This is a genomic window from Enterobacter sp. GD03975 (genome assembly GCF_029838645.1).
GTDB lineage: Bacteria > Pseudomonadota > Gammaproteobacteria > Enterobacterales > Enterobacteriaceae > Enterobacter > Enterobacter quasihormaechei.
The window spans coordinates 1-113,309 of sequence record NZ_JAOBZC010000005.1 but is presented as its reverse complement, the minus strand read 5'-3'; the positions used below and the strand labels follow the sequence as shown (position 1 = coordinate 113,309).

Annotated in this window: 111 protein-coding genes, 1 tRNA gene, 1 pseudogene and 1 other annotated feature (1 of these 114 running past the window's edge); of the genes and pseudogenes, 48 read left to right on the top strand and 65 right to left on the bottom strand. The window is 55.9% G+C overall.

The genetic code is table 11. From position 1 onward, the window contains the following. Nucleotides 1-1,824: the 3' portion of an ATP-dependent DNA helicase RecG gene (gene recG / locus N5C09_RS11430; RefSeq protein ID WP_279749072.1), read on the top strand. It extends 258 nt beyond the left edge of the window; the window shows 1,824 of its 2,082 coding nt (coding positions 259-2,082); its start codon lies beyond the left edge, outside the window; the stop codon is at nt 1,822-1,824. Nucleotides 1,825-1,827: 3 nt separating this feature from the next. On the opposite strand, the gene gltS is transcribed toward recG, so the two are convergent. Beyond that, nucleotides 1,828-3,030: a sodium/glutamate symporter gene (gene gltS / locus N5C09_RS11425; protein WP_006812438.1), complete on the bottom strand. Its 1,203-nt coding sequence runs from the start codon at nt 3,028-3,030 to the stop codon at nt 1,828-1,830. A 225-nt stretch (nt 3,031-3,255) separates the two neighbouring features. Between gltS and N5C09_RS11420 the strand changes: the two genes are divergently transcribed. Next, nucleotides 3,256-4,647, top strand: coding sequence for a uracil-xanthine permease family protein (locus N5C09_RS11420; RefSeq protein ID WP_279749071.1), 1,392 nt, complete (start codon nt 3,256-3,258; stop codon nt 4,645-4,647). Between the two features lie 119 nt (nt 4,648-4,766). Continuing rightward, a complete protein-coding gene (locus N5C09_RS11415) occupies nt 4,767-6,455 on the top strand; it encodes an AsmA family protein (RefSeq protein WP_279749070.1) in 1,689 nt (562 codons plus the stop codon). Nucleotides 6,456-6,597: 142 nt separating this feature from the next. On the opposite strand, the gene yicI is transcribed toward N5C09_RS11415, so the two are convergent. Then, nucleotides 6,598-8,916, bottom strand: a complete 2,319-nt coding sequence (gene yicI, locus N5C09_RS11410) for an alpha-xylosidase (protein WP_279749069.1) — start codon at nt 8,914-8,916, stop codon at nt 6,598-6,600. 12 nt (nt 8,917-8,928) lie between these two features. Next, a complete protein-coding gene (locus N5C09_RS11405; protein ID WP_279749068.1) occupies nt 8,929-10,320 on the bottom strand; it encodes a glycoside-pentoside-hexuronide family transporter in 1,392 nt (463 codons plus the stop codon). Nucleotides 10,321-10,606: 286 nt separating this feature from the next. On the opposite strand from N5C09_RS11405, the gene N5C09_RS11400 reads away from it, so the two are divergent. Next, a tRNA-Sec gene (locus tag N5C09_RS11400) sits at nt 10,607-10,701 on the top strand. A gap of 25 nt (nt 10,702-10,726) precedes the next feature. Here the strand turns inward: N5C09_RS11400 and N5C09_RS11395 are convergent. From N5C09_RS11395 to N5C09_RS11385, 3 genes are read right to left on the bottom strand one after another with little or no spacing between them, the layout of a single operon-like run. Beyond that, complete coding sequence (locus tag N5C09_RS11395; protein WP_193032424.1) at nt 10,727-11,392, bottom strand: hypothetical protein; 666 nt, start codon at nt 11,390-11,392, stop codon at nt 10,727-10,729. After that, the gene (gene dgt / locus N5C09_RS11390) at nt 11,389-12,921 is read right to left on the bottom strand and encodes a dGTPase (RefSeq protein ID WP_279749067.1); all 1,533 of its coding nucleotides are present in this window, start codon (nt 12,919-12,921) and stop codon (nt 11,389-11,391) included. Before dgt ends, N5C09_RS11395 begins: the two co-directional genes overlap by 4 nt. A gap of 15 nt (nt 12,922-12,936) precedes the next feature. Beyond that, on the bottom strand, nt 12,937-13,116 hold the full coding sequence (locus N5C09_RS11385) for a YlcI/YnfO family protein (protein WP_193033089.1): 180 nt from the start codon (nt 13,114-13,116) through the stop codon (nt 12,937-12,939). Between the two features lie 128 nt (nt 13,117-13,244). On the opposite strand from N5C09_RS11385, the gene N5C09_RS11380 reads away from it, so the two are divergent. Together N5C09_RS11380 and rhuM are read left to right on the top strand one after the other, a co-directional pair. After that, nucleotides 13,245-13,586 (top strand): SymE family type I addiction module toxin, encoded by a 342-nt coding sequence (locus N5C09_RS11380; RefSeq protein WP_193033088.1) that lies wholly within the window; start codon nt 13,245-13,247, stop codon nt 13,584-13,586. 50 nt (nt 13,587-13,636) lie between these two features. Then, nucleotides 13,637-14,674, top strand: a complete 1,038-nt coding sequence (rhuM, locus tag N5C09_RS11375) for a RhuM family protein (RefSeq protein WP_193033087.1) — start codon at nt 13,637-13,639, stop codon at nt 14,672-14,674. On the opposite strand, the gene N5C09_RS11370 is transcribed toward rhuM, so the two are convergent. The 4 genes from N5C09_RS11370 to N5C09_RS11355 all read right to left on the bottom strand — a co-directional run bounded on the left by N5C09_RS11370 (nt 14,664) and on the right by N5C09_RS11355 (nt 17,561). Beyond that, entirely contained in the window at nt 14,664-15,119 is a 456-nt protein-coding gene (locus N5C09_RS11370; RefSeq protein WP_279749066.1) for a GNAT family N-acetyltransferase, read from the bottom strand. The two genes, rhuM and N5C09_RS11370, sit on opposite strands and share 11 nt — an antisense overlap. Nucleotides 15,120-15,167: 48 nt before the next feature. Next, the gene (locus N5C09_RS11365) at nt 15,168-15,938 is read right to left on the bottom strand and encodes a helix-turn-helix domain-containing protein (protein ID WP_226842352.1); all 771 of its coding nucleotides are present in this window, start codon (nt 15,936-15,938) and stop codon (nt 15,168-15,170) included. Nucleotides 15,939-16,291: 353 nt separating this feature from the next. After that, nucleotides 16,292-16,771 carry a hypothetical protein gene (locus N5C09_RS11360; RefSeq protein ID WP_347881071.1) on the bottom strand — a complete coding sequence of 160 codons (480 nt, stop codon included), beginning with the start codon at nt 16,769-16,771 and terminating at the stop codon, nt 16,292-16,294. A 1-nt stretch (nt 16,772) separates the two neighbouring features. Beyond that, complete coding sequence (locus N5C09_RS11355; RefSeq protein ID WP_279749064.1) at nt 16,773-17,561, bottom strand: winged helix-turn-helix domain-containing protein; 789 nt, start codon at nt 17,559-17,561, stop codon at nt 16,773-16,775. Between the two features lie 835 nt (nt 17,562-18,396). Between N5C09_RS11355 and N5C09_RS11350 the strand changes: the two genes are divergently transcribed. From N5C09_RS11350 to N5C09_RS11325, 6 genes are read left to right on the top strand one after another with little or no spacing between them, the layout of a single operon-like run. After that, complete coding sequence (locus N5C09_RS11350) at nt 18,397-18,999, top strand: LuxR C-terminal-related transcriptional regulator (RefSeq protein WP_063868730.1); 603 nt, start codon at nt 18,397-18,399, stop codon at nt 18,997-18,999. Between the two features lie 53 nt (nt 19,000-19,052). Next, nucleotides 19,053-19,637, top strand: a complete 585-nt coding sequence (locus N5C09_RS11345; protein WP_112792086.1) for a fimbrial protein — start codon at nt 19,053-19,055, stop codon at nt 19,635-19,637. Nucleotides 19,638-19,689: 52 nt separating this feature from the next. Beyond that, on the top strand, nt 19,690-20,367 hold the full coding sequence (locus N5C09_RS11340) for a fimbria/pilus periplasmic chaperone (RefSeq protein WP_064910046.1): 678 nt from the start codon (nt 19,690-19,692) through the stop codon (nt 20,365-20,367). 23 nt (nt 20,368-20,390) lie between these two features. Continuing rightward, nucleotides 20,391-22,916: a fimbrial biogenesis outer membrane usher protein gene (locus N5C09_RS11335; protein ID WP_279749062.1), complete on the top strand. Its 2,526-nt coding sequence runs from the start codon at nt 20,391-20,393 to the stop codon at nt 22,914-22,916. Further along, on the top strand, nt 22,907-23,425 hold the full coding sequence (locus N5C09_RS11330) for a fimbrial protein (protein WP_107534382.1): 519 nt from the start codon (nt 22,907-22,909) through the stop codon (nt 23,423-23,425). The genes N5C09_RS11335 and N5C09_RS11330 overlap by 10 nt, the downstream gene beginning before the upstream one ends. After that, nucleotides 23,425-24,432, top strand: a complete 1,008-nt coding sequence (locus tag N5C09_RS11325) for a fimbrial protein (protein WP_279749061.1) — start codon at nt 23,425-23,427, stop codon at nt 24,430-24,432. Before N5C09_RS11330 ends, N5C09_RS11325 begins: the two co-directional genes overlap by 1 nt. Before the next feature lies 1 nt (nt 24,433). On the opposite strand, the gene N5C09_RS11320 is transcribed toward N5C09_RS11325, so the two are convergent. Further along, on the bottom strand, nt 24,434-24,958 hold the full coding sequence (locus tag N5C09_RS11320; RefSeq protein WP_063452111.1) for a lipocalin family protein: 525 nt from the start codon (nt 24,956-24,958) through the stop codon (nt 24,434-24,436). Nucleotides 24,959-25,075: 117 nt separating this feature from the next. Here N5C09_RS11320 and N5C09_RS11315 point away from each other — a divergent pair, with 117 nt between their 5' ends. From N5C09_RS11315 to N5C09_RS11295, 5 genes are all read left to right on the top strand, one after another. Beyond that, nucleotides 25,076-25,801, top strand: a complete 726-nt coding sequence (locus N5C09_RS11315) for a MerR family transcriptional regulator (protein WP_063868720.1) — start codon at nt 25,076-25,078, stop codon at nt 25,799-25,801. A gap of 99 nt (nt 25,802-25,900) precedes the next feature. Continuing rightward, nucleotides 25,901-26,311, top strand: a complete 411-nt coding sequence (uraH, locus tag N5C09_RS11310; RefSeq protein ID WP_063868718.1) for a hydroxyisourate hydrolase — start codon at nt 25,901-25,903, stop codon at nt 26,309-26,311. A 102-nt stretch (nt 26,312-26,413) separates the two neighbouring features. Continuing rightward, nucleotides 26,414-27,373 carry a DUF523 and DUF1722 domain-containing protein gene (locus N5C09_RS11305; RefSeq protein ID WP_279749060.1) on the top strand — a complete coding sequence of 320 codons (960 nt, stop codon included), beginning with the start codon at nt 26,414-26,416 and terminating at the stop codon, nt 27,371-27,373. 147 nt (nt 27,374-27,520) lie between these two features. Then, nucleotides 27,521-28,609: an AAA family ATPase gene (locus N5C09_RS11300; RefSeq protein WP_046621824.1), complete on the top strand. Its 1,089-nt coding sequence runs from the start codon at nt 27,521-27,523 to the stop codon at nt 28,607-28,609. Nucleotides 28,610-28,793: 184 nt separating this feature from the next. Then, nucleotides 28,794-29,597, top strand: coding sequence for a DUF4225 domain-containing protein (locus tag N5C09_RS11295; RefSeq protein WP_193033082.1), 804 nt, complete (start codon nt 28,794-28,796; stop codon nt 29,595-29,597). Here N5C09_RS11295 and N5C09_RS11290 read toward each other — a convergent pair. The 13 genes from N5C09_RS11290 to N5C09_RS11230 all read right to left on the bottom strand — a co-directional run bounded on the left by N5C09_RS11290 (nt 29,575) and on the right by N5C09_RS11230 (nt 42,495). Beyond that, complete coding sequence (locus N5C09_RS11290) at nt 29,575-29,904, bottom strand: hypothetical protein (RefSeq protein WP_063452107.1); 330 nt, start codon at nt 29,902-29,904, stop codon at nt 29,575-29,577. The two genes, N5C09_RS11295 and N5C09_RS11290, sit on opposite strands and share 23 nt — an antisense overlap. A 239-nt stretch (nt 29,905-30,143) precedes the next feature. Beyond that, nucleotides 30,144-31,394: an HlyD family efflux transporter periplasmic adaptor subunit gene (locus N5C09_RS11285; protein WP_023298992.1), complete on the bottom strand. Its 1,251-nt coding sequence runs from the start codon at nt 31,392-31,394 to the stop codon at nt 30,144-30,146. A 6-nt stretch (nt 31,395-31,400) separates the two neighbouring features. Further along, nucleotides 31,401-32,150, bottom strand: coding sequence for a hypothetical protein (locus tag N5C09_RS11280; RefSeq protein WP_064910058.1), 750 nt, complete (start codon nt 32,148-32,150; stop codon nt 31,401-31,403). Further along, entirely contained in the window at nt 32,147-34,243 is a 2,097-nt protein-coding gene (locus tag N5C09_RS11275) for a peptidase domain-containing ABC transporter (RefSeq protein WP_063868708.1), read from the bottom strand. The genes N5C09_RS11280 and N5C09_RS11275 overlap by 4 nt, the downstream gene beginning before the upstream one ends. 66 nt (nt 34,244-34,309) lie before the next feature. Next, complete coding sequence (locus tag N5C09_RS11270; protein ID WP_063452104.1) at nt 34,310-34,495, bottom strand: hypothetical protein; 186 nt, start codon at nt 34,493-34,495, stop codon at nt 34,310-34,312. 24 nt (nt 34,496-34,519) lie between these two features. Next, nucleotides 34,520-34,717, bottom strand: a complete 198-nt coding sequence (locus N5C09_RS11265; RefSeq protein WP_063452103.1) for a hypothetical protein — start codon at nt 34,715-34,717, stop codon at nt 34,520-34,522. Between the two features lie 73 nt (nt 34,718-34,790). Further along, entirely contained in the window at nt 34,791-35,474 is a 684-nt protein-coding gene (locus N5C09_RS11260; RefSeq protein WP_279749059.1) for a hypothetical protein, read from the bottom strand. Next, a complete protein-coding gene (locus tag N5C09_RS11255; RefSeq protein ID WP_279749058.1) occupies nt 35,452-37,041 on the bottom strand; it encodes a receptor in 1,590 nt (529 codons plus the stop codon). Before N5C09_RS11255 ends, N5C09_RS11260 begins: the two co-directional genes overlap by 23 nt. Beyond that, nucleotides 37,019-39,613, bottom strand: a complete 2,595-nt coding sequence (locus N5C09_RS11250) for a CS1-pili formation C-terminal domain-containing protein (RefSeq protein ID WP_279749057.1) — start codon at nt 39,611-39,613, stop codon at nt 37,019-37,021. The genes N5C09_RS11255 and N5C09_RS11250 overlap by 23 nt, the downstream gene beginning before the upstream one ends. Before the next feature lie 6 nt (nt 39,614-39,619). Continuing rightward, nucleotides 39,620-40,297 (bottom strand): fimbria/pilus periplasmic chaperone, encoded by a 678-nt coding sequence (locus N5C09_RS11245; RefSeq protein ID WP_063452099.1) that lies wholly within the window; start codon nt 40,295-40,297, stop codon nt 39,620-39,622. A 45-nt stretch (nt 40,298-40,342) separates the two neighbouring features. After that, nucleotides 40,343-40,966, bottom strand: coding sequence for a common pilus major fimbrillin subunit EcpA (locus tag N5C09_RS11240; RefSeq protein WP_063452098.1), 624 nt, complete (start codon nt 40,964-40,966; stop codon nt 40,343-40,345). A 227-nt stretch (nt 40,967-41,193) separates the two neighbouring features. Further along, nucleotides 41,194-41,664, bottom strand: a complete 471-nt coding sequence (locus N5C09_RS11235) for a hypothetical protein (protein ID WP_063868698.1) — start codon at nt 41,662-41,664, stop codon at nt 41,194-41,196. Between the two features lie 18 nt (nt 41,665-41,682). Further along, nucleotides 41,683-42,495, bottom strand: coding sequence for a winged helix-turn-helix domain-containing protein (locus N5C09_RS11230; protein WP_063868696.1), 813 nt, complete (start codon nt 42,493-42,495; stop codon nt 41,683-41,685). Between the two features lie 374 nt (nt 42,496-42,869). Between N5C09_RS11230 and N5C09_RS11225 the strand changes: the two genes are divergently transcribed. Genes N5C09_RS11225 through N5C09_RS11210 form a run of 4 tightly spaced genes read left to right on the top strand, consistent with a single transcriptional unit; the run spans nt 42,870 to nt 47,787 of the window. Further along, complete coding sequence (locus tag N5C09_RS11225) at nt 42,870-43,454, top strand: fimbrial protein (RefSeq protein ID WP_107534369.1); 585 nt, start codon at nt 42,870-42,872, stop codon at nt 43,452-43,454. Nucleotides 43,455-43,506: 52 nt separating this feature from the next. Next, a complete protein-coding gene (locus N5C09_RS11220) occupies nt 43,507-44,199 on the top strand; it encodes a molecular chaperone (protein WP_279749056.1) in 693 nt (230 codons plus the stop codon). Between the two features lie 15 nt (nt 44,200-44,214). Next, nucleotides 44,215-46,707 carry a fimbrial biogenesis outer membrane usher protein gene (locus N5C09_RS11215; RefSeq protein ID WP_279749055.1) on the top strand — a complete coding sequence of 831 codons (2,493 nt, stop codon included), beginning with the start codon at nt 44,215-44,217 and terminating at the stop codon, nt 46,705-46,707. A gap of 15 nt (nt 46,708-46,722) precedes the next feature. After that, a complete protein-coding gene (locus N5C09_RS11210; RefSeq protein ID WP_279749054.1) occupies nt 46,723-47,787 on the top strand; it encodes a fimbrial protein in 1,065 nt (354 codons plus the stop codon). Nucleotides 47,788-47,793: 6 nt separating this feature from the next. Here the strand turns inward: N5C09_RS11210 and N5C09_RS11205 are convergent, their stop codons facing one another. Then, nucleotides 47,794-48,429, bottom strand: a complete 636-nt coding sequence (locus N5C09_RS11205) for a LuxR C-terminal-related transcriptional regulator (RefSeq protein WP_193037689.1) — start codon at nt 48,427-48,429, stop codon at nt 47,794-47,796. Nucleotides 48,430-49,004: 575 nt separating this feature from the next. Here N5C09_RS11205 and N5C09_RS11200 point away from each other — a divergent pair. After that, complete coding sequence (locus N5C09_RS11200; protein ID WP_063868682.1) at nt 49,005-49,625, top strand: LuxR C-terminal-related transcriptional regulator; 621 nt, start codon at nt 49,005-49,007, stop codon at nt 49,623-49,625. Nucleotides 49,626-49,700: 75 nt separating this feature from the next. Beyond that, entirely contained in the window at nt 49,701-50,381 is a 681-nt protein-coding gene (locus N5C09_RS11195; RefSeq protein ID WP_279749053.1) for an EAL domain-containing protein, read from the top strand. An 18-nt stretch (nt 50,382-50,399) separates the two neighbouring features. Here N5C09_RS11195 and nlpA read toward each other — a convergent pair whose 3' ends face one another. The 4 genes from nlpA to N5C09_RS11175 form a co-directional block, all read right to left on the bottom strand. Continuing rightward, a complete protein-coding gene (gene nlpA, locus N5C09_RS11190; RefSeq protein WP_279749052.1) occupies nt 50,400-51,200 on the bottom strand; it encodes a lipoprotein NlpA in 801 nt (266 codons plus the stop codon). A 189-nt stretch (nt 51,201-51,389) separates the two neighbouring features. Beyond that, nucleotides 51,390-51,788 carry a type II toxin-antitoxin system VapC family toxin gene (locus N5C09_RS11185; RefSeq protein WP_107534356.1) on the bottom strand — a complete coding sequence of 133 codons (399 nt, stop codon included), beginning with the start codon at nt 51,786-51,788 and terminating at the stop codon, nt 51,390-51,392. Between the two features lie 3 nt (nt 51,789-51,791). Then, the gene (locus tag N5C09_RS11180; RefSeq protein ID WP_193033077.1) at nt 51,792-52,052 is read right to left on the bottom strand and encodes an AbrB/MazE/SpoVT family DNA-binding domain-containing protein; all 261 of its coding nucleotides are present in this window, start codon (nt 52,050-52,052) and stop codon (nt 51,792-51,794) included. Nucleotides 52,053-52,169: 117 nt separating this feature from the next. Next, nucleotides 52,170-53,669 (bottom strand): MDR family MFS transporter, encoded by a 1,500-nt coding sequence (locus N5C09_RS11175; protein WP_063868676.1) that lies wholly within the window; start codon nt 53,667-53,669, stop codon nt 52,170-52,172. A 79-nt stretch (nt 53,670-53,748) separates the two neighbouring features. On the opposite strand from N5C09_RS11175, the gene N5C09_RS11170 reads away from it, so the two are divergent. Further along, nucleotides 53,749-54,396: a TetR/AcrR family transcriptional regulator gene (locus N5C09_RS11170; RefSeq protein WP_112792475.1), complete on the top strand. Its 648-nt coding sequence runs from the start codon at nt 53,749-53,751 to the stop codon at nt 54,394-54,396. On the opposite strand, the gene N5C09_RS11165 is transcribed toward N5C09_RS11170, so the two are convergent. Further along, a complete protein-coding gene (locus N5C09_RS11165) occupies nt 54,393-54,812 on the bottom strand; it encodes a GNAT family N-acetyltransferase (protein ID WP_063868674.1) in 420 nt (139 codons plus the stop codon). The two genes, N5C09_RS11170 and N5C09_RS11165, sit on opposite strands and share 4 nt — an antisense overlap. Before the next feature lie 186 nt (nt 54,813-54,998). On the opposite strand from N5C09_RS11165, the gene N5C09_RS11160 reads away from it, so the two are divergent. The 4 genes from N5C09_RS11160 to N5C09_RS11145 all read left to right on the top strand — a co-directional run bounded on the left by N5C09_RS11160 (nt 54,999) and on the right by N5C09_RS11145 (nt 61,311). Next, the gene (locus tag N5C09_RS11160) at nt 54,999-55,568 is read left to right on the top strand and encodes a TetR/AcrR family transcriptional regulator (RefSeq protein ID WP_022646570.1); all 570 of its coding nucleotides are present in this window, start codon (nt 54,999-55,001) and stop codon (nt 55,566-55,568) included. A 147-nt stretch (nt 55,569-55,715) separates the two neighbouring features. Then, on the top strand, nt 55,716-56,837 hold the full coding sequence (locus tag N5C09_RS11155) for an efflux RND transporter periplasmic adaptor subunit (protein WP_279749051.1): 1,122 nt from the start codon (nt 55,716-55,718) through the stop codon (nt 56,835-56,837). Beyond that, nucleotides 56,837-59,947 (top strand): efflux RND transporter permease subunit, encoded by a 3,111-nt coding sequence (locus tag N5C09_RS11150; RefSeq protein ID WP_279749050.1) that lies wholly within the window; start codon nt 56,837-56,839, stop codon nt 59,945-59,947. Before N5C09_RS11155 ends, N5C09_RS11150 begins: the two co-directional genes overlap by 1 nt. Next, nucleotides 59,947-61,311: a TolC family protein gene (locus N5C09_RS11145; RefSeq protein ID WP_107534346.1), complete on the top strand. Its 1,365-nt coding sequence runs from the start codon at nt 59,947-59,949 to the stop codon at nt 61,309-61,311. The genes N5C09_RS11150 and N5C09_RS11145 overlap by 1 nt, the downstream gene beginning before the upstream one ends. A gap of 99 nt (nt 61,312-61,410) precedes the next feature. Here the strand turns inward: N5C09_RS11145 and N5C09_RS11140 are convergent, their stop codons facing one another. After that, nucleotides 61,411-62,361 carry a LacI family DNA-binding transcriptional regulator gene (locus N5C09_RS11140; RefSeq protein ID WP_063452081.1) on the bottom strand — a complete coding sequence of 317 codons (951 nt, stop codon included), beginning with the start codon at nt 62,359-62,361 and terminating at the stop codon, nt 61,411-61,413. A gap of 293 nt (nt 62,362-62,654) precedes the next feature. Here N5C09_RS11140 and N5C09_RS11135 point away from each other — a divergent pair, with 293 nt between their 5' ends. The 6 genes from N5C09_RS11135 (at nt 62,655) to N5C09_RS11110 (ending at nt 68,567) form a co-directional block, all read left to right on the top strand. Continuing rightward, complete coding sequence (locus N5C09_RS11135) at nt 62,655-62,969, top strand: PTS sugar transporter subunit IIB (protein ID WP_045336018.1); 315 nt, start codon at nt 62,655-62,657, stop codon at nt 62,967-62,969. An 11-nt stretch (nt 62,970-62,980) separates the two neighbouring features. Continuing rightward, nucleotides 62,981-64,309 (top strand): PTS cellobiose transporter subunit IIC, encoded by a 1,329-nt coding sequence (locus N5C09_RS11130; RefSeq protein WP_003861036.1) that lies wholly within the window; start codon nt 62,981-62,983, stop codon nt 64,307-64,309. A gap of 17 nt (nt 64,310-64,326) precedes the next feature. Further along, nucleotides 64,327-65,703, top strand: a complete 1,377-nt coding sequence (locus N5C09_RS11125; protein WP_279749049.1) for a glycoside hydrolase family 1 protein — start codon at nt 64,327-64,329, stop codon at nt 65,701-65,703. Nucleotides 65,704-65,708: 5 nt separating this feature from the next. After that, nucleotides 65,709-66,011 (top strand): PTS lactose/cellobiose transporter subunit IIA, encoded by a 303-nt coding sequence (locus N5C09_RS11120; protein ID WP_014168006.1) that lies wholly within the window; start codon nt 65,709-65,711, stop codon nt 66,009-66,011. Nucleotides 66,012-66,147: 136 nt separating this feature from the next. Further along, complete coding sequence (locus tag N5C09_RS11115; RefSeq protein ID WP_279749048.1) at nt 66,148-67,527, top strand: carbohydrate porin; 1,380 nt, start codon at nt 66,148-66,150, stop codon at nt 67,525-67,527. A 134-nt stretch (nt 67,528-67,661) separates the two neighbouring features. Next, nucleotides 67,662-68,567: an EamA family transporter gene (locus tag N5C09_RS11110; protein ID WP_063452078.1), complete on the top strand. Its 906-nt coding sequence runs from the start codon at nt 67,662-67,664 to the stop codon at nt 68,565-68,567. Between the two features lies 1 nt (nt 68,568). Here the strand turns inward: N5C09_RS11110 and N5C09_RS11105 are convergent, their stop codons facing one another. The 5 genes from N5C09_RS11105 to N5C09_RS11085 form a co-directional block, all read right to left on the bottom strand. Further along, nucleotides 68,569-68,835 carry a Txe/YoeB family addiction module toxin gene (locus tag N5C09_RS11105; protein WP_112792470.1) on the bottom strand — a complete coding sequence of 89 codons (267 nt, stop codon included), beginning with the start codon at nt 68,833-68,835 and terminating at the stop codon, nt 68,569-68,571. Continuing rightward, on the bottom strand, nt 68,810-69,082 hold the full coding sequence (locus tag N5C09_RS11100; protein ID WP_080329782.1) for a type II toxin-antitoxin system prevent-host-death family antitoxin: 273 nt from the start codon (nt 69,080-69,082) through the stop codon (nt 68,810-68,812). The genes N5C09_RS11105 and N5C09_RS11100 overlap by 26 nt, the downstream gene beginning before the upstream one ends. A 56-nt stretch (nt 69,083-69,138) precedes the next feature. Next, a complete protein-coding gene (nepI, locus tag N5C09_RS11095; protein ID WP_279749047.1) occupies nt 69,139-70,329 on the bottom strand; it encodes a purine ribonucleoside efflux pump NepI in 1,191 nt (396 codons plus the stop codon). A 65-nt stretch (nt 70,330-70,394) separates the two neighbouring features. After that, nucleotides 70,395-70,922, bottom strand: coding sequence for an SRPBCC domain-containing protein (locus tag N5C09_RS11090; RefSeq protein WP_279749046.1), 528 nt, complete (start codon nt 70,920-70,922; stop codon nt 70,395-70,397). Between the two features lie 97 nt (nt 70,923-71,019). Further along, on the bottom strand, nt 71,020-71,472 hold the full coding sequence (locus tag N5C09_RS11085; protein WP_063452074.1) for a DUF1198 domain-containing protein: 453 nt from the start codon (nt 71,470-71,472) through the stop codon (nt 71,020-71,022). A 99-nt stretch (nt 71,473-71,571) separates the two neighbouring features. Between N5C09_RS11085 and N5C09_RS11080 the strand changes: the two genes are divergently transcribed. Next, complete coding sequence (locus tag N5C09_RS11080) at nt 71,572-72,474, top strand: LysR family transcriptional regulator (RefSeq protein ID WP_279749045.1); 903 nt, start codon at nt 71,572-71,574, stop codon at nt 72,472-72,474. Here N5C09_RS11080 and N5C09_RS11075 read toward each other — a convergent pair. From N5C09_RS11075 to N5C09_RS11030, 10 genes are all read right to left on the bottom strand, one after another. Continuing rightward, a complete protein-coding gene (locus N5C09_RS11075) occupies nt 72,462-73,466 on the bottom strand; it encodes an alpha/beta hydrolase (protein WP_279749044.1) in 1,005 nt (334 codons plus the stop codon). The genes N5C09_RS11080 and N5C09_RS11075 overlap by 13 nt on opposite strands. 163 nt (nt 73,467-73,629) lie before the next feature. After that, a complete protein-coding gene (uhpT, locus tag N5C09_RS11070; RefSeq protein WP_107534337.1) occupies nt 73,630-75,021 on the bottom strand; it encodes a hexose-6-phosphate:phosphate antiporter in 1,392 nt (463 codons plus the stop codon). Nucleotides 75,022-75,153: 132 nt separating this feature from the next. Continuing rightward, the gene (locus N5C09_RS11065) at nt 75,154-76,464 is read right to left on the bottom strand and encodes an MFS transporter (protein WP_107534335.1); all 1,311 of its coding nucleotides are present in this window, start codon (nt 76,462-76,464) and stop codon (nt 75,154-75,156) included. Beyond that, nucleotides 76,457-77,962: a signal transduction histidine-protein kinase/phosphatase UhpB gene (gene uhpB / locus N5C09_RS11060; protein WP_279749043.1), complete on the bottom strand. Its 1,506-nt coding sequence runs from the start codon at nt 77,960-77,962 to the stop codon at nt 76,457-76,459. Before uhpB ends, N5C09_RS11065 begins: the two co-directional genes overlap by 8 nt. Continuing rightward, the gene (gene uhpA, locus N5C09_RS11055) at nt 77,959-78,552 is read right to left on the bottom strand and encodes a transcriptional regulator UhpA (RefSeq protein WP_003861054.1); all 594 of its coding nucleotides are present in this window, start codon (nt 78,550-78,552) and stop codon (nt 77,959-77,961) included. The genes uhpB and uhpA overlap by 4 nt, the downstream gene beginning before the upstream one ends. Before the next feature lie 123 nt (nt 78,553-78,675). Further along, complete coding sequence (gene ilvN / locus N5C09_RS11050; RefSeq protein WP_010426528.1) at nt 78,676-78,963, bottom strand: acetolactate synthase small subunit; 288 nt, start codon at nt 78,961-78,963, stop codon at nt 78,676-78,678. Between the two features lie 3 nt (nt 78,964-78,966). Beyond that, complete coding sequence (ilvB, locus tag N5C09_RS11045; protein ID WP_279749042.1) at nt 78,967-80,655, bottom strand: acetolactate synthase large subunit; 1,689 nt, start codon at nt 80,653-80,655, stop codon at nt 78,967-78,969. Between the two features lie 106 nt (nt 80,656-80,761). After that, nucleotides 80,762-80,860, bottom strand: a complete 99-nt coding sequence (gene ivbL / locus N5C09_RS11040; protein ID WP_057979964.1) for an ilvB operon leader peptide IvbL — start codon at nt 80,858-80,860, stop codon at nt 80,762-80,764. A gap of 146 nt (nt 80,861-81,006) precedes the next feature. Further along, the gene (locus N5C09_RS11035) at nt 81,007-81,423 is read right to left on the bottom strand and encodes a helix-turn-helix domain-containing protein (protein WP_063452214.1); all 417 of its coding nucleotides are present in this window, start codon (nt 81,421-81,423) and stop codon (nt 81,007-81,009) included. Further along, the gene (locus N5C09_RS11030) at nt 81,423-81,737 is read right to left on the bottom strand and encodes a type II toxin-antitoxin system HigB family toxin (RefSeq protein WP_279749041.1); all 315 of its coding nucleotides are present in this window, start codon (nt 81,735-81,737) and stop codon (nt 81,423-81,425) included. The genes N5C09_RS11035 and N5C09_RS11030 overlap by 1 nt, the downstream gene beginning before the upstream one ends. A 485-nt stretch (nt 81,738-82,222) precedes the next feature. On the opposite strand from N5C09_RS11030, the gene tisB reads away from it, so the two are divergent. From tisB to emrD, 4 genes are all read left to right on the top strand, one after another. Then, on the top strand, nt 82,223-82,312 hold the full coding sequence (tisB, locus tag N5C09_RS21345; RefSeq protein WP_017383683.1) for a type I toxin-antitoxin system toxin TisB: 90 nt from the start codon (nt 82,223-82,225) through the stop codon (nt 82,310-82,312). 64 nt (nt 82,313-82,376) lie between these two features. Beyond that, the gene (locus N5C09_RS11025) at nt 82,377-82,823 is read left to right on the top strand and encodes a GNAT family N-acetyltransferase (protein ID WP_063868644.1); all 447 of its coding nucleotides are present in this window, start codon (nt 82,377-82,379) and stop codon (nt 82,821-82,823) included. Between the two features lie 62 nt (nt 82,824-82,885). After that, nucleotides 82,886-83,719, top strand: coding sequence for a DMT family transporter (locus tag N5C09_RS11020; protein ID WP_279749040.1), 834 nt, complete (start codon nt 82,886-82,888; stop codon nt 83,717-83,719). Nucleotides 83,720-83,894: 175 nt separating this feature from the next. After that, a complete protein-coding gene (gene emrD / locus N5C09_RS11015) occupies nt 83,895-85,079 on the top strand; it encodes a multidrug efflux MFS transporter EmrD (protein ID WP_279749039.1) in 1,185 nt (394 codons plus the stop codon). Here emrD and N5C09_RS11010 read toward each other — a convergent pair. Together N5C09_RS11010 and dsdC are read right to left on the bottom strand one after the other, a co-directional pair. Continuing rightward, nucleotides 84,982-86,070: a cellulase family glycosylhydrolase gene (locus N5C09_RS11010; RefSeq protein WP_279749038.1), complete on the bottom strand. Its 1,089-nt coding sequence runs from the start codon at nt 86,068-86,070 to the stop codon at nt 84,982-84,984. The two genes, emrD and N5C09_RS11010, sit on opposite strands and share 98 nt — an antisense overlap. Before the next feature lie 84 nt (nt 86,071-86,154). After that, entirely contained in the window at nt 86,155-87,069 is a 915-nt protein-coding gene (gene dsdC / locus N5C09_RS11005) for a DNA-binding transcriptional regulator DsdC (protein ID WP_279749037.1), read from the bottom strand. 121 nt (nt 87,070-87,190) lie between these two features. Here dsdC and dsdA point away from each other — a divergent pair, with 121 nt between their 5' ends. Then, the gene (gene dsdA / locus N5C09_RS11000) at nt 87,191-88,477 is read left to right on the top strand and encodes a D-serine ammonia-lyase (protein WP_279749036.1); all 1,287 of its coding nucleotides are present in this window, start codon (nt 87,191-87,193) and stop codon (nt 88,475-88,477) included. A 32-nt stretch (nt 88,478-88,509) separates the two neighbouring features. Here the strand turns inward: dsdA and N5C09_RS10995 are convergent, their stop codons facing one another. The 5 genes from N5C09_RS10995 to ibpA all read right to left on the bottom strand — a co-directional run bounded on the left by N5C09_RS10995 (nt 88,510) and on the right by ibpA (nt 92,124). Continuing rightward, nucleotides 88,510-88,857: a DUF202 domain-containing protein gene (locus tag N5C09_RS10995; RefSeq protein ID WP_112792460.1), complete on the bottom strand. Its 348-nt coding sequence runs from the start codon at nt 88,855-88,857 to the stop codon at nt 88,510-88,512. Then, nucleotides 88,847-89,194: a DUF202 domain-containing protein gene (locus N5C09_RS10990; protein WP_063452060.1), complete on the bottom strand. Its 348-nt coding sequence runs from the start codon at nt 89,192-89,194 to the stop codon at nt 88,847-88,849. The genes N5C09_RS10995 and N5C09_RS10990 overlap by 11 nt, the downstream gene beginning before the upstream one ends. Nucleotides 89,195-89,286: 92 nt before the next feature. Then, nucleotides 89,287-90,948 carry a putative transporter gene (locus tag N5C09_RS10985; protein ID WP_279749035.1) on the bottom strand — a complete coding sequence of 554 codons (1,662 nt, stop codon included), beginning with the start codon at nt 90,946-90,948 and terminating at the stop codon, nt 89,287-89,289. 200 nt (nt 90,949-91,148) lie between these two features. Then, nucleotides 91,149-91,577 (bottom strand): small heat shock chaperone IbpB, encoded by a 429-nt coding sequence (ibpB, locus tag N5C09_RS10980; protein WP_006808781.1) that lies wholly within the window; start codon nt 91,575-91,577, stop codon nt 91,149-91,151. A gap of 136 nt (nt 91,578-91,713) precedes the next feature. Further along, nucleotides 91,714-92,124 carry a small heat shock chaperone IbpA gene (ibpA, locus tag N5C09_RS10975; RefSeq protein WP_003861094.1) on the bottom strand — a complete coding sequence of 137 codons (411 nt, stop codon included), beginning with the start codon at nt 92,122-92,124 and terminating at the stop codon, nt 91,714-91,716. Then, nucleotides 92,118-92,191: a sequence feature (ROSE (Repression Of Heat Shock gene Expression) occurs in the 5'-region of heat shock genes and acts as an RNA thermometer to modulate expression.), on the bottom strand. (Overlaps the previous gene by 7 nt.) Before the next feature lie 248 nt (nt 92,192-92,439). On the opposite strand from ibpA, the gene N5C09_RS10970 reads away from it, so the two are divergent. Further along, on the top strand, nt 92,440-92,772 hold the full coding sequence (locus tag N5C09_RS10970; protein WP_063868628.1) for a YceK/YidQ family lipoprotein: 333 nt from the start codon (nt 92,440-92,442) through the stop codon (nt 92,770-92,772). Here the strand turns inward: N5C09_RS10970 and N5C09_RS10965 are convergent. The 8 genes from N5C09_RS10965 to N5C09_RS10930 all read right to left on the bottom strand — a co-directional run bounded on the left by N5C09_RS10965 (nt 92,769) and on the right by N5C09_RS10930 (nt 100,987). Next, nucleotides 92,769-93,998 (bottom strand): DUF3748 domain-containing protein, encoded by a 1,230-nt coding sequence (locus N5C09_RS10965; RefSeq protein WP_279749034.1) that lies wholly within the window; start codon nt 93,996-93,998, stop codon nt 92,769-92,771. The two genes, N5C09_RS10970 and N5C09_RS10965, sit on opposite strands and share 4 nt — an antisense overlap. 51 nt (nt 93,999-94,049) lie before the next feature. Continuing rightward, entirely contained in the window at nt 94,050-95,387 is a 1,338-nt protein-coding gene (locus tag N5C09_RS10960) for an MFS transporter (protein WP_279749033.1), read from the bottom strand. A 112-nt stretch (nt 95,388-95,499) separates the two neighbouring features. Beyond that, a complete protein-coding gene (gene dgoD, locus N5C09_RS10955) occupies nt 95,500-96,648 on the bottom strand; it encodes a galactonate dehydratase (RefSeq protein ID WP_063868621.1) in 1,149 nt (382 codons plus the stop codon). Beyond that, a complete protein-coding gene (locus tag N5C09_RS10950) occupies nt 96,645-97,262 on the bottom strand; it encodes a 2-dehydro-3-deoxy-6-phosphogalactonate aldolase (RefSeq protein WP_279749032.1) in 618 nt (205 codons plus the stop codon). Before N5C09_RS10950 ends, dgoD begins: the two co-directional genes overlap by 4 nt. Further along, nucleotides 97,246-98,124: a 2-dehydro-3-deoxygalactonokinase gene (locus tag N5C09_RS10945; RefSeq protein WP_279749031.1), complete on the bottom strand. Its 879-nt coding sequence runs from the start codon at nt 98,122-98,124 to the stop codon at nt 97,246-97,248. Before N5C09_RS10945 ends, N5C09_RS10950 begins: the two co-directional genes overlap by 17 nt. Next, complete coding sequence (gene dgoR, locus N5C09_RS10940; protein ID WP_003861109.1) at nt 98,121-98,810, bottom strand: D-galactonate utilization transcriptional regulator DgoR; 690 nt, start codon at nt 98,808-98,810, stop codon at nt 98,121-98,123. The genes N5C09_RS10945 and dgoR overlap by 4 nt, the downstream gene beginning before the upstream one ends. Before the next feature lie 225 nt (nt 98,811-99,035). Then, nucleotides 99,036-99,848, bottom strand: coding sequence for a sugar-phosphatase (gene yidA, locus N5C09_RS10935; protein WP_045308263.1), 813 nt, complete (start codon nt 99,846-99,848; stop codon nt 99,036-99,038). Nucleotides 99,849-99,961: 113 nt separating this feature from the next. Then, a complete protein-coding gene (locus tag N5C09_RS10930; RefSeq protein WP_279749030.1) occupies nt 99,962-100,987 on the bottom strand; it encodes an NAD(P)-dependent alcohol dehydrogenase in 1,026 nt (341 codons plus the stop codon). 113 nt (nt 100,988-101,100) lie between these two features. Here N5C09_RS10930 and N5C09_RS10925 point away from each other — a divergent pair, with 113 nt between their 5' ends. Beyond that, the gene (locus N5C09_RS10925; RefSeq protein ID WP_279749029.1) at nt 101,101-102,036 is read left to right on the top strand and encodes a LysR family transcriptional regulator; all 936 of its coding nucleotides are present in this window, start codon (nt 101,101-101,103) and stop codon (nt 102,034-102,036) included. Nucleotides 102,037-102,069: 33 nt separating this feature from the next. On the opposite strand, the gene gyrB is transcribed toward N5C09_RS10925, so the two are convergent. From gyrB to dnaA, 4 genes are read right to left on the bottom strand one after another with little or no spacing between them, the layout of a single operon-like run. Beyond that, nucleotides 102,070-104,481: a DNA topoisomerase (ATP-hydrolyzing) subunit B gene (gyrB, locus tag N5C09_RS10920; protein WP_063452049.1), complete on the bottom strand. Its 2,412-nt coding sequence runs from the start codon at nt 104,479-104,481 to the stop codon at nt 102,070-102,072. Nucleotides 104,482-104,509: 28 nt separating this feature from the next. Beyond that, nucleotides 104,510-105,583, bottom strand: coding sequence for a DNA replication/repair protein RecF (gene recF, locus N5C09_RS10915; RefSeq protein WP_059294145.1), 1,074 nt, complete (start codon nt 105,581-105,583; stop codon nt 104,510-104,512). After that, nucleotides 105,583-106,683 (bottom strand): DNA polymerase III subunit beta, encoded by a 1,101-nt coding sequence (gene dnaN / locus N5C09_RS10910; RefSeq protein ID WP_003861122.1) that lies wholly within the window; start codon nt 106,681-106,683, stop codon nt 105,583-105,585. The genes recF and dnaN overlap by 1 nt, the downstream gene beginning before the upstream one ends. Nucleotides 106,684-106,687: 4 nt before the next feature. Beyond that, nucleotides 106,688-108,082, bottom strand: coding sequence for a chromosomal replication initiator protein DnaA (gene dnaA / locus N5C09_RS10905; RefSeq protein WP_003861124.1), 1,395 nt, complete (start codon nt 108,080-108,082; stop codon nt 106,688-106,690). A 637-nt stretch (nt 108,083-108,719) separates the two neighbouring features. Here dnaA and rpmH point away from each other — a divergent pair. From rpmH to N5C09_RS21340, 6 genes and pseudogenes are all read left to right on the top strand, one after another. Further along, nucleotides 108,720-108,860: a 50S ribosomal protein L34 gene (rpmH, locus tag N5C09_RS10900; RefSeq protein WP_000831330.1), complete on the top strand. Its 141-nt coding sequence runs from the start codon at nt 108,720-108,722 to the stop codon at nt 108,858-108,860. A gap of 16 nt (nt 108,861-108,876) precedes the next feature. Continuing rightward, entirely contained in the window at nt 108,877-109,236 is a 360-nt protein-coding gene (gene rnpA / locus N5C09_RS10895) for a ribonuclease P protein component (RefSeq protein ID WP_006808764.1), read from the top strand. Beyond that, nucleotides 109,200-109,457: a membrane protein insertion efficiency factor YidD gene (gene yidD, locus N5C09_RS10890; RefSeq protein ID WP_001307474.1), complete on the top strand. Its 258-nt coding sequence runs from the start codon at nt 109,200-109,202 to the stop codon at nt 109,455-109,457. The genes rnpA and yidD overlap by 37 nt, the downstream gene beginning before the upstream one ends. 2 nt (nt 109,458-109,459) lie before the next feature. Then, nucleotides 109,460-111,103, top strand: a complete 1,644-nt coding sequence (yidC, locus tag N5C09_RS10885) for a membrane protein insertase YidC (RefSeq protein WP_003861138.1) — start codon at nt 109,460-109,462, stop codon at nt 111,101-111,103. A 72-nt stretch (nt 111,104-111,175) separates the two neighbouring features. Beyond that, a complete protein-coding gene (gene mnmE, locus N5C09_RS10880; RefSeq protein WP_063868610.1) occupies nt 111,176-112,540 on the top strand; it encodes a tRNA uridine-5-carboxymethylaminomethyl(34) synthesis GTPase MnmE in 1,365 nt (454 codons plus the stop codon). A gap of 497 nt (nt 112,541-113,037) precedes the next feature. After that, a pseudogene (locus N5C09_RS21340) lies at nt 113,038-113,122 on the top strand (contractile injection system protein, VgrG/Pvc8 family); the annotation flags it as partial. Nucleotides 113,123-113,309: the final 187 nt, after the last annotated feature.

Here is a 113,309-nt window from a genome sequence, read left to right as displayed (position 1 = left end):
GACGGGACCGGCATTCTTACCCTGCGCTTTTTCAACTTCAGCGCGGCGATGAAAAACAGCCTTGCCACGGGACGACGCGTGCTTGCGTACGGCGAAGCGAAACGTGGCAAATACGGCGCGGAGATGATCCACCCGGAATACCGCGTGCAGGGCGATCTTAGCTCACCTGAGCTACAGGAGACGCTCACGCCGGTCTATCCGACTACCGAGGGCATTAAGCAGGCAACGCTGCGCAAGCTCACCGACCAGGCGCTGGAGCTGCTCGATACCTGCGCCATTAACGAGCTGCTGCCACCGGAGCTGGCGCAGGGCATGATGAGCCTGCCGGAGGCGTTACGCACCCTGCACCGTCCACCGCCAACGCTTCAGCTTATTGATTTAGAAAGCGGTAAACACCCCGCTCAACGGCGTCTTATCCTTGAGGAATTACTGGCTCATAACCTGAGCATGCTGGCACTGCGCGCAGGTGCGCAGCGCTTCCACGCGCAGCCATTAAGCCAGCGCGATGAACTCAAGGATAAGCTGCTGGCCTCACTCCCGTTTAAACCCACCGGCGCACAGGCGCGGGTCACCGCCGAGATTGAACGCGATATGGCGCTTGACGTGCCGATGATGCGCCTGGTGCAGGGCGATGTCGGTTCCGGTAAAACGCTGGTCGCCGCGCTGGCCGCGTTACGCGCCATCGCCCACGGCAAGCAGGTGGCGCTGATGGCGCCGACGGAACTGCTGGCCGAGCAGCATGCCAACAATTTCCGTAACTGGTTCGCCCCGCTGGGCATCGAAGTGGGCTGGCTGGCCGGGAAGCAGAAGGGCAAAGCGCGCCTTGCGCAGCAGGAAGCCATTGCCAGCGGGCTGGTGCAGATGATTGTCGGCACGCACGCTATTTTCCAGGAACAGGTGCAGTTTAACGGCCTGGCGTTGGTCATTATCGACGAACAGCACCGTTTTGGTGTGCATCAGCGTCTGGCGCTGTGGGAGAAAGGCCTGCAACAGGGCTTCCATCCGCATCAGCTGATCATGACCGCCACGCCTATCCCGCGCACCCTGGCGATGACGGCCTATGCCGATCTGGATACCTCCACTATCGACGAACTGCCGCCGGGCCGTACGCCGGTGACCACGGTCGCCATTCCGGACACGCGCCGCAGCGACATTATTGACCGTGTGCGCAACGCCTGCACGCAGGAAGGCCGCCAGGCTTACTGGGTCTGTACCCTGATTGAAGAGTCTGAGCTGCTGGAAGCCCAGGCCGCCGAAGCCACGTGGGAAGAGCTGAAGCTCGCCCTGCCGGAGCTGAACGTTGGTCTGGTGCACGGGCGCATGAAGCCCGCCGAGAAGCAGGCGGTGATGCAGTCGTTCAAGCAGGGTGAGCTGCATTTGTTGGTCGCCACGACGGTCATTGAAGTGGGCGTGGACGTGCCAAACTCCAGCCTGATGATTATTGAGAACCCGGAGCGCCTGGGTCTTGCGCAGCTCCACCAGCTGCGAGGCCGCGTGGGCCGTGGCGCGATCGCTTCTCACTGCGTACTGCTCTACAAAGCCCCGCTGTCGAAAACCGCGCAGATGCGGTTGCAGGTCTTACGCGACAGCAATGACGGCTTCGTCATTGCGCAAAAAGATCTGGAGATCCGCGGCCCGGGCGAACTGCTGGGCACGCGTCAGACGGGTAACGCCGAGTTTAAAGTGGCGGATTTGCTGCGCGATCAGGCCATGATCCCCGAAGTACAACGCCTTGCGCGCCATATTCATGAACGCTACCCCGAACAGGCGGCAGCGTTGATTGAACGCTGGATGCCGGAAACCGAGCGGTATTCCAACGCCTGACGGTCAGCCAAACATCGGCAGCATCAGGTAGAGCTTAATCACCAGCGCGTTGACGATATCAATGAAGAATGCGCCCACCATCGGCACCACCAGGAACGCCATGTGCGACGGGCCGAACCGTTCGGTGATCGCCTGCATGTTGGCGATGGCCGTTGGCGTTGCCCCCAGTCCAAACCCGCAGTGTCCTGCCGCCAGTACCGCCGCATCGTAGTTTTTGCCCATCATCCGCCAGGTGACAAAGATGGCATACAGCGCCATAAACACGGCCTGCACCGCCAGAATCGCCACCATCGGCAGCGCCAGCGAGGCGAGTTCCCACAGCTTGAGGCTCATCAGCGCCATCGCCAGGAACAGCGACAGGCTGACGTTCCCGAGCACGGACACCGCGCGTTCAAAGACGCGGTAGAAGCCCATCTGCGCCAGACCGTTACTCAGGATCACCCCGATAAACAGCACGCAGACAAAGGTTGGCAGTTCGAACGCCGTTCCCGCCAGCCATTGCGCAACGATTTTGCCCACGGTGAGGCAGATGGCAATCATGGCGATGGTTTCAATCATCACCAGCGAGGTGATGCTGCGGCCAACGTCCGGTTTTTCAAACGCGGTCGGGACCATTTCATCGTCTGGTCTGCCTTCCGGCGTGGTGGAGTGCTTCACCAGATAGCGCGCCACCGGGCCACCAATCAGGCCGCCAAGCACCAGACCAAAGGTCGCGCAGGCCATCGCCACTTCCGTTGCGTTTTCAAAGCCATAGCGTTCGATGAACAGCTTGCTCCACGCCGCGCCCGTTCCGTGGCCGCCTGAGAGGGTAATCGACCCCGCCAGCAGGCCCATCAGCGGATCCAGCCCCAGCAGCGACGCCATACCGATGCCGATGGCGTTTTGCATCAGCAGCAGGCCCACCACGACAATCAGAAAAACGCCCAGCACCTTGCCGCCCGAACGCAGGCTTGCCAGGTTGGCGTTCAGGCCGATAGTGGCAAAGAAGGCCAGCATCAACGGATCTTTCAGGGACATATCAAAATCGATTTCCCAGCCCATGCTTTTTTTCAGCACCAGCAGGGCCAGCGCCACCAGTAATCCACCGGCGACGGGTTCAGGAATGGTGTACTTTTTCAGAAAGGAAACACTGTGTACCAGCTTGCGACCAAGCAGAAGAACCAGCGTTGCGGCAACAAGGGTCGACAACGTATCGAGATGAATCATAGAAGGCTCCTGTTATGCGCGTGTTCCATACACACGCGGCGTTATCCTGGGCCGGGTGATGCTCGTCATGAGCCGCCGGCGCGAAAAGTGTAATTTTTTTTTCCTGTTGGTTGTAGAAAACCTGCTCACACCGGCAGATTTTCTCTCTTTTTTTTGCTGGCAATCGTTTGCTTTTACCAGGTGGTCAGCTAAAATGCCCGCTTTTCCACCGTGGGATTGCCGCCGATGTCTGTTAACACTCTGGAGTCTTCTGATGCGCAACCGATTGCGCAGAAGCAAAACAGCGAACTGATTTACCGCCTTGAAGATCGTCCCCCGCTGCCTCAAACCCTCTTTGCCGCCTGTCAGCACCTACTGGCGATGTTCGTGGCGGTCATCACGCCGGCGCTGCTGATTTGCCAGGCGCTGGGGTTACCGGCACAGGATACGCAGCACATCATCAGTATGTCTCTGTTCGCCTCCGGCGTGGCCTCCATCATACAAATTAAAGCCTGGGGTCCGATGGGGTCTGGGCTACTGTCGATTCAGGGCACCAGCTTTAACTTTGTGGCACCGCTGATCATGGGCGGTACGGCGCTGAAAACCGGCGGCGCGGACGTGCCGACCATGATGGCGGCGCTTTTCGGCACCCTGATGTTGGCAAGCTGCACGGAGATGATTATCTCCCGCGTTCTGCACCTGGCGCGCCGGGTGATCACCCCGCTGGTCTCCGGCGTGGTGGTGATGATTATCGGCCTGTCGCTGATTCAGGTAGGCCTGACCTCCATCGGGGGCGGCTACGCGGCAATGAGCGACCATACCTTTGGCGCCCCGAAAAACCTGCTGCTGGCAGGCGTGGTGCTGGCGATCATTATTCTGCTCAACCGCCAGCGTAACCCGTACCTGCGCGTTGCATCACTGGTGATCGCCATGGCGGCCGGTTACCTGCTGGCGTGGGCGCTGGGTATGCTGCCGGAAAACACCGCGCCGACCAACAGCGCGCTGATTACCGTGCCAACGCCGCTCTACTACGGCCTGGGCATTGACTGGAGTCTGCTGCTGCCGCTGATGCTGGTCTTTATGATCACCTCGCTGGAAACCATCGGCGATATCACCGCCACCTCCGACGTTTCCGAGCAGCCGGTCTCTGGCCCGCTGTACATGAAACGCCTCAAAGGCGGCGTGCTGGCAAACGGGCTGAACTCGTTTGTCTCGGCGGTATTCAACACTTTCCCGAACTCCTGCTTTGGCCAGAACAACGGCGTGATCCAGCTGACCGGCGTGGCCAGCCGCTACGTGGGCTTCGTGGTGGCGCTGATGCTGGTCGTCCTCGGGCTGTTCCCGGCAGTGAGCGGGTTTGTGCAGCACATTCCTGAGCCGGTACTGGGCGGCGCGACGCTGGTCATGTTTGGCACCATTGCCGCCTCCGGCGTGCGTATCGTCTCCCGCGAGCCGCTGAACCGCCGCGCAATCATGATTATCGCGCTGTCGCTCGCCGTGGGTCTGGGCGTCTCCCAGCAGCCGATGATTTTGCAGTTTGCTCCGGACTGGGTGAAAAACCTGCTCTCTTCCGGCATCGCCGCGGGCGGTATTACCGCTATCGTGCTGAACCTCGTTTTCCCGCCTGAAAAGAACTGATCCCCCTCACGGCAGGCTGTCAATGCCTGCCGTGACACCTCTTTACACCATTCCCGCCTTGAGCATTGCGCATAAATCGTGCATAACTCCTTTATGTACGTTTCGCGGGAAGGAAGACCATGAAATTTATTGGAAAGCTGCTCATCTATCTTCTGGTAGCCCTGCTCATCGTAGTGCTCGCCTTTTATTTTCTGCTCCAGACCCGCTGGGGCGCATCGCAGGTCAGCAGCTGGATCACGATGAATACCGATTACGAGCTCAACTTTGACCTGATGGATCACCGATTTTCATCCCCTTCTCACATCCTTCTGGAAAACGTCACCTTCGGACGAGATGGCAAACCGGCCACGCTGGTCGCTAAAAAGGTGGATATCGGCTTAAGCAGTCGCCAAATCACCGACCCGCTGCACGTAGACGCCATCACCCTGTCCGACGGCACGCTGAACTTATCGCCGCAGACAGCGCCGCTGCCGTTCCAGGCCGACCGTCTGCAACTGAATAACATGGCCTTTAACAGCCCGAACACGGCGTGGGATCTCAGCGCGCAAAAGGTTACGGGCGGCGTCAGCCCGTGGCAGCCCGAGGCGGGTAACGTGCTGGGGAAAAACGCGCGCATTCAGATGAGCGCCGGCTCGCTCACGCTCAACGGCATACCGGCGAATAACGTGCTGATTCAGGGGCAGCTGAACGGCAATGAGGTGGTGCTTAACACCATAGGCGCCGATATGGGGCGCGGCTCCCTGACGGGCTCTGCCCAGCGTAATACCGATGGCAGCTGGGTGATTGATACCCTGCGTCTGAATGAGATCCGCATGCAGAGCGACAAATCGCTGCTGGATTTCTTCGCCCCAATCGTCACCCTGCCTTCGTTACAGATTGGGCGGCTGGACGTGACCGATGCCCGTCTACAGGGGCCTGACTGGGCGGTAACCGACCTCGATCTCAGCCTGCGTAACCTCACCCTGAGTAAAGGTGACTGGCAGAGCCAGGAGGGACGGTTATCCATGAACGCCAGCGAGTTTATTTACGGCTCGCTGCACCTGTTTGATCCCATCCTGAACGCGGAATTCTCGCCTCAGGGCATTGCGCTGCGTCAGTTCACCTCCCGCTGGGAAGGGGGCATGGTGCGCACCTCCGGCAACTGGCTGCGCGAGGGTCAGGCGCTGGTGCTGGATGACGTTGCCATTGCCGGGCTGGAATATACGCTTCCGGAAAACTGGAAAACGCTGTGGATGGATCCGCTCCCGGCATGGCTGAACAGCGTGACGCTGAAAAAATTTGGCCTGAGCCGCAACCTGGTGATCGACATCGATCCTGCCTTCCCGTGGCAGATCACCTCCCTTGACGGTTATGGCGCGAATCTGCGGCTGGCGAAAGATCGCAAATGGGGCATATGGGGCGGTAACGCAACCCTGAACGGCGCGGCAGCAACCTTTAACCGCGTCGACGTGCGACGCCCGTCGCTGGCGCTGAATGCCAACGCCGCGACGGTAAATATTACCGACCTGAGCGCCTTTACCGAGAAAGGGATCCTGGAAGCGACCGCCACCGTGTCACAGCTGCCCCAGCGGCAAACCACCGTGAGCCTGAACGGGCGCGGCGTACCGCTCAACGTATTGCAGCAGTGGGGCTGGCCAGCGCTGCCGATTGCGGGGGACGGCAATATTCAGCTCACCGCCAGCGGCAGCGTGCAGGCGAATGCGCCACTGAAGCCGACGGTGAATGGGAAGCTGAGCGCGGTAAATATGGATAAACAGCAGGTGCAGCAGACGATGACCGGCGGCGTGGTTGCAACGCCTGTGCAATAAACAAGCCGGGTGGCGGCTACGCCTTACCCGGCCTACGAGGTTTTGGTTCCCTCTCCCACGGGAAGAGGGTTTGGGTGAGGGCATCAAACATCATGATTACCGTAGGCCCGGTAAGCGAAGCGCCACCGGGCTTTTTTACGGCTCAGAGGTGAACCACCACCTCATCCCCCTCGGCTTTCACCACCACGCCCCACTCGCTGCCCGCGTGCGAGCCGCCCTTCACGCCGCCGACCTTCTGCACGTTGCGCAAGCAAACGGACCAGTTACGCGCCTCGCCTGCGCCCGTAAAGGTGACGATGTCGCCCTGACGTGACGCCTTCAGCGTAAACAACACCGAGCCGTCCGCGGCCGGCACCTCGCTCAACGCCGTTGCGCCATCGCTCAGGTTAAAGAGCTGGAAGGCTGTCCCCTCGTGCCACGCGTAGTCCGGCTTCTGGCTATTATTGCCCAGCGCCAGAAGGGTATTGTCACGCACATAGACCGGCAGGCTCATAAAATCGTGCTGCTGCTTATGCCAGCGGCTGCCCGCGATCTCGTCGTTGTGCCACAGGTGGGTCCAGCGGCCTTCCGGCAGGTAGAACTGCACGTCGCCCGCCTCGGAGAACACCGGAGCGACCATCAGGGCATCCCCCAGCATGTACTGACGGTCGAGGTAATCGCACGCCGGATCGTCCGGGAACTCCAGCATCATCGCGCGCAGCATCGGCGTGCCGAACTCGCGGGCCAGCGCCGCCTGACGGTACAGGTACGGCATCAGCTGACATTTCAGCTGGGTGAAGTGGCGCACCACGTCGCAGGACTGGTCATCGTACGCCCACGGCACACGGTAGGATTTGCTGCCGTGCAGGCGGCTGTGGCTGGAGAACAGCCCGAACGCGCACCAGCGTTTATAGACGTGCGCCGGAGCGGTGTTTTCGAACCCGCCGATATCGTGGCTCCAGAACCCGAAGCCGGACAGGCCAATCGACAGCCCACCGCGCAGGCTTTCCGCCATCGATTCGTAGTTGGCGTAGCAGTCGCCGCCCCAGTGTACCGGGAACTGTTGCGCCCCGACGGATGCCGAGCGGGCAAAAAGCACAGCTTCCTCTTCACCCACCGTCTCTTTCAGCACGTCCCACACCAGCTCGTTATAGATGTAGGCGTAATGGTTGTGCATCTTCTGCGGATCGGACCCGTCGAACCACTGGACGTCCGTCGGGATGCGCTCGCCGAAGTCGGTCTTGAAGCAGTCGACGCCGATATCCACCAGGCCTTTCAGCTTGTCGGCATACCACCGGCACGCGTCCGGATTGGTGAAGTCATAAATCGCCAGCCCCGGCTGCCATTTGTCCCACTGCCAGAGGGAGCCGTCCGGACGCTTGAGCAGGTAGCCCTTCTCTTTCAGCTCCCGGAAGATCGGCGACTTCTGGCCGATGTATGGGTTGATCCACACGCAGACCTTCAGCCCTTTCTCTTTCAGGCGACGGATCATCCCTTCCGGGTCCGGGAAGGTTACCGGGTCCCACTCAAAATCACACCACTGGAAGGCCTTCATCCAGAAGCAGTCGAAGTGGAACACGTGCAGCGGCAGGTCGCGCTCAGCCATACCGTCGATAAAGCTGTTGACCGTCGCTTCATCGTAGTTGGTGGTGAACGACGTGGTCAGCCACAGGCCGAACGACCACGCAGGCGGCAGCGCCGGACGCCCGGTGAACTGCGTATAGCGGTTGAGCACCGCTTTCGGCGTCGGGCCGTCGATCACGAAATACTCCAGATATTCCCCTTCCACGCTGAACTGCACTTTGGACACCTTTTCGGAGCCGACTTCAAACGAGACGTTTTCCGGGTGATTCACCAGCACGCCGTAGCCGCGGTTGGTCAGGTAGAACGGGATATTTTTGTAGGACTGCTCGGTGCTGGTGCCGCCGTCGCGGTTCCAGGTTTCGACCGTCTGGCCGTTGCGCACCAGGGCGGTAAAGCGCTCGCCCAGACCGTAGACCGTTTCCCCCACGCCGAGATCCAGCCGCTCGAACACGTAATTGCGGTCGGTGTTGCTGTCCTGCACATAGCCGTTGTTTTTCAGCTGGCTGCCGGTAATGCGCTGGCCGTTGCGCAGGAAATCCAGCGCCCAGAACTCGCCTTTGGTGACGCGCACGCTGACGCTGCCGCTTTTCAGCTCGGCAAAGTCGGCGTTGTTTTCAATCTCGACCTTCACGTCTTTCAGAACGTTCAGCGGATAGTGCGGGCCGTTATTCAGCGCACCCTGGAAATGCTCAATGCGCACCCCGACAATCCCTTCCTGCGGAGCAAACAGGCGCACAGTGAACATCAACGTGTCGAGTTGCCAGGTGCGTTCGCGCACGTCACGCGGCGCCACATACACCACCAGGTCATTGCCCTGCTGCTCCACGTCGAACACCTGAACCGGATACGTCACGTTCAGGCCCGGTTGAATAAGCCAGTTTCCATCACTGATTTTCATGCTTTCGTCCTCTTAGTTCTGCAATTCTTTACTGACCGGCAGGTTTTCAAAATCCTGCTGATTGCGGCGAGCGCCCTGCGCCAGCTCGCTCAGGATTTTGGTCAGGAAGGGGGTTTTCAGCGTGTAGTAGCGTTTGGCGATGATGGCGCTCAGCACGTAGCAGATCGCCGGCGCCAGCGTAAACAGGCCGATAATGATGCTGATGGTCGCGCTGTTCTGGGTTTTGGCCGCCGCGTCGTAGCCGCCGCCTGCCAGCATCCAGCCAATCATCGCTCCGCCCAGCGCCAGGCCGAGCTTCAGCACGAACAGCGTGCCCGCAAAGCTGATGCCGGTCAGGCGTTTGCCGTTGGTCCATTCGCCGTAGTCGACGGTATCGGACATCATCACCCACTGAATTGGCGTCACCAGCTGGTGCAGCACGCCGATGACGAAGATAAAGGCGAACATCAGCACGGTGGCATGCATCGGCACGAAGAACATCGCCACGCTGACCACCGCCAGCGCGGTGTTGGTCCACCAGAAGATGCTGACCTTGCACTTCCAGTCGGTGAGCGGTTTCGCCAGTGCGGAGCCAATCAGGTTGCCGACGCAGTAGGTGGTGAGGAACGCGACGAACACTTCCGGCGAGCCCATGATCCAGGTGCAGTAGTACATCATCGCGCCGCCGCGCACGCAGACGGCGAGGATGTTGAGGATGGTCAGCACGCCGACGATGCGCCACTGGTCGTTTTGCCAGATATCGCGCAGATCTTCCCGCATGGAGGTGGTGCTCGGCGGCACCTGAATGCGCTCTTTGGTAGTAAAGAAGCAGAACGCCAGCATCAGGAACGCGACCACCGACAGCACGGCGATCCCGCCCTGAAAACCGAACGCCTTATCGTCGCCGCCGATCAGGTTCACCAGCGGCATCATCAGCACCGTGGAGAGCATGCCGCCCGCCGTCGCCAGCACAAAGCGCCAGGATTGCAGGGAGATGCGCTGCGTCGGGTCGTTGGTGATCACCCCGCCCAGCGCGCAGTACGGGATGTTGACCACGGTATAAAGCAGGGTCAGCAGCGTGTAGGTGATAGCGGCGTAAACCATTTTGCCGTTGAGGCTGAGGTCCGGCGTGGTGTAGGCCAGCACGCAGACGATGCCGAACGGAATGGCGCCGAACAAAATCCACGGGCGGAACTTGCCCCAGCGGCTGCGGGTGCGGTCGGCGATCAGCCCCATGCACGGGTCGGAGATCGCATCCAGCGCGCGTGCCAGCAGGAACATGGTGCCGACAAACCCGGCGGGAATACCAAAAATATCGGTGTAGAAAAACATCATATAAAGCATAACGTTATCAAAAATGATGTGGCTGGCGGCGTCTCCCATGCCGTAGCCAATCTTCTCTTTTACTGACAGGACTTCGCTCATCTTTTTATCCTTCACGCTGTAGGGGGCGCTGAGACCGGTTACCGTTTTTTAAACCATTGTTTCAGGAGCGGGTATTGCGTTTTCTGGTTAGCAGATTACGTTTCTTGTTTTTTGTGATCGGGATAAAGGTTGGTGAGCACAAAATGCTAACCTGAGGATTTTCTTAAGAATTAGCTGAAACAGGGGGGTTAAGGTCAAAAGAGCGGTGAAAAAAGTGGTGTGGGGTATGTGGTAAATGCCTGAAAGTAGCTATAATGCGCCCGCCTCCATGTAGCAATGCAGGCGCGGAAGATCGTCATCTCCGGTGAGGTGGCTGGACTTCAAATCCAGTTGGGGGCGCCAGCGTTCCCGGGCAGGTTCGACTCCTGTGATCTTCCGCCAAAATTTCAGCAATGAATTGCAATTGCTATCTCAGCCAACTCTTTTCGAACATATCGCCGCCTCGGCTTTCGTAAAATCCATTTGGGGTCAATATGCCAATATGTGTTGGGTATTTTTTATACTGAGAGGTATTTTTACTCCATCTCAAAGACGAATATCCTGCTAAAATCCTATGCCCTATCCATCTATCATCAATTATCTTTGATGATCCAGGAATGTTAATAAGCAACAGGCTTCCCATGAATTTAATCCAATCAGATTCACTCAGCAATTTATTACCATAAGCATGATAAGATCTTCCACTACTATATATCTGAAAATTCATACCCCAGAGAGAGCAAAATTCTTTGAATGCTGATTCAAGTAATTTGCTATCTTTACCACCAAAATCGATTAAAGGGAGATGTAACGTTGAATTTAAAGTTTGGATGTTAGAATTCAGAGACAGCTCTTGTGTATCATCCAAATCCATTAACATATCAAATAGGCTAGATTTATCTAAGTTATATAAAGGTAAATCAAAAACTTCTCTTTCGTCTTTGAAAGATTGTGGATAATATCTGTATCGGCTAAAGCTTAAAATTGTATCAGATGTCAAGATTCCCCAATCATAGTAAGATTTTAACAAATCATAAACCCATAAAATTGGATGCCTATTTATTTTCATATGCCCATAATGATAGGTATTCATTTGATATTTATACCTTTAAGAAGTTGATACATATCCATTGAAAACTGATCTGTCATTCCAGATACAAAATCCACAATGAGATGTACTCTTAAATGCCATTCAGCTTCTTTGCTAAGAGAATCATATTTATCAGAGAAATAACTATCAGACCAGTTCTTATCTTTAATTGAAATTTCAGCAACAGCTGTTTTATAAGCGTTTAAATGTTTATCGGGTAATCTATTAAAGAGCCTTCTTTCTATATGTAATTTACTCTCATTAATTTTTTTAACGTTATTATTCAAGAGGTATAAGAAGTCTTTTTTTGTTAAAGATAAGATCTTTGAATATTCATCTAATATCCCTTTTATTATTGCGAACCCAGATAATTCCATTTTCTCTGCTTCGTAGGAAGTAAAAAGATAAGCTGATGTATAGTTCTTAAGAATTTCAAGCAAGTCATATTCAATTGTACCTTTGGAAATTAATGTATTATTAACATTAAAATTCATGAAATTATAATAATCGTTGACAAAATTTCTAGAGACTTTTTCCACTAAATAATTAGACAGTGATGTTTTGAATGATAAAAAATTGCTTATTGGATAAGTTTTATCTTTAGAATTTAAGCTTCTAATTAATTCATTTATAATTCTAGTATGTTTAACATGCTTACTTTTTAGTATTGAGAGCTCATTAACAACGAAGTTGGAAAAATCTTTAGTACTTATGATTTTCTTCTCAATACCATCTTCAATGTCACTGATGCAGTATGAGATATCATCTGATGCTTCCATTAAAAAACTTAATGGATGCCTTTTATTATGGCTGATTCCAAGCTCGTTCCAAGCGCAGAGAATAATATTTTTTTCACTATCAAAAAAACCAATTTTTTTGCTGAAAGGAGGGGATGGTAAAATATTTTTAGCATCGTCACTTGGGCAATATGTGTATTTTAAAAAGCTTGCTAGCTGACTATATGTCAGATTTAACCCATTTAGCCCGTCTTCTCCTTGAAGTTTAGTTAGAATTCTAAACCCTTGTGGGTTTCCATCAAAGTGATGAAAATCATTTAATAGATAAGAGAACTTTTTTGCTTCTGCTAAGTCATTAATCTCGAAAGCATCTTTTAGCGCAAAATAAATGCCATCAACAGAAGCCCATTCCTTAATCGCTGCCTCACCAAAATGACCAAAAGGAGGATTTCCAATATCATGTGCCAGACATGATATCTCAACCATATTTGCTATAGCCAAGCTATTTTTTGACCAACAATCCCTATCATTTTTCTTTATTTTTCTCGATTTTTCAATCATATCAGTGATTGATGCTACTATATATCTCCCAATATGGGAGACCTCAATGGAATGAGTTAATCTTGAGCGAACAGAAGAGTTACTTTCTAGAGAAAACACCTGTGCTTTTTGTTGCAATCTCCGAAACGCTGCTGAATAAATAAGTCTGGCTCGATCACTTTGTGTGGCTGCAAGCAAAGTTGAATGTTTTGCTACTGAGGGTCGATGGCGATTTGTTGTAAGATATCTTTGCATTATATTCTCCGTATATTATGGCAATTTTTTTTTCGCATCATAACCAAGCTTGTATAAACAAGCCTCTTTAACCCACTTACTAAAATTCCCTTTGCCGGCAACCTTTTCAATCTGTTCCAAAAGCTCATCCTCGAACCGAATGTTCTTCATCGTGCTCTTAGTGCGGTCAAAATTTGGTTTCTTTTTCTCTTGCATGGTAGGTACCACTTCGGTTAATTTATCTGCATGTGGTACCTACCACATGGATTCGGAATTCTGACAACGCCCAGCAGTGTTGGAGCACTAAAGGGCGTCTAACCTCACCAACTATCAAGGAGTTGATTATGGCTGATTTGCATTTTACCCCAGATACCGACCAATCCGGAACCGAGCATTCATTAATTGTGGGATACCGCCCGAATGTTTACGACAAATCTACGCCGAAAATCATCCTTTCCGGCAAGTGGCTGCGCGCGGCGGGGTTTGATACCGGACAGCAGGTTACGGTAAAGGTCATGAAAGGGTGCATCGTTCTGGTGGCGTATAATGAGCAGGAGCAGAGGTTGCAGGATGATTATAAACGGACGAAGGCAAAGCTCACTGAGATAGAAGACGCGCTTGCAGCGATTCAAACGCAGCTTCCTGGAAAGCACCTCGCAAAATCAAATACAAACCACCTGGCGTAGCGGCTGTTTCTGGCATACTACCTGCCTGGTGCATTAGATGTGGAGGCGACATGGCAGATAAAGACGTAATCCAATCCCCGGCAGGCGAATTCGTTATGTTCGCCAGCGGTGACGGAAGAGTGCGTGTCGAATGTCGCTTCGAATCAGACACAATCTGGTTATCCCAGGCAGCAATGGCCGATCTGTACGGTAAAGATGTTCGAACTATCAACGAGCATCTGATAAATATATTTTCTGATGGCGAAATTGATCAACATTCAACTATCCGGAAATTCCGGATAGTTCGTCAGGAAGGAAAACGTCAGGTTTCCAGAGAGATAGAGCACTACAACCTTGAAGCAATACTTGCTGTCGGCTACCGGGTGCGCTCGTCTCGAGGCATCCAGTTCCGCCAGTGGGCCACACAAACGCTCCAGGAATATCTGGTTAAAGGCTTCGTTATGGACGACGAGCGCCTTAAAAACCCGCCTGTGGGTTCATCCGCCGTGCCTGACTATTTCGATGAAATGCTGGAACGCATTCGCGACATACGAGCCAGCGAGCGCCGGGTCTATCTCCGTGTGAGGGAAATTTTCGCATTGGCCGCGGATTATCAGCCGTCACTCAAAGAAACCACGCAATTCTTTCAGACCATCCAGAATAAACTGCATTTTGCCTGCACGGGACTCACCGCTGCTGAGTTGATTCACAAACGTGCGGACGCCACTCAACCGCATATGGGGCTGACCAGCTATAAAGGCGAAGAGGTCCGTAAAAGCGATGTCACCACCGCAAAAAATTATCTGTCTCAGGATGAGGTGAGCGAACTCAATCGCGTCGTTAATATGTGGCTCGATTTTGCTGAAGATCAGGCCAAACGACGCAAGCAGGTATTTTTAAGGGACTGGCAAACCAAGCTCGATCAGTTCCTGCAATTTAATGACCGGGACGTTTTAGAAGGCGCAGGAAAAATCAGCAAGAAAGCGGCTGATGAAAAGGCGTGCTCAGAATACATTGAGTTTGAAAAAAAGCAGCGCCTGCTGAAAGAAGCCGAAGGTGAGAAAGATATCGTCGGCTTATTAAAATGGGATAAACAGGCTAAGCGCTAATCCCGGTATCTCTGCTCAACTTCATATGCAGCAGCGGAAACGGATTTCCCTGTCCGTCCCGTTCCGAACGCCCGACCTGCTCAAACCCCATATGTCTATAAAACGCGACGCCCTGCGGATTCTGCTCGTTCACATCCACTTCATTTACGCTAAATTCTGCGATGGCATATTGCAGCAGCATTTTCCCGACGCCCTTCCCCCGGCTTGCATCATCCACAAACAGCATTTCAATACGATTTTCATCTACGCCTAAAAAGCCGTGAATAACACCATCTTCATCACGTGCAACCACAACCGTGAGATTAGACAAATAGGCATTAAGCAATAGCGGACGCAGCGCCGCGATATCGCTTTCCAGCAAAAAGTGATGCGTGGCGCGAACGGACGACTCCCAGACGGCGACGAGGCGTTCAAATTGTGCGGGGTGTGCAGCTTCTATTTTCATGTTCAAATTCCGGTTGAGTAGAGTTTCGGAGCGGCAACGCAATAAAAATCAGCTCTGCGACGTGCGCCATACGCCAGGCGTACAGCCATACTCCATCTGGAAATGACGAATAAAATGCGCGCAGTCGCTGAACCCCATCCGCTGCGCAATATCCGTCACGCTTTGCTGTGAGTTCTTCAGCAGCCAGCAAGCATAGCGCAGCCTGGCGCTGCGGATAAACTCGCGGGCCGTTTTGCCAAACTCGGCGGTGAACAGCCGGTTAAGCTGGCGTTCACTCAGTGCCACTTCTCGCGCAAGCCCGGCGGTTGTGAGCGGCCGGGTCAGGAACTGTTCTATCAGCATGACGGCGCGACGCAGCCGGCAGTCGGGGATCAGCGCCAGGTTCGCCGGGCGGGGGGTGGCAATTTCATGCGGGACGAGCGACAAACGCTGGCAGGTGGTGCTGGCGATATCATCCCCGGCATGGGCGCGGATAAGCTCAGTTGCCAGCGTCAGGGTGGAAATGCCGCCCGGGCAGGTCAGCACATCGCCATCATCAATAAAGTCATACCCTTGCTCAGCGTAGACCAGCGGGAATGCCTGTCGAAACGCGTCCAGGTGGAAAGGATGTATAGAGGCTCTTCGTTCATTCAGCAATCCTTCCTGCGCGAGGACAAAACTGCCGGTGCCAATGCCAATAAGCGGAACGCCGACATGGTGGGCATACGCCAGATATGCTTTATCTCCCCGATACCCTAAATCCAGATACTGCAATTCGCCGCCGATAACCGCAAGGTAGTTAAAACTTTCCGGCGGGGCATGAGGGGAATCCGGTCTCATGATTATTCCCGCATTGCTGATAATCGGGATATCAGGAAACTCACTTATCAGGCTGATTTTAAATGCTAATTTATCCTGCGCTTTCGCTGCATAACGCAGCGCTTCCAGCAATCCAGATACCGCCAGAAGTGAATAACGGGGCCATAATAACAACCCGATATGCAGACACTTTGCCGGTACTGATTTCCCCCCATCGGGAGAGTCAAATACAGTTTTCATTTACTTGCCAAATTTAAAATTAATTACATTATCGCAACATGAGATGTCGCACTTTATATTTCTAAGGTAATCCTGATATTTTAAATCAAGCATAAATGAGACGGGAGGAAAATATACTGTTTTTCTCGTTTATATCATTCTTTTTTTGTTCCCCGGCACACATATGTCGGTAATGTTCCTAACGTAAAGATATAGTTACCATTATGTTGTTCATTGATACGCATATAAATACTTTTTCCTGGATACACAAAAAATTGCGGTTCGTATTTTTCCAGCCAGCGGTCTTCGACATTATCGTCCGGGAACGTCATGTTTTTTTCTGAGGTCAGCAAATACAGGTGATCCTTTCGCTCCACCCGGAAGGAAATTTTTCTGTCGATGGTTTTACCCGGATCGTTCTGCGCGCGGGCATTCATGCTCAGGGTGCCGAATTTCCCGTCAAAGTTATAATTCAGCCAGACCGTGAGCGTCTCATCCGGATGGTGCTGTACCAGATTAGCCTGGCATGAGAAAGGCTGAACATAGGAACGGTGCCACAGGTAATAGCCCATCAGCACGCCTGCCGTGACGAGGCACGTCGCAATGAGGCACAGCATCTGCCGAAAACGAGTCATGCTAGCTATCCTTCAGGAAATAATCAGATATACAGCGGTTCGGTTCTTTCATCGGCCGATCGCAGCGAATAACCGACGCACGGGGCAGCAGAGCGTACCAGCTGATGTAAACCCAGGGGTATTGCGCGCATTCAGCCTTGAATTGCTCTACATAGGTCAGCGCGGAGGCACGTTCAGCGTGGGTCTGAATGTCCTTCGCAAGATAAACGCGACAGGCGCCGATGGATGCCGCGAAGCGGTAGTCCTCAACAAAACGATTTTCCCTGGCATTCAGATACGCCGTCACGCCTGCCACCGCCAGCACGAGCAATAACCCTATGATCACAGCCATCCAGCGCGTGTGCTTTTTAGCAACAGGGGCTGCTGGCGCGGGAGTTATTGACGCCTCCTCGAACGCCGGTGCCTCCACGCACTGTTCATCAACGGGTTGAGCCGCGGCAGGCGAAGGCTCTCTGACGGTTATTTGCGTATCGCTTGCCAGCGTCAACCCAATGCGGGGAATGGTAACGATAGGATCAGTTTCAAAACCAATCTTTTTGAGCCCTTTACGCAGGATTGAGATGTTCTGGTAATAGGTATTGGAGGAGACAAGCATGCCACGGCTTTGCCAGACAATATCCAGGAACTCTTGCTGAGTGACAATCGACCCTGCTCTGTCGATTAATAGCAACAGGCATCGGCCTGCTGGCGAATTTAACACAACCACGCGGTCAGGATTGTTGATATCACGTAACGTGCTGGCCGCCGGATGAAATTCGACGATATTATTTATTATGTAATGCTTATGCATAGGGGCAGTATGAATTCTCCGGTTAACATATGTTGAACCTGAGTCACCGCATTTATGTGATGACAGTCGCGTCGGGATCAATGTGACTGATTAACGGCACGCTGTATATCTCAGCAATTGGCGAAAAATCCTATTTTATATTGCTTCTCTTAAGCTTCACTGAACCTGCATAAGTGCTCAACCCTCGCAGAATGCGGCTTGCAGGGCCGCCGCATCAGCATCCTCTCCCGTTATGATGTTTTATGAAGTGAATTTTCGCTCACGAGAATTATCTGACTACCAGCAGCATCTCAATATTCAGCATCTCGCCTTTTGGTGCACCGCTCGCCTCTTGACATTGACGAATCCCTACATAAAAAAAGATTGTACGCCACGGACATCCGTGTCCGAAATATTCAGCGCCCTGAAGGCTTAACTTTTCTTAACCTCAGTGATATCAATAACTTTTAACCGTTTCGCATACTATCCAACCACCTTTTCATCAGTTTTTATCGATGATAACACTCGTAAATTGTTATCCCCCGTCAGCAACTTCACACCCGCACTGACACCAGAAGACAAACTCCTTACAAAACATTTATCAAAGCTAAATTTTCATGAAAAATTGCGGTTATCATAATTTACAGAAAGCGAAGCGGAATAAGACCAATCAGAGGGAAACGTCGTAACCGGTCTCGATCTTAGTAATTAATACAATTTTAGATTAATTCAGATTACCTCTTTATTGGCCGACGTATAGTAGGCCTACACTATGCAATACGTCATTGCTTCGAGAATACTGGCGATAACGCTGTATATAATTCGCCTGATTACTATTATAAATCGAGGGGATAACATGACGCACACTACCCAAATAACACAGCATATTACAGTTGCACTGATGGGCGGCGATCATTATGCAAGAAATGGTATTAAAACGTTATTAAGCAGCATTCGCGATGACCTTCAGATCAATATCGTAGAAGGAGGTTATCACGAACTGGATAAGGTACTGTCGTCGATTCGTATCGATATCTTATTTATATCAGGCGCAGAGAAATATCATACAGGGTATGACTCCCTGAAATATTTAAAAAAAATCAAGGCCGCACATCCCGAGGTGATTATCTGCCTGTACTCCACCTCTGCCCATTGTCTGTTATGGGTCCGGGAAAATATTGATGCCTATATCTCGCTACAGAACACGGTTTATCAGTGGCGGATGAAGCTAGCAAAAATGGTTGATAGCCATTATCGGCCCCAAAAGCAGCCAGCGGCGTTATCGCTGACGCCAGGAGAAAGGAGGGTATTAAAGGAACTCAGGAACGGACTGGATATACGTTACATCGCAGAACTGGAGAAACTTTCTTATCGCCGCGTGAGCGCCTTAAAAAGCTCAGCAATAAGAAAACTCGGGCTCAGGAATAAGACAGATTTGCTGGTCTTTTTAACCAGTTAGACCTGCCGCTTTCAGAGCAAATCTCGTAATAAAAAAAACCAAGGAACTATGAAATGAAAGCACGCCTTACTTGCCATTCTCTGCTGGCATTAAGCATTGCCGCCCTGCTGCCAGCGGGCTCAGCACTGGCCGCTACCACCAGCGGCGGCACGGTCAACTTCAGCGGTAAAGTGGTGACCTCCGCCTGCGCCATCAGCGCCGGCAGCGCCAATATTGACGTCGACATGGGTGAAGTGCGTACCGCAACGCTTGCCGCCGCAGGCAGTGAAGCCAGTACCGCAAAAACCTTCGCCATTACGCTGGAGGATTGCGAAATCGCCGATACCTCCGCTTCCACGGAACAGAACCCCATTGCCGCAACGACCGTGGCTATCACCTTCACCGGTACGCCGGACAGCACCGATGTGAATAGCCTGGCCGCGGGCGTAAACGGCGGTGCCGGCTCGGCGCAGCATGTCGCTATCCGTCTTTATGACGAACAGGGCAACGTCGTTAGGCTGGGTGAACCGGCAGCAGCCATCCCTCTGCGTAAAGGGGAAAACACCCTCAACTTCAGCGCGAAATATTACTCACCGCAGGGCAATGCCACGGCGGGTGATGCCAGCGCGGTCGCTACCTACACCGTGACCTATTCGTGATCTTCAGGCCCGGCCTGTTGGTCGGGTCTGACTCAGCTTCAGGAGATGCACAATGCGCGTAAACACATGGATTTGTCTGGCTGGCACGTTATGTTCATCCGCCGTGTATGCAGGCGGCGTGGGGTTGGGCGCAACGCGGCTGGTCTACGCAGGCGCGACGACGCAGACGATGATGCAGGTAAGAAATACCCATCCTGATGCCACTTTCCTGATCCAGTCCTGGATGGAAGACGAGAAAGGGAGCCGTACGCACGACTTCGTCATCACGCCGCCGCTGTACGTGATGAAGCCCGCCAGCGAAAGCGCGGTGAAAATCATGTTCAGCGGCAAAACCCTGCCAGACGATCGCGAAACGCTGTACTGGATGACGGTCAAAGCCATCCCACAGCAGGTTAAAAACGGTTCCGGCAATTCACTGCAATTTGCCTCAGCCAACCGCATCAAGGTCTTTTATCGCCCTGAGTCGCTCCGGGAAGGCGCTGGAGAGGCATGGAAAAACCTTGCTGGCGCATACCGCGCGGGGAAAGTCACGCTGACCAACCCAACGCCGTATTACCTCACCACCATTAACCTGAAAATTGATGGCAGGCCGGTGTCGCCCGTCATGGTGCCGCCGAAAGCCAGCGTGACTCTGGCAGACACCTTCAGCCAGGCGAGCAGCCTGAGCTACCAGACCATTAACGATTATGGGGCCTGGACGCCCGTCACCCGCACGTCGTTGTCCCAATAATAAAAACGGTAAGGCGTGACCACATGAAAATAAAAATCCTGTGCGCCACGGCGATCGCCCTGGTGATTCGGCAAGCCGTGGCTGCCGAAAGCGAGCTGCACTTTAATCCTGCGTTTCTTAACGGCGAACAGGCAAACAGCGCCGACCTCGCCTGGGTCAACGCCGGGAGCGCGTTGCCGCCGGGCGAGTACAACCTTAACGTGTACATCAACACCCAGTTCGCGTTCACAGGTAACGTCACGTTTCGCGCCGCTGAAAATGCCTCCGGTGAAGCCCTGCCGTGCCTGACGCCTGCGCAATTCGCCGCACTTGGCATCGATAGCCATCAGGCGAAAGGGGGTGAGCTGTCGCCTGCGCAGCGCTGCATTTTTTTAACCCAGTCGTTCGCCGATACCCGGTTTGATTTTGACCAGAGGACGCTTACCCTCAACTTCACCGTACCCCAAAGCGCGATGCGCACTCTGCCGCGCGGGTACGTCAACCCGGCGAGCTGGGAATCCGGCATTACTGCCGCGTGGCTGAACTATGTGGTCAATGGGGCGAATAATGCGTATCGGGGCGAGACGCGCACGCGGGAACAACAGCTGTTCGTGAGCCTCAACAGCGGCGCCAACCTGGGCGCATGGCGGCTGCGTGACTTCACCACGTGGACCAAAGGGAGTCACGAGCTTACCCACGTGCAGACCTGGCTACAGCGGGATATTCGCGCCCTGCGTGCTCAGGCTTATGCCGGTGAAACGTTCACGTCATCTCAGGTGTTTGACGCCGTTGGCCTGCGTGGCATCGCCCTGAAGACCGATGACAACATGTTGCCCGCCAGCCTGAGCGGTTACGCGCCTGAAGTGCGTGGCATCGCGCGCAGCAACGCCACGGTGACGGTTCGCCAGAACGGTAACATCATCTATCAAACCTCCGTTCCGCCGGGCGCGTTTGTGCTGAAAGATCTCTATCCGACCTCTTCAGGCGGCGATCTTGCTGTCACCCTTCAGGAGAGCGACGGCAGCCAGACGCAATACACCCTGCCCTTTGCCAGCGTGCCGAATCTGGTGCGTAACGGCCAGATGAAGTATGCGCTGGGGGCGGGGAAATACCGTCCGACGGGCAATCAGCAGTCGCCCTCCTTCGCGCAGGGTGAGCTGTTCCTCGGCTGGCGATATGGCCTCACGTTTTATGGCGGGGCGCAGTTTTCCGATCGCTACAACGGCCTGGCCTTCGGCATCGGGCAGAATCTCGGCCGCTTTGGCGCGTACTCCCTCGACCTTACCCATGCCCGGAGCCAGCTGGCCGATAATCAGCGCTACACCGGTGACTCGGTGCGCCTGCGGTACAGCAAGCTGCTGAACAATACCGGTACGCGGGTTAATTTCTTCTCGCTGCGTTATTCAACGGAAGGGTTTTATACCCTCAGCGATACCGCTTACAAAGGCATGACGGGCGGAGCGCCAGAACAGACCGTGGAAGACGATGGCACCGTCACCACCCGCTACGACACGGTTTACAACCTGCATATGTCGCGTAAGGCAAAAAATCAGCTGCTGCTGTCACAGCCGATGGGCGAATACGGGGCGCTGTCGCTGTCATGGGATCAACAAACCTACTGGAATACGTCAAAAACCACGCAGAGCTTGCAGTTCGCGTGGAACGCAACGTTTCGTAACCTGTCGCTTGGCATCAGCGCCCAGCGTAGCGCAAGCCTGTACGACAACAAGAAAGACAACATCCTGGCGTTATCCTTGTCGGTACCGCTGGGTAACCCGGCGCTGTCGACCCGCCTTCGTTTTACCACCACCCATGCGGATCCCGCCGGCACCACCGCCAGTACGGGCATAAGCGGCTATCTGCCGGGACAGGAAGATCTTTTCTATAGCGTCAACCAGCGCTACAGCGCGCAGCAGCACTACGGCGGCGATGCCGCGCTGCAATACGAGGGCGCGTGGGGAGACTACAACCTGGGCTACAGCTATTCCGGCGACGCCCGCAACCTCAGCTACGGGATGAGCGGCGCTGCGGTGCTGCATGAGGATGGCCTGACGCTGAGCCAGCCGCTCGGCAACACCAATATCCTGGTGAAAGCCCCGGGCGCCAGCAACGTCGCTGTGCTCAACCAAAAGGGCATCAAAACCGACAGCCGGGGCTATGCGGTGATCCCGTACGCCACGCCGTATCGCGTCAATCAGGTTGCGCTGGATGTCACCACCGTGGGCAATGACGTGGAGCTTGAGAACGCCATCGCCAATAAAATACCCACCGACGGGGCGCTGGTTCGCGCCACCCTCACCACGCGTCAGGGGGCAAAAGCGATGTTTATCGTGCGTCACGCCAGGGACGTGCTCCCCTTCGGCACGCTGGTCTCGTCAGAGGATGACAACGCCAGCGGTATCGTCGGCGATGGCGGCAGCGTGTATCTGACCGGCCTGTCCGCGAAGGGAACGTTACGTGCCGTGTGGGGGCGCAACAGCACCCAGCGTTGCACGATCCACTATGCGTTGAACCCGCAGAATTATCACGCCCGCACCGGGCTTTATTCCCAGGAGGTTCTATGTCAGTAACCCTTCGGTTCCTCCCGTTGATCCTGCTGCTATTCATCACCGTCCCCGTGCGCGGCTATGACGTGCTGGTTTCCGTGACCGGCAGTGTGATCGGCAATACCTGCATTGTCGCGGAAGATTCAAAGGAGCAAGACGTGCCGCTCGGAACCGTCGGCATGAAACAGTTTAGCGAGGCGGGTGCGGTCAGCCCTGTTAAAACGCCCTTCACGCTCACCCTGGAAGCGTGCGGCCCCACCTTTGCTGGCGTGAAAATCCGCTTCAGCGGCACGCCGGATGACGAAAATCCGCAGCTTCTGAAAGTTGCTGACGGCGGCGCGACCGGCGTGGCGGTGCAGATTCTGGATAAAGACGGCGAGCTCATCCCGCTGGACACGCAGACCACCGCCTACGGCGCGGCGGGGGATGACAGCGTAAAAATGACCTTCTATGCGCGACTGGCCGCCACGGGTGCGCCGGTCAATGCCGGAGACGTTTCGGCAGTGGCGACCTGGACGACGGAGTACCAATAATGCGTTTACTGTTTTTAGCCCTGTTATTCATGACGTTTCAGGCGTTTGCCCTCTCCTGGACATCGGATATCACACTTTCACCCACGCCCATGACCTGGTCAGGCCCGGCAGATTCCATCGTGCCCGGAAAGACGATCGGCTCTGAATGGAGTGCAAGCGCGAGCGTATCGGAAGTGTTCTGGTGCGGCCTGGTATTTACCTGCTCCAAAGGAACGCTGGAGCCGAGCAGCAGCGTAACGGCCACCGGCATCACGGTGATTCTCGATGGCGCCAGTTACATGGTATTTGAAACGGGCGTGCCCGGCATCGGCTTCATTCTTGGGCTTAAAGATTATAACGGGACGACCTATGTCCCGATGCAGACGGGCATTACGCAGAGCTATCCGGCCGAGGGGACAAGCGGGTATGCCACCGCACTGGGCTGGTCGGCAAAAGTGACGTTTATCAAGACCGGCGTTCCGCTGAAATCCGGCGTATACCAGACCCCAACCATTAACGCGGCGATCCTGACGGCCTATAACAACGAAGTGAAAACCGCACAGGTGATCATCAACCCGACCACCATCACGGTGACGGCAAGCGGCTGCACGGTGGGAACGAAAAGCACCAACGTCAAACTGGGCACCATTGACGTTCACACGCTGCCCACCGTAGGCAGCACCTCGCCGTCGGGCGAGTTTAATGTCAGCCTGACCTGCGATGAGAACGTGGCGGTTAACGCCGTGATGACCGATCAGACCACGCCGTCAAATACCTCGTCGATCGTGACGCTGACCGGCGACTCCACGGCATCCGGCATTGGCGTGCAGTTCTTCTATAACGGCACCGGGCCGCTGATGATGGGGCCGGACAGCTCGGCCGCAGGCACGACGGGACAGTTTTTCATCCAGACCACCAGCGCAGCACAAACGCTGTCGCTGCCGTTCCAGGCGCAGTACATCCGAACCGGAGAGCTGGTCCCCGGCTCGGCTAACGCCCTGGCGAGCATTACATTTTCGTATCAGTAGGTCAGTGCTTAACCCACACCAGCTGATCGACCCGGAAGCCCAGACCGCGTGCGGTGTTCAGGTAGTCCTGTTTTACCGCATCCGGGATGGTCGGCGTACGCGATAAAATCCACAGGTAGTCGCGGTTCGGACCGCTGACCAGCGCGTACTGGTACTTATCGTCCAGCTTGATCACGTTATAGCCGCCGTAGAACGGGCCGAAGAACGACACCTTCAGCGCGGCCGTGGTGGGTTCGCCGGTAAAGTACGCCTTCCCTTCGCTCTCATTCCACTTGTTCTTCACCGGATCGTAGCCGCGGTTAAGCACGCTGATCCCGCCGTCGCTGCGCGTGCCGTAGGTCGCGGTAACCTGTTCCAGACCGCGCTCGAAGCGGTTTTCCAGTCGGGCGACTTCATACCATTTGCCGAGATAGCGGCTGGCATCAAAGCCGGTTATGGGCTGCACGCCTTTCGGCGGCGTGGGAGATTTACAGGCAACCAGCGTCAGCGCAATGGCGACACCGGTGACAACAGGCCATAGCCTCATGAGAGCTCCTTTCATTTACGCGGTTGGATGTTAAGTGTAGTGCACCAATGCGGCGCTTCATCCCGTCGGGAAATATTCGTAGTATATTGAGATTATTCCTCCTCTTCGGATGCAGACATGGCTTACTCCATTGGCGAATTCGCCAGACTCAGCGGCATTACCGCCACCACGCTCCGGGCGTGGCAGCGACGCTATGGCTTGCTCAAGCCCGAGCGTACAGACGGCGGCCACCGCCTGTACAGCGATGAGGACGTTCAGCAGGCGCTGAAAATCCTCGACTGGGTAAAAAAAGGCGTTCCCATCGGCCAGGTAAAATCCCTGCTGGAACGCCCTGCTCCGCGCCGCGCCAATAACTGGCAAACCCTGCAACAGGCCATGCTGCAAAAATTGCAGGAGGGAAAAATCGAATCCCTGCGTCAGATGGTTTACGACGCCGGGCGCGAATACCCGCGGCCAGAGCTGGTGGCTAACGTGCTGCGTCCGCTGCGCGGCCAGATGTCGGCCAACGTTGCCGCCGCCATGACCCTGCGTGAGATCCTCGACGGCATCCTCATCGCCTACACCTCGTTTTGCCTTGAAGGCGATAAAAAAGCGCCGGGCGATAACATTCTCATCAGCGGCTGGTATCTGAACGACCCGTGTGAGATCTGGCTTGAAGCCTTAACGCGCACCGGCCAGGGCCACCGCATCGACATACTGCCGGTTCCCCCTGCCGCGCTGGCCCCGGAAATTTTCCCGGACCGCAAATGGCTTTTGGTCACCAGCGGCAAGCTTAACGCCGCACGGAAAAAGCAGGTTGCGCAGTGGCAGCAGCAGGTTTCCCTTGAGGTCATTATCCTCTGATTATTTTCTGCTGTGGCAATCTTCACGAAAAGTTGAATATTTTTTCGCGCAGCGAGTGCTAACGTTTTCCTGTCAACGACAACTTAACAGGAAAACACGATGAAAAAGACACTCCCTCTGATGATGCTGGCTTCAATGGCTTTCGCTCCTGCCGCGTTCAGTGCGCCGGCAGGCACCCTGAGCGTGCACGTTCTGGACCAGCAAACCGGTATGCCGCCTGCGGATGTAACCGTCACGCTGGAGAAACAGGAGCAGAACAAGTGGACCCAGATTGCCAGCGGTAAAACCGACCACGACGGGCGCATCAAATCGCTCTATCCGCAGGACGAGGATATGGCGCCTGGCGTGTATAAAGTGACCTTCAAAACCGCAGATTATTTCCACGGTAAAAAGCTGGAATCCTTCTTCCCGGAAGTGCCGGTGCTGTTCACCGTCACCCGCACCAACGAAAAACTGCACATCCCGCTGCTGCTCAGCCAGTACGGTTACTCGACCTACAAGGGCAGCTGATTGCCCTTGATTTTAAAGCAGATTAAAAAATAATCTCGCCAATACTTGGACAAACTCGCATTGTTGTGTAACTTTTAGATATGAGATCGGGAGGTGCACACCATGACAACGAAACCTGTGCTGGGTATTAGCGGATGTTTGACCGGTTCCGCCGTTCGCTTTGACGGCGGGCATAAGCGTATGGGCTTTGTGATGGATGAGCTGGCTCAGTGGGTCACTTTCCGTCCGGTATGCCCGGAAATGGCGATTGGCCTGCCAACGCCTCGTCCGGCGCTGCGTCTGGTGATGACCACCCGCGGCGAGACAGAAATGCGTTTTAGCAAAGCGCCGCATGATGACGTCACGCAGAAGATGGCCGCATTCACAGCGGATTATCTGCCGAAAATCGGCGATCTGTCGGGCTTTATCGTCTGTGCAAAATCCCCAAGCTGCGGCATGGAGCGCGTGCGGCTGTATGATGAAAACGGCAACCGGGGCCGCAAGGAGGGTGTCGGGCTGTTCACCGCCGCCCTCCTTGACACTTTCCCCTGGCTGCCCGTCGAAGAAGATGGTCGCCTGCACGATCCGGTGCTGCGGGAAAACTTTGTAGAGCGCGTTTTCGCCCTGCATGAACTGAACATATTGCGTAAAAATGGCGTGACGCGCCGCGCCCTGCTCGACTTCCACAGCCGCTATAAGCTTCAGCTTCTGGCGCACCATCAGGCGGGCTACCGTGAAATTGGCCCGTTCGTGGCATCACTGCATGAGTGGGACGATCTGGACGCGTTTTTCGTGGCGTATCGCGACAAGCTGATGACGATCCTGAAAAACCCCGCTTCGCGGAAGAACCACACCAACGTGCTGATGCACATTCAGGGCTATTTCCGTAACCAGCTGAACAGCCGCCAGCGCGGAGAACTGCGTGATGTGATCCTGCATTACCGTGACGGCCTGCTGCCGATCCTCGCGCCGCTGACGCTGCTGAAGCATTACCTGGCTGAATACCCTGACCGGTATCTGATGACGCAAAACTACTTTGATCCCTATCCTGATGATTTGGGTCTGCGTCTGGCCGTTACCTGATGAGAAAGAAGCGAAGGCCCCATTGACCCACAGAGGCCCAAAGCTGTACCCCGTTTAGACGACACCCTCACTGTCGTCTTTTTTTTTGCGCTCAGCGCAAAATACTGTAATTCTGTACAGGTTAAGATTGCACAGCGGAGTACCCCGATGATCAAAAACCTGCATATTCAGAACTACCGCTCGATTCGCGATATGTCGCTTGAGCTGGAGCAGCTCAACATCGTGTTCGGCCCCAACGGCACGGGAAAATCCAATATTTATAAAGCGATTTACCTGATGCACAGCGCGGCGCAGGGGCAATTCTCTCAGGCGCTGGCGAACGAGGGCGGCATTTTGAAGGTATTCTGGGCGGGAAAAACCCGAAGCGATCAGCTGCGACGCATGAACCTGGCGGTGGAAACGGAAACGTATGAATATGAGCTCCAGGTCGGGTTCGTGGAAAAGCTGCCCTATCCGTCACAGTTTCAGCTCGACCCGGTGATCAAAGAGGAGTCCATCTGGCTGAGCGGACAGCACCGTCGTCCGTCGTCACAGCTGATGAAGCGTAAGAATCAGGCGGTCTTCCTGAACAACGTGCATCACGAAAAAGTGACCCACAGCGGTACGCTGTATGAGAACGAGTCGGTGTTCGGGCAGCTCGGCGAGCCGCACCTCTACCCCGAAGTGTCGCAGATGCGCGAGTCCCTGCGTAACTGGCGCTTTTATCATGAATTTTCCGTTTCGTCCGGCTCGGCTATACGTGCGCCGCAGGTGGGCTTCCGCTCGCCGGTGCTGGCCAGCGACGGCGCGAACCTTGCCGCCGCGTTTCAGACCATTGTCGAAATCGGCGACGAGCTGCTGCTGATGCGCATTCTCGACCAGGCCTTCCCCGGCTGCGTGTTTTACAGCGACAATACCGGCGGACGCTTTCGCATGATGATGCAGCGAGAAGGCCTGAGCCGACCGCTGGAACCGGCTGAATTTTCCGACGGCACGCTGCGTTTTCTGTGCCTGGCGGTGGCATTGCTCAGCCCGCGTCCACCAGCCTTTATCGCCCTTAACGAACCGGAAAACAGCCTGCACCCGCAGATGCTGCCCGCCCTGGCGAGCCTGATTGCCGAGGCCAGCCGCTACTCGCAGATCTGGCTCACCAGCCACTCGCCGGAGCTGGCGCAGTTGATTGAGAAGCACCGTTCGTTTTCGCTGTATCAGCTGTCGATGGTGGAGGGTGAGACGAGGATGGAGCGGCTGGGGTAAGTCTATGTTTCTTGCACTCGTTTTATCCAGTCACCACTCTCAAGGTCGCCATCAACGACGATGATTTCCGTCGGTATATACCTTCGGCGAATTCTGTGCTCGCGATAGATTATCCAATTTATTGTTGCCAGTTTCTTCTGGCAGGATAATCTGTAAACGTTGGTTATCAGATGAGAAAATTAAAATGGATATTGCACTTTTCCCTGGTCAGAACACCCGTGCATGGGCTGAAACAATGATAAATCTTGAAGCCCGGAAGCTTATCAATACTGCGAATATTGTCGGAGGGCAACATCTTAGCGACGGACTCGCACGGATTAAATTTATGGATGATATACGGCAGTTTGTGATGCAACAATTTAGCGCTACCCGGGCGGCCAGAAGTGAAGAGGAGTGCATGGAATGCCTGAAAAACATCCGGGCTGAGAACGAAAGTCTTCTTGATCAAAGCAGAATGCTTCGCTCCCGTACAGCTCAGATTTTTGCTCAGATTGAACTGGTTAAAGAAAATAACAAAGTCGTCGGTTACGTTATCTCGTCGATTAAGGTTGTGCTTTCAGGGTTACAGATTGTGGCAGGTGTTGGTGCAATGATGACAATGAATCCAGTGGGTGCGCTTGCAGGAGCGATTCTGGTTATGGATGGTGCAAATGCCATTTCAAAAGAAATTAACAGAACGCTTCAGCATCAACCAAACTCCGAAGGTATGCTGGCAGATGGCGTCATGGATATTGCTCAGTTTATGGGATTTAAACGCGAATCCGCACTGGGAGTATTCAATAGCGTAAGCCTGGCAGCAAGCGTCTATACGGTATTTGGCGCCATCCGAAAACCCGAATCATGGCGTCTGTTTCGCTATCTCCCCCTGGATTTTTACCGCAAGGTCGACGGAATGAATCGCGCAGCACTCACTATGAAAATTGTCGGCTGGGGTGTCTCTGCAAAAGTCTCTTTTGATTTAATTTCTAATGCGTCTGGTCAGAACTAAGGTAATTCCTTCTGTAGCGCCAGGCTTTGTAAGTGATGATCGGAGGTTGAAAAAACCAGACAATAATCAATACGATGAAAAGAGAAATGCCCCCGGAAACAATATTGTAATGTTCAGCGAAACAAAGAAGCGCCAGGAAAATCAGAGCCACAGCCGCAGTAATAAACAGAACCATGATAAATCGCTTACCTAACTCAAGCACGACCTCGAGCAAGGATGAACCATAACGGCTAATGTTTCGGTTCAGATACGCTAACTCTTTTACGGTGAAACCTGATTCAAGTAACTGCGTTTCAATATTGTTCATGCCACTACCTTTTCTTCTGGAAAGTAACGTGGAATATCTTAACCGGAAGAGATGCGTCTTGTAACCCGTCAGGTACGGACGCATTAAACAGCAAAAACAGGGTCACGCTAAAAAGACACTGCTGGCATTGCGAATTTGCGTCATGTTCATGGGCTATCCTCCGGTTGGTATGAGAAGGAGAATAGCCACAGACCACCGTTAAGAATGTGGGCTAAAGGGCGATGATCGATGAAATCGGGTCAATCGATAAACCGTTTGCGCACCCTTTCCAGCGGCGCAATCAGCAGATTGATAAGCGGCTTACGATCGATAACGATATCGGCGTTCACCGTCATCCCGCCCATCAGCATGCGCTTTTTCTTGTCCGGGTCGGTAAACCAGGAGGGGACGCGCACCTTGGCAAGGTAGTAGTTCTGCCCTTCCTGTAGCGGGATCAGCGCCGAATGGGCATCAATATTGACCTCATAGAAATCGGACAGCGTTGCCTCCACCGAACCGTATTTGTCCACGGGCCAGGAGTCGAACCGCAGCTTAACCTTATCGCCTTTCGCCACGCGTCCCACCCCCGTTGCTGGCACATACAGATACCCCTCCATCGTCGCCGCGGTATTTTTACGGATCACCACCACCACCTCGCTGTTTTGCGTAATGGCCCGGCCAGGCGGGAAGTTAATCGCCACCACATAGCCATCCGAAGGGGCGAGCATAGCCATGGTGGAACTTCCCCGGCTGGACAGGTTGCGATCGATTTCGCTGATGCGGTTTTTCACGTACAGCTGCTCTTCGCTCAGCGAGTCAATTTGCGACTGGGTGCTGTCGGTCAGGCTGGTTTTGCGTGCCTCAAGCTCAAGAATAGTGCTCTCCTCCAGCGTCAGGTTGAGCTGGGCGTTGAGCACATCGTTATGGCTTTTATCGAGATCCACTTTGGAGACATAGCCCTTCCCGGAGACGGATTTCCACGCCTCGTAGGTGTCGGTGCTGTTTTTAAGCAGCGCGCGCAGCTTCTTCACCTTATCGCGGGAAACGGCTATCTGCTTGTCGGTGAGAGCCAGCTGCTGCGCCAGGTTTTTGCGGTACGACGCAATAGAATCCTCAATGGCCTGAATGCGCTGCTCGCTGCGCTTTTTCTCCGCTTCCATCTGCTGGCGGTCAAACTGCACCACCGACCCCTGCTTGCCGCCATAGTCCTGCGACACGGTGAACAGCGGATCGTTTTCCTTCACGTACTGGCCGGGCCGGACGGCAAAATCAACAAGGGTTCCGGACTCTCTGGCGCGCACTTCCACATCGCCCTGCGCCGGGATCAGCACCCCGCGTGCCAGCGTGGTTTCCGAAAAGTTGAAAGCAATCGCAAAGACCAGCAGGCAGAGAAAAAAGGCGATGAACAGCGTCAGCACGGTTTTCAGCCGCGGCGCGTTGATTTGATAGCTTTTTGAAAAGTGGTGCGGGATTAGCGCCCGACGCTGTCGGCTTCGGTTTTTTAATTTCACGATATGTCATCCATGATAAATCACTGAAAGATCGTCCCATCCACTCCAGAGCGTGGGGGTTTTGCGCAGCGCGTTCAGCGTGTCGGCGGCGGCCAGACGGTAATCCTCTGGCGCATACGCCTGGCTCTCCAGCCCAAACTCTACCGCGTGCAGCGAACAGACCGGCAGCAGCGTTCGGACGCTGTAGCCATAGCGCGATAAAAACCGCGTGGAGACGTCCGTTAACCACGCCTTGCGATCGCCTGCCTGAATTGGGAACAGCGGCGCATCCGGCAGGCGTTCGTCCATCAGCAGCACCGTCACCAGGCGCTGAGGGGCAAAAAACGAGCCGGCGCGCCGTCCGTCGTGCGCGGCCATCAGCTTGTGCAGCGCAGGGTGACGGGTAATAAACTGAAAGCGCACGTCGTCTGGCGCGGTGGCGAGCAGCGCATCCATAATCAGGCCAAAGCCCGCCCAGCGCATGCCCAGAAGCAGGGTGCGAGGCGAACTGTAAAACCCCTGCTCCTGCGTCCACTGCGCCACGTACGCATGCAGATCGAAGCGAACGTTGCGCGCCCACAGCGCGGGCGGGAAAATCTGCTCCACGAAGTTAAACCCGCTCAGCTCATGGGCGTTCTGATGCAGAAAATCAGCCGGCACCTCGGTCTCCGGGCAGGGCATAAACTGGCTGTAGTTTTGCGCAATCCGGTTTGCCATTAAGGTGCGTCCGGCCTGGCGTGCGCAGAGTCGGGCATAGAGACGCGGCAAAAACATCATGGCGCACTCTCCCGCAGGGTTCCGTTTTCCATGGTATAGAGACGACCATGGCAGCCCACCACGTCCGGCGAGTGGGTGACAAACACCAGCCCAATCCCCAGGCTACGCAGGTTCGCCAGCACCTTCTGGGCGGTGGTCTTATCCAGGTTCGCCGTCACTTCGTCGCAGAGCAGTAGCTTAGGCTGGCTGTACAGGGCGCGCGCCAGGACCAGACGCTGCATCTCCCCGGCCGAGAAAAAGGTGTTCCCCGGCAGCATCTCCGTTTCGTAACCGTGCGGCAGACGGGCGACGACGTGGTCCACTTCCGCCAGCCGGCACGCGGCGATGACCTGCTCTTTATCCGGCGCGCTGTCAAAGCAGGCGATGTTGTCCAGTATCGAGCCGGTGAAGAGAATATCGTCCGCATGAACGATGCGGATGTGCTGGCGCAGCGAGGAGAGATCGCACTCCTCAATGGGGATCTTATTGATCCGCAGCGTGCCTGACGATGCCAGCAGCATGCCGGAGATCAGACGCAGCAGCGTGGTTTTTCCGGACCCGCTCTGGCCAACGATCACCGCCTCTTCGCCCTGCTTCAGGGTCATGTTGATATGCTGTAGCGTGGCCTCCCGGCCTGGATAAGCAAATGAGACATCCTCAAATTGCAGACAGACCGGCGAGGTGACAATCCGCTTCCCAAACTGGCTGGTTTCAGAGGGGGCATACAGCAGATCGCCCACGCGATCCAGCGGTCCCTTGAGGGCATTTTTGTCGAGCAGCTTCTGCGCCACCTGCACCATGGCATCGGAAAAATAGCGCTTGTAGCTGATGTAGGCGTACAGCATCCCGATGCTCATCTGCCCTTCCAGGATCAGCCACGCGCCAAAGCAGACCACCAGCAGCTGCTCGGCATTGATCACCAGCAGCGAAGCCACGTCAAAACGGGCCAGCAGCCGCTCTTTACGCATCAGCCCGGCGATGTGTTCGCGCTGGGATTTGTCCATCACCGCGTCCCGGGCCTGCTCCATATTGTTCGCCTTGAGCGTAATGATCCCTTTCTGCGTCTCTACCAGCAGAGATTCATACTGGGCGGTACGCTCGATGGAGTCATCCACGGCGCGTTGATAGGGGCCGATCAGCGAAAAGCGGATCAGGAAGAACACGCCCATCAGCAGCATCGTCAGCACCGCAATTTTGACGTTATATAGCAGCATAAACAGCAGGCTGGTCACGGCGATCAGGCTGGAAAAAAGAATTTGTACGTAGCCATTGCTGATGAACTCCGCGCAGGCGTGGAGCGATTTTTCAATAGCCAGCACGATGCCCGGCGGGCGCGAGCGGAACCAGCTGGTCTGGGTGCGCAGCATGTAGTGCCGCACGGACTGGCTTAGATCGTCATAGGCAATGTTGCGCATCAGGATCTCAAGCAGCTGCTTGAGGAATTTACCGACGACTTCAAAGATAAAGACGATAGCGAAGATCGCGGTGAGCAGGATCACCAGATCGCTGTCGCTGCGGGAAATGGCCTCATCCATTATCAGCTGCACGTAGGTGGGGCTCGCCAGCATGGTGATAAGGGTAAAAATACAGAGCACAAACAGCAGCAGCTGGCGCTGGAACAGGCTCGGAGATTTATTGGCTAACCGGCCAAGCGTGAGCTTTTCATCCGGGGATTTCTTTTCGAAACTCGGCGTGGGCTTAAGCTCAAGCACATAGCCGGAAAAGAGTTTTTCCGCCTCTTTCAGGCGGTAACGACGCACGCCGCTGGCGGGATCGTGGACGGTCACGCTGCGGCTGTCGATCTTCACGATGACCACGAAATGGTTACCGCGCCAGAAGGCGATGAGCGGCAGCTCAGACGTTTCTATTTCAGTGATTTCGCCTTTAAGCACCCGGCCAGACATATTTTTATCGCTGGCAAGGGTCAACAATTCCGCCATTGAGGTTCCCGAATCGGCGGAAACGGAAATCTCCCGGCGCAGCTGGCTGACGGAAACATGGTGTTCGTAGTGCCCCAACACCATCGCCAGGCAGGCCAGGCCACATTCGGTAAATTCATGCTGGCGAATAACAGGGGTCTTACCCTGTTTTTTATACTGAAAGAGCGAAAACATAGTGATCCGTGGCTGAAATAAAAAAATGGCCCGGCAATGCGGGCCATGAGTGCTAAGGTCAACAACTTACGCGCTGAAGAAGCCGCCGATCAGACCGCCAACCAGGCCAAACGCACCGCCGATGGCACCGCCAATAACGCCTAACATCTGGCTGCCCGCGTTATAGCCCGCGCTTGCACCCTGGATAGCAGAGGCAATAGGATCCCAACCACCAACGATGGCCTGTGCTTTTTTGATGTCGATAACTTGCATGGTTTATTCCTTTGAAAAAATAAATTAGTTAAAGCTGCCGAAAATCGCGCCCACGAAGCCCATAGCACCACCCAGCACACCACCAACGATGCCACCGATGGAACCTAATCCAACGCTTGCACCCGTGTTCCAGCCCAGCTGTGCGCCTTTAATCAGGCCATCGATTGGGTTCAATGCACCACCGATAATTTCTTTCGCTTCTACGAATGAAATCGCTTTCATTTTTAGTCTCCTGTAGTAGTAAATCTTCAGCTTGTGCCGAAGGTTAATTTCCTTTTATGAAGGAAAGCGCTTGTTACGAACAGCTAGAAAGTGGAATGATCTTATTCCCATAAATAATCATTCGTCTTGCAGGCTGTGCGTAATCATCTATTTCCAGCCGTTGTCCCGGCGGAAGAAATTTTGAGTCATTATATTGGGTACTGCACCCTTGTGAGGATACGTATTTGAAATACGTATTCCCGGTATTACTCACCACCCCGTTATTAAACGTATAACTAAATTGCCGGTTCCAGGGGCGGACTATTAATATAGCTTCAAGCGAAACCACCACATCCGACTGAATGCGTTGGCCTTTGCTCACTACAGCCCTTGCCTGAAGCGGCGTCTCGGTGAATTTGACGCGATAGTAGCGTTCTTTATTATCGTGCGGGCCGGTATAAAAAAACTTAAACCCTGCCCGCTCACCGCTCTCCAGCGTTAATTGTTTAGGCGAATACATGACTTCGCCATCTTTTATTTCAGTCTCTTTCCCACGCTCTTTTGGTACATCGACCTGAATGAGTGAAACTGTATAATTCTGACGTTCGCTTGTATCATTTTTTATGGGCTGAAAAACGACTTCTTTTTCTGGCAAAAAATCTATATTCAGACTTTCGATAATTAAAGCATTTGCTCCTGTAGAAATGAAGCAATTTATTGCAAAAATAGCCAGGAATTTTCCAGTCATAACATGTTTAATTCCAGGAAGCGCTGACATCAATTCGCCCCTGAGCAGTAACTTCACCAAACCAGCTATTACCATCATAGGTGGTTTTCGAGACCGGGTTATTCATCACAAACTGCAATACCAGCGGCGTTTTCCAAAGCCACATGTCCGTCACTCCAGAGCTTATCTTATCCCACTCTTCCGCATGGGTGGCAGGCGCCGGGATGGAGAGCACCTCGCCTTTACAGTTATGGGCCTTCAGCGTCTGACTCTTACCCAGCAATACGTTGCCGGGAATGGGCACGGTGAAGCCGTTTCCGCTAAAGGCACAATAGTCTGTGCCGTTCAGACTCTGGGTAGGCCCGGTAACTTTCACCGTCACTGCCACTGCGGCATCCTTTTGCGCGCCGCTGTAGGTAATGGTGTAGGGAATTTCAATTGGCGCTTCGCCAATTACCCCTTTTCCGGAGCCGCCAAGGCCGTTCGAATCCACGGTGTAGTCTGGGTTATCCGGCACGATAGCAAGGCCCGGCTGGATAGGATTAATTACCAGGCCGCTGCCAGGCTGGAAACAGAAGTCCGCCGCCAGCGTGCTGTTAGCAGGCGACAGGCACATACTGACGATATTGCCGATGTTACTACCATCCCCCGCCTGCGCTACGCTCAGAATTAACCCTTTAGGAATGAAGATCTTAAGATATGCTTTACCGCCATTTTTTTGCGGCGCGCTGATAAAGGTATTCGCCAGCACGCGGGTGTCGCTCAAAATGCCGCCGGAGATGCTGTACCAGGTTTTCTCATCGAAGGTAATTTCCGCGGCAAGGCCCGTTCCGCCATTCATGTGCGACTGAAGCACGCTGTTAATGCGCGATGCGGTAAGCGCCAGACCAGGGCTGTAACCGGTAACGTCTTCTCCGATGAAGGTATACTCCAGCAGGTTGCACAGTACGCCCGATACCGTATTACGAGTATATTTGGTACAGGTATCCCCGGTTGAACCATCCACAATCGTGACCTCGCCGGTGATCGGATCAATCCCCAGATCCAGCGCTCTGGAGTTGGTCATGGTCAGCGTGCCCACTTTATGCAGCGTATTGGTCTTGCTGGACGTGGAATTTTGCGGCTTAGAGGTAATGGTCACCTCGTTGCCGGGAGCCGCATTGAGCAAATAGTCAAAGAACGGATCGCCCAGAACCCAGCGGCCATAGGCGGTAGCGGGTTCCATGATCGGTGGCTTCACCACCATCGACGTATCGGTATAGCTGGTCGTCGGGGTGTAGCCCACCGTACCGCAGCTAGATGAACACGAGGTACCCTTGAAGAATGGCGAGGCGCTGGAGCCCGTTACGCTAAAATTGATGGTTAGCGCGCTGCCCGGAGGTCCGCTAAAGCCGTTGTCCGGAATATAGGTGGCAATCCCGTTATTCACCTTGTTACTCAGGCTTGGCCATTCCCGCGACCCATGTAAAAACGAGGCCGAGCTGGCGTTGAGGCTAAACAACGCCGCACTGTTACCCGTCCCGTTACTGTCCGGGTTATTGATGGCGAAATAAGGCAGCTGATCCGCCTGCGCTGCGGCGCTTATCAATAACAAATTAAGAGCGAATATCTTTTTCATCGTCACGTTCCTGCGTTCCTTTTGCTTCCTGCCAGACGTAATCGCCTTTTCCGCAGGAGATGTCCCCGAGCCACAGCGCACCGCGGTTAGACTCAATGTCCAGACGCACTTCGCAGACGCTGTCGTCCGGCGTGGCGATGCTCAGGACAGGGTTGTTCTTATCAACGTCGATCACGAAGCGTCCGTCGTTTTCCGTCCGGGTCAGCCCGACGTGGTTTTTGATCTGCGTGGCGCCAATCGGATTGCCGTTTGCATCCACAAGACGGCCAAACAGGGTGACGATTTTCTTCACCTGCGGCTTCATCACCACGGTGTTGCCCGGATAAACGGTGATATGGCGACGCGCGTTCGCGCCAATCTCATAGCTTTCCGTACCGGTTTCACTGTTCATCACCTCCAGGTCATAAGCCTGATATGCCGGCAGCGACAGCCAGGTTTTATCCCCTTTGATGCGTTCCGCCCGGCCGTTAAGCTTCAGGGTCAGTGCTTCATCAGGTTTGAGACCGGTGCTGACAATCACCCCTGCGCTTTCGGTGCCTTTCCCGGCGGCGATGGCCTCTTTGGACCAGCCCACGCTCCCGTCGCTGGTCAGCGTGGAGTTCCAGCCTTTGCTCATGCCGCTCTGAACGCTAAGAATGTTGCTGTTCCACGGCGTATCGAAGTTCACGCTGCCGCCGCCGCTTACGCTGCGATCCTGGCGGCTGTTGAAGGCTTTCGACACGTTGGCGGTGGCCGATTTCAGGTAATCGCCCTCAAACTGGCGGCTGGCGCTGACGTTCAATGCTGTGCCGGTATCGCGGTTGTGGGAAACGCCAACCGACACGGTATTGCCGAGCGGTATGGCGAAATCGAGCATCACGTAACGATCTTTCTCTTCGTAATACCCGTCGTATTTGTTGCGCGACATCCCCACGCGCAGGCGCGCCGTGCCGTAGCGGCCAGCGTACAATCCCTGCGAGTAGTCCAGCTGATAGCGTTTATAGCGATAAAGGTCGTCCTCCTGGCGCATCAGGCTCAGGTTGCCCGCCGAGGGCAGGCCGAACGACGGCAGGCTAAACGAGGCGCCCCAGGTGTTGCCCTTGCTCTCATAGATGTCCAGGAACTTGCCGCTGGAGAGCTGTTCATGGGAGTACCAGACCGAACCGATCTGCCACGGCAGGCTAAGATTCATGCCATAGTTGGCGCGGTACGTTCCGTCGGAGGCCGCCATGGTCTGGGTATTCACCGAGAAATAGCCCGTCAGGTTCAGGGAGGCCCACAGCTCGCTGACGATGTGTTCCCGCATCATGTAGGTGGAAGCATTCCAGTCGACCATCCCGCTGCGCTTGCTGAACGAGGCCCCCACCAGCGACATGGTGTCTTTATGTTTGGTGTCGTAATCGTAGTAGTACGTGTCGTCCTGCTCGTTTTTGCGCTTCGCGTATTTTTTATAATTGACGACGGACTTATCGCGGCTATACATCCCGCCCCACATCTGCCAGCGCAGCGTTTCCGACACGTTGCTGGAGAACGGCTTATTGACGGTGTACATGCTGCGCGACACGGTGCGGCTTCCGCTTACCACTTCGACTTCGATGCTGTAGATCCCGTAGGGCAGGCCGCTGGTGTCAATTTCATGGTTACCGACGTCAAAGCGCTGAATGCCGATAAGCTGCCCGTCACGACGAATACGGGCCTCGCCCGCCGTCGGGAAATAGACCACTACCGGCGTCAGGGAGAGCGTGTTATCGCGCTTGCGCGAGTTGGCCTGGTTGCCCATGGAAACGCCGTAAACTTCACCGCCGGAAATGCCGCTGACGCTCGCCAGAGACTGCATTGCCCAGCCGTTCAGCATGCCTGCGGCGTAGCGCATACCCTGATAGTCGCGCTCCCACATGACCGCGTTCATCTGGGTGTCGCTGCTGCTCTCATTGACGTAGCCAGAGCCGTCGATCAGCACATGATCAACGCCCATTGAGATCCAGTTCCTCGCGTTCAGATAACCCGACGACCAGCTGTCGCCGTAGCCGCTCTCGGTGTGATACGCCCCGAGGTTGTAGGAAAAGGTGCCGCTCAGGTCGTCAGACTCCGGCGCATCAATGTCCACCTCACGCGGGCGAATATTCACCCCGTAATCGCTTTGCGACAGATTCAACAACAGGCGCATTTTTTTCTGGTCCAGCTCGAACGCGGACCCCGCACTGACCGGAATGCGCATCTTATCGTCGAACTGCTTGTCGTTAATGCTCTTCAATAACGTTCGCATCTCTTTTGACAGACGAATGCCGTTATCAGACTCCTGGACCTGAACATCCCTCAGCCCCAGCTTCATATCCTTCGCAAAGAGCGTCACGTCACCCAGACGAACATATTCGCTCGCCGTGCCTTCGCGGTTCCCTTGTTGTGCTGAATGTGGCCGCGTATTGACCAGATAGACGGGAATTTTGATCCCCTGCTCCAGCAGTGCATAAAGCGAGTCGGGAAAACGGTAATTAGCGATAACCACGGAGCTTGAGGCTGCATGCGCAAGCGCGGGCAGCGTGCCGGATGCGCAAGCCATCATCACCGGCAACACTAATTTATTTTTCACCATGCATCCTTACTTAACAGGTATGAACTGTTTCAGGTCCCATATTCCAAGATGAAAATGGTTATCCGTAACGTTGATATCCTCGATAGCGCGCGAGGTATCCGGCATCAGGTAGAAGTTTTTGGTACACGGCGTAGTCGGTGATTCCGGATTCGGCTTCAGGCAGGTCCCGGTCGCATTGACGCGAAACGAGGTGTTCCCTTTATTGGTTATTTTTCCCGCCACATAGACGAAGTCGATCTTCTTATCACGAGGCTGAACCACCAGAATGGTACTCACCACCGCGCGCGTCATCCCGGTGCCGTTTTTTGGCGAACCGCTGTCCACCTCTTCGCTCACCCCTTCGTCCGTGAAGGTAATGCGGTAGTAACGCTCTTTGTTATCGGCATTACCGTGATAGTAGAATTTGACAATATTGCTGGTGCCGGCCGGCATCACCATGCGCGTGGGCGTCAGCAACAGCTCGTCCACTTTCTCCGGATTAATGACGATCCCTTCATCCATCGGGCTGCTGATCCGCTGTGCGCGAACAGAAACAATACGCACGCTGTCTGCTTCGTTTTTTATTTCCTTGGCGGTGGAATCAGCGTCCGCTGGAATAATAGTGGTGACTTTTCCCACATTAATGGCCAGCGCGGAGGAAGAAATAAATAATAAAAATAAGAAGGCGGATTTGAGGTTAAACATGCTATTTCCCTAAACAGGGGCTTGCGCCCCTGGATCGATCAGGCCTTAGCCCCAGGTTGCGCGGAACGCAACGGCAACGGTACCTTCCCACAGGCTGTTGGTCAGGTCTTTGAACTCTTTCGTCGCGCCTGCGTTGTCCTGAGCGGAGTCAACGTAGAAGACGAATTTGTCCTGGCCGGTAATTTCGGTATCAGCCACCGCGCCAGCGCTGGTGGTCAGGTTCCACAGGCCAGAAGAAACGCCGGTGTTAGAAGAAGAATCAACCAGCGTGGTCCATGCGGTAGATTTTGCACCTACGGTGCCACCGATAGAGCCCAGATCGTTACCGCCCCAGCGCGCGCCTACCTTCAGTTTGGTCGCTTCACCACCCACGCTGAACAGCGTGTTGTTGGAATCGTCGAGGATGGCTTCAAGCTTGAAGCTGGTCGCCGTCGAGTGATCGCCACGGATAGCCACATCAAACAGACCGGTATCGGTGTTGAAAGATTTCGTGTTGGCGCTGTAAACGAAGTTCAGAGCACGCGTTGGCGTTACAACCAGGTCAGATTCGCTGTCTTTGGTTGCAGTTGCCTGCCAGGTAGCAGACGCCGTAGTTTCTGCGGCATTAACTGCGCTCAGCGCAGAAACAGACAGCAGGGAGCCCAGAACGATAGCGTTCAGTTTGTTCATTTATTTAGTCCTTCAAAAAAGAATCCACGTGTATAAAAAGGGGAGCCCCTTTTTCGAGGCGGAGTATAGACAGCCGCAAAATAACGAGGCAATACAGAAAAATTCACTCGGCGGTGCGCAACAATAAAAACATAAATAAATCTCCCGTATCTTATTGTTACGTATTGAGTAAATCACTCAACTTCTCGAGCGATAGATAAATATCGATTTTTCAGTAAAGAGAAATATCAGGACGTTGGAACAGCCACACACATCATTACAGGTAAAACCAGCCCCTTAATTAACCAGGCGTGCGGTTTAACGCTGGTAATATAGAAGAAGTTGATATTATCAAGTAACATTTCGTTTACAACACCATCCGGCGCTACATCATCTTCAGATTTATTCAGCTTTTTATCCTTAATATAAAAGATATTGCTTCCGTCGACTTTTTCTACGCTGAGCGTGTAATTCCTGTCAATCAGGTAGCTTTTGCCCTCTTTCTTTAGCACGCCTTTGTGAATAACCGTCACAACATCTTTGTTGTTAAACAGGAATAGCGTGGTTAACGACATATCGGTTAAATCACCCGTGGAATAGGTTTTCCAGGAAATGGTATCTGACTGGCAGCCAAACCCCTCATCCTGCGTTCTGGTAAAATAGACCCACACTAAGGCGATGACAGAAAGTACCAGTACGATACCGAACATGACACTCATTTTAGTCCTTGACATATTTTAACTCCCGGTCAGGCTTCTGTAAGAAATGCAGTTCTTATAATCGTCGATACTGTCCTGCTGATAACAGATAGCCAAAAAATAATTTTCTATCTGTGACTTTTTAAACCTGGAATAGTAAGCGTCGGCAACCTGGTGTTGACAGTCGATATGTTGTTTTGCAAGGACCTCTTTTACGTGATTAAAGTAGTGTTGCCGCGGTTGAAACATATTCTTATCGATAAGGTATACCGTACACCTGTCCACTTTACCGAGCAGATGCATATCAGAATCTTTCAGGCTCTCGGCATAGGACACTCTCTGGTGCAACAGTAAAATAACGGTGCCAATAACGATAACCAGTAACAACGTGCACAGTGAAAGAAAGAGCGTATGCATCGATATTATTCGTTTAGGCGGATCGGCGTCTTTCTTATGCAGTAATGTATCAGCCTCTTCAGAAGCAGATTGTTCGCTAAGCGCTGACACAACCGGCGGCCTGACCGTGTGATGCTCAATATGCGCGGCAAGGCTGAAGCCCTTGCCGCGTATGGTTTTTATCAGCAACGGGTCGCACCCTAATGTTCGAAACGCTTTTCTGATTTCACTGACGGCAACGTTCAGACTCACCGAGGAGCCGGAGAAGCCATGGTCCTCCCAGACCTTCTTTATCAGGTCATCTCTGTCGAGTGTTTTACCATTGTTGATGATAAGTTCATAAAGCAGACGTCCCGCCTGGTTAGATAACTTAATGGATGACTCTTCCTCTCCATTAATCATGATCATACCGGCATCCACTTCATAAAGCATTGTAAGATCAATGAGATACTTCATATAATTATTACGCCATTGTTAAAATTTTGTGCATTTGCCAGGCAATAATAAGTCTAAAGTTTATGTGGTCAAGTCGCGTGATATTAATTAAGAGAGGAATTCATAAAGCTTCATTAATTAACGATTATTAATTCATTAATAAAAATCTTCGAACTTACGCATTTAGGTTAAAACATTAAAAAAAACGTCCAGACAAGATTATAATCTTAAACTTTCGAAGTTATTGGAATAATGTTTTGTTGTGTACATTTTTAGTGCAACATAATATCGTCAAAGCACTTTCCCGCGTCGCCATGCGTCTAGCCGGTACATCAGGGACATGTGTAGCCGATTAACATTCATTCTAAATTACACAAATCTTTATGGAGTTTATCATGTTCAAATCGATCATGACCGTTTCACTTCTGGCTGCCGCTGTGGCTTCTACCAGCGCTATGGCCGCAGACAATTCGGCGGGTGGTATCATTAACTTTACCGGCGCAATTACCGATACAACCTGTACCATTAACGGTGGTAAAAGCGCGGACTTTACCGTTGCGCTTTCCCCTATTACGGTAAAAGATGCAGGCACCACGGTTGGCCTGATCACCAAGAATAAAAAATCTATTTCGCTGACCTTCTCAGGCTGTACGCCGGCAGCAGGAACGACCGGTACTCCGCTGAAAATTTATTTCTCCAGCGCGGATAATATCTCCACTGACGGTAAATACCTGCTGAATAACAGCGTGAACGAAAACGATGCCAGCGTGGCGCGTAATGTTGGCTTTGCGCTGGTAGAGACAGGCTCGTCTACGCCTATTACGCTGAACCAGGCTTACACAACCAAGATTATGGGCACATCGACCAAGCCAGATTCCGAAACGCTGACGCTGGATGTTTATTACTATAAAACAAACGCCGCTGCCGCAACGGTGGGCGAGTTAAGCTCCAACGTAACGTATACCATTTCCTACCTGTAATAATGATTATTCAGGCTCTGCTTTCGCAGAGCCTGCATTTAAGGTTGCAATCATGCGCAAGGCAATTTTGCTGGCAGGCTTACTGCTAAGCACGGGTCACTCATGGGCCAATATTGTCATTAATGGCACCCGTGTCCTTTATCCTGAAAATAACAAAGAGGTGATCGTCCAGTTAATGAATACGGGCGATGCGCCCGCTCTGGTGCAATCCTGGATAGATGACGGTGATATTAATTCCACGCCGGAAACCGCAAATGTGCCGTTTCTGCTGTCGCCACCGGTGATAAAGGTCGATGAACATAATGGCCAACAGCTTCGTATTAAAAAGCTGCCGTCCAGTTTACCTGCGGATCGCGAATCCGTCTTTTTCCTGAATGTCCTCGACATTCCGCCCAAGCCTGAAAATTTGCAAAACCAGAATACCGTTCAGCTGGCGATTAAATCTCGTATCAAGCTTTTTTATCGGCCCGCTGCACTTAAAGGCACGCTGGATGACGCGGTGGCGAAACTGACGCTCGCCGCCGACGGCGATCGCCTTCGCATCACCAATAACAGCCCGTTCCATATTACTGTGGCCAATATTTCGCTGGGTAAAACGAAATTACTCCAGGAATCCCCGATGGTTTCCCCGTTTGGGCAACTGACGGTTACCACAAAAAATACGGTTAAGCGCGGACAGACCCTCGAGCTGATGTATGTGGACGATCTTGGCGCGTATAAAACCCGGACTTTCACCAGACAGTGATCGGAAAGACTCACCATGAAAATGAAACAAAACAGACTCTGTCTGCTGGCAGTCTGCACGCTTCTGCTTTCGCATAAATCAGGGGCCGTCTCGTTTGATCCCTCCCTGCTTGCTGGCGCATCCGGTGAGTCCGATCTGTCTCGCTTTTCCGAAAACAACGTCATGCCTGCCGGCAGTCAGGAGATGGATATCTACGTAAACGGCAGCTGGAGGGGGCGTTATACCGTCATCTACGGCGAGCAGCGTGACGACATCCGTCTTGCCTGGAAAGATGCCCAGTCGCTTGGCATTAATACCGCGTCCGTTCCTGCGCCTGCCATTGCGCATGGGCAGGTCCAGCTGCGCGATCTGGTTCAGGGCGGTGAAGTCAAAACCGATACCAGTACCCTGAGCCTGGCGCTCACCGTTCCGCAGGCGGCCGTGCTGCGTACAGAAGAAGGTTACATTGCCCCCCAGTTCTGGAGCGAAGGGATCCCGGCGCTGATGCTCTCGTGGAACACGACCTGGTATAACACCCGAACTAAGGGCACGGCGAAAGACACGAACGATGATTTTTATGCCGGGCTGGATTCCGGCCTTAACCTGTTCGGCTGGCAGTTTCGCGACAGCAGCGCCTGGCGGAAATCGGCCAGCGGGGAGAGCCAGTGGCAGAATAATACCCGCTACCTGCGCCGCCCCCTGGCCTCGCTGACCTCCAACCTGACGCTGGGTGACTTTTATATGCCGGGCGATCTGTTTGATTCGATGCGCGTGCGCGGCGTGTCGCTGGCGTCGGACATGAAAATGCGCCCAAATTCGCAGCAGGGTTTTTCACCGGTGGTTCACGGCGTGGCGCGGACGAACGCCCTGGTGAAAGTTATCCAGAACGGCAACGTGATCTACCAGGAGAACGTGCCGCCAGGCCAGTTTACGCTCGACAGCATTCAGCCTACCGGCTCTGCGGGCGATCTGCTGGTCGTTGTGCGTGAGGCAGACGGATCGCAGCAGTCCTTCACGGTGCCGTTTTCCGCCGTGCCCGGCATGTTAAAAGAGGGAGTAAGCCAGTACAGCGTGGTGGCGGGTAAAGTGCACCAGAACACGCTCGACGCCGAACCCGCATTTATGCAGGCCACGCTACGCTACGGGTTCAACAACCTTATCACCGGTTATACCGGGACGATTATTAGCGATGACTACCAGGCCGGGCTTGTCGGTACCGGGTGGAACCTTCCCTTTGGCGCGGTCTCGTTTGATGTCACCCACGCTAAAACCACCCTACAGGATCGCACCAGCAGCGGTCAGAGCTACCGCGTGTCGTACAGCAAATTTATCGATACCACCGCCACCAACTTCACCCTGGCGGCCTATCGCTATTCCACTAAAGGCTATTACAGCTTTAGCGACGCACTCTATTCACGTGAAGGGTATCAGCGCCTCAGAGCGCAATACGACGAATACGAAGATCGGTTTGGCGTGGCGCCCGACATGTCCCTGAGCACCTGGGATGCCCTGCGCGCCGCACAGCCCAAAAACACCTTCACGCTTAACCTTAATCAGCGCCTGCTCGATAACTGGGGCACGGTATTTATCTCCGGCACACAGCGCGATTACTGGAATTCGCAGCAAACCACGCGCGAGTATCAGATGGGCTATTCCAACGCCATTGGCCGCGCCAGCTATACCCTGTCGGCCAGCCGGGTGCGTAATAAAGACAGCGAAGAAGAGACGCGCCTTTATCTCTCCCTCAGCCTGCCGTTCTCGCTGTTTGATAATAATGCCTGGATCACCTCCAGCCTGACGGCCAGCGATTCACATTATGAGCAGAGCAACATCAGCATGAGCGGAAATGCGCTGGCGTCGAACCGCCTGAGCTACACCCTCTCCGGCAGCAATGCGCGTGGGGGTAAAAATGCGGCAAGCGTTAACACGGCGTACCGTTCGAACTTTGCGACACTCGGCGGCTCTTACAGCGAATCCTCTGACTACCGCCAGACCGGGCTCAGCGGACGGGGAAGCCTGGTGGCCTACCCGTGGCACGTTCTCGCCTCAAACGAAACCGGCAGCACCATGACTATCGTCGATGCGCCTGAGGCGGAGGGGCTGATGGTAAACGGCGATGAAAGCATTGTGACTAACCACGATGGCGTGGCGCTGGTGCCTTACGCTACCCCGTACCGCAAAAACGCCATTACGTTATCGCAAACGGAAAACAGCGCGGGGGCGGAAGTGATCGGCAACATGGCTAACGTGGCCCCTTACGACGGGGCGGTGAGCTATATCCGCTTTGAAACCGACAAACGCCAGTCGTGGGTGCTGCATGCGACGCGTGCCGACGGCAAACCGCTGCCCTTCGGGACCGAAGTGCTTGATGAAAACGGTGAGTCTGTCGGGTATGTCGGCCAGGCCAGCGTACTGTATATCCGCGCTGAACAGCCGCCACGCGCGCTCAACGTGCATCTCCGCGGCGGGAAGTGCGAAATCTCTTCCCCGGCCTGGGGGCTGAACAGCCCCTCATCGGTTTGCCATTAATTACGGATTATCATTATGTTACGATCATTCATGTTCCTGCTCCTCACCAGCATTAGCGGGATGAGCTATGCCACCTGCTCCGGCAGCAGCATCGTTTATGGCACGCCCATTACCGTTGATTTATCGGATAAGCTGAGCCCCGCCACGCCGACCTGGACAGGCAGCTTCTCCACCCAGTACAGCGGCTCGTTCAACTGCACGACGGGCAACAGCGAGTTTTCATACACGCCGATCCTGTCGACCGACAGTAAATACGCCACCATCCTCGGGTTCAGCAACAATAAGTATATGGTGCGGGCGGAGATCACCAATCCCCCGGCCAACAAAACGCTGCCCGCCAGCGGAAACCATACGGCGGCTGAACTGAACACGCCGTTTACGGTTCGCTTCACCCTCGTTAGCCAGAGCGGCACCACGCTGACGGGTGATACGGCGAACATGAGCGACGTTCTGTTCGTCAGCGACATGAGCGGATTGTCGTTTTTGGAAATCATCCTCTGGCCAATCAATCAGGTCATCAAAATCGCCCAGTGGTTATTCAGCGGGTTCAAGTGGCCTTACGACAACCGCGATATGTTTGGTCAGCCGATGATCATCAAATACGCGCCGAAGCTGACTACCTGCTCCTTTGACAACGCGGGGCTGACCGTGGCGCTTCCGACGCTCGGCATTCCCCAGCTCAGCGCGTCCTCACAGCCGGGGCTGACGCCTTTTTCACTGAACATGAGCTGTCAGAACGTCGGGGTTAACGGTAATTCCGATCGAACAATCGAGATGTTTCTTTCCAGCACGCAACTGCTGTCAACCGACAGCTCGGTGCTGATCGACGGCAGCAGCAGCGCCGCGCAGGGCGTGGGGCTACGGCTGATAAAGCGCGATGCCCCGCAGACGCAGGTAACCTTTTCGACCTCAACCACCAGCCGCGGCAACGCCACGATGATTTTCAGTGTGGCGGCTGGCGCGGCGCTGAACGACCATTTCACCGTTCCTATGGCCGCGTACTATTACGTGTGGGCACCCGCCCGGTTAAGCCAGGGCAAGATCAATACCTCGGCTACGCTGAATATTATCTATCCCTGATGTGAACTATTCCTCCATCTTTCCAACCATTTGCACATACTTAATCAGTTCGCTATGGTTGGAAAGATTCAGCTTTTTCATCGCATTGTGTTTCTGTGTGGCAATGGTGCTTACCGAGCGGTTTCGATGACGGGCAATCTCGGTCGTTGAAAATCCTTCCACGATAAGATGAAGCACCTCCCACTCTCTGGCCGAGAGGATAGATCGCGATCGGGAACCTGACCGCACTACCCGCCTGAGCCACGAAGAGAGCGACGGTTTTTGTGCATCCGTCATGAGCAACGCGGGTAATTCTTTTTTCAGTTCAGTTAATTCATCCTGCTGGCTGATGGTTAATTCAAATTTCATCTCCAGAACTTTTTTTAACAGCCCGTACGGCAGTTCGGGTACCAAAAGCACGCGGCTGACGTGATGTGATTTACATAAAGATGTGAAACGGCTGCTGATCTCTGCACTCCACTCTTTATGATTAAGCAGATAATTAAATTCAGTGAAGAAAACATCCACATCATTATCTGCCACCGCCGCCAGAACCTGTTCTATGGAATCGACCTGAGTAATCTTCAGTACGTAATCGGGTAAAAGGTCCTGGAGCGCCCGGCATATTATCTCTTTAAATATATTTATTTTGTAAAACACCATTACCCTTACGACACGCTCAGTATTATCCATATCTTTTCTAAATTCTCGTGACCGGAGGAAAATGATAATAGTTTAAGTATTCACCACTCACAACCTCTTCGCGCCAGGATTTTATCCTCCTCAGACTTAAAATTCTGAACAAGGACATTAAAATTATAGAAAAAATTCTATTTTATTCTGCAAACGCTTTTCTCTCGCAAAGAAAGGTCTGTAGATAATCCTGAAACGATCATAACCTTTCTGACATAAACACCAGTAAGGCACTGAAAAAACGGGGCATAGCCCCCATTAAAAAACCGCCAAATGCTTATTATCCACGCTTTTGCAGAATAAAAATCTGGCATGAATATTATTAGAAGATTAAAAAGATTGCATTTATCATTAAAACCATTTTTCAATTTTATCTTCCGCTAATAATTAGCAGCAGCTTTACTCGACAGATTGTATTGGCTTACATTGATGTCATCGCATCGCGTTATTTGAAAAAAGTGTTCGCTATTCTTTGTGAAATAAGAGAGTGCGAGTCCACCAGTATCTCTTATATGGACTGTTTACTCAGCGAAAGGAGAATGCCAATGCAAAATAAAAAAACAATTCACGTTGCCGTTGTTGACAGCTGCGAATTCACGATGATTGGCCTGCAATCGCTTGGAAAGCGTGAGCCTGACGAAAAACAGGATGTTATTTTCCATGGATTTACCCATATCGAAGAACTCGCTAAGAGTGAACAACTCTTTGATATCATCATTTATGATCCATTGAATACGCGTCATTTCCGGGTGACAACAAATGACGACATCCTTTGTATTAAACAGAAGCAAGTGACGGCGAAGATCTATATCTATTCGTTATCCGCAGGCTATTTGAAATTCAAACATGTTGATGGGGTAATCAGTAAAAGAGTCTCACTGGGGGATATCAAAGCGCTATGGCAAATACTGATGAGCCAGACGCCGCAAGGATCTGGCCGTTACAACGTGGGCATGACCACCCGCTTACGCACCCCGGCAAGGCTGTCCAGCGAGGAGGCCAGCGTACTGCGCGGCTATTCCTGTAACCTCAAAACCAAACAAATTGCCCGCCAGCTGGGGTGTAACGTCAGGCTGGTGTATTTCTATAAAAACAACGCCATGAACAAGCTGAAAGCCGTGCGTGGCCCCTCGTTTTACCAGAGCATTCGCTGGATCCTGAATTAAGAATTTGACCGTGTGTCGTTTGCCTTTTGTTCCCGTGTCCGCGGGAACCTTTTTTCATTTTCTTAAGGCTGTAGCATGTATACCGTTCTTCCCTCTCCCCTGCTGCAACGTATCTCAGGGCTGCGATTTCAGCCGCTTGTCGATCTTCATTCGGGCCAGGTTTTCGCGCATGAAGTTCTCGTGGAGATCCATAACGTCAATCTGGAGATATTGTTTGCCTCTCTGCCTTCGCGCAGCGCGCTGCAAATCTTCTTCTGGCAGGCCAACACCCTTTTACAGATACCTGCCCGGGACGCTTACTGGCTAAACCTTCCCGCAGAACACCTTCTTAATGAACACGCTATCCGGCTGTTGCTGGCGTTGCGCCATCAGCACCGTCTAACGATTGAAATTCAGGATCCCCTCACCATTACGCGGCTGAGTGATGCTGAGCAAGGCCGTCTTCATGCCACGCTTGTTCGGCTTAAAGAGGCGGGATGGCAAATCTGGCTGGACGATTTAACCCGGGAGCTGGCTGAGGCGTATGCGCGGCTGGCGCTGCCGCTGGACGGGGTAAAAATCGATCGCTCAGCGCTGCGGGAGCGCGCGCCGCTTGCCCCGTTTGTACAGGAGGTCAGGGCAGGCATCGCGCAATCAATTCTTATCGAAGGCATCGAGAATTCGCGGGATCTGGAGCGGGCCCGCGCGTCCGGCGCACAGTCTGGTCAGGGTTTTCTGTGGCCCGAAAGCCGCACCGATGTCCGCGTTACACTGTGAGGGCCAGCTTGCCGTGGCCTACCAGCCCGGCACCGCGCCACCGTTAAAAAGGGTCTCTGCCGCTTTCGCCACTTCCGGCGACTGATAGGACTGGATAAATTCCTTCACGTTTTCGGCGTCTTTGTTGTCTTCACGCGTGACCACTATATTCACGTAAGGCGAGTTTTTGTCCTCAATAAAGACGCTGTCATGCACCGGCGACAGCCCCGTTTGCTGAAGATAAGTGGTACTGATGATGGCCACATCGACTTTCGGATCGTCCAGCACGCGCGGCAGCTGCGCCCCTTCCAGCTCCATAATCTGTACGTTTTTGGGATTCGCGGTAATATCCAGTGCCGTCGGCAGCAGGCCAACATCCGGCTTAAGGGTAATCAGCTTTTCTTTTTGCAGCAGCAACAGCGCGCGACCCAGGTTGGTCGGATCGTTTGGAATCGCAATGGTGGCGCCGTCCTTCAGCTCAGCCACCGATTTTATCTTTCGGGAGTAGCCCGCCATCGGAAAGACGAAGGTATTGGCGACGGCGACCAGCGTGTAATTGTGCGCCTTGTTATCTTCCGCAAGGAACGGGCGGTGCTGGAAAACGTTAGCATCCAGCTCGCCCTGGTTGGTGGCATCGTTGGGTAGCAGCGAGCCGCTAAAGCCCACCAGCTCCACGTCCAGACCGTATTTCTCCTTTGCCACCTTTTTGGCGACTTCCGCCACGTCCTGCTCAGCGCCATTAATCACGCCGACTTTAATGTGTTTGGCATCATTGCCGCCTTGATCGCAACCCGCCAGCAGCAGGGCCGCGAGCACCAGAGCACTCAACTGAAATTTCACGAGACAGTTCCTTTCGACAGTGGTTTTGAAGACTATATCGACAACGAGACGGCAGGCTAAAAAACGAAAAGGCATCAGTAAGACGGATAGGTTATATGCGGCCTGTTGCCGGGTGGCGCTGCGCTTACCCGGCCTACGTGACGGGGGACGTGTAGGCCCGGTAAGCGTAGCGCCACCGGGCAATGGGGATCAGGCTGCGGTAGTCCAGTCCTCAACAGTAAGATCCTGCACCATCCCGAACGCACGATCGTTCGTGACAATCGTCGTTCCCCGGCTGATGGCGTGTGCGGCAATCAACTGATCGAGATCGCCCATCACCTTCCCTTTCTTTTCCATTGCCGCACGCAGTTCACCGTAGGTGGCTGCGGCTTCGCTATCCCAGGCGCAGATGGTTATGGTCTTAAGAAATTCCATTATGGTTTCGTGCAGCTTGTTGTTTTGCTTTTTGGCTACGCCGTAAAGCAACTCCGCCTCCGTTACGCTTGAAATACACATCTTTTCAGGCGTGATTTGCGAATATCGGTTTACAACCTCAGGATGCTGCCTCACCAGATGGCTTACTATGTTAGTGTCCAGCATATGCAGCATCGTCTACAGCCCTTCCAGAGGATCTCTTGTCGTATAGCTTTGATTGCGCTCCTCTTTACTTAGAAAAGAATCAGGCACATGCGTTTGTTTGAGCATGCGCAAAAAGTTATCCCTGTGCCGTTCTTTCTCAGACCTTGCCGTCAAAACCACATTCCCCTCCTCATCCCGGCGGATATAAACACTCTCCGTTTCAAACGCAAATTCCTCAGGCAAGACCACGGCCTGGTGTCGTCCTTTTTTGAATAATTTTGCTGTGCGCTCCATGGCAACCTCTGTCGGTTTATTGACCAGCCCACAGCATGCGCTCGCGTCCCGGAAAGCGACAAGAGAGACATTTAAAATTCAGAAAGCGACTCGCAATAAATAACAGAACCGCTAACCTCACGCCTGCCGACGCAGCGGCGCTTCGCGCAAAAACCACGACAGCACAAACGCCAGCACCATAATCCCTGCCGCAAGCATAAATACCGCATGGATAGCCGAGCCGAACGCATCCAGATAGTCCAGACGCAGTGCATCAGGCAGATGGTGAATGGCAACGGGATTGAGTTCACGCGGCAGTTCAGCCCCTTCCGGCAGTCTTTCTGTCAGGCCTGATTGCAGAATATGGGTGAACACCGCGCCAAACAGCGCAACGCCAATAGCCCCGCCGATGGAGCGGAACAGCGTCACCCCAGAGGTCGCTACGCCGTATTGATCGGCAGACACGCTGTTCTGCACCGCCAGCACCAGCACCTGCATCACCAGCCCAAGCCCCATGCCGAGCACGCTGGTAAACAGATACAGCTGCCAGGTGGGGGACGTGACTGAAATGCGCGTCAGTAAAACCATTCCCACCACGCCGAGCAGCGTGCCGAGGATCGGAAACAGGCGGTATTTCCCGGTGCGGCTGATGATGCGCCCGCTGATGATGGAGGTGAGCAACAGCCCGCCCATCAGGGGGATCAGCTGCAAACCGGCCTGCGTCGGCGTGGCATCTTTTACCACCTGTAAATAGAGCGGCAGGAAAGTGACGGAGCCAAACAGCGACATGCCGATAATAAAACCGATCAGGCTACAGAGCAGGAAGCTGCGGTCGCGGAACAGCGACAGCGGGATAATCGGCTCCCACGCCAGCCGCTCTTCGTAGATAAACCCGGCGATCCCCGTCAGACCGAAGGCCAGAATGCACCACAGCTGCGGGTCGCTCCACTGGCGAAGCGTCCCCCCTTCGGTGGTAAACAGAATGATGCACAGCAATGCCATGCTGAGGTAAATCGCCCCCAGGTAATCAATCTCATGCTTGCTGCGCCGCGCGCTGCCGTGGAAGACCGCGCCAATAACGAGCAGCGCAAACAGCCCCAGCGGCAGGTTGATGTAGAAAATCCAGCGCCAGGAGGCGTGCTGAACGAGAAACCCGCCGATAAGCGGGCCTATCACCGTCGCCAGGCCAAACACGCCGCCAAACAGCCCCTGATAGCGACCACGCTCGGCAGGCGGGATCACATCCGCCACGGCCGCCATGCTGATCACCATCAGACCGCCGCCCCCCAGCCCTTGCAGAGCGCGCATCAGCACCAGCTGGGTCATGTTCTGCGCCAGACCGCACAGTGCCGACCCCACAAGGAAAAGCACAATCGCGATTTGCAGGACGATTTTACGCCCAAACAGATCGCCGAATTTGCCGTACAGCGGTACCACGATGGTCGAACTGAGGATATAGGCCGTCACCACCCAGGAGAGCTTATCCAGCCCGCCCAGCTCGCCGACGATGGTCGGCAACGCGGTGGAGACAATGGTCTGATCCAGCGCCGAGAGCAGCATCACCAGCAGAAGTGCGCTGAACAGCAGCTTGATCGACGGCGCGTTTTTCGCAGGTTGAGTCATGACGTCAGACTCCATAAGAGAATCGCTTGAAATTAATTAATCAAATAATTAATATTCAGGTAAGTTATGGATAAGATCAAGAGACAGCGCGACCGTGCCAGCACTAAAAGACAATTCTGAACCCCGCCGTCCCGGTCGTCCGCGCGGCGGCAAACGCGTTACCGCCAGCCGCGAGCAGCTGCTGGATATCGCCCTGAACCTCTTCTCCCGCCAGGGGATTGCCAATACCTCGCTGAACGCCATCGCCCGCGAAGCTGGCGTGACGCCCGCCATGCTGCACTATTACTTCAACTCCAGAGAGCAGCTGCTGGATGCGATGATCGAGGAGCGCTTTCTGCCGTTACGCGAGCGGATCGGGACCATTTTCGCCGACAATCGGGAGTCTCCGGTCAATGCCCTTACGGAAATGGTTAAGGTGCTGGCCGAACTGGCGGAAGAGCACCACTGGTTTGCACCGCTGTGGATGCAGGAGGTGATTGGCGAGATGCCGGTACTGCGTACGCATTTGCAGGAACGTTTTGGCGATGAGAAATATCAGACCACGCTGGCAACCATTAAAGGCTGGCAGCAGGAAGGAAAGCTGAATCCGGCCCTGGCCCCCGAACTGCTGTTCACGACGCTGCTGAGCCTGGTGCTGGTGCCGTTCTCACGCATGCGCAACGACGAGAGGCTTAGCGCTCTCTCGCCGGAGAAAGTTGTGCGCCACGTGTTAGCCGTGATCGGCAACGGGATCGGCGGTTAAAGATGTTTGGTCAGGTAGTGTCTCTGCATTCCCTGATAAGGGTAATCCTGCAAGGACATCTGCACCTGATAACCCTGCTTTTCATAGAACGGACGCGCCTGGAAGCTGACCGTATCCACCAGCGCGTGACGACAGCCTTTGCGGCGGGCCTCTTCTTCGGCCGTTTTGATGAGCTGGCTGCCAACGCCCGTTCCGCGCACGCTGTCGCTAACCCACAGAAAGTCGATGTTCAGCCAGTCGCCTTTACGTACGCCGATTAACCCGCCCAGCATGACGCCGTTGTCGTCTCGCACATATACGCCAATATCGCCGCTAAACGTCGCAAGATCTAAATACTGCGCGTTATAGGCTCTTAGCCCCGTTAATAATTCTTCTTTTTCTTCAGCCGTGACATTATCTGTAATGCTCAGGTGCATAATTTTCTCCTTATTTTCAGCGCAATCTGAATATCTCACAGCTTAACCTTCATAAAAACTCCTTATTTCCTCCATTGTTTAAACAAGGAAATATTCATTCAATATGTAAATAAAAAAAGCCTTTCCAATAGGCTCCGAAAACGTATAATGAGAACGATCATTCTCATTTTTTTACGGTAGCCAACGATGAGTACAAAGCTGGAAGAACGACAAAAACTGCGACAGGACGAAATCATCACCGCCGCGCGCCGCTGCTTTCGCGCCAGTGGATTTCACGCTGCCAGCATGTCGCAGATTGCCAGCGAAGCCAGGCTCAGCGTCGGACAAATCTATCGCTATTTCAGCAACAAAGACGCGATTATTGAAGAGATGATCCGTCGCATTATCGACTCACGTATCGAGGAGATGCAGGGCAAAACCCTGGTTGAAGGGATGCCGCAGGCGCTTGCCTGGCGCCAGACGCTTAACGAAGACGATGACGCGCTCATGCTCGAAATGTCCGCAGAGGCCACGCGCAATCCGCTGGTGGCAAACATGCTGATCGAAGCCGAAGCCCGCATGTTCGCCAACGCCTGTGAGCACCTGAAAAAGCAGTTCCCCCACCTGAGCGATGAGCATATTCGCTGCTGCGTGGAGATTACCGCCGTGATGATCGAAGGCACGATTTACCGTCGACTCACGCCATTAAAAGTGCCGTCAGAACAATTAGAGCCCATTTATCAGAATATTTTAAATATGCTTTTCTCTGCGAAGTAATCGCATGTGAATAATTAGCGGAAATAAGTAATTTCCTTTTTTTCATTTCTGGCTCTGCCAGAGATGTGGTATCGCTGTGCTTTTAATTAGTCCTCCTCCCTGTTAAGCGATTAACAGGGCAGGCTTCGCTCACCCTGGAAAAAGATTATGAAAACCATAACAACCTCCATCGCGGCATTACTCCTCCTGACAGGGTGCGATAATGCGCAAACATCTGCTCCCCAGCGCCCTCTTCCGGAAGTGGGGATTGTCACACTCATGAGCCAGCCGGTGTCCGTCGTCAGCGAGCTGACCGGTCGCACCACCGCCGCGATGAGCGCCGAAGTGCGCCCCCAGGTGGGCGGCATTATCCAGAAACGGCTCTTCACCGAAGGCGATACGGTCAAGGCCGGGCAGGCGCTGTATCAGATCGATCCTTCCAGCTACCGCGCCGCGTACAATGAAGCTGCCGCCGCACTAAAACAGGCGCAGGCGCTGGTGCAGGCCGACTGCCAGAAAGCCCGGCGCTATGCGCAGCTGGTGAAAGACGACGGCGTATCACGACAGGATGCGGAAGACGCGAAATCGACCTGCGCGCAGGACAAGGCCAGCGTCGAGTCAAAGAAGGCCGCGCTGGAGAGCGCCCGCATTAACCTTAACTGGACCACCGTCACCGCGCCGATTGCCGGACGTATCGGTATCTCCTCGGTGACCCCCGGCGCGCTGGTCACCGCCCAGCAGGATACTGCGCTGGCTACCATTCGCGGGCTGGACAGTATGTACGTCGATTTAACCCGTTCCAGCGCCGATCTGCTGCGATTGCGCAAGCAAACCCTCGCCAGCAACAGCGATACGTTGAGCGTGTCGTTGACGCTCGAAGACGGCAGCAACTACAGCGAAAAAGGCCGCCTGGCGTTGACCGAAGTGGCAGTAGATGAGTCTACCGGCTCTGTCACCCTGCGCGCCGTCTTCCCGAACCCGCAGCATCAGCTTCTGCCGGGCATGTTCGTCCGCGCCAGAGTGGATGAGGGCATCATGAATGACGCGATCCTCGCGCCGCAGCAGGGCATCACCCGCGACGCCAAAGGTACCGCCACCGCGCTGGTGGTGAACGCCAGCAACAGGGTCGAGCAGCGTCAGCTGGAGACGGGCGACACCTACGGCGACAAATGGCTGGTGCTGAGTGGCCTGAAGGCGGGCGATAAGCTGATAGTGGAAGGTACCGACAAAGTCACCGCCGGGCAGGAAGTGAAGGCTGAAGCGATGAAAGCCAGCGGAGGAAACGCCTGATGTTTTCCCGTTTCTTCGTGCGCCGCCCGGTCTTTGCCTGGGTTATTGCCATACTGATCATGCTCGCCGGGATGCTGGCGATCCGCACGCTGCCGGTGGCGCAGTATCCGGACGTCGCCCCGCCGTCGATTAAAATCTCCGCCACCTACACCGGCGCCTCCGCGCAAACGCTGGAAAACAGCGTGACGCAGGTGATTGAGCAGCAGCTCACCGGGCTGGATAACCTGCTCTACTTCACCTCCACCAGCAGCTCGGACGGGTCGGTGAGCATTAACGTCACGTTTGAACAAGGTACCGATCCGGACACCGCTCAGGTACAGGTACAGAACAAAGTCCAGCAAGCGGAATCGCGCCTGCCGACCGAGGTGCAGCAGTCCGGGATCACCGTCGAAAAATCCCAAAGCAACTTCCTGCTGATCATGGGCGTGTATGACAAAACGGATACCGCCAGCAGCTCGGATATCGCCGACTGGCTGGTGAGTAATATGCAGGATCCGCTGGCGCGCGTGGATGGCGTCGGTAGCCTACAGGTGTTCGGTGCGGAATACGCCATGCGCATCTGGCTCGATCCGGCGAAGCTGGCGTCGTACTCGCTGATGCCCTCCGACGTACAGAGCGCGATTGAAGCGCAAAACGTGCAGGTCTCTGCTGGTAAAATCGGCGCGCTGCCGTCGTCGAACGCCCAACAGCTGACCGCGACCGTCCGCGCTCAGTCGCGCCTGCAAACGGTCGACGAGTTCAAAAAGATCATCGTCAAGAGCCAGTCTAACGGCGCGGTGGTGCGCATCAGCGACGTCGCGCGCGTGGAGATGGGCAGCGAAGATTACACCGCCACCGCGAAGCTGAACGGCCATCCGGCAGCGGGTATGGCGGTGATGCTCTCGCCGGGCGCGAACGCGCTTAACACCGCCACGGCGGTAAAAGACAAGATCGCCGAGTTCAAAAAGTCGATGCCGGAAGGCTACGACGTGGCTTACCCGAAAGACAGCACCGAGTTCATCAAGATCTCCGTTGAGGACGTGATACAGACCCTGTTCGAAGCCATTATCCTCGTGGTGGTGGTGATGTACCTGTTCCTGCAAAACATCCGCGCAACGCTGATCCCCGCGCTGGCGGTACCTGTGGTGCTGCTGGGCACCTTCGGCGTGCTGGCGCTGTTCGGTTACTCCATCAACACCCTGACGCTGTTTGCCATGGTGCTGGCGATAGGGCTTTTGGTAGATGACGCCATCGTGGTGGTGGAAAACGTCGAGCGTATTATGCGCGACGAAGGGTTGCCCGCCCGGGAAGCGACCGAAAAATCAATGGGCGAAATTTCCGGCGCGCTGATCGCCATTGCGCTGGTGCTCTCTGCGGTATTCCTGCCGATGGCCTTTTTCGGCGGCTCGACCGGGGTGATTTACCGTCAGTTCTCGGTCACCATTATTTCGGCGATGTTCCTTTCCGTGGTGGTGGCGTTGACCCTGACGCCCGCGCTGTGCGGCTCGATTCTGAACCACACGACGCCGCACAAGAAAGGTTTCTTCGGCGCGTTTAACCGCTTCTACAGCAGGACCGAGCATGGCTATCAGAACAAGGTCCTGCGCGCCCTGCGACGCTCCGGCGGCATGCTGGCGATCTACGCCCTGCTCTGTGGCGCGATGGGCTTCGCCATGCTGAAACTGCCGGGCAGCTTCCTGCCAACGGAAGACCAGGGAGAAATCATGGTGCAGTACACCCTACCTGCCGGCGCAACCGCGGTGCGTACCGCCGAGGTTAGCCGCCAGGTACGTGAGTGGTTCCTCACCAAAGAGAAAGCCAATACCGACGTCATCTTTACCGTTGAGGGCTTCAGCTTCAGCGGCAGCGGCCAGAACGCCGGGATGGCGTTCGTCTCCCTGAAGAACTGGTCAGAGCGTAAAGGCGAGGAAAACACCGCGCAGGCCATTGCTCTGCGCGCCACGCAGGAGCTGAGCACCATTCGCGATGCGACCATCTTTGCGATGACGCCGCCGGCGGTGGACGGTCTGGGCCAGAGCAACGGCTTTACCTTTGAGCTGATGGCAAGCGGCGGCACCGACCGCGACGCGCTGCTGAAACTGCGTAACCAGCTGATTGGCGAAGCGAATCAGGACAGCTCGCTGCACGCCGTGCGCGCCAACGATCTGCCGCAGATGCCGCAGCTTCAGGTGGATATCGATAACAACAAAGCCGTGTCGCTGGGGCTGTCCCTGAGCGATGTTACCGACACCCTCTCCAGCGCCTGGGGCGGCACCTACGTAAACGACTTCATCGATCGCGGCCGCGTGAAAAAGGTCTACATTCAGGGCGACAGCGACACCCGCGCGGTACCGTCGGACCTTAACAAATGGTATGTGCGCGGCAGCGACAACACCATGACCCCCTTCTCCGCCTTCGCCACCACGCGCTGGGAGTATGGCCCGGAAAGCCTGGTGCGCTACAACGGCTCGGCGGCATATGAAATTCAGGGTGAAAACGCCAGTGGCGCCAGCTCCGGTACGGCGATGAGCAAAATGGAGCAGCTGGCGAACAGCCTGCCGTCCGGCAGCACCTGGGCGTGGAGCGGTTTATCCTTGCAGGAAAAACTGGCGAGCGGCCAGGCGATGAGCCTGTATGCCCTTTCCATCCTCGTGGTGTTCCTGTGCCTGGCGGCGCTGTATGAGAGCTGGTCGGTGCCGATTTCGGTCATTCTGGTGATCCCGCTTGGGGTGCTGGGCGCGGCCGTTGCCGCCTCTCTGCGCGGCCTGAACAACGACGTCTATTTCCAGGTGGCGCTGCTGACCACCATCGGTCTGTCGTCGAAGAACGCCATTCTGATTGTCGAATTTGCCGAAGCCAAAGTTGCCGAAGGCTACTCCCTGACGCGTGCCGCCCTGCGGGCCGCCCAGACGCGTCTGCGTCCGATCATCATGACCTCGCTGGCGTTCATCGCCGGCGTGACGCCGCTGGCCATCGCTACCGGCGCCGGGGCCAACAGCCGCGTGGCGATCGGTACCGGCATCATCGGCGGGACGCTGGCCGCGACGCTGCTGGCAATCTTCTTTGTTCCCTTATTCTTTGTACTGGTGAAACGTCTGTTCTCCGGTAAGCACGCAAACCGGAGGTCATAATGTTTCGTGTCACTGTTTTAGCGTTAGCCCTGCTGAGCGCAGGCTGTGTGTCGTTAGACCCAACCTACCAACGCCCGGACGCCCCCGTCCCAGCAACCTTACCCGGCGCGCACGGCGAGGCCAACGCCGTGGTGAGCCAGTGGCAGCAGGTGATGAACGATGCGCGGCTGAAAAGCGTGGTGACGATGGCGCTCAACAGCAACCGCGACGTGCAAAAAGCGATTGCGGATATCGACGCCGCTCGCGCCCAGTATGGCGAAACGCGTTCGTCCCTGTTCCCGACGGTGGATGCAGAACTGAGCCACACCCGCAGCCGCACGCTGGCGAGCGGCGTGGCGACGAGCGACGAAGCCCGCGGCGCGGTCTCCAGCTTCGAGCTGGATCTGTTTGGCCGCAATCAGAGCCTGTCCCGCGCCGCGCGTGAAACCTGGCTTGCCAGCGAATTCACCGCGCAGAACACGCGCCTGACGATGGTCAGCGAGCTGACCACGGCCTGGGTGACGCTGGCGGCGGATAACAGCAATCTGGCGCTGGCAAAATCCACTCTCGAGAGCGCCGCGAACTCGCTCAAGATCGTCAAACGTCAGCAGGAAGTGGGCGTGGCCGCCGCCACGGACGTCAGTGAGGCGATGGCGGTATACCAGCAGGCGCGCGCCAGCGTGGCGAGCTACCGGACGCTGGTCATGCAGGACAAAAACGCCCTTAACCTGCTGGCGGGCGATACGGTGCCCGATAACCTGCTGCCCGGCACGCTGGAGAGCCTGAGCGACAACGCCATCACGCTGGTTCCGGCGGGCGTCAGCTCCAGCGCGTTGCTGCGCCGCCCGGACATTCAGGAGGCGGAACATAATCTGCTGAGCGCCAACGCCAGTATCGGCGCAGCGCGTGCCAATTTCTTCCCGACCATTTCGCTGACCGCCAGCGCGGGGGTCGGCAGCGATTCGCTCTCATCCCTGTTCAGTCACGGCATGAAGGTCTGGTCGTTCGCGCCGTCCATCACCCTGCCGCTGTTCAGCGGGGGCAACAATATGGCGCAGCTGCGCTATGCGGAAGCGGAGAAAAAAGGGTTAATTGCGACCTACGAGAAAACCATCCAGAGCGCGTTTAAGGACGTGGCCGACGCGCTGGCGAGGCGCGAAACGCTGAGCGAGCAGCTCGATGCCCAGCGTGAATACGTGGCGGCGGAGCAAAAAACACTGGATGTGGCGACGCGCAGCTACAGGGCCGGCGCGGGCGATTATCTGACGGTGCTTACCGCGCAGCGGTCGCTGTGGTCGGCGCAGGAATCGCTGATTGCCTTGCAGCAAACCGACCTGGAAAACCGCATCACGCTGTGGCAATCGCTGGGCGGTGGGATTCAGTAACCTTCTGAATCGGAGGGATTGATCGGGTCTGGTGCGCAGCATGCTTACCCGGCCTGTATATTTAGCTGGCCGGGTATGACATGAAAGAGGGTTCGCTTTTTAACGCTTGCGCACATCCGGAATAATTAAATCCCCACGCAGCACGTACGACCCCAGCATCTGCGTTTTTTCATTCAGCCAGGTCACGATGCGCGCCGCCATGGCGTCCATGGAATACTCAATAGCCGGGATCACCGGGATACCCGGCAGATGCAGCGAACCGGCCAGGCTAAAGACCATGATGTCTTCCGGTACCGATTTATTAAACGCCTGAAGCTGCGGGATCACCCGCTGGGCTTCCTGCTCGTCCGCCACCAGCAGCGCGTTGAAATTCAGCGTGGACGCATTGTTGAGTAATTCCTGAAGCGCAACGGACGACGAGGTCGCGTCCATAAACACGAGGTTGCGATTAAAGGGCAGAAAGTTTTTCTCCAGCGCGTGCTTGTAGCCCAGCAGCACCTGGTCAGCGAATCCGCTGCCGTGCGGGTGGATCAGGGCAATCTGGCGACGCCCCTGGCTGGTGAGGTAGTTACACGCCGTTTCAGCCGCGAACGCGTGATCGAACTGAATGCTGTTGGCGTTATCGGCCTCCATGCAGTCGACCAGAATCACATTGTCCATGTCGACATCCAGCGGGAAACGCGCGCCAATCACCAGAATGTCATCACATAAGCCGCAGGAGAGTTCTTCAAGGGCGTTCATCACTTCTGTTTTGGTGTGCGCGAAACGCAGCAGCAGGTGTTTCTGATGCTGGCTGAGGTGCTTTTCCAGCGCGTAAAGGTAACCGGTGGTCTGGTTAATGTTCTCCTGCGCGCAAATCACCCCAATGCAGCCCGTCGACTGGCTGAGCAGCGACTGGGCAATCACGTTAGGACGATAGTTCAGCTCATCCACCGCTTTCAGCACAGCCTGACGGCTGGCTTCCTTAACGCCACGCGACCCGCTCAACACCCGTGATACCGTGGCTTTGGACACCCCGGCCAGACGTGATACATCGTTGATTGTAGACATCTTTCTCCCCTGTCAGACGCAACTGGCGCCTGTAATTTCCATCACCGCTACGGCTCACATTATAGCCAGAACGGAGTATATCCGTTTCCGTTTTCCATGGAAACCGATTTTCCGTTTCCACTCAAATTGATGTCAAAACAGCCAAATTATGTGACCCACATCCAGTTAATAAGCCCCATAAGCAGGGGATATTGATGGTTGTCACACTTCTGTCTTTTATAAATGGAAACCGGTTTCCGTATCATGTCCAATCATCCTCGCAATAACTTTTTACATTTTGAGGATGGTTGTCGATGTTCAAGATTATGCTGTGCTGCTCTGCCGGGATGTCCACCAGCCTGCTGGTCAGCAAAATGGTCGATGTTGCAAAAGAACGGGGCTTGCCCGTGAAGATAGATGCGTACGGCGTATCCGAATTTGATACGCAGTTTCCGCACTATCAGGTGGTACTTCTCGGACCGCAAGTGAAATACATGTTAAAGACGCTTTCAGACAAGGCAGCGACGCAAGGCATTCCGGTGCAGCCCATCGACATGATGGACTATGGCATGCAGCGTGGCGATAAAGTACTGGACTATGCTCTGTCGCTCATCGAAGCGGCACACTAAAAGGTGTTCACATGAGTTCGTTATATCAATCTATGGTCGCGGTCATTGAGCAATCAATTACCCCGCTGGCCGCGAAGCTGGGTCAGCAAAAGTATGTGATTGCCATCCGCGACGGCTTTACCGCCGCGCTGCCGTTCATGATCATCGGCTCGTTTATGCTGGTGTTTATCTTCCCGCCGTTTTCGGCGGATACCACCAACAGCTTCGCCCGCGGCTGGCTGGACTTTTCCGAGACCTACCGCGAACAGCTGATGCTGCCGTTTAACCTCAGCATGGGGGTGATGACGTTCTTTATCTCGGTGGGGATTGGCGCGAGCCTGGGACGTCAGTTTAACCTCGACCCGGTGATGTCCGGCCTGCTGGCCTTTATGGCTTTCCTGCTGGTCGCCGCGCCGTATGCCGACGGCAAGATCTCCACGCAGTACCTCTCTGGTCAGGGCATTTTCACCGCGCTGATCACTGCGATTTACTCTACCCGCGTCTATGCGTGGCTGAAGCAGAACAACGTCACCATCCGCCTGCCGAAGGAAGTGCCAACCGGCGTGGCGCGTTCGTTTGAGATCCTGATCCCGGTGATGGTGGTGATCGGTACCCTGCACCCGCTGAACCTGTTCATTGAAGCGCAGACCGGCATGATCATCCCGCAGGCGATCATGCACCTGCTGGAGCCGCTGGTCTCGGCGTCCGACTCCCTGCCCGCGATTCTGCTCTCCGTGCTGCTGTGCCAGATCTTCTGGTTTGCCGGTATTCACGGGTCGCTGATTGTCACCGGCATCATGAACCCGTTCTGGATGGCGAACCTCTCGGCAAACCAGGCGGCACTGGCGGCGGGCGCTGCACTGCCGCACGTTTATCTGCAAGGCTTCTGGGACCACTACCTGCTGATTGGCGGCGTAGGCTCAACCCTACCGCTGGCGTTCCTGCTGCTGCGCAGCCGCGTTACGCACCTGCGCACCATCGGCAAAATGGGCGTTGTGCCAAGCTTCTTTAACATCAACGAACCGATTCTGTTCGGCGCGCCGATCATCATGAACCCGATGCTGTTTATCCCGTTCGTGTTTGTTCCGCTGGTCAATGCCTGCCTGGCGTACGGCGCAACGAAGCTCGGCTGGCTGGCGCAGGTGGTGTCGTTAACCCCGTGGACCACGCCCGCGCCGATTGGCGCCTCGTGGGCGGCGAACTGGGCGCTCAGCCCGGTGGTGATGTGCCTCGTCTGCATGGTGATGTCGGCGCTGATGTACCTGCCGTTCCTGCGCGCCTACGAGCGTACGCTCATCAAAAACGAAGAGCAAAAAGCGCAGGCTGCAACCGTGGGTGCCGCTGAAGCCACAAGCAATTAAGTCAAAGAGGAAGAGTCATGAAATACGCATTTCCCGATAACTTCTGGTGGGGCAGCGCCAGCTCCGCTCTCCAGACCGAAGGGGCAAGAGAGGGGGAAACCACGTGGGATTACTGGTTTGCCCGCGAGCCGAACCGTTTTCACAACGGCGTGGGGCCGCAGCAGACCTCCACGTTTTATCAGCACTGGAAAACGGATATTCAGCTGTTAAAGCAGCTGAACCACAACAGCTTTCGCACCTCGATTAGCTGGGCGCGCCTGATCCCCGACGGTATCGGTGAAGTGAACCCGGAAGCGGTCGATTTTTACAATCAGGTCATTGATGAGCTGAATGAACAGCGCATCACGCCGTTTATGACCCTGTTCCATTTCGACATGCCGATGGCGATGCAGGAGATCGGCGGCTGGGAAAACCGTGACGTGGTGGACGCTTACGCCCGCTATGCGCAGATTTGCTTCGAGCTGTTTGGCGATCGCGTGCTGCACTGGTTTACCTTCAACGAGCCGATTGTGCCGGTTGAGGGCGGTTATCTGTACGACTTCCACTACCCTAACGTGGTGGATTTTCGTCGGGCGGCGACCGTGGCGTATCACACCGTGCTGGCCCACGCGAAGGCGGTTCAGGCTTACCGCGCCGGGCATTACGCGGGGGAGATCGGCATCGTGCTGAACCTGACGCCGTCCTACCCGCGCTCGCAGAACCCGGCGGACGTGAAGGCCGCGCACATCGCAGACCTGATGTTCAACCGCAGCTTCCTTGACCCGGTCCTGCGCGGGGAATATCCGGCGGACCTGGTGGCGCTGCTGAAAGCGTATGATCAGCTGCCTGCCTGCAAGCCGGAAGACAGCGCGCTGATTGCGGAGGGAAAAATCGACCTGCTCGGCGTGAACTACTATCAGCCGCGTCGCGTGAAGTGTCGCGACAGCGCGGTGAACCCGCAGGCGCCGTTTATGCCGGAGTGGTTCTTTGATAACTACGAGATGCCGGGCCGCAAGATGAACCCGTACCGCGGCTGGGAAATCTACGCGCCGGGTATTTACGATATTCTGGTTAACCTGCGCGACAATTACGGTAACCCTCGCTGCTTTATTTCGGAAAACGGCATGGGCGTCGAAAATGAACAGCGCTTTATAGAAAATGGTCAGATTAACGATCAATACCGCATCGAGTTTATCTCAGAGCATTTAACGTGGCTGCATAAAGGGATTAGCGAAGGGTGCAATTGCCTTGGCTATCATATGTGGACGTTTATTGATAACTGGTCGTGGTGTAATGCGTATAAAAACCGCTACGGTTTTATTCAGCTCGATTTAGAGACTCAACAGCGCACCATGAAGAAAAGCGGCGAGTGGTTTGCCGCCACCGCCTTAAATAATCGCTTTGAAAAAGAGTAATAATGATGATCGCATTAGAAGAAGCCGTAATGGAAATTATCGTCAACGCCGGGCAGTCCCGCAGCCTGTGCTTTGAAGCGCTGCACGCGGCGCGACAGGGCAACCTTGACGAAGCAAAAAGCCTGCTGCGCGAAGCCGACGGCTACGCGCGCCAGGCGCACAAGATGCAGACCAAACTGATCGAGCAGGATGCGGGCGAAGCCCGCCAGCCGATGACGTTAATTATGGTGCACGCCCAGGATCATTTAATGAATTCCCTGCTGGCGCGTGAATTATCTGAAGAAATTATTCATTTATATCAGAGATAGTCTATGGCGAATTAATTACTGTAATACCTCTGTACCCTAAATAAAGATCCACTTGTTCTGATGATAGCGACATACTCTGTCAGATCGGAGCGGGATGGTTATTGTCTGAATAAAATTAAACTATATTGAGATAACCATGAATACGATTAAAAAACTTCCATTAACCATGGCGGTTATCGCCGCGCTGTGCCCAATTTCCGTCCTCGCACAAGAATTTACCCAGGAGCAAATCGACGCCATTGTGGCGAAAGCGGTGGATAAAGCCCTGGCCGAGCGTCAGGCCAAAATGGATGCGGCGGTCGCGAAAAAAGCGGACGTCATTACCGAGCCGCAGAGCGCGGCGCAGTCTCCGGATATGGCGATCCCGTTCGGGGTGAAATTTACCGGCTACGCCCGCTACGGCGCGCACTTCCAGGCCGCCGATCAGAAATACGTGGCGGTGGACGGCTCCTACAACGGCGCGTCCGCGATTGGTCGTCTGGGTAACGAAGGCAACGGCGGTGAATTCCAGCTCTCCAAGGCCTTCAAAGGGGACAACGGCGCCATCTGGGACATCAACGTGATGATCGACCACTGGGGCGACGAAGTTAACCTGAAGAAAGCCTACGCGGGCGTGACCAATATTATGGCCTCCAACCCGAACGCCTACTTCTGGGCCGGGCGTGACTTCCACCAGCGTCCGCAGCAGGGCATTAACGATTACTTCTGGATGAACCACGACGGCCAGGGCGCCGGGGTGAAGAACTTCGACATCGGCGGCGTGCAGTTTGACGTGGCCGCCGTGGCGGCGGTCGAATCCTGTAGCCCGGAGGTGATGGAAGACGAAGCGAACCCGTCGCGCATCACCTGTACCGGCGGTTCCGGCACGGGCGACAAGGGCAACTACGCCGCGACCTCCAAAATTCACGGCATGAAGCTCGGCCCGATCGACATGGAGCTGTACGCCAACTACGGCTTCGACTCTAAAGCCGTTGAGAGCGACGAACGCCTTAACGCCTGGCAGGGCGGCGTGGTGCTGAGCCACACCAACGACAGCGGCGTGAACAAGGTGATCGCCCGCTACTCCGATAACGCGGACAACAGCGTGTTCAACAAAACCGAAGACCTGACCACGGTCTACGCCAGCTTCGAAGGGCTGTATAAATTCACCCAGGCTACGCAGGTGGAGTACATTCTCGCCTTCCACGACTATGACAACAGCCGCGATAAGACCGACAACCGCAAGAACTACAACGCCATCGTGCGCCCGATGCACTGGTGGAACGACGTTCACTCCACCTGGCTGGAAGCGGGCTGGCAGCACGTTGACTACGACAACGGCGGCGACAACAAGGGCTGGAAGCTGACCCTGTCGCAGAACATGTCTATCGCCATGGGGCCGGAGTTCCGTCCGATGCTGCGCTTCTACGTAACCGGCGGCAAGGTGGATAACGAACGCACCGCGCGCGTAAACAATACCAAAGACGAGACGCTCGACGACTTCAACGTCGGCGCAATGTGGGAGGCGTGGTTCTAATACAGTGCCGTTTGTTTCGCCCGGCGGCGCTGCGCTTGCACGAGCCTACAAGGTTTTGTAGGCCGGGTAAGCGTAGCGCCACCCGGCAAGATCCCATGTTATGCTACAAAAAAACCAACATAACAGGGGAGAACATGGGTTCCACACGCAAAGGGATGCTCAACGTCCTGATCGCCGCCGTTTTATGGGGCAGTTCCGGCGTTTGTGCGCAGTACATCATGGAGAAAAGCCACATTTCTTCGCCTTACCTGACCATGGTTCGCCTGCTGTTTACCGGCGTGATCCTGCTGACGCTCTCCTTCGTTCACGGCGACAAAATTTTCTCAGTCATCAAAAACCGCAAGGACGCCCTCAGCCTGCTGTTTTTCTCGCTGGTCGGCGCGCTCACCGTGCAGCTCACCTTCCTGCTGACGATTGAAAAATCCAACGCTGCTACGGCGACCGTGCTCCAGTTCCTGTCGCCGACCATTATCGTGGCGTGGTTCGCCCTGGCGCGGAAAACGCGTCCCGGCGTGTTTGTCCTGTCCGCGATTTTCACGTCGCTTGTGGGCACCTTCCTGCTGGTGACCCACGGCGACCCGACCTCGCTCTCCATTTCCCCTGCCGCGCTGTTCTTCGGCATCGCCTCGGCGTTTGCCGCCGCGTTTTACACCACCTATCCGTCGACGCTGATCGCCCGCTACGGCACGCTGCCGATTGTCGGCTGGAGCATGTTGATTGCGGGACTGATGCTGACGCCGTTCTACGCCGGACGCGGAACAACCTTCGCCATCGACGGCGGCCTGCTGCTGGCGTTTTTCTACCTGGTGGTGATTGGCACGGCGCTGACGTTCAGCCTGTATCTGAAGGGCGCGCAGATGATCGGCGGGCCGAAGGCGAGCATTCTGAGCTGCGCCGAGCCGCTGAGCAGCGCGCTGCTGTCGGTGGTGTTGCTGGGCGTGGCGTTCACTCTGCCAGACTGGCTGGGGACGCTGTTGATTGTGTCGTCGGTGGTGCTGATTTCGATGGATTCAAGAAGACGGGTGAAGGCATCGGCATGATCTACGAAGAATAATGATAGCGGCACATTAAAATAGTGAGAGCGCTATCCGACACCCCGTAAACCAGACGGTCAGTATCATTGATTCGACGGGACCAGTATCCGGAAAGGTTACCTTTAAGCGGTTCCGGCTTACCCAGGCCATCGAAGGGTTGACGCTTCGCATCTTCAATCAATTTATTGATTCTGCGAAGCGTTTTCTTATCCTGCTCCTGCCACCACAGGTAATCATCCCAGCCGTTATCAGTCCAAATCAGTAGCCTGGTCATCTATCAAATCCCTCTGCGTGGTTTTTCCGGTGTTGACCTGTGCGATTGACTCCATCAGTCGACTGGCATTGGCAGGCGAACTCATCAGATGGATGGTTTCCATCATCGAGTTGTAGTGCTGTAAAGACATCACTACCGCATCCCCCCCGTTTCGGCGGCTGATGATGGTGGTCTCCACGTTGTCATTCACGTCGTCCAACACATCTTTGAGTCGGCTTCGTGCTTCGGTAAACGTCACAACCTGCATATTTCCTCCTGTACAAGTTACGGTACAAGTATATCGATGGGGTGACTATTAATCAATCAGCGCGCCTTTACCTTCCCCGCCACCAGCAGCGCGGTCAGCAGCATCAGCGTGCCGGAAATCACCAGCGGTGACGTCAGCCCCAGATGGTCGAGCGCCACGCCGCCCACCGCCGCGCCGCAGGTGTTCGCCAGCTGGATCACCGCCACCTGAATCGACCCGGCTTTTTCCGCCTGATCGGCAAGCGAGCGGGTGATCCACGTCGACCAGCCCACCGGCACCAGCGCAAACGCAAAGCCCCAGACAATCGCAATCGCCGATGCGACCCACTTGTCGCTGCCCCACAGCACCAGCACCGCAGCGCTGATCGCCAGCACCAACGGCGCACCCGCCAGCGCCACCTTCAGGGAGCGCTTCAGGAATTGGGACGACAGCGAGGTGCCGACGAAGCTGGCGATACCAAAGCTCAGCAGCACCAGCGTCAGGCCGTCCACGTCAAAGCCCGCCATGGTCATATAGACCGGGCGAATATAGGTGAAGAAGGCAAACTGCCCGGCAAAGGCCATGAAGATGGCGGTCATCCCCGCCAGCACGCCCGGACGCTTGAGCAGCGCGAACATGTTCTGTTTGTGGTGTGCCGCTTCGCCCGGCAGGGACGGCAGCGCTTTCCACACCCAGATAATGCACAGCACGCCCATCACCGCCGCCGCGTTGAACACGTTACGCCAGCCGATAATCCCGCCGAGGAAGCTGCCCAGCGGCGCGGCGATCACCAGCGCGATGGAGACCGCGCCGAAGATAACGGACAGCGCTTTTGGCACGGTGCGCACGGGCACCAGGCGCATGGTCAGCGAGGCCGACATCGCCCAGAAGCCGCCTAATCCCAGCCCCAGGCAGGCGCGGCCCAGCAGCAGCAGGGTGAAGCTTTCAGCGAAAGAGACCAGCAGGCAGGAGAGCGTCAGCAGCACGCTGAACAGGATGACCACTTTACGACGGTCAATGGTGCCAATCGCCTGGGTGATAAACAGGCTGGCGAACATCGCCACAAAGGCGGTAACGGTGACGGATTGCCCCGCCACGCCTTCGGAAATGCCCAGATCCTGCGCCATCGGCGTCAGCAGGCTGACCGGCAGAAACTCAACGGTGATCAGACAGGCGACGCAGAACGCCACGGAGAAAACCGCCGACCAGTTGGGGCGTGAAACCTCGCTGGTCTGCGGTCTGGTCGAGGGCTGGATATGTTCTGTCATGGCATCACCTGAAGATAAAAACGTGCGGAAAAGTCGCGCAGTTTATCATCAAAAGTGTGACGAATTTAACGTTTGGACAACTTTTCTTGCATCGCCGCATTCGCCAGCCCGACGATCCACTCCTGATGCCCGTTAATCATCGGGTTCGGCACGGTGCGAGCAAGCTCCTGTGCAGGCACGCCTTTCTGCGATTCCTGCGTCAGAATGCGCACGCGGTTTCCCGGAAGATCTTCAAACAGCCAGGCGTGGATCACGTCCAGACGAGAATTCGCATCCCCTTCCACCCAGCCGTGCCAGGCAATGCGCGCGGCTTCGCCGTCCGCCGGCGGAACATACTCCGTCACCTGCGCTTCAACCGGGAAGCCGAAGGTGGTGAAGCGAAAGCGGGCGTTAGCACTCAGCGCCGGGCCGCTGCCGTCGTGAAAACGAATGTCTTCCGCATTGCTGTAGTAGCCCGGCCAGAGGGAGGTGTCGTTGAGCTGCGCCCAGACTTCTTTCGCGCTCAGCCCGGCAACAATGATTTCGTTAGATGCAAAGTTATCGGTGGTACCCGGCAGGTAGTCGTTCGGCCAGATAATGGCGGATTGTTTCATGGTTCACCTCATCAGTTAGTTGATGAGATGATGGTGCCCCCGCGAGTGGTATAAATCTAATGACGATGCTTTATACTCTTCATCACGATTCGTGATATCAGTGCAGATAGAATACTCCCTCTTCCGGCAGGAAGAGCTGGTTGTAGCGCAGCTGGAAGGCGTTAAGCTCCTGCGGATCGGGCTCTATTTCGCGCATAAAGCCAAGTGCCAGACGAATTTGCGCATCGGTAATGGGTGCGGCAAGGCGAGCCTTACGCAGCATACGGTGCCAGGTATGCAGATTTTCTTCGCTGCCATCGACAATGCAGACCTGCCAGATCAGTAGCACCTGCGCGGCATTTTGCAGATGCGCCTCGTCGGGGCGTTCAAGGTAGCGGATAAACTCATTGCCCGGCGTTTTACCGAACTGGTCAATCATCGACTCGACCGGCATCGGGGTGATCCCCAGCCGCTCGCTTAAACGTTTGATGGCGCGGCGGGAGTCTGAAGTCAGGACACGAAATCCAACCACAAACACCACGGCAAGCGTTGCCAGCATTATCCAGACCATGCGTTCTCCTTAGACTAGCCGCTCATCATAGCGGGAAACGCAGCGCGTCGACAGCGGGCAGCGCCATAATAGTGAACGGAAAAGAGGTGGAAAAACGTCATGAAAGCGGATCTGCGTACGCTGGATCTTAACCTGCTGAAAACGCTGGATGCCCTGCTGGACGAGCGCAGCGTCACCCGCGCGGCGGGGCGTCTTGCCCTGACCCAGCCTGCGGTGAGCGGCATGCTCAACCGCCTGCGGGATTACTTTGACGATCCGCTATTTATTCGCGCGCCGCACGGGATGGTGCCAACCACGCGCGCCGAAGCGTTAGCCGCTCCGGTGAAGCGCATTCTCGCTGATATCGACATGCTGCTTCAGCCCGTGGCGTTTGACCCTATCACCGCAGCGCTCACCTTCACCCTCGCCGCGACTGACTACGCCCTGCGTGCGGTCGTCGTACCCTTTATCGCCGCCCTTAAGATGCAGGCTCCCTCTGTCCGCGTGCGCGTCGTGCCCGTGGAACCGGGTCGCCTGGTCAGCCAGCTTGAACAGGGCAGCGTTGACGTGGCGCTGATCACTCCGCACACCACGCCAGATGAGCTTCACAGCCGTGCGCTTTATGATGAACGGTATGTTTGCATGATGCGTGCCGACCATCCGGATGCCGGAAAACCAATCACGTTAGACCGTTTTTGCGCCCTGGAGCATGTACTCGTCTCTTACGAGGGCGATGGTTTTCGTGGCGTAACGGATAGCGCGCTGGAGAAAATTGGCCGCATGCGGCACGTGGGGTTATCGGTGAGCAACTTTTTGGTGCTGCCGGACGTGCTGGCCCTCAGCGATATGATTGCCGTCGTGCCGTCACGCATCGCGGAAAACCAGACGGGAATATTCGTCTGCGAGACACCGATTCCCGTACCCGGCTTTACCAAAAGCATGGCCTGGCACGGCAGAACGCACCGCAACCCCGCGCAGGTGTGGCTGCGCGGGCTGTTGCTGGAAACCAGTCAGCGCGCCTGAAGCCCTTTCAGCAGCGCCTCGTGGAAGCGTCCGGGGTCCTGCATCTGCGGCGCGTGGCCCATGTCGTTAAACTCAACCAGCGTCGCGTGCGGAATGCGCTTCGCCGTCTCTTTCCCCAGCACCGCATAGTTGCCGAGCGTCTTGCGGATCTCCGGCGGGGCGAGATCTTTCCCAATGGCGGTGTTGTCCTTCGTGCCGATCATCAATAATACCGGCATCTTCAGGTCGCTAAATTCGTAGATAACCGGCTGGGTGTAGATCATGTCGTAGAGCAGCGCCGAGTTCCACGCCACGCGCGCTTTACCCGGCCCGTTGTTCAGCCCGGCAAGCATGGTGACCCAGCGCTCGTATTCCGGCTTCCACTCCCCGGCGTAGTAGGTATTTTTCTCGTACTGACGAATGCCGTCGGCGCTGACCTTCAGTTCGCGCTGGTACCACTGGTCAACCGTGATATGCGGCACGCCGCGGGCTTTCCAGTCTTCCAGGCCTATCGGGTTCACCATCACCAGCTGCTCTACCTGCTGCGGCCACATTAGCGCGTAGCGGGTTGCCAGCATGCCGCCGGTCGAGTGGCCGATAACCGTCGCGCGATCGACGCCAAGCGATGCGAGCAGCGCGTGGGTGTTGTCCGCCAGCTGCTGGAAGGTGTACTGATAATGGTCCGGCTTGGTGGATTTACAGAAGCCGATCTGGTCGGGTGCGATCACGCGATACCCGCTGGCCGACAGCGCACGGATCGTGCCGTCCCAGGTGCCGGCGCAGAAATTTTTGCCGTGCATCAGCACCACGGTACGTCCGTTGGGTTTTTCCGGCTTCACGTCCAGGTAAGCCATATCCAGAGACTGGTTTTGCGAGGTCAAGGTAAAGTGTTTTACCGGCCAGCCGTAGTCGAAACCTTCCAGCTTCTCGCCGTAGGTGGGGGCATCCGCGGCCATTGCGGGGGACGCCAGCGCCATCAGCAGCGCCAGGCAGGACAATCGTCGGGTTAACATGCAAGCTCTCCGTTAGCAAAAGGGGCTAAGGCTGCACGAAAGGCGGCAGCAAAAAACACTGTAGAGCATGGAGAGGTGCGAGTGTGTAAAGCGGGGTAAAGGTAGGACGCGCAAATAAAAAAAGCCCGGCATCACACACCGGGCAAAGAAGTTACCTGCACACTCAGGCCGCTTTTAATTTCTGCGCGCGGTTCTCGCGGCGAATTTTACGTTCTTCCAGCACCGCGACCATCGCCATCAGGACGATACAGCCAATCGCTGCCGCATCCAGCGCCGCGAAGGTGCCCGCCCAGCCGGTGAGGCCGAAAATCGGCGTGCCGTCGGCGATCATCCCCAGGCCCAGCTTGGCGAAGCTGTCGCCGATCAGGTAGGCGAAGGTGCCTTTAATCCCATCGGCGGCGCCGATCGCTTTTTTCGGCACGAACCCTACGGCCGCCACGCCAATCAGCAGCTGCGGGCCAAACACCAAGAAGCCGAGCGCAAACAGGGACGCCAGGTAAACGTACTGGTTGCTGGCGTGCTGGTAGACGCCCAGCGTGGCGATAATCAGCGCCAGTGCGACGCAGGCCACCAGCGCACGGCGGCCGTTGGCGAGATCCGAAAGCCAGCCCCACAGCAGCGTGCCGACCAGCGCGCCCACTTCGAACAGGGTGAAGCCCTGAATCGCCACCTCTTTCGAGAGCTTCAGCTCCTGGAAGGCGTATACCGTTGACCACTGGTCGATGCCGATGCGCACCACGTACAGGAAGATGTTCGAGAAGCAGAGCAGCCAGATCACTTTGTTTTTCAGCACGTACTCAACAAAGATCTGCCATTTGGACATCTCGTTCTCTTCGGTCTCTTTGTCCTCTTCGCTGATCTCCTCCCCGAACAGCTCTTCGGCTTTGCCGAGGCCGTAGGATTCCGGGGAGTCGCTGCCGAAGCGCAGGCCGATAAAGCCGACGATCAGGGCGATAATCGACGGGAAGATAAACATGCCGATCACGTGGCCGTCGAACAGGTAGTTCGCGCCAAACAGCGCCACGCCTGCCGCACCCGCCCCGCCGAGGTTGTGGGAGATGTTCCACATGCCCAGGTACGAACCCCGCTTGCGGCGCGGGGTCCATTTGGTGATGGTGGAGTAGCTGCACGACCCGCCGGTGCTCTGGAAGAAACCGCTCAGGGCGTAGAAAGTAATCATCAGGAACAGGCTGACGGAGCCCGCGCCCATGCTGGCGCTGAAGCCGAGCATGCAGATGGCGGAGAGGATCAGCATAAACGGCAGGAACTGCTTGGTGTTTTTGCCGTCCGCGTAGTAGGACACCACCGTTTTCCCCACCCCGTAGGTGATGGAGAAGCCCAGGCCAATCATCCCCAGCTGCGTCATGCTCAGCCCGTAGGTCGAGATCATGTCGTTCTGCGCGATGTTAAAGTTTTTGCGGATCAGGTACATGGTCAGGTAGCCGATGAAGACCACCAGATAAGACTGCATGAACGGTTTGAACCACATCTTGCGCCGCACGTCGAGCGGCAGATCCAGGGTCGGCTTGCGCACCTGGTTTAAGAAGGCCAGCATGGTTGGTTTACTCCTGAGCTGATTTTTGCAGCATTGTAAAAATCAGCCGGGAGAGATGCCTGAGACAGCGTCCAGGTGAAACCGGGAAAATTTCTTAGTTTTGCGCCATTCGGCAACAAAAGGTGAGGCGCGTCACGCTTCGCGCGGCGCCTGGGCGTGCAAAAACGGCAGCAGCAGCAGGGCCGAGATGCCCGCCGCGATGGCGATCGCCGCGAAGAACCCGCTCCAGTGCCAGATGTCGATCACCCGCGCCAGCGGCCAGCCGGAGAGCGACGCGCCGAGGTAGGCAAACAGCCCAACAAAGCCCGTCGCCGCGCCTGCCGCCTCTTTGTGCGAGCACTCCGCCGCCGCCATGCCGATCAGCATCTGCGGGCCAAAGACGAAAAAGCCGATGGTGAAGAAGCACGCCGCCTGCATGACGTAGCTGGCGAATGGCATCAGCCACAGCGAGCCCACGGAGAGTAAAATCCCGGCGGCAAAAATCAGGTTCATCGGGCCGCGGTTGCCGTTGAACAGCTTGTCCGATCCCCAGCCCGCTACCAGCGCGCCGATAAACCCACCCAACTCGAACATCGTCACCGCCGAATTAGCGGTGACCAGATCCACACCCAGCGTCTCGGACATGTACAGGTTGCCCCAGTCGTTGATGGCCGCGCGCACCACGTAGACCAGCACGTAGCAGAGGGACAGCAGCCAGATGTACGGATTTTTCAACACGTACTTGGTGAGGATCTCCTGGCGGGACAGCCCGGCGCCCTCCTGCTGCTGGGCGATCTCCATCTCGTCGTGCCGCCAGTCGCCCACCGCAGGCAGGCCGACGGTTTGCGGCCTGTCGCGCAGGCGCCAGCAGAGGAACAGCCCGGCGACAATCGCGAGGGCACCGGCAATCATCATCCCCGTGCGCCAGCCGTAGTGCAGCGCGGCAGCCCCCACCACCATCGGGATCAGCGCCCCGCCGACGTTATGCGCGGTATTCCAGATCGCCCACCAGCCGCCGCGCTCGTTGCGCGAGTACCAGGCGGTGAGCAGGCGGGCGCAGACCGGCGCGCCCCAGCCCTGGAAAAAGGCGTTCAGCGCCCACAGCAGAGCAAAGGCCCACAGCGAGGTGGAAAAGCCGAACAGGATGTTCACCACGCCGGTGGCGATCAGCCCGACGCCCATAAAGTAGCGCGCGTTGGAGCGGTCGCTGACGATGCCGGAGAAAAACTTCGACAGGCCGTAGGTGATGTAAAACAGCGTCGCCAGCAGGCCGATATCGGTGCGCGTCATCACGCCGCTGGCGAGGATTTCCGGCGCGGCGGCGTTGAAGCTTTTGCGGGTGAAGTAGAACAGGGCGTAGCCGAGCCAGATGGTGATCAGGATATGGCGACGCCAGTAGCGGTAGCGGGCGTCGATTTCCGCTTTGTTGCTTAACGGGGCTACGCTGGCGGGCGTTTTAAACATGATACGTCCTTAACGGCAGGCTGACGCTGACGCGCGTCCCGTGGGTGCAGGAAAGGTTCAGCGTGCCGCCCAGCGCCTTGACGCGCTCGCGCATCCCCGCCAGGCCAAACCCCTGCTGGCCGGAGCCCGGCGGCAGGCCGCAGCCGTCGTCGTCTATCACCAGCATCAGTCGCTCGTCCTGCTGCCAGCCCTGGATCGTCACCGCGCTGGCATTGGCGTGTTTGACGATGTTGTTCAGCCCTTCCTGACAGACGCGGAACAGCGTCACGCGCTGGCCTTCACTCAGCGCAGGTTCGTTAATACGCCAGTCGAGATGGCTGACAATGCCGCGGCTTTCGAGCTCCATCTCACGCATCAGGGAGCGTATCGCCTGCTCCAGCGACAGGTCATCAAGCTGGCGCGGACGCAGCCGTCCCAGCAAGCGGCGAACGGCGTCATAGACGCCCAGCGAAAGCTGTTCGATATGCGCCCCGCCCTGCTTCACGCTCGCGTTTTCTGCCGCCAGGCGCTGGACGATGCCCGCCTGCGTGCGGATGGCGGTAATGGTCTGCCCGATATCATCGTGCAGCTCGCGAGCCACTTCCTGACGCACGCTCTCCTCGGTTTCCAGCAGACGCTCCGCCAGACGGCGGTTGCGCGCCAGCTCGGCTTGCAGGGACTGGTTCAGCTCGCGCAGACGCTGAATGCCCGCCCCGAGCAGCAGCCCGGTCAGGCTCTGGGCCAGCAGCGAGAGCAGCAGATCCACCGGATGATCGTGCCAGGTCTGGCTGGCGATCAGCGCGATGGCGTTCATTAGCGTGGCGATCAAAGCGCCCTGCCAGCCGTAGTGCCAGGCCAGGGCGATAATCGGCAGTGCCAGACAAAACGGCGTGAAGCGCGATAATTCAGCGGGCAGACCCAGTTGTAGCCACAGGCTCACGACAAACAGCAGCAGATACCAGATCAGGTGCCGGGCGCGCCAGTTCACCGGCTGGGAGACCAGCGCCGGGCCGAGCGGCTGCCAGACGGTGCTGGTAAGGTAGTGCCAGATCACAAGGCAGGTCGGGGCCAGCGTCAGTCCGCCGGTCAGGGTCAGCAGCAGGGCGTTGAGCACCTCCTTTTCGCCCATCCACGGCAGAGACTGCAACAGCGCGGCGGCAATCAGCGCCGCCCCCTGACGCAGCAGCGTGCGCCAGTCGCGCTGGTGACGATAGCGGGAAATCAGGGCAACGGGGAGAAGCGTGAGAAGGCTTCCGGTCATCAATAAGGGAAGATGCGCGAGGGCCACCTCCTGCGCCAGCCAGATCAGCATCAGCCACTCCGCGCCGAGCAAAACGGGCCAGTATCCGCGCGGGCACTGGAGCATTAATCCCAGACGCAGGCCGAAGGGAAACAGCAGCACCGCCAGCTCCGGGCGTTCCACCAGGTGCAGGCTGATGCTCCACAGGCAAAACCACGCGGCGGAGAAGATAAAAAAGCTGGCAGCGACGGCGATCAGCCTTGAAAACAGGGAGTTCATTGCCAGCTGTCAAACATGCGGCGCGCCAGCTCAACGTCGTTGCTGACGTTGAGTTTTTCCATCAGGTTGGCGCGATGAACGTGTACGGTTTTGGGCGACAGGCCCAGCTCTACGGCAATCTCTTTTACCGACATGCCCTGGGCAAGCTTCTCCGCCACCTGGCGTTCGCGTCTGGTGAGCGGATCCTGCCGTCCGGCCGCCAGCTTGATGGCGATATCCGGCGTCAGGTAGCAGCCGCCGGTAGAGACGGTGCGCACGGCGGCAATCAGCTCGTCCGGGCTACAGCGTTTGGAGAGGAAGCCGCGCGCCCCCGCGTTGAGCGCCTGCTCGACCAGCGCCGGGCTGTCGTGGACCGAAAGCATGATCGTCGCCATCCCTTTCGGCAGCTGGCTCAACAGCTCCAGCCCGGAGAGATCCGGCATCGAGATGTCGCAGATACAGACCTGCACCCCGCGCCCCGGCAGGCCCGCCAGCGCCTCGCGCCCGGAGCCAAACTCGGCCACGACCTGGAAATCCGGTTCGAGGTTGAGAAGCTGGGCAAAGCCGGAGCGGACGATGAGGTGGTCGTCGATGAGAGCGATGGTGGTCATGTGTGTTCCTGCGGTCTGAAATGCCGGATGGCGGCGTAAACGCCTTATCCGGCCTACGCGTAACGTCCTTGTAGGCCGGATAAGCGCAGCGTCATCCGGCAAAAGCCTCTTACCTTAAGTGATTTACTCGAAAAACACCGCAATTTTGTTAAACATGGTGGGATCGGACTGGTTGCGTGCCACTTTGGTGACGTCCTCCAGCTTGTCGATCTGCGCCATCATCTGCTCCAGACGCTGGTCGTCGTTCACCAGTAGCCAGATGCGGCTGTGCTCGCTGCCCTGAATCGGCAGACACAAAATGCCTTCTACGTTAAACGCCCGGCGGGCAAACAGCCCGCAGACGTGGGTCATCACGCCGGGATGGTTGCGGACGGTGAGTTCCAGAATGACGTTATCGTGTTGTTTCTGCATGGCTTATTCCCCCACCATCTCAGTATTTGCCGCACCCGGCGGCACCATCGGATACACTTTTTGCTGCGCGTCGATACGCACGTGGATCAGCGCCGGGCCGGGGCGAGCAATCGCCTCCTGCAACGCCGCGTGGGCATCGTCTTCGGCGTTCAGATCGCAGGTGTGCAGGCCAAAACCGGCGGCAATCTGCATGAAGTTGATCGTCCCCGGATAGGTCGCGGCAAACACGCCCTGCTTGTAGAACAGGCTCTGCTGCTGGTGCACCAGACCCAGCGCCTCGTTGTTCATCAGGATGATTTTGACGTCCAGCTGGTTTTCGGCCGCGGTCGCCATTTCCTGAATGTTCATCATCAGGCTGCCGTCGCCGGAGAAGCAGATAACCTTGCGATCCGGGTTGGCGAGCGCCGCGCCAACCGCCGCCGGCAGGCCGAAGCCCATGGTGCCGAGGCCGCCGGAGGTCAGCCACTGGCGCGGGCGGTTCAGCGGATAGGCCTGCGCGGTCCACATCTGGTGCTGGCCGACGTCGGTGGTGATGATCGCGCTGTCGTCCACGCAGGCGGCCACGGCGTTGATCAGCCCGTAGTGGCTCAACGGGTCGCCCTCGGTTGGGATGGCGCCCGGGAACTCGCGTTGCAGATCGGCCACCAGCTGGCGCCAGTCGGCGCGGTCAGCTGCGTCCGTCTGCGGGATCAGCTGCGCCAGCACGTCGGCCACGTCGCCCTGAATCGCCACGTGCGGCTGCTTGATTTTACCCAGCTCGGCGCGGTCGATATCCACATGAATAATTTTGGCGTTCGGGCAGAACTCCTCGGTTTTGCCAATCGCCCGGTCATCAAAACGTGCACCCATAACAATCAGCAAATCCGCCTCTTGCAGGATGTAGTTGGTGCTGCGCGCGCCGTGCATGCCCAGCATCCCTAAAGACAATGGGTGCGCTTTAGGCAGCATGCCCAGCGCCATCAGGGTCATCGTGGTTGGCAGGCTGGCTTTTTCCGCGAACGCACGGATTTCATCCGCAGCGTTAATCGCCCCGCCGCCCAGATAGAGCACCGGGCGTCTGGCGGCGTTAATCATGGCGGCGGCGTCGCGCACGCTCTCAGCGCTGAATTCCGGTGCGGGGGCACGCTCGCCCGGCGCAGGCAGCACGTCGATCTCGATCTCTGCGGTCTGTACGTCCTTAGGAATGTCTATCCACACCGGACCCGGGCGGCCAGACTGCGCAATGCGGAACGCATCGCTGATCACCTGAGGCAGCTCGCTGATATCGCGAACTAAATAGTTATGTTTGGTGATGGGGATAGAGATGCCGTAGGTGTCCACTTCCTGGAACGCATCGGTGCCGATCATCGAGGACGGTACCTGGCCGGTAATGCAGATCAGCGGAATGGAGTCGAGACGCGCGTCGGCGATGGCGGTCACCAGGTTAGTGGCGCCCGGCCCGCTACAGGCCATACACACCGCAGGTTTGCCCTGGGTACGCGCCATGCCCTGAGCGATAAAACCGGCTCCCTGCTCGTGACGCGCCAGTACGTGGCGGATCTGTGTGCTTTGGCTTAACGCATCATACAGCGGCAGCACGGTTCCACCCGGGATACCCGCAACCGTGGTGATGCCCTGTCGTTCCAGTAAATGAACAATCAGCTGCGCGCCTGTAAAACGCGTCTTTGTGGATGTTGTGCCCGAACTTGCCATGCTCCAGTCCTTTTCTTCTGAGCCAGCCTTCCGGGGAGGGTCCTAAACGAAAAACCCCGCCCGGTTTGCGCCGGCGGGGTTTTGGATTCGTGTGTTGATCCAGTCCCTACGGCGCATTGCCGACGACCACCACCACACGCACGACGACCACTGCGGCTGGTTGCGCAGTTTTTAGTAGGGTCGAAGTGAAAATGGATGAAGTCATTGGGGACCTGTGTTTGGAATCATTGATTGAATTTATACAAACACAGGTTTTCGGGCGTGACAATGGAAATATTTTCATCTGCGCAAAAATGCGTCAGGGATCACGTTTCGTTTGTTGGGTGATGAAACCATAAAAAGGCTTTTATCTCACTCAATAAACAGCGCAGGCGAAACGCCAAAGCGGGCCGCCAGTTTTTTTATATGGTTCAGTGTGAGCTGACGCTGCCCATTGAGTACCCTTGAAACCATTGATTTACTGCCTATTTCATCCTGAAAATCCGAAATAGTGAGTTTGTGCTGATCCATAAGCGTTCTTAACACCGCAATCCCCACGGGAACAGATTCCATCTCCTGGCGTAGCGCGACAATTTCAGGCCGGTTTGCTTCGTAGCGGCTGATTCTCGCACATACAATATCCAGTAAAGGGCTGCCAGGTTCATGCATGAGCAGATACTCAACCAGCTCCAGTGCGTCCTGGTAATCCTTCTCGTTAGGATGTTCACCCAGCAGAGGAACAGCCGCAACAAGGTCATGCGTAGCTTTTAGTGCATCAGCAACGATCATCATTTCTTCCCCTTAGTGCGATGTTTCTCCGTAAAACGGTCATATTCCTTATGAGTAAAAACATGGCGCACATAAAACTTTTGGCTTTCAAAGAAAATGAGAGCCACTACTCTGAGATTGTTATTTGCAATATCAATAACATAATGCTTATCGAGATACTTGAAGTTATCCAGCGTTGGAAACAGTTTTCTTAGCGCAGCAGGCTTCGGGCAATGGCTTTTTTCGATAACTCTTCCCAAAAAGAGAAGTTCATCCCTGTATTGTGGAAACTGGCTTACCGCCTCACAAATTGCCTTCATTGAGATTAAATGCATACTGCATGCCTGCCGCGTCCGTTGCCATAATGGCAACAATAACATGCATTGCCAATATGAACGCCCGTCAATTTTTTGTCTAACCTCAGAAAACAAAAAACCCCGCCTAAGCGAGGTTTTTTTCAGGGTTTTGCGGTTGGTCGCCGCAGAACACACTGTGTTACGTCAACGCGAAAAGTATACGCGATCGAAGACGAACGCGCAATTCCGGCACGGATTTTGACGTTTTTGAGTATGGATCGCCTTCCAAATTTTGTCCATAAAATACTGTTCATGCATACAGTATTTATCTATACTGAGGGTGTTCGCAGTGAGCGAGGGGGCCGCAGTTTACCGGCGCAACGAAGTCCTGGCTGAAACGGGTGGTGCCGTCAGTGCCTTAACCCCTGAAGTGAGCACACTGTGTTACGTCAATCCAGGTGCTGGCCACAGGCGGCGGAAAGGTACGCCAGCATCGTGCTCCTTTTAACCAAAAGGAGACGCGTATGAGCGTCGTGGATATGGTCATACTTGTCCTCAAACTCATTGTTGCTGTATTGCAACTGCTTGATGCTGTCCTGAAATACGTTCGGTGATTCAGGTTCAAGTCGCACCTGAGAGGGGCGGGCAACCGCCCCTCTTTAATAACGAGGGAATGCTATGTCGCGTCTGTTAATTGAGCCTGTTACGCCTGATGAGCCGGGCTATATCGCCCTGAAGGCCGAGAGTATCGCGTTGAATTTCAACATGCTGCGCAGGCTGGAAGAGAACTGGCAGCGGGGTGAAAACCGCTTCAATGCCCCGGGTGAAAAGCTGCTGGGGGCGTTTCTTAACGGCAAGCTGGTGGGCGTTTGTGGTCTTAATCGCGATCCGTTCAGCCAGCAGCCGCGCGCCGGACGTATTCGTCATCTCTATGTCAGCGAAAAGTGCCGCGGGCTGGGCATTGGAAAGCAGCTTTTGACCGTGGTGATGGCGGATGCCAGCATCTGGTTTGATTTTCTTAATACCCATGCGCCGGAAACTGCGTACGGATTTTATCATCGGGCAGGCTTCAGGCTGGTGTCAGACGAACCCCGGGTCACGCACCGCCTTTTTTGCGCAGTGTAAGCGTCTGGCAGCATCCAAGGGTGAATGTTACAGTTGGATGACATTTCACCATTTGAAACGCCATGACCATCACCGTTTTCTGCATTTTACTGTTCGCCGCACTGCTGCATGCCAGCTGGAACGCCATCGTTAAGGCCGGAACGGACAAGCTCTACTCTGCGATCGGCGTCAGCGGTTCAGCCGCGCTTATTGCCCTGATTTTACTGCCTTTCTCTCCCCAGCCGACGGCTGCAAGCTGGCCTTATTTGTTCGTCTCCTGCGCGTTACAGGTGGTGTATACGGTACTGGTGGCAAAAACCTATCAGATCTCCGACATGAGCCAGACCTATCCGCTGATGCGCGGTACCGCCCCGCTGCTGGTGGCGCTGATCAGCGTGCTGGCGCTTGGCGACCACCTCTCCTGGCTCGCCTGGTCCGGTATCGGCGTCATTTGCCTGTCAATTCTGGCGATGGCGATGAATGGCCGCATGCAGTCGCGCAAGGGGATCTGGCTGGCACTGCTTAACGCCTGTTTTATCGCCGGGTATACGCTGGTGGACGGCACCGGCGTGCGGTTATCAGACTCGGCGCTGGGCTACACGCTCTGGACCTTCTTCATGAACGGCTTCTGCCTGCTGAGCTGGGCGATGGTAGCCCGCCGCCGTGAAGCGTCAGCCTATCTGCGCCTGCACTGGAAAAAGGGGCTACTCGGCGGCGTCGGGACGATGGGATCTTACGGTCTGGCGCTTTGGGCGATGACGCAGGCGCCGCTGGCGGTGGTCGCGGCGCTGCGTGAAACCTCGATTCTCTTCGGCGCATTAATCGCATTTGTGCTTTTAAAAGAGAAAGTTGCTGGCCTGCGCATCGCGGCGGCGCTGGGTATAGCCGCCGGTGCGGTCCTGCTTCGCCTGGCGTAATTCGCTGGCAACATTAGTTGCCGATCTTGTTTACAAATCCTGCCTTCACACCCTCTGTCATTCATCACAGTAATGCTTAAATTGTCATCTCACTGTGGTAGATTCCTCGCGCATTTATGGGAATGCGTAGTCACTTATTCTTTATTTCTCTCTTTTGGCAAAAGTATTCAGCGACATGAAAAAGCAACGGAACGTGAACTTATTGTTGATGCTGGTGTTACTGGTGGCCGTCGGGCAGATGGCGCAAACCATCTATATTCCGGCGATTGCCGATATGGCAAAAGATCTGAACGTCCGAGAAGGGGCGGTACAGAGCGTGATGGCAGCCTACCTGCTGACCTATGGCGTTTCACAGCTGGTTTATGGTCCCCTGTCCGATCGCGTCGGGCGTCGCCCGGTCATTCTGGTGGGCATGAGCATTTTCATGGTGGCGACGGTCATTGCCATTACCACCCATAGCCTGACCGTACTGATTGCCGCCAGCGCTCTCCAGGGTGTTGGCACCGGCGTCGGCGGGGTTATGGCGCGTACCCTGCCGCGAGATATGTATCAAGGCACCCAGCTTCGTCACGCCAACAGCCTGTTAAACATGGGTATTCTGGTGAGCCCGCTGCTCGCGCCGCTGATCGGTGGCCTGCTGGACACCGTGTGGTCCTGGCGCGCCTGTTACGCCTTCCTGCTGGTGCTGTGCGCGATCGTCACCTTCAGCATGGCGCGCTGGATGCCGGAAACACGTCCGCAGGACGCGCCGCGTACGAAGCTTATCGCCAGCTATAAAACGCTGTTCGGCAACGGGTCGTTTACCTGTTATTTATTGATGCTGATCGGCGGCCTGGCGGGCATTGCCGTGTTCGAAGCCTGTTCCGGCGTGCTGCTGGGCGCAGGCCTTGGCCTGAGCAGCATGGTGGTGAGTATCCTGTTTATTCTGCCGATCCCGGCGGCGTTCTTCGGCGCATGGTTCGCCGGACGTCCGAACAAACGCTTCTCCACGCTGATGTGGCAGGCCGTGATCAGTTGCCTGCTGGCAGGGCTGATGATGTGGATCCCGGGGCTGTTTGACGTGATGTCGGTCTGGACGTTGCTCGTTCCGGCTGCGCTGTTCTTCTTCGGCGCGGGCATGCTGTTCCCGCTCGCCACCAGCGGCGCAATGGAGCCGTTCCCGTTCCTCGCGGGTACCGCTGGTGCCCTGGTGGGCGGTTTGCAGAATATTGGTTCCGGCGCGCTCGCCTGGCTCTCCGCGATGTTGCCGCAGACCGGGCAGGCTAGTTTAGGCTTGCTGATGACCCTGATGGGGCTGCTGATTTTGCTGTGCTGGCTGCCGCTGGCGTCGCGTGTCTCGCATCACGAACAGCCTGTTTAACCGCATGATGGCCCGGCTTCTCGCCGGGCTTTTCACACCCGGGCGCAATCATCGCCTGCAATAGCCGCTCTGGCGCAGGACGCCACGCCCCCTCTTCCCCGTCATAAAACTGAACATCGGCGTTTATCGCATACGGAATAGCAGCCTTTTGCAGCTGGCACGCCATAAACGTGGCAAACGCCATTTGCGAGGCGGTTGGCGTCAGGGTTTTCGACTCGCCCACACCCCAGCCACCTACCCAACTCACGTGCCCGGTTTTTTGTTGCCAGCGCAGGGCGGCGTTGATTCGGTTGCGAATAGCCGTTTTCTCCGCCGCGGTTCCGGACGTCCACGGGTATTTGCCGTTCGTTTTCAGCGGACCCCACGGGAAAATATGCCACTCTGCCAGCAGGTAATTCTGGCTGTGCGCGGGCAGCTTCAGGCTGGATAAATCCTCTGGCGCGGCGCGCAGGCGAGGTGCGATAAAAATCATGCGGCTGGCATCAATGGCGTGAATGCCTTTGATCGCTTTCTCATACACCCGGTTGAGGGAAACCATGTTGTGGTTGAGCTTGTCCGCCGGTTCGTAGATCAGGTCAAACCCCAGCAACGGCGAACGCTGACCAAAATAATGCGCCACGGCAATCCACCAATCGATCACCGCTTTTTCGGTATCCGCTTTCGGGTCGTTTTTATATTCATCGGCCTGATAAGCGACGATGGGGATGATGCCGTATTGCTCGCAGGCCTCCACCAGCTTGCGCAGGTGAATCAGTCGCGCTTCCGTGAGTTCGCCCGCCACCCGAATGCGGACATGACGTATGCCTTTCGCCCGAAAATCACGGACCACCAGCGGATCAAACTCGCGGATACCGCGCTCGGTGCGGGCCCAGTCGACGTCCATCCCGACACCCAGCATCTGCGCGTAACGGGCAGCCGTCAGCGGCGGCTCAGCGGCACAGGCCCAGCCGGAAGCGATCGCTAACACGGTGACAATGAAAGGCTTCAGCACGTCGCACCTTGCGAAAATCAAATCATTAGCCTGTATTTAGCACGCTTTTTCGCATTTGGTGTAGAGCCAAAGCGTAATAATTCTTCAGTTCGCCCGCTCTTTCAGCCAACCGATAAAGGCGTCAATTTTTGGCCATTGCCGGCCCGAAAGCGTTGAGACGTAGTAGTGTTGATGACATTTAAGCGTCTTTTCGCCGAAAGGAGCAATCAGCTCGCCGCACGCGAGATGCTTTTGCACCAGCCTTTTTCGCCCCATCGCAACGCCGGCGTGGTGCGTCGCGGCAATAATCGCCAGATCCGCACGGTCGAACCCAATCCCGGATGAGGGCGGCATATTCACGCCAAAATGCGTCGCCCAGCTTGACCATTCATCCGTGGCGGAATCGTGGCTCCAGGCCTGACGGTCATGGAGCAGCGTGCAGCGGTGAAGGTTATCGGGATTTTGCGCCAGCGCGTGCTCCCTGGCATATTCCGGTGAGCAGACCGGCAGGATCGCTTCATCCATCAGGAAGTGATAACCGAGCTGCTTCGGCGGTGAATCATCGAAATAGAGCGCCAGATCAACGCCCGTTCGCTGCATATTCACGTCTTCATTGCCCGTCAGCACGTTCAGCGAAATAGACGGATAGCGTTGGGTAAAGTCGCCAAGCATCGGCACCAGCCAGCACTGGGCAATCGATGGACGGGAATAAACCGTCAGCGTGCCCGACAGCGCCTGGTTTTTAATGTCCAGTACTTCCTGGTTCAGCGCGTCGAGCGAGGATTTTAGCGTCCAGTACACGCGCTTCCCCTCCTGCGTCAGCTCAACTTTGCGGTGCGAGCGTGTAAACAGCTGAATGCCCAGCTCGTCTTCCAGCAGGCTGATGCGGTGGCTTACCGCGCTGGGGGTCAGGGACAGCTCAGCGGCTGCCAGCGCAAAAGATTCATACCGGGCAGCCGCTTCAAAGGTATGCATTTTGGACAGCTGCCAGCCGTTTAGCCGTCGCTTATCTTCCACCATCGCCCTCATCTCTTCGTGGTTGGTTCAATCTGGTTCACCTGAAACGCAATTTATATCATTTGTCAGTATGCCTCTTTTTTATGCTTAATACCGGATGAACCCCCTTGCGAAGAGATGGACGATGAAAAGCGCAACGATCAACGCGTTAACCGCACGGTTTCCTCTGGTTGAGGATCTGATTGCCCTGAAAGAAACCACCTGGCTCAACCCGCGTACCACGACGCTGGCTGAAGGGTTGCCCTATGTCGGGCTGACCAAAGCCGACGTTGACGACGCCCACGCGCGCCTGCAACGCTTCGCGCCGTATCTGGCGAAAGCCTTCCCGGAAACGGCGGCTGCGGGCGGAATTATCGAATCTGAACTGGTCGCCATTCCGGCAATGAAAACGCGTCTGAAGCAGGAATGTGGCGTAACGATCCCCGGCACGCTGCTGCTGAAAAAAGACAGCCATCTGCCTATTTCCGGCTCCATTAAAGCGCGCGGCGGCATTTATGAAGTGCTGGCTCACGCGGAAAAACTGGCGCTGGCCTCAGGCTTGCTCAAGCTGGATGACGATTACAGCATTCTGCTGGAGCCGCGCTTCAAGGACTTCTTCAGCCAGTACCGCATCGCCGTGGGCTCAACCGGCAACCTCGGGCTGTCCATCGGCATCATGAGCGCGCGCATCGGCTTTAAGGTCACGGTGCATATGTCTGCCGACGCCCGTGAATGGAAAAAAGCCAGGCTGCGCAGCCACGGCGTGACCGTCGTGGAATACGAGCAGGATTACGGCGTGGCGGTGGAGCAAGGGCGCAAAGCAGCGGAAAGCGATCCGAACTGCTTCTTTATTGACGACGAGAACTCCCGCACGCTGTTCCTGGGCTATGCGGTGGCGGGCGAGCGCCTGAAAGCGCAGTTTGCCGCACAGGGGCGCGTGGTGGACGCTGAACATCCCCTAAACGTCTATCTGCCGTGCGGCGTCGGCGGCGGGCCCGGCGGCGTGGCGTTTGGCCTGAAGCTGGCCTTTGGCGACAGCGTGCACTGTTTCTTCGCCGAGCCTACACACTCGCCGTGCATGCTGCTGGGTGTCCACACCGGTCTGCACGATGAGATCGCCGTACAGGATCTGGGTATTGATAACGTGACGGCGGCGGACGGGCTGGCGGTAGGCCGCGCGTCCGGCTTCGTGGGTCGCGCGATGGAGCGTCTGCTTGACGGGTTCTTTACCCTCTCCGATCAGAGCATGTATAACCTGCTCGGCTGGCTGGCACAGGAGGAAAGCATTCGCCTGGAGCCGTCGGCGCTGGCGGGGATGGTGGGGCCGGTACGGATAAAGTCAGATGCCAACACGACGCACCTGGTCTGGGCAACCGGCGGCGGCATGGTGCCGGATGACGAGATGGCGAATTATCTGGCGAAAGGGAAGTAATTATGCCGGGCGGCGGCTGCGCCTTACCCGGCCTACAGGTGCAAAATTTGTCGAATATGGGTTACCGCAAACAGCAGCGACAGGGACAACACGGCCAGGGCGATCAGGAACTTATCCCGCACCGCCCCTGGCTGTGCGAAATCACTGTGCGCGACGTCCATCAGGTTCCGGCTGCGGGTATAGCGCCATAAAATAATGGCTACCAGCGCCAGCACAACGATGGAGATCCAGAATGGCATCCCCGTGCGGTGCCAGTTGTGCTTAATGGCAAGCGCAATCAGCGCGCCATACCCCAGCAGCGTGCGTAGCCAGGCCAGCGAGGTACGCTCCGGCTGAAGCCCGGGGTCTGCTTCCCGCCGCGCTTTGCGGCTATCCGGCATAGAACACCAGTAACATCACGATGCCAGCCACCAGCAGCAAAATCGTACTGATGATAAGCAAACCGCGCGTGTAAGGGAGATCCTGCTTCAGACGCATCGCCTTTTCGTTGCGCAGCCACCGCAGGTAGCCGTAGATCGCCAGCACGCCGGCTAACAGACACAGCAGCAGGGACAGCGCTTCGCGGATCAGCGGGGTGGCAAAATCAGGGGCGAGCTGATCAAGGCCAACGCCTGCGGCCAGAAAGCCCAGGGCAGTACGGATCCACGCTAAAAATGTACGCTCGTTAGCCAGTGAGAAGCGGTAGTCCGGCGCTTCACCGAGGCGGGAAATGTTCATGAAGGTTCCTTGTCGTACCAGAAGCAGGCTTCAGCATAGCGTAAATTAACGGGGACAAGGAGACCGGCATCGGGTGATGCCGGTCAGCGAGGCTAGCCCATTCCCCAGAACAGCACCGCCAATAGCTGTGGGGTAATGATGCGCAGAAACATCACCAGCGGATAAACCGTGGCGTAAGACAGCGCCGCCGCGCCGCTGGTGGCGTGCAGGTTATTGGCGAACGCCAGCGCGGGCGGATCGGTCATAGAGCCAGCCAGCATGCCGCACAGCGTGAGATAGTTCATTTTAGCGAACATACGCGCCAGTAATCCGACCGTTATCAGCGGGATGGCGGTAATAAATATGCCGTATCCTACCCAGCTCATCCCTTCGCCGTGCACCAGGGTATCGACAAAATCGCCGCCGGATTTCAGCCCCACCACCGCCAGAAACAGCACGATGCCTAACTCCCGCAGCGCCAGGTTAGCGCTCGGCGGCATAAACCAGTAGAGCTTACCGATGGAGCCGATACGCCCGAGGATCAGCGCCATAATGAGCGGCCCGCCAGCCAGACCCAGCTTCAGCGCTACCGGGAAGCCGGGCACGTACAGGGGGATGGAGCCAAGCATCACCCCAAGCCCGACACCGATAAAGACCGGCAGCATCTGCACCTGCTGGAGTTTTTGCTGCGCGTTTCCCACCATGTTCGCTACGGCATCAATGGATGACGGACGCCCGACCAGGTTGAGAATATCACCGAATTGCAGGCTCGCATCCTGGCTGGCCACCAGCTCCACGCCGGCGCGATTAAGACGGGAGATCACCACGTCATAGCGCTCTTTAACCTGCAAATCGCGTATTTTCTTGCCCAGCACCTTCTCATTGGTCACCACCACGCGCTCCACGCGCATATCCGTTCCACGGGTTGAGAGCGAGGTATCTACCTCCTGACCAATCACCAGCCGGGCATTGTTTAAATCCGCCGGTTGCCCTACCAGATGCAGGAGATCGCCGTGTTGAATAAGGGTATCGGGCGAAGGCACCATCAGCGTGTCATCGCGTTTCAGGCGTGAACAGATAATGGTCGCGCTGTTCAGAATGGGAACATCCTGTATCGCCATATTGTTCAGATTGGGGTTTTCGACACGAATGTTGATGGTTTTAATGAGCGCATGGCCGTTGGTCAGGGTGCTTTCATGCTCCTTCGCTTCCTGTTCAACGTTAACGCGGAACAGCACGCGCACCAGCCACATCGAGAGCAAAATACCGCAAATGCCAAACGGATAGGCCATGGCGTAGCTCATCCCCATCTGATCGACGACATCAGCCGGGATACCCAAATCGCGCAGAATTTGCTGACCCGCCCCGAGCGCAGGCGTGTTAGTGACGGCTCCGGAGAAAATACCCAGCACGACGGGCAACGGAATAGCGAAGAGTTTATGCAGGATCGCGGTGACCAGCCCACCCATCACAACAATGCCGAAAGCAAAGAGATTAAGGCGTAAACCGGAGACGCGCAGCGAAGCGAAGAAACCCGGACCCACCTGAATACCGATGGTATACACAAAGAGGATCAGGCCAAATTCCTGAATGAAATGCAGCATATCGGCGCTGAGCACCCACCCAAGCTGGTCGGCAAAATGACCAACAAAAATCCCGCCGAACAGCACCCCGCCGATACCAAACCCGACGCCGCGGATTTTGATATTCCCCAGCCACAACCCGACTACCGCGACAAGGGCCAACACGCTCACGGTTAACGCGATATCACTCATGATCCACATCCTGTGTATAACCATAGTTATACTAAGGATTCTCTCAGAGCCAGCGGCGATTGTATGGGCGATGGCGCACAAAAAAGCCCTGCCGGGGCAGGGCTTCGTGCAGTCTGTGAGTATTGTCGGGTGGCGGCTGCGCCTTACCCGACCTACAGGTTCGGCAGGTTTTGCGCAGCCTCTACCCGGCAAAAAAAGTATTAGCTATTCAACGCCGGACGTTCGCTAATGGCGATGCGCTGCGGCGCAATGGCTTCCGGCACGTTACGGGTGAGGTCAATATTCAGCAGCCCGTTGGTAAACGTCGCGCCAGACACTTCCATATGGTCTGCCAGCGTAAAGCTCAGGCTGAACGGCTGAGTGACAAGCCCCTGATGCAGCCATTTGGTCTCGGTGTCTGGTTTTTCCGGCGACCCTTTCACGGTCAGGCGCGTACCCTCAAGCTGGATGTCGAGATCTTCCTGACGGAACCCGGCCAGCGCGAGCGTGATGCGGTAGTGATTATCATCGCTTTTTTCGATGTTGTACGGCGGAAACGTCTGCTGTTCGGTCGCGCTTTGCAGCGCGTTAGCCAGTTTGTCAAAACCGATCCACTGACGCAGCAGAGGGGAAAAATCATAGTTACGCATACTAAATCTCCTTCTGAGAAGCGAGTTCGGCACAGTTTAATTTTGTGCGCAGTTGTACCTGCAAACCCTTACGGATTCGCATATGCTCCCTTTACGGCAAGCAATTTCAGGTGGGCCGCGTTAGCGACCCGCATAATTAGTTGATTTCGATACGGCGTGGTTTTTTCTCTTCCGGAATCACACGTTCCAGTTCGATAAAAAGCAGGCCGTTCACCAGGTTCGCGCCCTTGACGTGGATGTTCTCAGCCAGCTGGAACTTGCGCTCAAAGTTGCGCTCTGCGATGCCCTGGTAGAGGTAGGTTCGTTCTTTCTGCTCGCCCGCATGGGAGCCTTTCACCACCAGCAGATTGTCCTGGGCGGTGATCTCCAGTTCGCTCTCTGCGAAACCGGCGACAGCAATCGCAATGCGGTAGTGGTTTTCGTCAACCAGTTCAACGTTGTAAGGAGGATAGCCGTTGCTCTGGCTCTGGTTGTTTTCTAAGTGGTTGAACAGACGATCAAAACCAATGGCAGAACGGTATAGCGGAGAGAGATCGAAGTTACGCATAGATAAAAGCTCCTGAAATCAGCGAGAAAATGTAGCCTTCCACCATGGACAGGCTTCCGTTCCCCCGAACACCCATCAGGCGTGTCCGTTATCGGGGTACATCCTTAAAATGGGTCTGGATACGGGCTTTTCAAGCGTATTAATGTGAGATTTTTTTGCACTTTGCTGGATGTCGCATAGACTCAGGGGCACAGCACAAAGGGTTAAATTGCGATGGCGACCACAGTGCAGATGTTTTGGACTGTCCATTTTGGACGCGCCTCGCTATAACCCTGAGTTGCAGGTCAATGCCGTGCTACTAAAGATGACTGAGTGATGATGAGAAATGTTCTGATTAAGCTGGCGACGTTCAGCGGGGTTGTTTTACTTTGCGGGTGTTCGAGCGTGATGTCGCACACCGGCGGTAAAGAAGGAACATATCCGGGGACGCGCGCCAGTGCCGCCATGATCTCTGATGATGAGACAAACTGGGGTACCAAATCTCTGGCGATTCTTGATATGCCATTTACGGCGGTTGCCGATACGCTTCTGCTGCCGTGGGATATGTTCCGCACCGACAGCTCAGTGCGCTCGCGCGTTGAGAAAAGCGAGCAGGAGACGCTGGCAACCAACTCCGTCATCCCGCCCGCAGAGATGCCCCCGCGCTAATTCCGTACGGTTTCCGTTAGCCACAGCTGGCGGAAACCGTCCTTCTCTTCCATCCACGCGATATAACGCCCGTCCGGGGAAAAAACCACTGCGTCAGCAGACGGCGGATTGCCACGATCGGACGTCAAAAACGTCACCTTTCCGGTCTGCGCACCGCAGCAGGCGATGCGGCTTTCGAGCACAAACCCAAGTGTGTGGCCGGAGGGATGCCAGTTAAAGGCCGACTGGATATCACTCACACTGTGGGTCAACTGGCGCGGCTCGCCGCCCTCAGGTGAGATAAGCCACAGCTGCACAACGCCGTTATCGTCCCGCATTAAAAACGCAATCTGCGTCCCCTGCGGATTGCTGCGCACCCAGTGGCGCGGCACGTTCACCAGCCCCGGATACGCCTTCTGATGGGTGAAGGTTAAGCGGCGTTGCGTGATGCCCGCAGGAGGCGCGGGCATCGTCTCAGGCGTTCCCTGCAACGGCGACTCGCCCGCCCGTTTCCAGCCCTGCTCATCTTTGGGGAGGTCCACAATAAACAGTTCCGGCACCTTTTCGCCTTTCGCAGACACCGTATCGCCGATAAACGCCAGCCTGTCGTTGCCCACCCAGCCCTCTTCATAGGCGCGGTTAATCTCATCGCTGCCTGGTTGCGGGTTCGGCGTTGTACGGCTTACCAGCACGCTCCAGAAGGTGCCAGCATATTCCCGTGGATGGTTCCCCTGTGGGTTTACCGGGCCGAAAGGCGCAGCTACCCCGACGTTACGCAAATCCAGCTTTGGATCGCGCTCGTGCAGCACATGGTCGTTGTAGGTAAAGCTGACGAACTGCCCGTTCGGGCTAAAAACGTGGACGTGGCTGCCGCCACGCAGCGCACCAGCCGTGTAAGGCGCGGTGATATCCATCGCATCGAGATTGCTCACCTCGCCGTTGTGCGCAATCACTCCCTGACGATGGTGAAAATCATACTGCCAGTCTGCATCGGGGTTTTTCGGGCCGTGGATAAATACATATTTATCCTCAGCAGGATGAACGGTTACCACGCCGACATGCGCGCCGTCAGCGGCACGGTAGATCACCTCAACCTCGCCCGTACTGACATTGACCCGCTCAATGGTTTTACCGGTAAACGACGCGCCGGATGGCCGCACGTCATAGACAAGCCACTGGCTGTCTGGGGTCCAGGTGTTGATATTGGTGAGCTGGTGGTGGCGGGAAGCGAAGGTGATTTGTTTCATAAGGATACCCTGATGCGCGGTTATCGCATCAGGGTAAAACATCCTAAGGCGTTAGCCTACTCGTTTCACGTCGCCCACCAGCAGGATGTAGGAGAGCGCGCCGATCAGCGCCACGGCAGAGATATACACCAGAGCCGGACCAAAGCCGTAGTCCTGCGCAAGGTAGCCGATAACCAGCGGCACGGTGATCCCACCCAGCCCGCCAACGAAGTTAAACACGCCACCGGTCAGGCCGCTCAGACGCATCGGCGCCAGGGACGACACCAGAGACCAGGTGATGGAGGCAAAGCCGTTCCCGAAGAACGCTATCGCCATCAGGGTCATGATCCACACCGGATCGTTGGTGTAGTTTGCCCCCATGATGCAGGTCGAGATCAGCAGCCCGCAGATAATCGGTGTTTTACGCGCCACGCCCAGCGAGAAGCCTTTTTTCACCAGCTTGTCCGCCAGCCAGCCCGAGAGCAGTACGCCGAAGAAGGCCGCCAGGAACGGCACGGTGGTCATAAAGCCCGCCTTCAGCGCGGTGATCCCTTTTTCCTGCGTCAGGTAGTTCGGGAACCAGGTGAGGAAGAACCACAGCGTGGAGGTCACCGCGAACTGTCCCAGATACACGCCCACCAGCTTACGGTGGAAGACCAGCTTCCAGTCCGCTTTGGTTAACGGCTGGCGCGCCTCTTTTTTCACCGGGGCATCGCCATCTACCAGACCGCCACCGTCGCGGATGTAGTCCAGCTCGGCTTTGGTGATGCTTTTGGTCAGACGCGGCGGCTGATACACCTTGAACCAGATGAGCGACCAGATAATGCCGATCCCGCCGGTGACGATAAACACCCAGTGCCAGCTCAGCAGCTCCTGGATCCAGATTAACAGCGGCGTCAGAAATGCCAGGCCCACAAACTGCCCGGAGGTGTAAAAGCCTACGGCAGAGGCACGCTCATGTTCCGGGAACCAGCTGGTCACCATGCGGTTGTTGGTCGGGAACGCGGGTGCTTCAAACACCCCGGTGATGGCGCGCAGGCCAATCAGCGACATCAGCCCGGTGGCGAAGCCCTGGAACAGGGTCGCCACGGACCAGCCCAAAATAGCGATAAAGTAGGTCAGACGCGATCCCACGCGGTCAAGGAACCAGCCGCCGGGGATCTGACAGAGCGTATACAGCCAGGCAAACGCCGAGAAGACATAGCCCATTTCCGCTTTGGTGATGCCGAACTCTTCCTGAATATGAGCCGATGCCACGGCGAGGTTGGCGCGGTCGACATAGCAAATGACCACGGTAATAAAGATCATCATCAGCGTCAGGTAACGGCGACGCCCGGTTTTTGCAGCAGTAACTGGAATATCCATCGCAATCTGTCTCCAGATTTTGGGCATAGCGAAGCCGCTCACCATGCCCTGTAATTTACAGAGGGTTATATTTTTGTATGTATGATTTTTGCCCGGAGGCGCTTCGCTTACCGGGCCTACGGGAGAGTAGGCCGGATAAGCGAAGCGCCATCCGGCTTTACCACTCGGCTACGGAACCGTCCTCATGACGCCACAGTGGATTACGCCAGTCCGGCGTATTTTTACTCAGCTCAATGACTTTGGCTTCGTCAATTTCCACGCCAAGGCCCGGCTTCGTTAACGGTTTAAAGAAACCGCCTTCCATGCTGAAGTCTTCTTTGTTTTTCACAAAGTCGAGCAGCTCCGCGCCCTTGTTATAGTGAATGCCCATGCTTTGTTCCTGAAACACCGCATTGCGGGAGACGAAGTCCACGTGCAGACAGGCTGCCAGCGCAATAGGCCCAAGCGGACAGTGCGGCGCCAGCGCCACATCGTAGGCTTCTGCCATGCCGGCAATTTTGTAGCATTCGGTGATGCCGCCCGCGTGGGAGAGGTCCGGTTGCAGAATCGCAATGCCGCCCGCTTCCAGCACGCGTTTAAACTCGAAGCGCGAGAACATGCGTTCACCCGCCGCGATGGGAATGTGCGTCTGTTCTGCCAGTTTTGGATAGTATTCCGCCTGCTCGGCCAGTACAGGCTCTTCGATAAACAGCGGGCGATACGGCTCCAGCTCTTTAATCAGCACTTTGGCCATCGGCGCGCTGACGCGGCCGTGAAAGTCCAGGCCAAACTCAATCTCGTTGCCGAAAGCCTCACGGATTTGCGCCACGGTGTTCACCGCCCGGTCTACCGCGCGCGAGTTGTCGATAACGCCCATCTCTTCGCAGCCGTTGAGTTTGAAGGTGTCAAAACCAATGTTGCGCAGCTGGCGGATACCGTCGATGACTTCCGCAGGGCGATCGCCGCCCACCCAGCTGTAGGCTTTGATTTTGTCACGTACCAGACCGCCCATTAATTGCCAGACCGGGGCATTCAGCACTTTGCCCTTGATATCCCACAGCGCCTGGTCGATACCGGCGATGGCGCTCATCAGGATCGGACCGCCACGGTAAAATCCCGCCCGATACATGACCTGCCACAGGTCGTTGATGCGCGCCGGATCCTGGCCAATCAGGTATTCACCCAGCTCGTGAACCGCGGCTTCAACCGTACGCGCACGGCCTTCAATCACCGGCTCGCCCCAGCCGACCACGCCTTCGTCGGTTTCGATTTTCAGGAACATCCAGCGCGGGGGTAAACGGTACGTGGTGAGTTTGGTTATTTTCATTGCACTGCCTCTCGATACGCTTTCACAAATGCTGTCGCCTGCCGGGCGGTACGCTCAACGGACTGGCCTGCACGATAGAGATCGCTGCCCAGCCCCGCGCCCACACAGCCCGCGTTTATCCACTGCACCAGGTTTTCCGGCGTGACGCCGCCCACGGCAAAGACCGGCACGCTGGCGGGTAAGACCGCCTTCAGCGCTTTGATGTAGTCCGGGCCAAAAGCCGACGACGGGAAAATTTTGAGCGACTGTGCGCCCGCATCGAGGGCGGTAAAGGCTTCTGTGGCGGTGGCGCACCCCGGGCAAACGGTCATGCCGTAATCCACCGCCCGGCGGATGACCTCGGGGTTGATATTGGGTGTGACGATAAGCTTGCAGCCCATTTTCGCCAGGTCATCCACCTGCTCCGGCTGCAACACGGTTCCTGCGCCAATCAGTGCCTTATCACCAAACGCCGCCACCACTGCCGGAATGCTTTTTTCCCACGCCGGAGAGTTGAGCGGGATTTCCACCGCGTCGAACCCGGCGTCGATAACCGCGCCAACGTGCGCTAACGCCTCGTCGGGCGTGATGCCGCGCAAAATCGCGATAAGGGGAAGATCAGTTTGCCACTGCATGAGCGATGCTCCTTATGCCTGCCTGAAATGCCGTGTCGCCCTCCACCGCGGCAACATCCCGTCCGATAGCGTGGAACGCCTGGCGGTAACGTGACGTCAGCGATGAACCCGCGACGAGCGTGATGGTCTGCTGCCCGGCGAACGCGTCGCTCAGGGTGGCGACTTCGGCGCCAATCAGCAGGCCGGACAGAAATTCGCTAACCTGCTCGCGCGGAAGATTTCCCAGCACGTGCGAGGCGCGAACCTCAAAAAGTTGCGGCAAAACGGCAGGGGATGCGATCCCGCGCTCAAGCCCGGCAGCAAACGCTTCCGGCGAAGGGTTCTGCTCCGGCAAACCGGCCCCCACCAGCGAATGCGTAAGCAGCAAATGATGCAATTCACCGGTCATCACGGTGCGAAAATCATGAATTTGCTCAGCATCCGCCTGGACCCATTTGCAGTGCGTCCCGGGCATGACGTAGACAGAAGAAGGAGAAAGGGTGCGCGCCCCGAGCAGCTGCGTCTCTTCGCCGCGCATCACGTTTTGGTTATCGTCGCGAGAGACGCATAAACCGGGAATAATCCAGACATTGTCGCCAACGGACGTTAACTTCTCACCAATGGAGGCGAAATGAACCGGAACCGACAGGTAAGGTGCGACCTTCCAGCCCACGTTACTGCCGACCATTCCGGCCATCACCACCGGCGTGTTACCGTCGCGCCAGCTTTGTGTCACCTCTGCTAACACCGCTTCAGGGGATTTACCGTTCAGACGCGTGACGCCTGCTTCCGATTGCCTGCTTTCCAGGCACTGCTCGCCCTGGTAGAGCCAGGCGCGCAGATTGGTCGATCCCCAGTCAATTGCGATGTAGCGTGATGTCATGTGATTTCCTTCAACCTTCGTGTCGAGCTGGCGATCATGGTTAGCGCCGCCTGCTCTGCCGCATCGCCGTCCTGATGCCGTATCGCATCGAACAGCGCTTTATGTTCCTGAAGCGTTTTCGGCATGTTGGCCTCATCGCCCATCCAGGTACGTTCAAATACTGCTCGCTGTAGCGAGCTGATCGCCACGCTAAGCTGCTGTAAAACCGGGTTATGCACCGACTGCAATACCGCCTCGTGATAGCGAATGTCCGCTTCGTTGAACGCCTCCCGATTCTGGTTATTGGCGATCATGTCGTTCAACGCTGACTCAATCTGTGCCAGGTCACCAGACGTTGCGCGCTCTGCTGCCCAGCGGGCAATGGCCGGTTCCACCAGATTTCGGACTTCGCTCATCGCGCCGATAAGCCGGGGGTCGTAGTCGTTTTCCAGTACCCATTGCAGAACATCGGTATCGAGGTAGTTCCACTGGTTACGCGGTGCAACAAACGCCCCGCGATAGCGCTTCATTTCAATCAGCCGCTTCGCCATTAGCGAGCGGAACACTTCCCGGATGATGTTGCGCGAGGTTTCAAACTCTTCGCACAGTTCGGCCTCTGCTGGCAGCGGCGAACCGGGAACGTATTTGCCACCCACAATCTGGGTGCCCAGCGTGATGACAATGCGATCGGTTTTATTGAGTGTCATGGAGAGTCCTTGTGCTCTGTAAGTCCATCACTACTTTACCGCGACCGCTGAATTTCGCCTCACTTTTGCAGTACAAACGTGAGGCCATTCGTCTTTGCTGTGGTGACAATGTAGTACAATCATTTAATGTTGTACTACAATCTAGATCACAAAAAGAACAACTCAATAAATTCAGGGCAAAAAAAAGCCCCGGTTGATAACCGGGGCTAATGATTTAAGCGCTTGTTACGACAGAACGAATTTCTCGATCGCCCAGGCAACGCCGTCTTCCAGGTTAGATTTGGTAACGAAGTTCGCCACGTCTTTTACCGACGGGATCGCGTTATCCATCGCCACGCCCATGCCCGCATACTCGATCATCGCAATATCGTTTTCCTGATCGCCCAGCGCCATGATCTCCTCAGGCTTAATGCCCAGCGCATCGGCAAGCGATTTCACGCCCGTGCCTTTATTGACGCGTTTATCAAGGATTTCGAGGAAGTACGGCGCGCTTTTCAGCACGGTGTATTTCTCTTTTACCTCAGCCGGAATGCGTGAGATGGCTTTGTCGAGGATCGCGGGTTCGTCGATCATCATTACTTTCAGGAACTGGGTTGCCGGATCCATGTTTTCCGCTTCGCAGAACACCAGTGGAATGGTTGCAACGTAGGACTCGTGCACCGTGTAGTAGCTGATATCGCGGTTGGCGGTGTAAAGCGTATTACGATCGAGCGCGTGGAAGTGGGAGCCTACTTCGCGGGACAGTTTTTCCAGGAACAGGTAGTCATCATAGCTCAGTGCAGTTTGCGCCACCGTGCTGCCATCGGCTGCCTTTTGCACCAGCGCGCCGTTATAGGTGATGCAGTAATCGCCAGGCTGGTTCATGTGCAGCTCTTTCAGGTAGCTGTGCACCCCGGCATACGGTCGTCCGGTGGTGAGCACGACGTTCACGCCTTTTTCGCGTGCAGCGGCGATCGCGTTTTTAACGGCTGGAGAGATGGTGTGGTCCGGCAGCAGCAGCGTGCCGTCCATATCGATTGCAATGAGTTTGATGGCCATGAGGTCCCCGGGATAAATGAGTGCTACCTCATGCTAACGCGATTAAGCCCACAAAAATAGAGCTAATTTGCGCAACAAAAAGCCCCTTTTACGTTTATCCCGGGAACGGGAACTCACTCGCGGGTGAGAACAATTTTGCCAAACGCGCCGCGATCCAGATGTTCAAGCGCCTGTTCCAGCTCGTCAAAGCGGTAGCGATGCTCAATCACCGGTTTTAAGCCAGTGACGTCAACGGCACGGACAAAATCTTCCAGCGCCCGACGGTGTCCAACCCCAATCCCCTGGATGACGGGGGATTTCAGCAACAGTTCGCTCGCGGGCAGCGAAATGTCTGTCCCGGCCAGCACGCCAATCACTGAGATACGCCCGTGAACGGCAACGGCGCGCAGGGAATGCTTCAGGTTCTCGCCTCCCACGGTTTCAATGATATGGTCAATGCCGCGGTCCTGCGTGAGTACCAACGCATTTTCAGCCCAGTCGCCTTTCAGCCGGTTAATGCCCTGGCTGGCGCCCAGTTTTTTGGCCAGCGCCAGTTTTTCATCACTCCCCGACGTGACAATCACCTCGGCGCCGTGCGCTTTTGCTATCTGCAAAGCGAATAGCGCCACGCCGCCCGTCCCCTGTACCAGCACCGATTGCCCGGCGCGTAAATGACCGCGCTCCACCAGCGCGAACCATGCGGTAAGCCCCGCACAAGGAAGCGTGCTGGCCTCAGCGTCATCCAGGCTTTCCGGGGAGGCCACCAGCGCGTTTTCACTCACAATCACATACCCGGCCAGCATGCCCTGGAAGTATCCACCGGACGTTTTGTAGGGCAAATCGCGCGCGTCTGCCTGCGGCTTGCCGTCGATCCACTCGGGGAAAAAGGTGGAGATGACGCGTGCGCCGGGTTTGAAGCGTGTCACCCCGTCGCCAATGCTGTCCACCACGCCCGCCATGTCAGACGCCGGGGTAAACGGGAAGGAAAGCGGAATCGGCATCGTGCCTTCGATAACCATTTTATCCCGGTAGTTGAGCGCAACGGCATTTACCCGTACGCGAACCTCACCCGGGCCTGGCTGTGGAACAGGCTCCTGAACAAGCTGAAGGCTCTCGCGCCCAAGGGCGTTCATTGACCAGCGCTGCATTGTTTCTGTCATTTTTTTCTCCTGTCATCAGATGATTTTCAGTTCTGACAGTCTACCGTTGACTCTACGTCGCCAGTGGCGATAAATTTTCCCACTATTGATGACCAAAAAGATACAATCAGTTCATGACCGATACGCTGAAAGATATTCCCGTTTTCGTTGCCTCCGTAGAAGCAGGAAGTTTTGCGCAGGCCGCCGTGCGTCTGCATTTGTCGCGCTCGGCGGTAGGAAAAAGCATTGCTCGTCTTGAAGAGAGGCTGGGGGTTCGTCTGTTTCATCGGACCACGCGCAGTCAGAGGCTGACCGATAACGGCGCGCTTTTTTATAAACGCTGCCTGCGCGCGCTGGAGGAGATTCGTGGCGCTGAATCGCTGCTTGAAACCGGAAAACATCAGGTCAGCGGACGGCTGCGGGTTGCCATGCCGGTGCTGTTTGGTCGTCAGTGTATCGCCCCGCTGCTCACAGAGCTGACGCAGGAACACCCCGGACTTGAGCTTGAAATGTCCTTCAGCGACCGCATCGTGGATCTCGTGGAAGAAGGGTTTGATATGGCGGTGCGCAATGGCACCCTGGCTGACAGCGCCGTGCTGGTCGCCAGAAGGCTGGGTGAGCACCGAATGGTTCTGTGTGCCGCGCCGGATTATCTGCTTAAGAATGGCCAGCCGCAGGCCGTTGATGATTTACGCCAGCATACGACCATTAACTACACGCGTGCGGGCAGAGTCTTACCCTGGCAGCTGATGGATTACGATGGCACGTCGCGCACGTTTATTCCCCGCTCATCTCTCAATATGGATGATTTACAGGCGATCTGCGACGCGGCGCTGGCCGGCCACGGCCTTGCGTGGTTACCCTGCTGGATGGTCAACAAAGAAATTCAGCAGGGGAACCTTGTCCCGCTCTTAAATCAGGCCCCGGATGTACGCTTCGACGTTCATGCCGTCTGGCAGCAGACGCCGCACCTGCCGCTAAGGGTTAGAATTGCCATAGATAAGCTGGCGAGCCGTTTACCGGCAGTGATGTCGCTGGACCTTCCTGCGCCCATAAAAAAGCCGCGCTAAAGCGCGGCCAGTTATGTTGCCGTAAAGCGACGATTAAATATCGATATTCGCCGCCTTCAGGGCGTTCTCTTCGATGAAGGCACGACGTGGTTCAACCGCATCGCCCATCAGGGTGGTGAAAAGCTGATCCGCTGCAATCGCGTCTTTAACGGTGACGCGCAGCATGCGACGGCTTTCCGGATCCATGGTGGTTTCCCACAGCTGATCCGGGTTCATTTCGCCCAGACCTTTATAACGCTGAATAGAGAGGCCACGACGGGACTCTTTCACCAGCCACTCCAGCGCCTGCTCGAAGCTGGCTACCGGCTGACGACGCTCGCCACGTTCGATAAACGCATCTTCTTCGATCAGACCGCGCAGCTTCTCGCCGAGGGTGCAGATACGGCGGTATTCCGGACCGGTCACAAATTCGTGCTCCAGCGGGTAGTCGGTATCGACGCCGTGGGTACGCACGCGCACAATCGGCTCGAACTGCTGCTCAGCGTTCTGCTGAACGTCGAACTTCCACTGGCTGCCGTGCTGCTCTTTCTCGTTCAGCTCGCTCACCAGGGTATTCACCCAGCGGGTTACGGCCTGCTCGCTGCTCAGATCGGCTTCGGTCAGGGTTGGCTGATAAATCAGCTCCTTCAGCAGCGCTTTCGGATAGCGGCGCTCCATGCGGCCAATCATTTTCTGCGTGGCGTTGAACTCGGAGACCAGACGCTCCAGCGGCTCGCCGGCCAGCGCTGGCGCGCTGGAGTTCGCGTGCAGGGTCGCGCCGTCAAGGGCGATGGCGATTTGGTACTGATCCATCGCCTCGTCATCCTTAATGTACTGCTCCTGCTTGCCTTTTTTCACCTTGTACAGCGGTGGCTGCGCAATGTAGACGTGGCCGCGCTCAACGATTTCCGGCATCTGACGATAGAAGAAGGTCAACAGCAGCGTACGAATGTGCGAGCCGTCGACGTCCGCATCGGTCATGATGATGATGCTGTGATAGCGCAGCTTGTCCGGGTTGTACTCGTCGCGCCCAATGCCGCAGCCGAGCGCGGTGATGAGCGTCGCCACTTCCTGAGAAGAGAGCATCTTGTCGAAGCGCGCTTTCTCAACGTTAAGGATTTTACCCTTCAGCGGCAGGATCGCCTGGTTCTTGCGGTTACGGCCCTGCTTCGCAGAACCGCCCGCGGAGTCCCCTTCCACAAGGTACAGTTCAGACAGCGCCGGGTCGCGTTCCTGGCAGTCAGCCAGCTTGCCCGGCAGGCCTGCCAGGTCCAGCGCGCCTTTACGACGGGTCATTTCACGGGCTTTACGCGCCGCTTCACGGGCACGTGCCGCATCAATAATTTTGCCCACCACGATTTTCGCGTCGGACGGGTTTTCCAGCAGGTATTCGCTCAGCAGTTCGTTCATCTGCTGCTCAACCGCCGATTTCACCTCAGAAGAGACCAGCTTGTCTTTGGTCTGAGAGGAGAACTTCGGATCCGGCACCTTCACGGAGACCACGGCAATCAGGCCTTCACGGGCGTCGTCACCGGTGGCGCTGACTTTCGCTTTTTTGCTGTAGCCTTCTTTGTCCATGTAGGCGTTCAGGGTACGGGTCATCGCCGCGCGGAAGCCCGCAAGGTGAGTACCGCCGTCGCGCTGCGGAATGTTGTTGGTAAAGCAGTAGATGTTTTCCTGGAAACCGTCGTTCCACTGCAATGCCACTTCGACGCCGATACCGTCTTTTTCGGTGGAGAAGTAGAAGATATTCGGATGAATTGGCGTTTTGTTCTTGTTCAGATACTCAACAAACGCCTTGATACCGCCTTCGTAGTGGAAGTGATCTTCTTTGTTGTCGCGCTTGTCGCGCAGACGAATCGACACGCCGGAGTTCAGGAACGACAGTTCGCGCAGGCGTTTCGCCAGGATGTCGTACTCAAACTCGGTAACGTTGGTGAAGGTTTCGAGGCTCGGCCAGAAACGCACCATGGTACCGGTTTTATCGGTATCACCCGTCACGGCCAGCGGAGCGTCAGGCACGCCGTGCTGGTAGATCTGACGGTGAATTTTGCCTTCGCGCTGGATAACCAGCTCCAGCTTCTGCGACAGGGCGTTTACCACGGAAACGCCTACGCCGTGCAGACCGCCGGAAACCTTATAGGAGTTATCATCGAACTTACCGCCTGCGTGCAGCACGGTCATGATCACTTCCGCAGCCGATACGCCCTCTTCCGGGTGAATACCGGTTGGGATGCCACGACCATCATCGGTAACGGACACGGAGTTGTCCGCATGGATCGTGACCACGATGTCTTTACAGTGACCCGCGAGCGCTTCGTCGATAGCGTTATCTACCACCTCGAATACCATGTGGTGCAGACCGGTGCCGTCATCCGTGTCGCCGATATACATACCCGGGCGCTTACGCACCGCATCCAGCCCTTTCAGGACTTTGATACTGGAGGAGTCATAAGAATTCGACATCAACGTTTCTCGCTCATTTCAACTTGGGTTAATCCGTTATTTTACCCTTTTCCACGGTAAACATCTTCGAATTTTCGTCCGACATGTCCATAACGTGTTCAGCGCTAATGGCGCTGACGAAAACCTGCGACTGCGTGGCTTTTAAGCGGCTGGCAAGCAGTCCGCGCCGTGCGTCGTCAAGTTCCGAGGCAAAATCATCTATCAGGTACAGGCAGCGTCGCCCGCTTTCGCGGGTGAGGAACTCCCCCTGCGCCAGGCGCAGCGCGCACATCAGGAGCTTCAGCTGCCCGCGCGACAGCGTATCTTCCACCGGCGCACCGTCGGCACGAATGCGGAAATCCGCCTTGTGCGGGCCGTGCGCGGTATAGGTCAGCATGCGGTCGCGCTCGAAGCTTCTCTCTAACACCTCGGCATAATCCGTCTCTTTCTCCCAGCCGCGCTGGAAGGAGAAGGTGAGAGAGAACTCGGGTAAAAACTGTTTGCAGGTGTCGGCCATGTCTTCGGCGATACCTGCGCTGTATTCGGCACGCCAGCGGCTGATCTGTTCCGCGAGAGGGATGAGTTCCATGTCCCACGGACGCAGCTGGGCGTAGCGCGTGACCTGGCGCAACGCGGCGTTACGCTGTTTAAGCAGACGCTTCAGGTTGCTCCAGGCGTTAAAGAAACCGGCTTCATTGTGAAAGCATCCCCAGTCGAGGAACGCTCTTCTGTATTTGGGGCCGCCGTTGAGTAAAGTAAACCCCTCGGGCGTAATCAGCTGCATTGGCATCAGTAGCGCTAGCTCTGCCACCTTGTGGCCATCGGTGCCGTCGATGCGGACCTTGCTGTCGCCCTGCTTGTCTTTGGTCAGACCGATGGCGGTTTCCCGCTCTGCGCCCTGCAAACGCCCGTGCAGAACAAAAGAGTCCTGCTCGTGGCGAATCACGCGACCAATCTGCAAACTGCGAAACGCCCGGCCATGGCCGAGCGTATAGATGGCTTCCAGCACGCTGGTTTTGCCGCTGCCGTTCGCGCCAACCAGGAAGTTAAAGCCGGGGGATAAAGCGAGATCCGCGCTTTCGATATTGCGAAAGTCGCGGATCAACAGACGGGTGAGCGACATTACAGTCTCATTGGCATGACAACATAAGCCGCGCTTTGGCTGGCCGCATCTTCAATCTGTACGCTCGAAACGGAGTCGGTCAGCAGAATGCGCACATTCTCGCATTTCAGTGCATTGAGCACATCCAGCACGTAGCTGACGTTGAAGCCGATTTCCATCTCAGCCCCGGCGTAGGTGACGTCCAGAATCTCTTCTGCCTCTTCCTGCTCCGGGTTGTTGGCGGTGATTTTGATCTGGTTTTCACTCACGTACAGACGTACGCCGCGGAATTTCTCGTTCGAGAGAATGGCCGCGCGGGCAAACGCCTGCTTGAGGATATCGCAGCCCGCTTCCAGCGTTTTGTCCGGGTTCTTCGGCAATACGCGGCGATAATCCGGGAAACGACCATCAACCAGCTTCGACGTAAAGACAAAATCACCCACGTGGGCACGGATGTTATTGCTGCCAATCTGCACCCGCAGCGGCGTGTCACCGCCGTCGAGCATACGCATCAGTTCAATCACGCCTTTACGCGGCACGATCACCGAATGGTTCGGCAGCGAGTCGCCAATCGGCATGGAACAGACCGCCAGACGGTGGCCATCGGTGGCCACGGTACGCAGCTCTTCACCTTCGGTTTCGAACAGCATGCCGTTTAAGTAGTAACGAACGTCCTGATGCGCCATGGAGAACTGCGTAGCTTCAATCAGACGCTTCATCGTCGCCTGCGGCAGGGTAAATTCAACTTCGCTCTGCCAGTCGTCCAGGTTCGGGAAATCCGCAGCGGGCAGCGTGGAAAGGGAGAAACGGCTGCGGCCAGAGCGCACCAGCATGCGGTCGCCCTCCAGCTGCACGGCGATTTCAGCACCTTCCGGCAACCCACGGCAGATATCAAAGAATTTACGTGCCGGAACCGTGGTCGCGCCCGCGTCGTGCGGCTGAGTCAGCGTAACGCGCGCGATCATTTCCATTTCCAGATCTGTGCCGGTCAGCGACAGCGTACCGTCCGCGACCTGAAGCAGCAGGTTTCCAAGAATAGGCAGCGTTGGGCGGCCGCCTAACGGGCCACTCACCTGTTGCAGCGGTTTTAATAAATGTTCACGTTCAACGGTAAATTTCATAGCGTCACGATGATAATGTTCTGATTAAATTGGAAAAATCTTCTTTTATGTCGTGGCTTTCTTCGCGTAACTGCTCAATCTTGCGACAAGCGTGCAGCACGGTCGTATGGTCACGGCCACCAAACGCATCGCCGATTTCCGGCAGGCTGTGGTTGGTTAGCTCTTTTGCCAGCGCCATCGCCATCTGACGCGGACGCGCCACCGAGCGGGAACGACGTTTAGACAGTAAATCTGCCACTTTGATCTTGTAGTACTCAGCCACCGTCTTTTGAATATTGTCGATAGTGACCAGTTTTTCCTGCAATGCCAACAAATCGCGCAGCGCTTCACGCACAAAATCGATGGTGATCGCACGACCGGTGAAATTGGCGTTAGCGATAACGCGGTTCAGCGCGCCCTCCAGCTCACGAACGTTGGAGCGCAGGCGCTTGGCAATAAAGAACGCCACTTCGCCCGGCAGGCGAATGTCGTTCTCGTCGGCTTTTTTCATCAGGATCGCGACGCGGGTTTCCAGCTCCGGTGGCTCGATCGCCACGGTCAGGCCCCAGCCGAAGCGGGATTTCAGACGATCTTCAACGCCGTTGATCTCTTTAGGATAACGATCCGAGGTCAAAATGATCTGCTGATTGCCTTCCAGCAGGGCGTTAAAGGTGTGGAAAAACTCTTCCTGCGATCGTTCTTTATTGGCAAAGAACTGAATGTCATCGATCAGCAGCGCATCAACGGAACGGTAGTAGCGTTTAAACTCTTCGATCGCATTGTTTTGCAGGGCTTTTACCATGTCCTGAACGAAGCGCTCGGAGTGCATATACACCACTTTCGCATTCGGCTTACGCGCCATAATGCCGTTACCCACCGCGTGCAGAAGGTGCGTTTTACCGAGACCCGTGCCGCCATAAAGAAACAGCGGGTTATACGCGCCACCGGGGTTATCAGCAACCTGGCGAGCCGCCGCGCGCGCCAGCTGGTTCGACTTACCTTCAACGAAGTTATCGAACGTGTGCTTCACGTTCACGTTAGAGCGGTAGGTAGGCTCAGCGGGGGCAGGAACGTTATCCCAGCCCTGACGAGCCGGTGCAACGCGAGGCGCTGGAGCGGGCGCCGCCTGTGCAGGGGCTGCCACATTGACAACTTCACGAACGGTTTGGGTGACCGGCTTTGTGCCCACTTCAAAACGCAGCTGTGGGGCATCTGACCCGCAAAAATCGTTCAGCAGTCCATTGATATTATTAAGGTATTTATCCCTTACCCAATCGAGCACGAAACGGTTTGGCGCATACAAAGCCAGCGTGTTATCGCTCAGTTCCGCCTGCAACGGGCGGATCCACATACTGAATTCTGTGGCTGGTAACTCATCCTGCAATCGGGCAAGACACTGCTGCCAAAGCGAAAGTGACACGGCGGACTCCACTCGAACAATAAAAGAAAACTATTGAATATTCATGATTGTTGGCGCACATCGACATGACCCCATCAGGGTGATGTGCGAACCGCTATCTGCGGTTATACACGCTATCGTTGATACAACCTGAACGATGTTGTGTTTATGCCCGACCAGGATCGCTGGATCCCGATCGGGACCGCGGATCATAGCCTAAACTGAGCCAGAGATCTTCTGTTTCTCACAGATTCTTCCCGATTTATCCACAGGATGATCCGGAATCGGGTAAGTGTAAACGATCCTGACGCGGGTGCCCCGCGATTTAGCCCGCATATTGGAAAATTTAATGAGCACAGACGATTTTTGGCTTAAATGATCTAACGAAGATCCGGGACGATCCTTGCGCTTTGTGGATGACTCCGTATAATCCTCGACCCGGCGCGTGATGCTCATCTTCCTGCGTCGTCCGTTGCTCATTTTCCACGCGAAATCGTGCGGAAATACGCGGGAAATAAGGAAAGAGAATTGACTCCGGAGTGTACAATTATTACAATCCGGCCTCTTTAATCACCCACGGCTTCGGCGTCCGTCATTCGAAACTCGGTCGGGCATCCGCAAAAGTCATGAATTTTTTCAAGTTTAGGTAGAAATCGCCATGAAACGCACTTTTCAACCGTCTGTACTGAAGCGCAACCGTTCTCACGGCTTCCGTGCTCGTATGGCTACTAAAAATGGTCGTCAGGTTCTGGCACGTCGTCGTGCTAAAGGCCGCGCTCGTCTGACCGTTTCCAAGTAATAAAGCTAACCCCTGAGTGGTTAAGCTCGCATTTCCCAGGGAGTTACGTTTGTTAACTCCCACTCATTTCACTTTCGTCTTCCAGCAGCCATTACGGGCTGGCACGCCGCAAATCACCATCCTCGGCCGCCAAAATTCGCTGGGGCATCCCCGTATCGGTCTCACAGTCGCCAAGAAAAACGTTAAGCGTGCGCATGAACGCAACCGGATTAAACGTCTGACGCGTGAAAGCTTCCGTTTACGTCAGCACGAACTGCCTTCTATGGATTTCGTGGTGGTGGCTAAAAAAGGGGTTGCCGACCTCGATAACCGTGCTCTCTCGGAAGCGTTGGAAAAATTATGGCGCCGCCACTGTCGCCTGGCTCGCGGGTCCTGATAGCCCTTATCAGGGTCTATCAACGCCTGATTAGTCCGCTACTCGGGCCACATTGCCGTTTCACCCCTACGTGCTCAAGCTACGGAATTGAGGCATTGCGCAGGTTTGGAGTGATAAAAGGCAGTTGGTTGACGGTGAAACGCGTATTAAAATGCCACCCTTTACACCCAGGTGGAGACGACCCCGTCCCTCCAGGACCCTTTGATACCAGAGAACACTAACGATGGATTCGCAACGCAATCTTCTTATCATCGCTTTGTTGTTCGTGTCTTTCATGATCTGGCAGGCATGGGAGCAGGATAAAAATCCTCAACCCCAGCAGCAGACCACGCAGACCACGACCACCGCAGCGGGTAGCGCCGCCGACCAGGGCGTACCGGCCAGTGGCCAGGGGAAACAGATTACGGTTAAGACCGATGTGCTTGAGCTGACTATCAACACCCGTGGTGGTGATGTTGAGCAGGCGCTGCTGTTGACCTACCCGAAAGAGCTGAAGTCTACCGAACCGTTCCAGTTACTGGAAACCACGCCTGAATTTATCTACCAGGCACAGAGCGGCCTGACCGGTCGTGATGGCCCGGATAACCCGGCTAACGGTGCGCGTCCACTGTATAACGTCGAAAACGACACGTTTGTGCTGGCTGATGGTCAGAACGAACTGGTTATTCCGATGACCTACACCGACGCGGCAGGCAACACCTTCACCAAAACCTTCACCCTGAAACGCGGTGAGTATGCGGTGAACGTGGGCTACAGCGTGCAGAACGCCGGTGCGAAACCGCTGGAAATCTCTACCTTTGGTCAGCTGAAGCAGTCCATCAATCTGCCGTCTCACCGTGACACCGGAAGCAGCAACTTTGCGCTGCATACCTTCCGTGGCGCGGCATATTCCACGCCAGATACCAAGTACGAGAAATACAAATTCGACACCATTGCCGATAACGAAAACCTGAACGTCAGTTCTAAAGGCGGCTGGGTCGCAATGCTGCAACAGTATTTCGCGACGGCGTGGGTACCGAACAACGACGGTACGAATAACTTCTACACCGCGAACCTCGGCAACGGTATTGCAGCCATCGGCTACAAATCTCAGCCGGTTCTGGTACAGCCGGGTCAAACCGGTAAGCTGGCAAGCACCCTGTGGGTCGGTCCGGAAATCCAGGACAAAATGGCTGCCGTTGCGCCGCACCTGGATCTGACCGTTGATTACGGTTGGTTGTGGTTCATCTCTCAGCCGCTGTTTAAGCTGCTGAAGTTCATCCACAGCTTCCTGGGTAACTGGGGCTTCTCCATCATCGTTATCACCTTTATCGTTCGTGGCATCATGTACCCGCTGACGAAAGCGCAGTACACCTCCATGGCGAAGATGCGTATGCTACAGCCGAAGATTCAGGCTATGCGTGAGCGTCTGGGCGATGACAAACAGCGTCAGAGCCAGGAGATGATGGCCCTGTATAAAGCAGAGAAAGTAAACCCACTGGGTGGTTGCTTCCCGCTGCTGATTCAGATGCCAATCTTCCTTGCGCTGTACTACATGCTGATGGGTTCCGTTGAGCTGCGCCACGCGCCGTTCGCCCTGTGGATCCATGACCTGTCCGCACAGGACCCGTACTACATCCTGCCGATCCTGATGGGCGTGACGATGTTCTTCATCCAGAAGATGTCTCCGACCACCGTGACCGACCCGATGCAGCAGAAGATCATGACCTTTATGCCGGTCATCTTCACCGTGTTCTTCCTGTGGTTCCCGTCAGGTCTGGTGCTGTACTATATCGTCAGCAACCTGGTGACCATCATCCAGCAGCAGCTGATTTACCGTGGTCTGGAAAAACGTGGCCTGCATAGCCGCGAAAAGAAAAAGTCCTGATTCGGTAAGTTAACGCTAAAATAAGGGCGGTCGATTGACCGCCTTTTTTATTTGTATTGAACGAGAGCAACCATGAGCCATAACGACACTATCGTCGCCCAGGCAACCCCACCGGGACGCGGTGGTGTAGGCATTCTGCGTATCTCCGGCCTGAAGGCGCGTGAGGTGGCCGAAGCGGTGCTGGGTAAACTGCCAAAGCCGCGCTACGCTGATTATCTGCCGTTTAAAGATGCCGACGGCACCCCGCTGGACCAGGGCATCGCGCTGTGGTTCCCCGGCCCGAACTCCTTTACCGGCGAAGACGTGCTGGAACTTCAGGGCCACGGCGGTCCGGTGATCCTCGACCTGCTGTTAAAACGTATTCTGACCCTGCCTGGCCTGCGCATTGCGAAGCCGGGCGAATTTTCCGAGCGTGCGTTCCTGAACGACAAGCTCGACCTGGCGCAGGCCGAAGCGATTGCTGACCTGATCGACGCCAGCTCCGAACAGGCGGCCCGCTCCGCGCTGAACTCGTTGCAGGGCGCGTTTTCCGCACGCGTGAATCATCTGGTGGAAGCACTTACTCACCTGCGAATCTATGTCGAAGCGGCTATCGACTTCCCGGACGAGGAGATCGACTTCCTTTCTGACGGCAAAATCGAAGCCCAGCTGAACCAGGTGATGAACGATCTGGATGCCGTCCGCGCCGAAGCGCGCCAGGGCAGCCTGCTGCGTGAAGGCATGAAGGTGGTCATTGCCGGACGCCCCAACGCCGGGAAATCGAGCCTGCTGAACGCCCTGGCGGGCCGTGAAGCGGCGATCGTCACCGACATCGCCGGCACCACCCGCGACGTACTGCGCGAGCATATCCATATCGACGGCATGCCGCTGCACATCATCGATACCGCCGGCCTGCGCGATGCGAGCGATGAAGTCGAGCGTATCGGCATCGAACGCGCCTGGCAGGAGATTGAGCAGGCCGATCGCGTGCTGTTTATGGTAGACGGCACCACGACCGACGCCGTTGATCCGGCAGAGATTTGGCCGGACTTTATCGCCCGTCTACCTGCCAAACTGCCGATCACCGTAGTGCGCAACAAGGCAGACGTGACCGGCGAAACGCTTGGCCTCAGCGATGTGAATGGTCACTCACTTATTCGCCTGTCGGCCCGTACCGGGGAAGGCGTAGAAGACCTGCGTAACCATCTCAAACAGAGCATGGGCTTCGACACCAGCATGGAGGGAGGCTTCCTGGCGCGTCGTCGTCACTTGCAGGCGCTGGAAGAGGCGGCTCGCCACCTTGAGCAGGGCAAAGCCCAGCTTATCGGCGCGTGGGCCGGTGAGCTGCTGGCCGAGGAACTGCGTCTGGCGCAGCAGAATCTGAGCGAGATCACCGGGGAGTTTACGTCCGACGATCTGCTGGGACGGATTTTCTCAAGCTTCTGTATTGGTAAGTAAGTTTTAGTCCATCCTCGTCCGTGAACGTTCACTGACCCGCATTAACTACCTGTTAATGCGGGTTTTTATTTTGCGTGCTGGTGTAAGTTTAAGCTTTCAGAGAGTAAATCCGATATCTAATCTTGTAGCTCACAGTCCAACTTTCTTGACGGCATTTAAAATGAATGCGCGGACAGCCTTGGTTAATGCGAGGCAAGAAAATCAGAGCGTTATCTGCTGCAACAAAGTCCTCGCAATCAAAGTAATTGGTTCAGGCCATTCTATTAACTCAGTTTATACATACCTTTATAAATTCCTGGTTTTCACCTTTATCCGGATTAACCATTTTTTCTGTGTGGTTCAGGCGCTAAGGTTAGACCCGTCTGGATCACGGAGAAGCCACCGTGTCGCTGAAGCGCCTGCGCCAGACTTTACGTCACTTCCGGCAGCAGGATACTGAAAGCATCGTGGCTCACCTGCCGGAGTATCGTGCGTCCTGTTTACTGAAGGCGTGACAACCGGCGGGAGGAATTCTGCGTGCAGTATGGCGAAACGGATTATGGCTTTCTCTGCCCTCTGCTGGCAGAAGAAGACATTTCTTTTATGAGAAACCTGCCCGTGAAGGAAAGAGCCAGGGCCAGAACATAAAAACCATTAACAGAAGGAACTGGTAATGAGCGGTAAACCGGCCGCCCGGATGGGCGACATGACAAAATACGGCGGACCCGTCGTTCAGGGCTCTGCGGGTGTGTTTATCGGCGCGCCCACCGGCGTGGCCTGCTCGGTGTGT

Excerpts from the sequence above, each read along its gene's own strand:
- N5C09_RS11150 (WP_279749050.1), top strand. The coding sequence starts at position 56,837 with ATGTTTTCCCGTTTCTTCGTGCGCCGCCCGGTCTTTGCCTGGGTTATT.
- dgoD (WP_063868621.1), bottom strand. The coding sequence starts at position 96,648 with ATGAAAATAACCAAACTCACCACGTACCGTTTACCCCCGCGCTGGATG.
- N5C09_RS11405 (WP_279749068.1), bottom strand. The coding sequence starts at position 10,320 with ATGAGCGAAGTCCTGTCAGTAAAAGAGAAGATTGGCTACGGCATGGGA.
- N5C09_RS11165 (WP_063868674.1), bottom strand. The coding sequence starts at position 54,812 with ATGCACCTGAGCATTACAGATAATGTCACGGCTGAAGAAAAAGAAGAA.
- N5C09_RS11030 (WP_279749041.1), bottom strand. The coding sequence starts at position 81,737 with ATGCATTTAATCTCAATGAAGGCAATTTGTGAGGCGGTAAGCCAGTTT.
- yidA (WP_045308263.1), bottom strand. The coding sequence starts at position 99,848 with ATGGCCATCAAACTCATTGCAATCGATATGGACGGCACGCTGCTGCTG.
- N5C09_RS11020 (WP_279749040.1), top strand. The coding sequence starts at position 82,886 with ATGACCATCACCGTTTTCTGCATTTTACTGTTCGCCGCACTGCTGCAT.
- N5C09_RS11365 (WP_226842352.1), bottom strand. The coding sequence starts at position 15,938 with ATGAGACCGGATTCCCCTCATGCCCCGCCGGAAAGTTTTAACTACCTT.
- N5C09_RS11370 (WP_279749066.1), bottom strand. The coding sequence starts at position 15,119 with ATGAAAATAGAAGCTGCACACCCCGCACAATTTGAACGCCTCGTCGCC.
- N5C09_RS11315 (WP_063868720.1), top strand. The coding sequence starts at position 25,076 with ATGGCTTACTCCATTGGCGAATTCGCCAGACTCAGCGGCATTACCGCC.
- gltS (WP_006812438.1), bottom strand. The coding sequence starts at position 3,030 with ATGATTCATCTCGATACGTTGTCGACCCTTGTTGCCGCAACGCTGGTT.
- N5C09_RS11295 (WP_193033082.1), top strand. The coding sequence starts at position 28,794 with ATGGATATTGCACTTTTCCCTGGTCAGAACACCCGTGCATGGGCTGAA.
- N5C09_RS10950 (WP_279749032.1), bottom strand. The coding sequence starts at position 97,262 with ATGCAGTGGCAAACTGATCTTCCCCTTATCGCGATTTTGCGCGGCATC.
- N5C09_RS11175 (WP_063868676.1), bottom strand. The coding sequence starts at position 53,669 with ATGGAGTCTGACGTCATGACTCAACCTGCGAAAAACGCGCCGTCGATC.
- N5C09_RS10930 (WP_279749030.1), bottom strand. The coding sequence starts at position 100,987 with ATGACAGAAACAATGCAGCGCTGGTCAATGAACGCCCTTGGGCGCGAG.
- N5C09_RS10970 (WP_063868628.1), top strand. The coding sequence starts at position 92,440 with ATGATGAGAAATGTTCTGATTAAGCTGGCGACGTTCAGCGGGGTTGTT.
- N5C09_RS11025 (WP_063868644.1), top strand. The coding sequence starts at position 82,377 with ATGTCGCGTCTGTTAATTGAGCCTGTTACGCCTGATGAGCCGGGCTAT.
- N5C09_RS11130 (WP_003861036.1), top strand. The coding sequence starts at position 62,981 with ATGAGTTCGTTATATCAATCTATGGTCGCGGTCATTGAGCAATCAATT.
- uhpB (WP_279749043.1), bottom strand. The coding sequence starts at position 77,962 with ATGAACTCCCTGTTTTCAAGGCTGATCGCCGTCGCTGCCAGCTTTTTT.
- N5C09_RS11240 (WP_063452098.1), bottom strand. The coding sequence starts at position 40,966 with ATGAACAAACTGAACGCTATCGTTCTGGGCTCCCTGCTGTCTGTTTCT.
- N5C09_RS11035 (WP_063452214.1), bottom strand. The coding sequence starts at position 81,423 with ATGATCGTTGCTGATGCACTAAAAGCTACGCATGACCTTGTTGCGGCT.
- N5C09_RS10995 (WP_112792460.1), bottom strand. The coding sequence starts at position 88,857 with ATGCCGGATAGCCGCAAAGCGCGGCGGGAAGCAGACCCCGGGCTTCAG.
- N5C09_RS11270 (WP_063452104.1), bottom strand. The coding sequence starts at position 34,495 with ATGCAAGTTATCGACATCAAAAAAGCACAGGCCATCGTTGGTGGTTGG.
- ilvN (WP_010426528.1), bottom strand. The coding sequence starts at position 78,963 with ATGCAGAAACAACACGATAACGTCATTCTGGAACTCACCGTCCGCAAC.
- N5C09_RS10945 (WP_279749031.1), bottom strand. The coding sequence starts at position 98,124 with ATGACATCACGCTACATCGCAATTGACTGGGGATCGACCAATCTGCGC.
- N5C09_RS11220 (WP_279749056.1), top strand. The coding sequence starts at position 43,507 with ATGCGCAAGGCAATTTTGCTGGCAGGCTTACTGCTAAGCACGGGTCAC.
- N5C09_RS11300 (WP_046621824.1), top strand. The coding sequence starts at position 27,521 with ATGATCAAAAACCTGCATATTCAGAACTACCGCTCGATTCGCGATATG.
- N5C09_RS10965 (WP_279749034.1), bottom strand. The coding sequence starts at position 93,998 with ATGAAACAAATCACCTTCGCTTCCCGCCACCACCAGCTCACCAATATC.
- N5C09_RS11120 (WP_014168006.1), top strand. The coding sequence starts at position 65,709 with ATGATCGCATTAGAAGAAGCCGTAATGGAAATTATCGTCAACGCCGGG.
- N5C09_RS11360 (WP_347881071.1), bottom strand. The coding sequence starts at position 16,771 with ATGACTCGTTTTCGGCAGATGCTGTGCCTCATTGCGACGTGCCTCGTC.
- N5C09_RS11115 (WP_279749048.1), top strand. The coding sequence starts at position 66,148 with ATGAATACGATTAAAAAACTTCCATTAACCATGGCGGTTATCGCCGCG.
- N5C09_RS11335 (WP_279749062.1), top strand. The coding sequence starts at position 20,391 with ATGAAAATAAAAATCCTGTGCGCCACGGCGATCGCCCTGGTGATTCGG.
- N5C09_RS11215 (WP_279749055.1), top strand. The coding sequence starts at position 44,215 with ATGAAAATGAAACAAAACAGACTCTGTCTGCTGGCAGTCTGCACGCTT.
- dgt (WP_279749067.1), bottom strand. The coding sequence starts at position 12,921 with ATGCAAAGATATCTTACAACAAATCGCCATCGACCCTCAGTAGCAAAA.
- N5C09_RS11145 (WP_107534346.1), top strand. The coding sequence starts at position 59,947 with ATGTTTCGTGTCACTGTTTTAGCGTTAGCCCTGCTGAGCGCAGGCTGT.
- N5C09_RS11100 (WP_080329782.1), bottom strand. The coding sequence starts at position 69,082 with ATGCAGGTTGTGACGTTTACCGAAGCACGAAGCCGACTCAAAGATGTG.
- N5C09_RS11090 (WP_279749046.1), bottom strand. The coding sequence starts at position 70,922 with ATGAAACAATCCGCCATTATCTGGCCGAACGACTACCTGCCGGGTACC.
- N5C09_RS10990 (WP_063452060.1), bottom strand. The coding sequence starts at position 89,194 with ATGAACATTTCCCGCCTCGGTGAAGCGCCGGACTACCGCTTCTCACTG.
- N5C09_RS11280 (WP_064910058.1), bottom strand. The coding sequence starts at position 32,150 with ATGATGTTTTTGCCGCGTCTCTATGCCCGACTCTGCGCACGCCAGGCC.
- N5C09_RS11065 (WP_107534335.1), bottom strand. The coding sequence starts at position 76,464 with ATGTTTAAAACGCCCGCCAGCGTAGCCCCGTTAAGCAACAAAGCGGAA.
- N5C09_RS11345 (WP_112792086.1), top strand. The coding sequence starts at position 19,053 with ATGAAAGCACGCCTTACTTGCCATTCTCTGCTGGCATTAAGCATTGCC.
- nepI (WP_279749047.1), bottom strand. The coding sequence starts at position 70,329 with ATGACAGAACATATCCAGCCCTCGACCAGACCGCAGACCAGCGAGGTT.
- N5C09_RS11125 (WP_279749049.1), top strand. The coding sequence starts at position 64,327 with ATGAAATACGCATTTCCCGATAACTTCTGGTGGGGCAGCGCCAGCTCC.
- N5C09_RS11380 (WP_193033088.1), top strand. The coding sequence starts at position 13,245 with ATGGCTGATTTGCATTTTACCCCAGATACCGACCAATCCGGAACCGAG.
- N5C09_RS11140 (WP_063452081.1), bottom strand. The coding sequence starts at position 62,361 with ATGTCTACAATCAACGATGTATCACGTCTGGCCGGGGTGTCCAAAGCC.
- N5C09_RS11110 (WP_063452078.1), top strand. The coding sequence starts at position 67,662 with ATGGGTTCCACACGCAAAGGGATGCTCAACGTCCTGATCGCCGCCGTT.
- N5C09_RS11275 (WP_063868708.1), bottom strand. The coding sequence starts at position 34,243 with ATGTTTTCGCTCTTTCAGTATAAAAAACAGGGTAAGACCCCTGTTATT.
- N5C09_RS11245 (WP_063452099.1), bottom strand. The coding sequence starts at position 40,297 with ATGTTTAACCTCAAATCCGCCTTCTTATTTTTATTATTTATTTCTTCC.
- N5C09_RS11330 (WP_107534382.1), top strand. The coding sequence starts at position 22,907 with ATGTCAGTAACCCTTCGGTTCCTCCCGTTGATCCTGCTGCTATTCATC.
- tisB (WP_017383683.1), top strand. The coding sequence starts at position 82,223 with ATGAGCGTCGTGGATATGGTCATACTTGTCCTCAAACTCATTGTTGCT.
- dgoR (WP_003861109.1), bottom strand. The coding sequence starts at position 98,810 with ATGACACTCAATAAAACCGATCGCATTGTCATCACGCTGGGCACCCAG.
- yicI (WP_279749069.1), bottom strand. The coding sequence starts at position 8,916 with ATGAAAATCAGTGATGGAAACTGGCTTATTCAACCGGGCCTGAACGTG.
- recF (WP_059294145.1), bottom strand. The coding sequence starts at position 105,583 with ATGTCGCTCACCCGTCTGTTGATCCGCGACTTTCGCAATATCGAAAGC.
- N5C09_RS11185 (WP_107534356.1), bottom strand. The coding sequence starts at position 51,788 with ATGCTGCATATGCTGGACACTAACATAGTAAGCCATCTGGTGAGGCAG.
- uhpA (WP_003861054.1), bottom strand. The coding sequence starts at position 78,552 with ATGACCACCATCGCTCTCATCGACGACCACCTCATCGTCCGCTCCGGC.
- N5C09_RS10960 (WP_279749033.1), bottom strand. The coding sequence starts at position 95,387 with ATGGTGAGCGGCTTCGCTATGCCCAAAATCTGGAGACAGATTGCGATG.
- dnaN (WP_003861122.1), bottom strand. The coding sequence starts at position 106,683 with ATGAAATTTACCGTTGAACGTGAACATTTATTAAAACCGCTGCAACAG.
- rhuM (WP_193033087.1), top strand. The coding sequence starts at position 13,637 with ATGGCAGATAAAGACGTAATCCAATCCCCGGCAGGCGAATTCGTTATG.
- N5C09_RS11160 (WP_022646570.1), top strand. The coding sequence starts at position 54,999 with ATGAGTACAAAGCTGGAAGAACGACAAAAACTGCGACAGGACGAAATC.
- N5C09_RS11265 (WP_063452103.1), bottom strand. The coding sequence starts at position 34,717 with ATGAAAGCGATTTCATTCGTAGAAGCGAAAGAAATTATCGGTGGTGCA.
- N5C09_RS11325 (WP_279749061.1), top strand. The coding sequence starts at position 23,425 with ATGCGTTTACTGTTTTTAGCCCTGTTATTCATGACGTTTCAGGCGTTT.
- N5C09_RS11340 (WP_064910046.1), top strand. The coding sequence starts at position 19,690 with ATGCGCGTAAACACATGGATTTGTCTGGCTGGCACGTTATGTTCATCC.
- mnmE (WP_063868610.1), top strand. The coding sequence starts at position 111,176 with ATGAGCCATAACGACACTATCGTCGCCCAGGCAACCCCACCGGGACGC.
- N5C09_RS10925 (WP_279749029.1), top strand. The coding sequence starts at position 101,101 with ATGACCGATACGCTGAAAGATATTCCCGTTTTCGTTGCCTCCGTAGAA.
- N5C09_RS11210 (WP_279749054.1), top strand. The coding sequence starts at position 46,723 with ATGTTACGATCATTCATGTTCCTGCTCCTCACCAGCATTAGCGGGATG.
- N5C09_RS11080 (WP_279749045.1), top strand. The coding sequence starts at position 71,572 with ATGAAAGCGGATCTGCGTACGCTGGATCTTAACCTGCTGAAAACGCTG.
- N5C09_RS11420 (WP_279749071.1), top strand. The coding sequence starts at position 3,256 with ATGTCTGTTAACACTCTGGAGTCTTCTGATGCGCAACCGATTGCGCAG.
- N5C09_RS11385 (WP_193033089.1), bottom strand. The coding sequence starts at position 13,116 with ATGCAAGAGAAAAAGAAACCAAATTTTGACCGCACTAAGAGCACGATG.
- ibpB (WP_006808781.1), bottom strand. The coding sequence starts at position 91,577 with ATGCGTAACTATGATTTTTCCCCTCTGCTGCGTCAGTGGATCGGTTTT.
- gyrB (WP_063452049.1), bottom strand. The coding sequence starts at position 104,481 with ATGTCGAATTCTTATGACTCCTCCAGTATCAAAGTCCTGAAAGGGCTG.
- N5C09_RS11260 (WP_279749059.1), bottom strand. The coding sequence starts at position 35,474 with ATGTCAGCGCTTCCTGGAATTAAACATGTTATGACTGGAAAATTCCTG.
- N5C09_RS11200 (WP_063868682.1), top strand. The coding sequence starts at position 49,005 with ATGCAAAATAAAAAAACAATTCACGTTGCCGTTGTTGACAGCTGCGAA.
- rpmH (WP_000831330.1), top strand. The coding sequence starts at position 108,720 with ATGAAACGCACTTTTCAACCGTCTGTACTGAAGCGCAACCGTTCTCAC.
- N5C09_RS11305 (WP_279749060.1), top strand. The coding sequence starts at position 26,414 with ATGACAACGAAACCTGTGCTGGGTATTAGCGGATGTTTGACCGGTTCC.
- yidD (WP_001307474.1), top strand. The coding sequence starts at position 109,200 with ATGGCGCCGCCACTGTCGCCTGGCTCGCGGGTCCTGATAGCCCTTATC.
- N5C09_RS10985 (WP_279749035.1), bottom strand. The coding sequence starts at position 90,948 with ATGAGTGATATCGCGTTAACCGTGAGCGTGTTGGCCCTTGTCGCGGTA.
- N5C09_RS11350 (WP_063868730.1), top strand. The coding sequence starts at position 18,397 with ATGACGCACACTACCCAAATAACACAGCATATTACAGTTGCACTGATG.
- N5C09_RS11105 (WP_112792470.1), bottom strand. The coding sequence starts at position 68,835 with ATGACCAGGCTACTGATTTGGACTGATAACGGCTGGGATGATTACCTG.
- emrD (WP_279749039.1), top strand. The coding sequence starts at position 83,895 with ATGAAAAAGCAACGGAACGTGAACTTATTGTTGATGCTGGTGTTACTG.
- N5C09_RS11355 (WP_279749064.1), bottom strand. The coding sequence starts at position 17,561 with ATGCATAAGCATTACATAATAAATAATATCGTCGAATTTCATCCGGCG.
- N5C09_RS11290 (WP_063452107.1), bottom strand. The coding sequence starts at position 29,904 with ATGAACAATATTGAAACGCAGTTACTTGAATCAGGTTTCACCGTAAAA.
- yidC (WP_003861138.1), top strand. The coding sequence starts at position 109,460 with ATGGATTCGCAACGCAATCTTCTTATCATCGCTTTGTTGTTCGTGTCT.
- dsdC (WP_279749037.1), bottom strand. The coding sequence starts at position 87,069 with ATGGTGGAAGATAAGCGACGGCTAAACGGCTGGCAGCTGTCCAAAATG.
- N5C09_RS11180 (WP_193033077.1), bottom strand. The coding sequence starts at position 52,052 with ATGGAGCGCACAGCAAAATTATTCAAAAAAGGACGACACCAGGCCGTG.
- N5C09_RS11075 (WP_279749044.1), bottom strand. The coding sequence starts at position 73,466 with ATGTTAACCCGACGATTGTCCTGCCTGGCGCTGCTGATGGCGCTGGCG.
- N5C09_RS11250 (WP_279749057.1), bottom strand. The coding sequence starts at position 39,613 with ATGGTGAAAAATAAATTAGTGTTGCCGGTGATGATGGCTTGCGCATCC.
- N5C09_RS11235 (WP_063868698.1), bottom strand. The coding sequence starts at position 41,664 with ATGAGTGTCATGTTCGGTATCGTACTGGTACTTTCTGTCATCGCCTTA.
- uraH (WP_063868718.1), top strand. The coding sequence starts at position 25,901 with ATGAAAAAGACACTCCCTCTGATGATGCTGGCTTCAATGGCTTTCGCT.
- N5C09_RS11320 (WP_063452111.1), bottom strand. The coding sequence starts at position 24,958 with ATGAGGCTATGGCCTGTTGTCACCGGTGTCGCCATTGCGCTGACGCTG.
- ibpA (WP_003861094.1), bottom strand. The coding sequence starts at position 92,124 with ATGCGTAACTTCGATCTCTCTCCGCTATACCGTTCTGCCATTGGTTTT.
- N5C09_RS11395 (WP_193032424.1), bottom strand. The coding sequence starts at position 11,392 with ATGAATACCTATCATTATGGGCATATGAAAATAAATAGGCATCCAATT.
- N5C09_RS11230 (WP_063868696.1), bottom strand. The coding sequence starts at position 42,495 with ATGAAGTATCTCATTGATCTTACAATGCTTTATGAAGTGGATGCCGGT.
- N5C09_RS11415 (WP_279749070.1), top strand. The coding sequence starts at position 4,767 with ATGAAATTTATTGGAAAGCTGCTCATCTATCTTCTGGTAGCCCTGCTC.
- N5C09_RS11255 (WP_279749058.1), bottom strand. The coding sequence starts at position 37,041 with ATGAAAAAGATATTCGCTCTTAATTTGTTATTGATAAGCGCCGCAGCG.
- ilvB (WP_279749042.1), bottom strand. The coding sequence starts at position 80,655 with ATGGCAAGTTCGGGCACAACATCCACAAAGACGCGTTTTACAGGCGCG.
- uhpT (WP_107534337.1), bottom strand. The coding sequence starts at position 75,021 with ATGCTGGCCTTCTTAAACCAGGTGCGCAAGCCGACCCTGGATCTGCCG.
- N5C09_RS11135 (WP_045336018.1), top strand. The coding sequence starts at position 62,655 with ATGTTCAAGATTATGCTGTGCTGCTCTGCCGGGATGTCCACCAGCCTG.
- dsdA (WP_279749036.1), top strand. The coding sequence starts at position 87,191 with ATGAAAAGCGCAACGATCAACGCGTTAACCGCACGGTTTCCTCTGGTT.
- N5C09_RS11195 (WP_279749053.1), top strand. The coding sequence starts at position 49,701 with ATGTATACCGTTCTTCCCTCTCCCCTGCTGCAACGTATCTCAGGGCTG.
- N5C09_RS11225 (WP_107534369.1), top strand. The coding sequence starts at position 42,870 with ATGTTCAAATCGATCATGACCGTTTCACTTCTGGCTGCCGCTGTGGCT.
- N5C09_RS11205 (WP_193037689.1), bottom strand. The coding sequence starts at position 48,429 with ATGGTGTTTTACAAAATAAATATATTTAAAGAGATAATATGCCGGGCG.
- N5C09_RS11085 (WP_063452074.1), bottom strand. The coding sequence starts at position 71,472 with ATGGTCTGGATAATGCTGGCAACGCTTGCCGTGGTGTTTGTGGTTGGA.
- N5C09_RS11155 (WP_279749051.1), top strand. The coding sequence starts at position 55,716 with ATGAAAACCATAACAACCTCCATCGCGGCATTACTCCTCCTGACAGGG.
- ivbL (WP_057979964.1), bottom strand. The coding sequence starts at position 80,860 with ATGACTTCATCCATTTTCACTTCGACCCTACTAAAAACTGCGCAACCA.